80 protein-coding genes, 1 tRNA gene and 2 pseudogenes are annotated in these 86,775 nt (G+C 49.6%); 53 read left to right on the top strand and 30 right to left on the bottom strand.

Annotated elements, in window-relative coordinates; translation table 11 throughout:
* Window positions 1–268: 268 nt before the first annotated feature.
* The 4 genes from H9Q13_RS09680 to H9Q13_RS09695 all read left to right on the top strand — a co-directional run bounded on the left by H9Q13_RS09680 (window position 269) and on the right by H9Q13_RS09695 (window position 7,162).
* A complete protein-coding gene (locus H9Q13_RS09680; RefSeq protein ID WP_191183592.1) occupies window positions 269–424 on the top strand; it encodes a hypothetical protein in 156 nt (51 codons plus the stop codon).
* Window positions 425–599: 175 nt separating this feature from the next.
* A complete protein-coding gene (locus H9Q13_RS09685; RefSeq protein ID WP_191183593.1) occupies window positions 600–3,092 on the top strand; it encodes an efflux RND transporter permease subunit in 2,493 nt (830 codons plus the stop codon).
* Between the two features lies 1 nt (window position 3,093).
* Entirely contained in the window at window positions 3,094–6,447 is a 3,354-nt protein-coding gene (gene ileS, locus H9Q13_RS09690) for an isoleucine--tRNA ligase (RefSeq protein ID WP_191183594.1), read from the top strand.
* Between the two features lie 94 nt (window positions 6,448–6,541).
* Entirely contained in the window at window positions 6,542–7,162 is a 621-nt protein-coding gene (locus tag H9Q13_RS09695; protein ID WP_191183595.1) for a lipoprotein signal peptidase, read from the top strand.
* Between the two features lie 57 nt (window positions 7,163–7,219).
* Here H9Q13_RS09695 and H9Q13_RS09700 read toward each other — a convergent pair whose 3' ends face one another.
* Entirely contained in the window at window positions 7,220–7,882 is a 663-nt protein-coding gene (locus H9Q13_RS09700; RefSeq protein WP_191183596.1) for an HAD family hydrolase, read from the bottom strand.
* A 107-nt stretch (window positions 7,883–7,989) separates the two neighbouring features.
* On the opposite strand from H9Q13_RS09700, the gene H9Q13_RS09705 reads away from it, so the two are divergent.
* The 7 genes from H9Q13_RS09705 (at window position 7,990) to H9Q13_RS09735 (ending at window position 17,874) form a co-directional block, all read left to right on the top strand.
* Window positions 7,990–9,825 carry an ABC transporter ATP-binding protein gene (locus H9Q13_RS09705; protein ID WP_191183597.1) on the top strand — a complete coding sequence of 612 codons (1,836 nt, stop codon included), beginning with the start codon at window positions 7,990–7,992 and terminating at the stop codon, window positions 9,823–9,825.
* A 169-nt stretch (window positions 9,826–9,994) separates the two neighbouring features.
* A complete protein-coding gene (gene rnr / locus H9Q13_RS09710) occupies window positions 9,995–12,280 on the top strand; it encodes a ribonuclease R (protein ID WP_191183598.1) in 2,286 nt (761 codons plus the stop codon).
* Between the two features lie 8 nt (window positions 12,281–12,288).
* Entirely contained in the window at window positions 12,289–13,263 is a 975-nt protein-coding gene (locus H9Q13_RS09715; RefSeq protein WP_191183599.1) for a polyprenyl synthetase family protein, read from the top strand.
* Between the two features lie 228 nt (window positions 13,264–13,491).
* Window positions 13,492–14,115 (top strand): rhomboid family intramembrane serine protease, encoded by a 624-nt coding sequence (locus H9Q13_RS09720; protein ID WP_191183600.1) that lies wholly within the window; start codon window positions 13,492–13,494, stop codon window positions 14,113–14,115.
* An 85-nt stretch (window positions 14,116–14,200) separates the two neighbouring features.
* Window positions 14,201–14,683 carry a fasciclin domain-containing protein gene (locus tag H9Q13_RS09725; RefSeq protein ID WP_191183601.1) on the top strand — a complete coding sequence of 161 codons (483 nt, stop codon included), beginning with the start codon at window positions 14,201–14,203 and terminating at the stop codon, window positions 14,681–14,683.
* A gap of 376 nt (window positions 14,684–15,059) precedes the next feature.
* The gene (locus H9Q13_RS09730; protein WP_191183602.1) at window positions 15,060–16,838 is read left to right on the top strand and encodes an SLC13 family permease; all 1,779 of its coding nucleotides are present in this window, start codon (window positions 15,060–15,062) and stop codon (window positions 16,836–16,838) included.
* Window positions 16,839–17,187: 349 nt separating this feature from the next.
* Complete coding sequence (locus H9Q13_RS09735) at window positions 17,188–17,874, top strand: DUF2490 domain-containing protein (RefSeq protein WP_191183603.1); 687 nt, start codon at window positions 17,188–17,190, stop codon at window positions 17,872–17,874.
* A 66-nt stretch (window positions 17,875–17,940) separates the two neighbouring features.
* Here H9Q13_RS09735 and H9Q13_RS09740 read toward each other — a convergent pair whose 3' ends face one another.
* Complete coding sequence (locus H9Q13_RS09740) at window positions 17,941–19,788, bottom strand: ABC transporter ATP-binding protein (protein WP_191183604.1); 1,848 nt, start codon at window positions 19,786–19,788, stop codon at window positions 17,941–17,943.
* Window positions 19,789–20,032: 244 nt separating this feature from the next.
* Here H9Q13_RS09740 and H9Q13_RS09745 point away from each other — a divergent pair, with 244 nt between their 5' ends.
* Window positions 20,033–20,485, top strand: a complete 453-nt coding sequence (locus H9Q13_RS09745) for a hypothetical protein (protein ID WP_191183605.1) — start codon at window positions 20,033–20,035, stop codon at window positions 20,483–20,485.
* A 619-nt stretch (window positions 20,486–21,104) separates the two neighbouring features.
* Here H9Q13_RS09745 and H9Q13_RS09750 read toward each other — a convergent pair.
* From H9Q13_RS09750 to H9Q13_RS09760, 3 genes are read right to left on the bottom strand one after another with little or no spacing between them, the layout of a single operon-like run.
* Window positions 21,105–22,154 (bottom strand): glutathione synthetase, encoded by a 1,050-nt coding sequence (locus H9Q13_RS09750; RefSeq protein ID WP_191183606.1) that lies wholly within the window; start codon window positions 22,152–22,154, stop codon window positions 21,105–21,107.
* Between the two features lie 26 nt (window positions 22,155–22,180).
* A complete protein-coding gene (locus H9Q13_RS09755) occupies window positions 22,181–24,055 on the bottom strand; it encodes a flavohemoglobin expression-modulating QEGLA motif protein (protein WP_191183607.1) in 1,875 nt (624 codons plus the stop codon).
* A complete protein-coding gene (locus tag H9Q13_RS09760) occupies window positions 24,034–24,849 on the bottom strand; it encodes an N-formylglutamate amidohydrolase (RefSeq protein WP_191183608.1) in 816 nt (271 codons plus the stop codon). The genes H9Q13_RS09755 and H9Q13_RS09760 overlap by 22 nt, the downstream gene beginning before the upstream one ends.
* Before the next feature lie 178 nt (window positions 24,850–25,027).
* On the opposite strand from H9Q13_RS09760, the gene H9Q13_RS09765 reads away from it, so the two are divergent.
* The 5 genes from H9Q13_RS09765 to H9Q13_RS09785 all read left to right on the top strand — a co-directional run bounded on the left by H9Q13_RS09765 (window position 25,028) and on the right by H9Q13_RS09785 (window position 28,424).
* On the top strand, window positions 25,028–25,210 hold the full coding sequence (locus H9Q13_RS09765; RefSeq protein ID WP_191183609.1) for a hypothetical protein: 183 nt from the start codon (window positions 25,028–25,030) through the stop codon (window positions 25,208–25,210).
* A gap of 72 nt (window positions 25,211–25,282) precedes the next feature.
* On the top strand, window positions 25,283–26,854 hold the full coding sequence (locus tag H9Q13_RS09770; protein ID WP_224744196.1) for a rhomboid family intramembrane serine protease: 1,572 nt from the start codon (window positions 25,283–25,285) through the stop codon (window positions 26,852–26,854).
* Window positions 26,855–26,916: 62 nt separating this feature from the next.
* Window positions 26,917–27,123 carry a hypothetical protein gene (locus H9Q13_RS09775; protein ID WP_191183610.1) on the top strand — a complete coding sequence of 69 codons (207 nt, stop codon included), beginning with the start codon at window positions 26,917–26,919 and terminating at the stop codon, window positions 27,121–27,123.
* A gap of 8 nt (window positions 27,124–27,131) precedes the next feature.
* The gene (locus H9Q13_RS09780; protein ID WP_191183611.1) at window positions 27,132–27,503 is read left to right on the top strand and encodes a magnesium citrate secondary transporter; all 372 of its coding nucleotides are present in this window, start codon (window positions 27,132–27,134) and stop codon (window positions 27,501–27,503) included.
* Between the two features lie 192 nt (window positions 27,504–27,695).
* Window positions 27,696–28,424: a head GIN domain-containing protein gene (locus tag H9Q13_RS09785; RefSeq protein WP_191183612.1), complete on the top strand. Its 729-nt coding sequence runs from the start codon at window positions 27,696–27,698 to the stop codon at window positions 28,422–28,424.
* Between the two features lie 151 nt (window positions 28,425–28,575).
* Here H9Q13_RS09785 and H9Q13_RS09790 read toward each other — a convergent pair whose 3' ends face one another.
* From H9Q13_RS09790 to recF, 5 genes are all read right to left on the bottom strand, one after another.
* Window positions 28,576–29,952 (bottom strand): M28 family metallopeptidase, encoded by a 1,377-nt coding sequence (locus tag H9Q13_RS09790; RefSeq protein ID WP_191183613.1) that lies wholly within the window; start codon window positions 29,950–29,952, stop codon window positions 28,576–28,578.
* A gap of 86 nt (window positions 29,953–30,038) precedes the next feature.
* A complete protein-coding gene (locus tag H9Q13_RS09795; protein ID WP_191183614.1) occupies window positions 30,039–30,596 on the bottom strand; it encodes an acyl-CoA thioesterase in 558 nt (185 codons plus the stop codon).
* Between the two features lie 96 nt (window positions 30,597–30,692).
* Window positions 30,693–31,016: a DUF721 domain-containing protein gene (locus tag H9Q13_RS09800; protein WP_191183615.1), complete on the bottom strand. Its 324-nt coding sequence runs from the start codon at window positions 31,014–31,016 to the stop codon at window positions 30,693–30,695.
* 89 nt (window positions 31,017–31,105) lie between these two features.
* Window positions 31,106–31,966: an AbiJ-NTD4 domain-containing protein gene (locus H9Q13_RS09805; RefSeq protein ID WP_191183616.1), complete on the bottom strand. Its 861-nt coding sequence runs from the start codon at window positions 31,964–31,966 to the stop codon at window positions 31,106–31,108.
* 12 nt (window positions 31,967–31,978) lie between these two features.
* On the bottom strand, window positions 31,979–33,085 hold the full coding sequence (gene recF, locus H9Q13_RS09810) for a DNA replication/repair protein RecF (RefSeq protein WP_191183617.1): 1,107 nt from the start codon (window positions 33,083–33,085) through the stop codon (window positions 31,979–31,981).
* 132 nt (window positions 33,086–33,217) lie between these two features.
* On the opposite strand from recF, the gene pdhA reads away from it, so the two are divergent.
* The 3 genes from pdhA to ribH all read left to right on the top strand — a co-directional run bounded on the left by pdhA (window position 33,218) and on the right by ribH (window position 35,722).
* Complete coding sequence (pdhA, locus tag H9Q13_RS09815; RefSeq protein ID WP_191183618.1) at window positions 33,218–34,264, top strand: pyruvate dehydrogenase (acetyl-transferring) E1 component subunit alpha; 1,047 nt, start codon at window positions 33,218–33,220, stop codon at window positions 34,262–34,264.
* Between the two features lie 120 nt (window positions 34,265–34,384).
* A complete protein-coding gene (locus tag H9Q13_RS09820; RefSeq protein ID WP_191183619.1) occupies window positions 34,385–35,098 on the top strand; it encodes a tetratricopeptide repeat protein in 714 nt (237 codons plus the stop codon).
* 147 nt (window positions 35,099–35,245) lie between these two features.
* A complete protein-coding gene (gene ribH, locus H9Q13_RS09825) occupies window positions 35,246–35,722 on the top strand; it encodes a 6,7-dimethyl-8-ribityllumazine synthase (protein WP_191183620.1) in 477 nt (158 codons plus the stop codon).
* 154 nt (window positions 35,723–35,876) lie between these two features.
* On the opposite strand, the gene H9Q13_RS09830 is transcribed toward ribH, so the two are convergent.
* Window positions 35,877–36,473, bottom strand: coding sequence for a DUF3575 domain-containing protein (locus H9Q13_RS09830; protein ID WP_191183621.1), 597 nt, complete (start codon window positions 36,471–36,473; stop codon window positions 35,877–35,879).
* Window positions 36,474–36,823: 350 nt separating this feature from the next.
* Here H9Q13_RS09830 and H9Q13_RS09835 point away from each other — a divergent pair, with 350 nt between their 5' ends.
* The 11 genes from H9Q13_RS09835 (at window position 36,824) to recJ (ending at window position 49,949) form a co-directional block, all read left to right on the top strand.
* The gene (locus H9Q13_RS09835) at window positions 36,824–37,213 is read left to right on the top strand and encodes a TraR/DksA family transcriptional regulator (RefSeq protein ID WP_191183622.1); all 390 of its coding nucleotides are present in this window, start codon (window positions 36,824–36,826) and stop codon (window positions 37,211–37,213) included.
* A 12-nt stretch (window positions 37,214–37,225) separates the two neighbouring features.
* Window positions 37,226–37,786 carry an SMC-Scp complex subunit ScpB gene (gene scpB, locus H9Q13_RS09840; RefSeq protein ID WP_191183623.1) on the top strand — a complete coding sequence of 187 codons (561 nt, stop codon included), beginning with the start codon at window positions 37,226–37,228 and terminating at the stop codon, window positions 37,784–37,786.
* 89 nt (window positions 37,787–37,875) lie between these two features.
* Window positions 37,876–39,708, top strand: a complete 1,833-nt coding sequence (locus H9Q13_RS09845; protein WP_191183624.1) for a pseudouridine synthase — start codon at window positions 37,876–37,878, stop codon at window positions 39,706–39,708.
* A gap of 4 nt (window positions 39,709–39,712) precedes the next feature.
* The gene (locus tag H9Q13_RS09850; protein WP_191183625.1) at window positions 39,713–40,435 is read left to right on the top strand and encodes a type III pantothenate kinase; all 723 of its coding nucleotides are present in this window, start codon (window positions 39,713–39,715) and stop codon (window positions 40,433–40,435) included.
* Entirely contained in the window at window positions 40,428–41,723 is a 1,296-nt protein-coding gene (locus tag H9Q13_RS09855) for a hypothetical protein (protein WP_191183626.1), read from the top strand. Before H9Q13_RS09850 ends, H9Q13_RS09855 begins: the two co-directional genes overlap by 8 nt.
* A gap of 80 nt (window positions 41,724–41,803) precedes the next feature.
* Entirely contained in the window at window positions 41,804–42,355 is a 552-nt protein-coding gene (lptC, locus tag H9Q13_RS09860; RefSeq protein WP_191183627.1) for an LPS export ABC transporter periplasmic protein LptC, read from the top strand.
* A complete protein-coding gene (locus H9Q13_RS09865; RefSeq protein ID WP_191183628.1) occupies window positions 42,355–42,528 on the top strand; it encodes a hypothetical protein in 174 nt (57 codons plus the stop codon). The genes lptC and H9Q13_RS09865 overlap by 1 nt, the downstream gene beginning before the upstream one ends.
* 13 nt (window positions 42,529–42,541) lie before the next feature.
* Window positions 42,542–43,834: a hemolysin family protein gene (locus H9Q13_RS09870; protein ID WP_191183629.1), complete on the top strand. Its 1,293-nt coding sequence runs from the start codon at window positions 42,542–42,544 to the stop codon at window positions 43,832–43,834.
* 81 nt (window positions 43,835–43,915) lie between these two features.
* Window positions 43,916–46,021, top strand: coding sequence for a peptidylprolyl isomerase (locus tag H9Q13_RS09875; RefSeq protein WP_191183630.1), 2,106 nt, complete (start codon window positions 43,916–43,918; stop codon window positions 46,019–46,021).
* A gap of 180 nt (window positions 46,022–46,201) precedes the next feature.
* Complete coding sequence (locus tag H9Q13_RS09880) at window positions 46,202–47,989, top strand: tetratricopeptide repeat protein (protein WP_224744197.1); 1,788 nt, start codon at window positions 46,202–46,204, stop codon at window positions 47,987–47,989.
* 244 nt (window positions 47,990–48,233) lie between these two features.
* Entirely contained in the window at window positions 48,234–49,949 is a 1,716-nt protein-coding gene (gene recJ, locus H9Q13_RS09885; protein ID WP_224744198.1) for a single-stranded-DNA-specific exonuclease RecJ, read from the top strand.
* A gap of 51 nt (window positions 49,950–50,000) precedes the next feature.
* Here recJ and H9Q13_RS09890 read toward each other — a convergent pair whose 3' ends face one another.
* The gene (locus tag H9Q13_RS09890) at window positions 50,001–50,285 is read right to left on the bottom strand and encodes a hypothetical protein (protein ID WP_191183632.1); all 285 of its coding nucleotides are present in this window, start codon (window positions 50,283–50,285) and stop codon (window positions 50,001–50,003) included.
* A gap of 89 nt (window positions 50,286–50,374) precedes the next feature.
* A complete protein-coding gene (locus tag H9Q13_RS09895; protein ID WP_191183633.1) occupies window positions 50,375–51,229 on the bottom strand; it encodes a glycoside hydrolase family 25 protein in 855 nt (284 codons plus the stop codon).
* A gap of 200 nt (window positions 51,230–51,429) precedes the next feature.
* Between H9Q13_RS09895 and lptB the strand changes: the two genes are divergently transcribed.
* The 3 genes and pseudogenes from lptB (at window position 51,430) to H9Q13_RS09910 (ending at window position 54,121) form a co-directional block, all read left to right on the top strand.
* Window positions 51,430–52,161 (top strand): LPS export ABC transporter ATP-binding protein, encoded by a 732-nt coding sequence (gene lptB, locus H9Q13_RS09900; protein WP_191183682.1) that lies wholly within the window; start codon window positions 51,430–51,432, stop codon window positions 52,159–52,161.
* Between the two features lie 169 nt (window positions 52,162–52,330).
* Window positions 52,331–52,585: pseudogene (locus H9Q13_RS09905) on the top strand (four helix bundle protein); the annotation flags it as partial.
* A 51-nt stretch (window positions 52,586–52,636) separates the two neighbouring features.
* On the top strand, window positions 52,637–54,121 hold the full coding sequence (locus H9Q13_RS09910) for a GH3 auxin-responsive promoter family protein (RefSeq protein ID WP_191183684.1): 1,485 nt from the start codon (window positions 52,637–52,639) through the stop codon (window positions 54,119–54,121).
* Between the two features lie 200 nt (window positions 54,122–54,321).
* Here the strand turns inward: H9Q13_RS09910 and H9Q13_RS09915 are convergent, their stop codons facing one another.
* From H9Q13_RS09915 to gltX, 4 genes are all read right to left on the bottom strand, one after another.
* Window positions 54,322–54,576, bottom strand: coding sequence for a hypothetical protein (locus tag H9Q13_RS09915; protein WP_191183634.1), 255 nt, complete (start codon window positions 54,574–54,576; stop codon window positions 54,322–54,324).
* Window positions 54,577–54,604: 28 nt separating this feature from the next.
* A complete protein-coding gene (locus H9Q13_RS09920) occupies window positions 54,605–55,372 on the bottom strand; it encodes a TIGR00266 family protein (protein WP_191183635.1) in 768 nt (255 codons plus the stop codon).
* A 45-nt stretch (window positions 55,373–55,417) separates the two neighbouring features.
* Complete coding sequence (locus tag H9Q13_RS09925) at window positions 55,418–55,783, bottom strand: hypothetical protein (RefSeq protein WP_191183636.1); 366 nt, start codon at window positions 55,781–55,783, stop codon at window positions 55,418–55,420.
* A 133-nt stretch (window positions 55,784–55,916) separates the two neighbouring features.
* Window positions 55,917–57,458, bottom strand: coding sequence for a glutamate--tRNA ligase (gltX, locus tag H9Q13_RS09930; protein ID WP_191183637.1), 1,542 nt, complete (start codon window positions 57,456–57,458; stop codon window positions 55,917–55,919).
* A gap of 165 nt (window positions 57,459–57,623) precedes the next feature.
* Here gltX and H9Q13_RS09935 point away from each other — a divergent pair, with 165 nt between their 5' ends.
* On the top strand, window positions 57,624–58,646 hold the full coding sequence (locus tag H9Q13_RS09935; RefSeq protein ID WP_191183638.1) for a YihY/virulence factor BrkB family protein: 1,023 nt from the start codon (window positions 57,624–57,626) through the stop codon (window positions 58,644–58,646).
* Between the two features lie 143 nt (window positions 58,647–58,789).
* Here H9Q13_RS09935 and H9Q13_RS09940 read toward each other — a convergent pair whose 3' ends face one another.
* The 4 genes from H9Q13_RS09940 to H9Q13_RS09955 form a co-directional block, all read right to left on the bottom strand.
* Window positions 58,790–59,644 (bottom strand): CPBP family intramembrane glutamic endopeptidase, encoded by an 855-nt coding sequence (locus tag H9Q13_RS09940; RefSeq protein WP_191183639.1) that lies wholly within the window; start codon window positions 59,642–59,644, stop codon window positions 58,790–58,792.
* An 85-nt stretch (window positions 59,645–59,729) separates the two neighbouring features.
* The gene (locus H9Q13_RS09945) at window positions 59,730–60,527 is read right to left on the bottom strand and encodes an AraC family transcriptional regulator (protein ID WP_191183640.1); all 798 of its coding nucleotides are present in this window, start codon (window positions 60,525–60,527) and stop codon (window positions 59,730–59,732) included.
* Window positions 60,528–60,574: 47 nt separating this feature from the next.
* On the bottom strand, window positions 60,575–61,261 hold the full coding sequence (locus H9Q13_RS09950) for a hypothetical protein (protein WP_191183641.1): 687 nt from the start codon (window positions 61,259–61,261) through the stop codon (window positions 60,575–60,577).
* A 169-nt stretch (window positions 61,262–61,430) separates the two neighbouring features.
* Window positions 61,431–61,811: a RidA family protein gene (locus tag H9Q13_RS09955; RefSeq protein ID WP_191183642.1), complete on the bottom strand. Its 381-nt coding sequence runs from the start codon at window positions 61,809–61,811 to the stop codon at window positions 61,431–61,433.
* Window positions 61,812–61,860: 49 nt separating this feature from the next.
* Between H9Q13_RS09955 and H9Q13_RS09960 the strand changes: the two genes are divergently transcribed.
* Window positions 61,861–62,544, top strand: coding sequence for a 3-hydroxyacyl-CoA dehydrogenase family protein (locus H9Q13_RS09960; protein ID WP_191183643.1), 684 nt, complete (start codon window positions 61,861–61,863; stop codon window positions 62,542–62,544).
* A 473-nt stretch (window positions 62,545–63,017) separates the two neighbouring features.
* Here H9Q13_RS09960 and glmS read toward each other — a convergent pair whose 3' ends face one another.
* The 3 genes from glmS to H9Q13_RS09975 all read right to left on the bottom strand — a co-directional run bounded on the left by glmS (window position 63,018) and on the right by H9Q13_RS09975 (window position 67,103).
* A complete protein-coding gene (glmS, locus tag H9Q13_RS09965; protein ID WP_191183644.1) occupies window positions 63,018–64,853 on the bottom strand; it encodes a glutamine--fructose-6-phosphate transaminase (isomerizing) in 1,836 nt (611 codons plus the stop codon).
* 71 nt (window positions 64,854–64,924) lie between these two features.
* Window positions 64,925–66,304, bottom strand: a complete 1,380-nt coding sequence (locus H9Q13_RS09970; protein ID WP_191183645.1) for a DUF4270 domain-containing protein — start codon at window positions 66,302–66,304, stop codon at window positions 64,925–64,927.
* On the bottom strand, window positions 66,288–67,103 hold the full coding sequence (locus H9Q13_RS09975) for a glycogen/starch synthase (protein ID WP_191183646.1): 816 nt from the start codon (window positions 67,101–67,103) through the stop codon (window positions 66,288–66,290). The genes H9Q13_RS09970 and H9Q13_RS09975 overlap by 17 nt, the downstream gene beginning before the upstream one ends.
* A 137-nt stretch (window positions 67,104–67,240) precedes the next feature.
* Between H9Q13_RS09975 and panC the strand changes: the two genes are divergently transcribed.
* From panC to H9Q13_RS10010, 7 genes are all read left to right on the top strand, one after another.
* Window positions 67,241–68,095, top strand: coding sequence for a pantoate--beta-alanine ligase (gene panC / locus H9Q13_RS09980; protein ID WP_191183647.1), 855 nt, complete (start codon window positions 67,241–67,243; stop codon window positions 68,093–68,095).
* 97 nt (window positions 68,096–68,192) lie between these two features.
* A complete protein-coding gene (gene panD / locus H9Q13_RS09985) occupies window positions 68,193–68,540 on the top strand; it encodes an aspartate 1-decarboxylase (RefSeq protein WP_007655433.1) in 348 nt (115 codons plus the stop codon).
* Between the two features lie 9 nt (window positions 68,541–68,549).
* A complete protein-coding gene (locus tag H9Q13_RS09990; protein ID WP_191183648.1) occupies window positions 68,550–69,593 on the top strand; it encodes a lysylphosphatidylglycerol synthase transmembrane domain-containing protein in 1,044 nt (347 codons plus the stop codon).
* Window positions 69,577–70,065, top strand: coding sequence for a D-glycero-beta-D-manno-heptose 1-phosphate adenylyltransferase (gene rfaE2 / locus H9Q13_RS09995; RefSeq protein ID WP_191183649.1), 489 nt, complete (start codon window positions 69,577–69,579; stop codon window positions 70,063–70,065). Before H9Q13_RS09990 ends, rfaE2 begins: the two co-directional genes overlap by 17 nt.
* A gap of 15 nt (window positions 70,066–70,080) precedes the next feature.
* On the top strand, window positions 70,081–70,761 hold the full coding sequence (locus H9Q13_RS10000; RefSeq protein WP_191183650.1) for a zinc metallopeptidase: 681 nt from the start codon (window positions 70,081–70,083) through the stop codon (window positions 70,759–70,761).
* A gap of 196 nt (window positions 70,762–70,957) precedes the next feature.
* Complete coding sequence (locus H9Q13_RS10005) at window positions 70,958–72,097, top strand: acyl-CoA dehydrogenase (RefSeq protein WP_191183651.1); 1,140 nt, start codon at window positions 70,958–70,960, stop codon at window positions 72,095–72,097.
* Between the two features lie 159 nt (window positions 72,098–72,256).
* Window positions 72,257–73,180, top strand: a complete 924-nt coding sequence (locus H9Q13_RS10010) for an AraC family transcriptional regulator (RefSeq protein WP_191183652.1) — start codon at window positions 72,257–72,259, stop codon at window positions 73,178–73,180.
* Here the strand turns inward: H9Q13_RS10010 and H9Q13_RS10015 are convergent.
* The 3 genes from H9Q13_RS10015 to H9Q13_RS10025 are packed head-to-tail and all read right to left on the bottom strand — an operon-like array spanning window position 73,163 to window position 74,872.
* Window positions 73,163–73,930, bottom strand: a complete 768-nt coding sequence (locus tag H9Q13_RS10015; RefSeq protein WP_191183653.1) for a geranylgeranylglyceryl/heptaprenylglyceryl phosphate synthase — start codon at window positions 73,928–73,930, stop codon at window positions 73,163–73,165. The genes H9Q13_RS10010 and H9Q13_RS10015 overlap by 18 nt on opposite strands.
* A complete protein-coding gene (locus H9Q13_RS10020) occupies window positions 73,920–74,495 on the bottom strand; it encodes a hypothetical protein (protein WP_191183654.1) in 576 nt (191 codons plus the stop codon). Before H9Q13_RS10020 ends, H9Q13_RS10015 begins: the two co-directional genes overlap by 11 nt.
* Entirely contained in the window at window positions 74,492–74,872 is a 381-nt protein-coding gene (locus H9Q13_RS10025) for a phage holin family protein (RefSeq protein WP_191183655.1), read from the bottom strand. The genes H9Q13_RS10020 and H9Q13_RS10025 overlap by 4 nt, the downstream gene beginning before the upstream one ends.
* A 152-nt stretch (window positions 74,873–75,024) precedes the next feature.
* Here H9Q13_RS10025 and H9Q13_RS10030 point away from each other — a divergent pair, with 152 nt between their 5' ends.
* Window positions 75,025–76,122, top strand: a complete 1,098-nt coding sequence (locus tag H9Q13_RS10030; protein WP_191183656.1) for a J domain-containing protein — start codon at window positions 75,025–75,027, stop codon at window positions 76,120–76,122.
* A gap of 334 nt (window positions 76,123–76,456) precedes the next feature.
* Here H9Q13_RS10030 and H9Q13_RS10035 read toward each other — a convergent pair.
* A tRNA-Phe gene (locus H9Q13_RS10035) sits at window positions 76,457–76,532 on the bottom strand.
* Between the two features lie 168 nt (window positions 76,533–76,700).
* On the opposite strand from H9Q13_RS10035, the gene H9Q13_RS10040 reads away from it, so the two are divergent.
* The 4 genes from H9Q13_RS10040 (at window position 76,701) to H9Q13_RS10055 (ending at window position 81,636) form a co-directional block, all read left to right on the top strand.
* Window positions 76,701–78,074: a 4Fe-4S dicluster domain-containing protein gene (locus H9Q13_RS10040; protein WP_191183657.1), complete on the top strand. Its 1,374-nt coding sequence runs from the start codon at window positions 76,701–76,703 to the stop codon at window positions 78,072–78,074.
* Window positions 78,075–78,207: 133 nt separating this feature from the next.
* Entirely contained in the window at window positions 78,208–79,026 is an 819-nt protein-coding gene (locus tag H9Q13_RS10045) for a (Fe-S)-binding protein (RefSeq protein WP_224744199.1), read from the top strand.
* Between the two features lie 154 nt (window positions 79,027–79,180).
* Window positions 79,181–79,663, top strand: coding sequence for a hypothetical protein (locus H9Q13_RS10050; protein ID WP_191183658.1), 483 nt, complete (start codon window positions 79,181–79,183; stop codon window positions 79,661–79,663).
* A 26-nt stretch (window positions 79,664–79,689) separates the two neighbouring features.
* On the top strand, window positions 79,690–81,636 hold the full coding sequence (locus H9Q13_RS10055; protein WP_191183659.1) for an OmpA family protein: 1,947 nt from the start codon (window positions 79,690–79,692) through the stop codon (window positions 81,634–81,636).
* 90 nt (window positions 81,637–81,726) lie between these two features.
* Here the strand turns inward: H9Q13_RS10055 and H9Q13_RS10060 are convergent, their stop codons facing one another.
* A complete protein-coding gene (locus tag H9Q13_RS10060; RefSeq protein WP_191183660.1) occupies window positions 81,727–82,263 on the bottom strand; it encodes an outer membrane beta-barrel protein in 537 nt (178 codons plus the stop codon).
* Between the two features lie 223 nt (window positions 82,264–82,486).
* Here H9Q13_RS10060 and H9Q13_RS10065 point away from each other — a divergent pair, with 223 nt between their 5' ends.
* The 5 genes from H9Q13_RS10065 to H9Q13_RS10085 all read left to right on the top strand — a co-directional run bounded on the left by H9Q13_RS10065 (window position 82,487) and on the right by H9Q13_RS10085 (window position 86,392).
* Window positions 82,487–83,656: an AIR synthase related protein gene (locus H9Q13_RS10065; RefSeq protein ID WP_191183661.1), complete on the top strand. Its 1,170-nt coding sequence runs from the start codon at window positions 82,487–82,489 to the stop codon at window positions 83,654–83,656.
* 366 nt (window positions 83,657–84,022) lie between these two features.
* Window positions 84,023–84,505, top strand: a complete 483-nt coding sequence (locus H9Q13_RS10070) for a hypothetical protein (RefSeq protein WP_191183662.1) — start codon at window positions 84,023–84,025, stop codon at window positions 84,503–84,505.
* A gap of 334 nt (window positions 84,506–84,839) precedes the next feature.
* On the top strand, window positions 84,840–85,058 hold the full coding sequence (locus tag H9Q13_RS10075; protein ID WP_191183663.1) for a hypothetical protein: 219 nt from the start codon (window positions 84,840–84,842) through the stop codon (window positions 85,056–85,058).
* The gene (locus H9Q13_RS10080; RefSeq protein ID WP_224744200.1) at window positions 85,055–85,720 is read left to right on the top strand and encodes a hypothetical protein; all 666 of its coding nucleotides are present in this window, start codon (window positions 85,055–85,057) and stop codon (window positions 85,718–85,720) included. The genes H9Q13_RS10075 and H9Q13_RS10080 overlap by 4 nt, the downstream gene beginning before the upstream one ends.
* 18 nt (window positions 85,721–85,738) lie before the next feature.
* Window positions 85,739–86,392: an outer membrane beta-barrel protein gene (locus tag H9Q13_RS10085; RefSeq protein ID WP_191183665.1), complete on the top strand. Its 654-nt coding sequence runs from the start codon at window positions 85,739–85,741 to the stop codon at window positions 86,390–86,392.
* A gap of 274 nt (window positions 86,393–86,666) precedes the next feature.
* Here the strand turns inward: H9Q13_RS10085 and H9Q13_RS18285 are convergent.
* Window positions 86,667–86,775, bottom strand: a pseudogene (locus tag H9Q13_RS18285) (IS1 family transposase); the annotation flags it as partial.

Raw genomic sequence — 86,775 nt, forward strand, 5'->3', positions numbered from 1 at the left:
CCGTTTAATAAGTAAGGGTGTGGTGAGTTTATAAACAGGGAGACATACGAGATTTGATTGTCTCATGTAGAATCAGGACAGAGCACACATTGGAGGCAGTGCAGGCTGTATAACTGCCTTTGATTGAGCTGTGGCAAGTAAACCTGACAAAATAACAAACCAGGGGTTTAGTGAGTTATAAGTAGTAGGGATGCTACCAAAAGGTATTATCAGCTTTCTTTAAGGTATAGCATACCCCCCGCAAATTTGTAACACTAAACCAAAAGCTATGGCAAACACTTCAAATTCAAAAAGCAGTAGCGACAAAGATCCATGCTGGAAAGGCTACGAACAGGTAGGAATGAAGAAGAAAGACGGAAAACAGGTGCCCAATTGCGTACCTGAGAACAAATCATCAAGCGCTTCTTCAGACAAAAAGAAATAAATGATAAAATTTAAAGAGAAGGCCCTTATCGCACCGGTAAGGGCTTTTTTATTTGTATCCGCTTCATTATCTAGGTCTTGAGCCCGATAAATCATGATTTCTCAAACGCCATACCTTCGGTGTTTAAACCCACAAAAAATTAAAATTCCTTACCTTTGCCGAATTATTGGGGACCATGTGGAATAAGATTGCCATTTTCATTATTAAAAACAGGCTGAGACTTCTCATCCTGTTAGCGTTGCTTACTGCGTTTATGGGCTACAAGGCCAAAGACGCAGAAATGTCGTACGATTTCGCCAATGTCGTGTCGCCGGATGACCCCGATATGGTGTACTTCCAGCGATTCAAAGAAACTTTCGGCGAAGACGGTAACATTTTGGTAGTGGGCATGCAGAGCCCGAAAGCCTATAAGCTGGAGCACTTCCAGGAACTTAAGAAGCTATCGGAGCAGCTAACCACGGTGAATGGGGTGAAAGCCGTTATCTCACTGCCCAACTTGATACAGGTCGTGAAAGATACGGACGACCGCAAATTTGCCACCGCCGCTATTTTTAAACCCATGCCGCTGACGCAGGCGCAGCTCGACAGCATGCTGCGGGTAGTGCGCAACCAGGGCTTTTACGACGGGCAAATCATCAACCTAAAAACAGGTGCCAATCTACTGGCCATTACCGTGGACCCCGCCTATCTGAACTCGGCCCGCCGGGTACAGGTAATGGATGATGTCATGGAACGTACCGAGGCTTTCTCTAAGAAAACAGGTATAAAACTGCATTATGCGGGCCTTCCTTTTGTGCGTGCGGTCATGACAACCAAGGTGGCCGCCGAGATGAAGATGTTCCTGGTGCTGGCCTTACTGGTAACGGGTATCACACTCTTTATCTTCTTCCGGTCGTTCTACGCCGTTATTTTCCCGCTCCTGATGATCAGCATGGTGGTGGTGTGGGTGCTCGGCACGCTGGCCTTATTGGATTATAAAATATCCTTACTGACTGGCCTTATACCTGCCATCTTAGTGGTGATAGGTATACCGAACACGACTTATTTACTCACTCGCTATCACTACGACTACCGCAGGCACGGCAACAAGATCATGGCGCTGGCGCGGGTGATCAGCAAAATTGGTGTCGTGAATCTGGTGACGAACACGACGACGGCGATTGGTTTCATCGTGTTCACCTTTACGCATGTCGCCATTCTCTACGAGTTTGGTGTCGTGGCGGGAATCAACATCTTTGTGACGTATGTCATCAGCATCGTCCTGATACCGGTGGTGTTCTCGTACCTGCCACCGCCCACGCCACGGCAGCTGCGCCACCTCGACGCCAGGCCGCTTAACAAGTTTCTGGAATTCCTGGACCACATCGTGCATCACAAACGCCATCTGGTCTACTTCTTCACCATCGTCGCTTTGCTGGCATCCTTTTGGGGTATCTATAAAGTGAAAACGGTGTCTTATATGGTCGATGACCTGCCCGAAGAAAGTAGTGTGAATGCTGACCTTGCCTTTTTTGAGCATCACTTCAGCGGGGTGATGCCGCTCGAGATTATCGTGGACACAGGTATAAAGCAGGGCGTTATGCGACTGCCGAACCTGAACAAACTCAACCAACTCGAGGACTTCCTGCGCACGCAGCCTATTTTGTCAGCGCCTATCTCGATAGTAGGCTTGGTGAAGACGGCCACGCAGGCGTTCTACGAAGGTGACCCGAGCTCTTACCGACTGCCCGACAACACCGAGCGAAACTTTGTGTTCAGCTACCTGGCCAAGCAGGACAGTGGCGACAACCAGCGGCTCTTGCGCTCGTTCGTGGACAGCACCGGGCAGACGGCCCGTATCTCGCTCAAAGTGGCCGACGCGGGTTCCCGAGAGCTCGATACGCTGATCATCAGCAAAATAAAACCGGAGCTGCTCGAGATTTATGGCGGCGAAGGCGTGACCGTAACGGAAGAAGGCAACACGATGACCTTTACCCGCGACGAAACGGGCGCAGAAACTAAGGTCAGCCTGACGGGAACGACACTTCTGTTCATCAAGGGTAACGAATACCTTATCAACAACCTACGCTCGAGCCTGCTGCTGGCTTTCGTGTTGGTAACTATTGTCATCGCTTTGTTGTTTAAGTCGGCAAGGGTGGTGATTATATCAGTGATTCCCAATATGATACCGCTCCTGATTGCGGGGGGACTGATGGGGGTTTTCAACATACCGCTGAAGCCGAGCACGGCCCTGATTTTCAGCATTGCGCTAGGTATAGCCATTGACGACTCGATTCACTTCCTGGCCAAGTACCGCAGCGAGTTGCTGAGCAACGGGTTCCACGTGAGTCGCGCCATCACGACGAGTTTGACGGAGGCGGGCACGAGTATGATTTACACGTCCATCATCCTGTTCTTCGGTTTTGTGATATTCGCCTTCTCCGAATTTGGCGGAACCAAGGCCCTGGGCGTACTGATGTCGGTGAGTTTGTTGATTGCATTATTCACAAACCTGATTATATTGCCAACTTTGCTGATGAGCTTTGATAGCGGCAAGTACAAGCGCGACCCTTATGCCCTGATAGAGCATTATGATGAGTTCTATCTGGAGCACGAAGACGAAGAGCTTGACCTGAACCAGCTGAAGTTGAAATTACAAGATGAATTACCTGAAGAAGTAAGTGCTTAACATGGCAAAGTATAACGAATACAAAAACCTGAACTACGCGCAAGTAGGCGAAGATGTGCTGGCTTATTGGAAAGAGCATAACATCTTTCAGAAGTCGGTATCGACAAGAGAGGGGCACAAGCCTTTCGTGTTTTATGAAGGACCGCCGTCGGCGAACGGTACGCCGGGTATCCATCACGTGATGGCCCGCGCCGTGAAAGACATTTTCTGCCGCTACAAGACCCTGAAAGGCTTTCAAGTGAACCGCAAAGGCGGCTGGGACACGCACGGTTTGCCTGTAGAGCTGCAGGTAGAGAAGGAGCTGGGTATCACGAAAGAGGACATCGGCAAGAAGATAACAGTAGAGGAGTATAACCAGCGCTGCCGCGAAACAGTGATGCGCTTCAAGAGCCAGTGGGATGACCTGACCGAGCAGATGGGCTACTGGGTGGACCTGGACAACCCCTACATCACGTTTGAGAACGAATACATTGAATCGGTATGGGCCCTGCTGAAGCGCCTGTACGACAAAGGTTTCTTATACAAAGGTTATACCATACAGCCCTATTCACCGGGCGCGGGTACGGGTTTGAGTTCGCACGAGCTCAACCAGCCAGGTTGCTACAAAATGGTGAAGGATACGACCATTGTGGCGCAGTTCGAGGTGAAGAAAATCACCCGTAACATGTTCCTGTTCGAGTACGAGGAAGAAAAAGTATTCTTCATGGCTTGGACAACCACCCCCTGGACGCTCCCCGCTAACACCGCACTGGCCGTAGGCAAAGGCATCAAGTACGTGAAAGTGCGTACTTACAACCCCTATACCTACGAGCCTATATCGGTGATACTGGCCAAAGACCTGGTTAGTCGCTTCTTCAACCCAAAGGCCGACGGCATTCCGCTGACCGAGTATAACTCTGGCGACAAGCTGATCCCTTACAAGATAGTGGAGGAGTTTGTAGGTGCTGATTTGGCAGGGGTGGAGTACAACCAGTTGATGCCTTACGTGCAGCCGGAGAAACCCGCATTCCGTGTGGTGGTGGGCGACTTCGTGACCACAGAAGACGGTACCGGTATCGTGCACATCTCTCCAACTTTTGGTGCGGACGACTTTAGGGTAGCTGCCCAGAACGACATTCCGGCACTGATGGTGGAAGATGAGAACGGCAAACCGATGCCGCTCGTGGACAAGCAAGGCCGCTTTGTGAAAGAGGTAACCGACTTTGCCGGCATGTACGTGAAGAACTACACCGGCGAAGATGAGTCAGCTCCTGACTACAAGCCGACCGATGTACTGATAGCCATCAAACTCAAAGAAGAGGGCAAAGCCTTTAAAGTAGAAAAATACGAGCATACCTACCCACATTGCTGGCGTACGGACAAGCCCGTGCTCTACTACCCACTGGACAGCTGGTTTATTAAAACCACGGCTGTAAAGGATAGACTAATTGAACTGAACAAGACCATTAACTGGAAACCGGAGTCAACAGGTACAGGCCGATTTGGTAACTGGCTGGAGAATCTGGTGGACTGGAACCTGTCGCGCTCGCGCTACTGGGGTACACCGTTGCCTATCTGGAGAACCGAGGACGGGGAAGAGGAAATCTGCATTGGCTCTATCCAGCAACTGAGCGAAGAGATAGACCGTGCCGTGGACGCTGGTCTGATGGAAGCTTCTGTTGAGATAAACGACCTGCACCGTCCGTATGTGGACAACATTGTGCTGGTGAGCGCCTCTGGAAAGCCAATGCACAGAGAGACAGACCTGATCGACGTTTGGTTTGACTCAGGCGCCATGCCTTATGCACAGTGGCATTACCCGCTGGAGAACAAAGAAATATTCGAACAAAACTTCCCGGCTGATTACATCGCAGAGGGTGTGGACCAGACACGCGGCTGGTTCTTTACCCTGCATGCGCTGGCCGTAATGCTGGAAGACAGCGTGGCTTATAAGAACGTCATCGCTAACGGACTGGTGCTCGACAAGAACGGCAACAAGATGAGCAAGCGCCTTGGCAACGCCATCGACCCGTTTGAGATGATTGGCAAGTACGGTCCAGATGCCGTGCGCTGGTACATGATTGCCAACGCGCCGCCTTGGGATAACCTGAAGTTCAACCCGGAGGGTGTGGTAGAGACGCAGCGCCGTTTCTTCGGTACGCTGCAGAACACCTACTCTTTCTTCGCACTATACGCCAACTTGGACAACTTCACGTTTGCCGAAGACGAAGTGCCGTTGGAGCGCAGAACCGAGAGTGACCGTTGGATCATTTCAAAGCTGAACACACTGGTTGCAGACGTGGATACTTTCTTGGAAGACTACGACCCAACCCGTGCTGCCCGTGCGATTCAGGACTTCGTGGTGGATGATATGAGCAACTGGTACGTGCGCCTGAACCGCAAGCGCTTCTGGAAAGGCGAGTACAACGAAGACAAAATGGCCGCTTACCAGACGCTCTATACCTGTCTGGAGACCATCGCCAAGCTGGCTTCGCCGATTGCGCCATTCTACGCCGAGCAACTCTACCGTGACCTGAACAACGTGAGCGGTAAGCACAAAGAGGAATCAGTGCATTTGGCTTATTATCCGGAAGTAGAGGATACCGCTATCGACAAGGACTTGGAAGAGCGCATGGCACTGGCCCAGACCATTTCGTCGCTGGTGCACTCGCTGCGCAAGAAGCACTTCATTAAGGTTCGTCAGCCACTGCAGCGTATTCTTATACCTGTGCTCAACGATAAGACACGCCAACAAATTCAGGCCGTGGAAGACCTGATCATGAGTGAGGTGAACATCAAGCACGTGGAGTACATCGACGATACGTCAGGTATACTGGTGAAGAAAATCAAGCCGAACTTCAAGAAGTTGGGTCAGGTATTCGGGCCTAAAATGAAACTGGTAGCCGCCGCCGTGCAGCAAATGAACCAGGAGGACATCGCGCACTTGGAACGTGAAGGCGGGATCGAACTGCAAATCAGCGACGAGGAAACGGCTGTGCTGACGCCGGACGATGTAGAAATCTCTTCAGAGGACATTCCGGGCTGGTTGGTAGCCAGCGAAGGCAAACTGACTGTGGCGCTCGACGTGACTATCACCGAAGAACTGAAACAGGAAGGCATAGCCCGCGAACTGGTGAACCGTATCCAGAACCTGCGCAAAGACAGCAATCTGGAGGTGCAGGACAAGATCCACATCGTGCTGCAGGCATCGGTGCAGGAGGTAAACGCCGCTGTGGAAAACTACCGTGACTACATACAGGCCGAAACCCAGGCGCTAAGCCTTGAACTGACTGAAAATGTGGTAGATGGTACACTCCTTGAGGTGGACGATTACCAGGTGAACATCCGCATCCGCACCGAAGCGGTGATAGCCTAAAATGACAAAAGGCCCCGGTTGCAAACAGCCGGGGCTATACCTTACATTATCCTGTAGCGGCTCAGCATGGTTGCTACAGCCTAATTGACGAAACATGAAATATTGGAAGTACTACTTAGTGGCCCTCATCGTCATCATCATCGACCAGGTTGTGAAGCTTATCGTGCATTACAACATGGAAATGGGAATGCCAGGCGAAATCGTACTCTTGGGCGACTGGCTGAAGCTACATTATACCCTTAACCCAGGTATGGCCTTTGGTGTAGAGCTTGGCTCTGATTACGGTAAGCTGATTCTGTCGCTGTTCCGACTGGTGGCTGTGTTCGGTATTGCCTACTACATCTACTACCTGGTAAAGACCAAAGCGCCTAAGGGCTTGATCTGGTGCATCGGCCTGATTCTGGGTGGTGCCATCGGCAACTTAATTGACAGTACTTTCTATGGTGTGTTGTTCGACAATGCGCCGTATGGCTCGTCCACACCATGGTTCCATGGGCAGGTAATCGATATGTTCTACGTGGATATATGGGAAGGCATCGTACCGAACTGGATTCCAATTTTGGGCGGTAAACCGATGTCGCTGTGGCCTATTTTCAACGTGGCGGACTCGGCTATCTTTATCGGGGTATTGATTATTCTCTTCAATCAAAAGCGTTTCTTCGCCCATTATGATGAGCCGGTGAAAAAGCCAGCGGCTGAGCAGCAGGGCTTGTAAGGTATAAATAAGCATAAAACAAAAGCGGCTATTCCACATGGAACAGCCGCTTTTGTTTTATAAGACTCCCATTCGCTGCAACCTCTCCCTCAAATCCTCCGGTGAGGTAAAATGAATCGATTCTATACCTAGTTGCTCGGCGGCTTTGATGTTGCGCAGGTTGTCGTCAATAAAAAGGGCTTCGTGGGGCTGTACGTTATACCTGTTGAGCAAGGTATGGTAGAAGCTGTGGTTGGGTTTTCGGTCTTTTTCGGTACCGGACACCACGATGCCGTCGAACCAACCGAGGAAGTCGTACCGCTCCAAAGCAATCGGGAAAAGCTCGGCTGACCAGTTGGTGAGGGCATACAGCTTATGCTCGCCACGGGCTTTCATTTCACGGAAAATCTCCACAGAGCCTTCAATCGGTCCGCCCAGCATTTCCTCCCAACGACCGTAGTAAGCGCAGATATTCTTTTCGTGTTCCGGGTGTTTAGCGATCAGGTACTCGTTGGCTTCCTGAATACTGCGGCCACCATCCTGTTCCTCATTCCACTCAAAGGTGCAGACGTTCTCCAGGAAGTGCAGCATCTGTGCTTCGTCCTCGAAAATCTTACGATAGAGGTGATGGGGGTTCCAGTCAATGAGTACTGCGCCGAGGTCCCAGATAATAGTGCTTTTAGAGTTTGTTCCGGCAGAGGTACTGTTAACAGCGGGGTTGTTTTCAGAAGAAGTTCTCATAGGTTTCAGGGTCAATGTTAAATGTACGGTGAAAAACGAAAACAAGAAAGGCATCGCATTCATTCAAAAAACCTTATTTTTACCAGAAGCACCATACCCCATTGTCTTTGTCTATACCCATACCCATACTACAGGTCACAGATCTGACATCCACCTTCCATACCCGGCAAGGTATAATCCGAGCCGTGGATAGCGTGTCGTTTTCTGTATACCCTGGCGAAACGGTGGCTATTGTGGGTGAGTCTGGTTCGGGAAAGTCAGTGACGGCATTATCGTTGATGCAGCTGCTTGAGGCAAATGCGCAAGTAACGGGCAAAGCAGTTTTCCAGTCGGAGCGTTTGGGAACGGTGGACCTCTTGGAGCTGAATGAAAAGCAGCTCCAGCAAGTTCGGGGCAACGAGATCGGCATGGTTTTTCAAGACCCTATGTCGTCGCTTAACCCTGTCTATACCTGTGGACAACAAGTAGCGGAGGTACTCTTGTTGCACAGACAGATTTCCAAAAAAGAAGCAAAGGAACGTACTATACAGCTTTTTGAACAAGTCAGGCTTCCCAGAGCGGAGCAGATTTTTAATACTTATCCACACCAAATATCAGGGGGACAGAAGCAACGCGTGATGATCGCCATGGCGATGGCTTGCAAGCCTACTATCCTGATTGCCGATGAGCCGACGACAGCCCTTGACGTGACGGTACAGGCCCGTATGCTTTCGCTGATCGATGAATTGCGGGTGAAGCAAAATTTGGCTGTCATGTTTATCAGTCATGATTTGGGTGTTGTCGCCGAAATGGCCGACCGCGTGCTGGTGATGTACAAAGGCCATATAGTGGAACAAGGCAACGTGCTCGACATTTTCACCAATCCGCAACACCCTTACACGAAAGGCTTATTGGCCTGCCGTCCTACACTCCGCACGAAGTCGCAAGCCAGACTGCCAACAGTTTCTGACTTTATGAAGGAAGACGAGCAAGGCCATATTCAGGAGAAGAAACCGCAAGTATACGAGCCGTCTTTTGTCGATGTGGTGAATGCGTATGTGGGCACCGTATCAGATATAAAGCAGCAGCGTGATTATAACCAGAAGCCGCCTTTGCTGCAGGTGCATGGCCTGGAGGTGTATTTTCCCATTAAGAAAGGAATCTTTTCCCGCACAATTGGCTATGTAAAAGCCGTGGATGGAGTAAGCTTTGAGATAAAAAGTGGTGAGACCATTGCGCTTGTTGGGGAGTCGGGGAGTGGAAAGACCACCTTGGGGCGGGCCATAGTAAGACTAATAGAGCCGAGAGCTGGAAATGTGTTGTTTGAGGGGCATAATATAGCCAGTGTGAATACCGAAGAGCTCCGCCAGAACCGCCGTCATTTCCAGATGATTTTCCAAAACCCCTATACCTCTCTCAACCCCATGCATACAGTAGGCGAGGCCATACTGGAGCCCATGCATGTGCATAAACTCTACGGCAGCGATAAAGAACGTCGTGGAAAGATGTTTGAACTACTTGAGAAGGTGGGACTTAGTGCCGAGCATGCGCAGCGTTATCCACATGAGTTCTCTGGTGGGCAACGCCAGCGAATTGCCATTGCAAGAGCTCTGGCACTCCAACCCAAATTATTGATTTGCGATGAATCAGTTTCGGCGCTGGATGTGTCCGTACAGGCTCAGGTGCTCAATTTGCTCAATGAACTGAAGCGTGAGTTCAACATGACCTATATCTTTATCACCCACGATTTGGCAGTAGCCAAGCACATGGCCGACCGAATCCTGGTGATGCACGAAGGACGCCTAGTGGAACAGGGCGTACCTGCTCAAATTTTCCAGAATCCGCAGCACGACTATACCCGTTCGCTTATCAGCGCTATACCTTGTAGTGAGCCTGAGGCCATCATTTCAGCCCAGCAAAAGCGCAGCACCATCAGGAGCGGCGTACCGCTGGCAGCGAACTAATACCTCTCACTATAGCTCATATATAGACTTTTCTATATAAATTCACCTGAATTTAGTGCGCTCTTTAACCAAAGCATACCCTGAAGGCGTATAGTAGCTAAACCATTTGGGTTAAAGATTGTAATGGCTGCGGTGCAAATCACTCGGCCAGCGATACATAGCAAGATACATGAGAAGTAAAAGACCAAGCAAAAGCGGCAAGGATAACGAAGGCCGCAATGAAAGAAGTGGCTCCCGCAGAGGAGACTCTTCTAAAAAAGATTCATCACCAAGAGGGGGCTCATCGTCCCGCAGAGACTCATCACGCCGCGATTCATCAGGTTCAGGCCGCAGAGGCGGTAAAGACAGATCCGCCAAAGGCATTGTATTGGAGATGTTCTCCAATAGCCCTGACACCGTATTCACGCAGCGGCAAATGACCCGCCGACTGGGTGTAGTAGATAAAAAAGGCCGCGATGAACTGCAGAATATCGTCAACACATTGGTGCGCGAGAACAAACTGCTGTTGATAGATGGCGACAAATACCAACTCAACCTGCGCGTCAACATCATTACAGGACGCGTGGACCTGGCTAACAGCAAGTACGCCTACATTGTGTCTGAAGAGACCGAAGATGACGTGCGCGTGTTCCGCGAGCATCTTAAGTACGCCATGGACGGCGACCTGGTAAAGGTAGAAGTGCTGCCAACCATGCAAGGTGGCCGTGCCGAAGGTATAGTAGTAGACGTGCTGGAACGCTCCCGTACTGAACTGGTGGGCATTATGCAGCTGTCCAAAAATTTCGGCTTCGTGGTTCCTGATTCCAAAAAGCTCTATTTCGATGTGTTTGTGGGGGAACGAGGCCTGAACGGTGCCGAGTCTGGTGATAAAGTACTGGTAAAGATCGTGGAGTGGCCTAAAGACGCGGGTAAGAACCCAACAGGAGAGGTGATTCGCGTGTTTGGCCCTGCCGGTGAGCATGAGGCTGAGATCCACTCGATCATGGCTGAGTTCGGTCTGCCGTTTGAGTTTCCGGAGGAAGTGGAAGAAGAAGCCAATCAGATATCGGATAAGATACCAGCCGGCGAAATTGCCAAGCGCCACGATATGCGCGACGTAACCACTTTCACCATCGACCCCGCTGATGCCAAAGACTTTGATGACGCCCTGTCGATACAGAAACTTGAGAATGGCAACTGGGAAATAGGTGTGCACATTGCCGATGTGACCCATTACGTGAACCCGCGCAGCTTGCTCGAGAAAGAAGCTTTTCGAAGAGCGACCTCGGTATACCTGGTGGACAGAACCATCCCGATGTTGCCGGAGCGCCTCTCGAACGGCCTTTGCTCGCTTCGCCCGAACGAAGAGAAGTTCACCTTCTCAGTAGTGTTCGAGCTCGACGACAACGGCAAACTTTACGATACGTGGTATGGCCGCACGGTTACATACTCGGATCGCCGCTTTGCTTACGAAGAGGCGCAGGAACGCATTGAGACAGGAGAAGGAGACTTCGCAGAGGAAATCAACATCCTGAATAACATAGCCAAGAAACTGCAGGCGAAACGCTTTAAAAACGGAGCCATCAGTTTTGAGACAACCGAAGTGAAGTTCAAGCTGGATGAGAACGGCAAGCCGCTTTCCATCTATGTGAAAGAGCGTAAAGACGCTCACAAGCTGATCGAGGAGTTTATGCTGTTGGCCAACAAAAAAGTGGCGGAGTTTGTCTACAACAAAGGAAAAGGCAAAAAGCGCCCCACCATGGTATACCGTACGCACGGCTCTCCGGACCCTGATAAGCTAAGCACATTCTCACTCTTCGCCCGCAAGTTCGGGTATAAAGTAGACCCGGATGGTGACATCTCGGAAGAACTCAATAACCTGACACACGAGATCGAAGGCAAACCGGAGCAAAGCGTGCTGCAAAATCTGGCGATCCGCACAATGGCCAAAGCCAAGTATAGCACCGAGCCTGAAGGGCACTTCGGTCTGGCCTTCGACCACTACTCGCACTTTACATCGCCGATTCGCCGCTACCCGGATATGATGGCGCACCGTCTGTTGCAGCATTATCTGGATGGTGGTCAGTCTGAGGACAAAGAAGCTTATGAGGAGCGTTGCCGCCATTCTTCCGAAATGGAGAAACGTGCCGCTGACGCCGAGCGTGCTTCTATCAAGTATAAGCAGGTGGAGTTCATGAAGGACACCATCGGCAACCAATACAAAGGAATTGTGTCTGGTGTGACAGAATGGGGTATATTTGTGGAGATTGAAGAGAACAAGTGCGAAGGTATGGTGCGCCTGTCGAGTCTGAACGATGACTACTACGAGCTGGACGCTAACAACTACCGCATCATTGGCCGTCAGTCGAAGCGCATTATCTCGTTTGGCGACGAGGTAATGGTCGAGATCGTGAGCGCCAACATGGCCGAGCGTACCATCGACATGGAACTGGTAGAAACCCTAAAAACACACTAACACACCCTGTGGATATCGCGCAGCTTTCAACCCAGATTAACCAAACCCTGAATACCCTCCGCTACGGCGATCAGCCGGCGGAACTGTACGAGCCCATCCGCTACATTATGTCGCTGGGCGGAAAGCGGATAAGGCCCCTACTGGTGCTTCTGGCTGCAAAAATGTATGATGATGATGTGGAAAACGTGCTGTTGCCCGCTGCGGCAGTAGAGGTTTTCCACAACTTCACCCTCATGCACGACGACATCATGGACAAGGCCCCACTGCGCCGCGGACAGCAAACCGTGCACGAAAAGTGGAACGCCAATACGGCCATTCTGAGTGGCGATGTGATGCTGGTGCGTGCCTACGAAATGCTGCTGGGTATAGCGCCCGACAAACTGGGTAAGGTGCTGCAGTTGTTTAGCAAAACCGCCGCCGAGGTATGCGAAGGCCAGCAACTCGACATGAACTTCGAGCGCCGCGAACAAGTTCGCATTGACGAATACGTTCAAATGATTACCCTGAAAACAGCCGTGCTGCTTGGTTTCAGCTTAAAGCTGGGTGCCATCTTGCAGGGAGCACCCGACAGCGATGCCGAGCATTTGAAGCAATTTGGCGACAACGTAGGTATAGCCTTTCAATTGCGCGACGATCTGCTTGACGTGTATGGCGACAAAGACAAGTTTGGTAAGCAGGTAGGAGGCGATATTTTGTCGGATAAGAAGACCTTCCTGATGCTGACGGCCTTGGAGCAGGCTAACAAGGAACAACTGCAAACCATTCTGGACTGGCGCGACAGTACCCACGCCGACACAATTGAAGAAAAAGTACAGGCCATTACCGCCGTTTACGACCAGCTTAACATCCGCAAGCAAACCGAAGAGCAGATAGATTTCTATTTTCAGCAAGCATTGCAACACTTAGAGGCCGTAGAGGTTGCCGAGGTACGCAAAGCAACCATCCGTGGCCTGGCACTGCAACTGATGGAGCGGGACTCGTAGAATTGTTGCATTGTTGGTTCGCAGGTATTGCGTCCTCAGGTATAAACTCGAAGGTATAGCATGGGGCTTTTCAAGCCCTCCGAGTTGCAAACTCGACACCATCAATAGGCACAAGTTTGAAACTTGCGCCGGAATTAAATCATGAGTTCTATTAATGAAGCTAATTAGTCATTCCTGATTAATCATTCGTCATTAATTCACTCATTCACTCAATCACTCAATAGACAAATGAGCGTTACCATCATCCTCATCATTATTACAGTTGGCATTTCGTGGTATGCCTGGAAAAACCATGAGTTGATGCACGGCTGGATATTCCACCCATATGCTGTGGCGCGTGACAATTCTTACCACCGTTTCCTGACCTCAGGTTTTCTGCATGCCGATTTCACGCACCTGTTTTTCAACATGTTCACGCTGTATTTTTTCGGAAACGCAGTAGAAGTGACTTTCGGCGCTATTTTCGGCACCACGACAGGAATACTGATCTACATGCTGATTTACTTAGGGGGTATCATCATTTCGGATATCCCAACTTTCCTAAAGCACCGCAATGATCCTTCTTACCGAGCTTTGGGTGCTTCAGGCGGTGTGGCTTCTGTTGTGTTCTCCAGCATATTGTTCTACCCAACACAGGATATCTGTCTGTATGCCATACTTTGTATACCTGGTTTCATCCTGGGTATCCTATACTTGATGTACTCTTATTTCCAGGGGAAACGTATGGGCGATAACATCAACCACGACGCACACCTTTATGGTGCAGTTTACGGTTTGCTTATCAGCCTTGTCCTGGTACCCAAAGCCGGTCCTTTGTTCATTGAGCAAATCAGCAATTGGCGCATGTTTTAATCGGGCAGATATAATTGCACTTAATTTGTGCGCTTTCATGTAGCTGTTCCTTACCTAGCAGGGTTATTATCCGTACAAAAGCTATATGGAAGCATATGTACGGATAAAGCCACTGTACCTTCGTCGTGGTATCCTTTTGTCGTTTTTTATCACCCTATTTTTGGTTGCTGGTTCTGTAATAGCGCAAACACAGCGCGTTACCCTCATGCAATATGCCATAGAGGAGCGCCCGTTGCTGGCAGAATTACTGACTACAGCCGGACTGGCGCCCACGCTATCTGGCTCCACGGCCTATACCTTGCTTGTACCTCCCGAAGAGGCGCTCCGAAGTCTTAAAACACAGCCCCATGAAAAAATCCGGGCAGTTCTGGCGATGCACATCATTAAAGGCAACTATAAAGCGGCAGACTTCAAAGAAGGAGCCCAAGTAAGAACTTGCGGAGGCGAAGCAATAACTGTTTACCGTAAAAAGGGCGTTACCCTCCTAAATGGGGTAAGTTTGAATGCCCTTGACAGGGATATGCGGAATGGGGTAGTACAGGAGCTAAACGGTCTGCTGCAGCCTTAAGATGATGGGATTTTGGGGATAAGGTTTTGCAACGGGTGTCATGTATAGACATACCCTGTCTACCTATTTTGATCACTGAATAGTATTCACTAATAATTAAAGGAAGCTGCAAAGAGCCAAACACTAGCAGGGTGGCTTATCTTAAGCAGAATATGGGTTCGAATGGGTTACTCTTTAATCTTTTAAGAACACAATCACAATACTTTATCTAGCCTCTTTATTTACTTCCAACTTATTGTTATCTTTTGTAACCGTTTAAGTATAAATGTAGTTATACCTAGCGATTGCTATCATATTAACAAGTGATAGGTATACCATAAATCCCTCAGTTGGACTCCCGAACATGTTCCGGCTTTATCATTAAACTGACACTTGCATGACTTACGAGATTGGCGTCGTACTGGCTGTTATAGCGCTTGCCATTGTGCTTTTTGTAAGCGAGCGGCTCTCTATTGACACGACGGCAATCCTGATCATGAGTTTGTTTATGATGCTGGGAATCCTAACTCCGGCAGAAGGACTGGCAGGTTTCAGCAATCCGGCTACCATCACGGTCGCCTGCATGTTTGTCATCAGCACGGCTATTTTCAAGTCCGGGGCTCTGAGCAGTGTTGGCTTTTTGCTTACGCGTGTAGGCCGTAAAAACTATTTGCTTTGCCTGCTGGCGGTTATGCTGGTGGCCGGTTTGCTCTCTGCTTTTATCAATGATACAGCCGTGGTGGCTCTGCTCATGCCTGTGGTAATACAAGTAGCACGCGATACTCGTATCAGTCCTGCAAAGTTGCTTATGCCGCTCTCCTTTGGAGCGCTGCTGGGCGGTGTTTGCACCCTTATCGGTACTTCCACCAACATTCTGGTCAGCGGTATAGCCGAATCACAGGGAGAGGCTCCCATAGGCATGTTCGAACTCACGTCGGCCGGCGTCTGGTTTCTGATTATTGGAGTAGTGTATATGCTGTTTGTCGGGCGGTTTTTGTTACCCAGCCGCAAGGTAGCCGAAGACCTGACCGAGGATTTTAACATGGGTGATTACCTGACCGAGATCGTGTTGCTGCCTGAATCTCCGTCTGTGGGCGTGCCGCTGAGCGAATCGGGACTGGTGCAGAACCTGGATATAGACGTGTTGCAGGTAACACGTGATCAATATAAGCTAAAGGCCACCCCTTATACCATGCTGCGGGCCAATGATGTGCTCAAGGTGCGTTGCGATGTGGAGAAGCTCAAAATGCTAAAAGAGGAGAAGGGCATAAAGCTTAAATCTGAGCGAAAGCTCAATGAAAGCGACTTGAACAACAGCTCAACCAAACTGTATGAGGCCATCGTGACGCCAAACTCTTACATGGAGGGCAAATCCCTCAAACAACTCGATTTTAGGGCGCATAACCATGGAGCTACTGTGGTCGCCATCCGCCACCGCGATGAGATTCTACATGAGAAACTCACGCATGCAAAACTATCGCCAGGCGATGTGCTACTGATAGCCGCCGATAAGGGCCAGGCAGAACTTTTGCGGAACAACGAAGACATCCTGCTTGTATCGGAGACAGAGCGGAGCCATTACGACTACAGCAAAATCATCCCGGTGCTGCTTATCGGTGCGGGCGTAGTGATTACAGCAGCCACCGGAATCGCACACATTGTGCTGAGTGCCCTGGTAGGTGTAGTGCTTTTGGTGCTGACCAAGTCCATACGCCTCGATGAGCTTTACAAGGCTATTGAGTGGAAAGTAATTTTCATGCTGGCCGGTGTTTTGTCGATGGGGGCCGCGCTGGAGAAAACCGGGGCAGCCGGTCTGCTCTCCAGCTACCTGGTCAATTCGATAGGCAGTTACGGGCCGCATGCGCTGCTCTCGGCCTTTTTCTTTATAACCTTTATGTCCACCAATTTCATGTCGAACAATGCGACAGCGGCGCTATTGGCACCTATTGCCATCGTGGCAGCCAAAGAGATGGGGGTGAGCGTGCGACCCTTTCTGGTGGCAGTAACCTTTGCGGCTTCGCTTAGCTTTATGACGCCAATGGGTTACCAAACCAATACTATGATCTATGGCCCGGGCAATTACAGGTTTGTGGATTACCTGCGGGTAGGCACGCCGCTCAACATACTTTTCTGGCTTTTGGCCTCGCTTATTATACCTTTCTTTTTCCCTTTCTAGGTTGTTCCACGTGGGACAAAGGAGGCTGATGCCACGTATACATCATTTCATCACGACACCAGTATGCTTGTGGGAGAGGACTTGTTTCTGATAGCTCTGGCAATAATAAGCCTGGCGGCTGTAGTGCTAATATGGCATTACATGGCCGAGGAGGAAGAGCCTCCGGACTGAAAAATAGTTGGCTTGGCCCGTGCAGCCGGTCAGGAATGGTCAATATTTTCTTCGCTCTTTCTCTTGCTTGCGTATATTCATGGCTTATGATTCCCGGATGAAAATCAATACGCTTTGCCTTCTTCTAACAAGTTTCCTTTTAGGGTATTCCACTGGGGCGAGGTCTCAGGATAAACAGGTGACACACCAGCAACTGGCTTGGTTCTCCTATGCGAACACCATCAGATTTAGCCCCAAGTGGGCACTAACCTCTGAGGTGCATGAGCGGCGGTTTATGAATCCGAGTCGGCGACACCAGTTCTTGCTCCGCTCTCAGGCACGCTATACGCTGGGCGAAAACTGGGAGGCTGTGGCGGGCTTCACCTATTTCCGGCAAAGCCCCAACGACCCGAAAGCCGTGCAAGGGCTGGTGGTGCCCGAGTTGCGCCCGCATGTACAGTTTAATTACAGCCAGCCGCTTGGTCGGTTTGCGATCACTCACAGGTATAGAGCTGAAAAGCGCTTCTTCCGAAAGACGGACAATGGAGAACTGGTAGCCGGGTATAACTCGAATTACCGTTTCAGGTATAGGCTAGGTATAGAGTACCGTTTGGCAGACATCAAAGAGCAGCCGGTAAAGCTTAAAGCCTATGATGAATTGCACATCAATGCCGGAAAAAGCATCGTTTACAACCGCTTCGACCAAAACAGGATATATGCGGGGCTGAGCTATGCTGTTTCAAAAAGTTTAGAAATGGAAGCCGGCTACCTGAATTGGTACCAGCAACGACCAGTGGGAAATCTTTTTTACAACCGGCATATCATGAGTTTTGCCATCAACCATAAAATTGACTTAACCAACAAGCGCAAAGAATCGGAAGACTAAGGTATACCTGGTTTAGGTACTCTTACCTCGGCGTAAAGGAGTGACAGGCTACCCAACAGCCTATACCTATAAATAGCCTTTCGCCTGCAGCGCAAATAACTCGGCATATTTGCCATTTTGTGCCAGCAGTTCCTGATGCGAGCCAAGTTCCTTCAGTTGCCCCTGTTCCAGAAACAGAATGCGGTCGGCCATGCGCACCGTTGAGAAGCGGTGGGAGATGAGCACGGCGGTCTTTCCCTCAATAAGCTCGGAGAAGCGCAAAAACACCTCGTGCTCGGCGCGGGCGTCTAGGGCAGAGGTTGGCTCGTCAAGGATAAGCAACTGCGCGTCGCGCATATAGGCACGGGCCAGTGCCACCTTCTGCCATTCCCCGCCCGACAGCTCCACGCCTTTGTTAAATCGCTTGCCCAGTACTTGCTCATACCCATCGGGCAGTCGCTGGATCACCGGGTCGGCCAGGCTTTTCTGCGCAGAGCCCTGTATGCGGTCGCGGTCGGTGATGTTGCTGATCTGGCCGATGGCAATGTTGTCGGAGGCGGTCATCTGGAAGCGCACATAGTCCTGGAAGATAATGCCGACCTGGTGGCGCAGGTCATTGAGATCGTATTCGCGCAGGTCTATCCCATCGAGTAAGATGCGGCCCTCTGTGGGTTCGTAAAGCCTTGCCAGCAGCTTGACCAATGTCGTTTTCCCGGCCCCGTTCTCGCCCACCAGCGCCAGCTTCTCGCCGGCCCGCAGGTGGAAGGAGAGGTACCGCACGGCCCATTTCTCGCTGTTGTGGTACTTAAACCCAACATTCTCGAAGGTGAAGCCCTGCTGGATGGGTTGTGGTATTTGCAGCGGGTTGACAGGCGGTGTGATCTGTGGCTTGAGCTCCAGAAAATCGAAAAGGTCCTGCAGGTATAGCGCACTCTCGGCAATCTGAGAAAAACGGGTCATGATGCCCTGCAGCAAACCCCGCATGTTGCTGAATGATCCGGCCAGGAAAGTGAGGGTACCCACCGTAATAGCCCCAGCCACCGTCTGAAACAGGATAAAAATGTAGGCGCCGTAGTAAGCCAGCGTTCCTAACGAGGAGAGTGCGCTTCCCCATACCGCCCGCCGCACGATCAGACTTTTATTCAAGGCATAATAGCGATCAGAGAGCTCTTTGAAACGATTGGACAGAAAGCCGGATAAGTTAAATGTCTTAATTTCCTTGGCGGTTTCGTCGGAGGCCCCGATGTAGCGCAGGTAGTCGAGTTCGCGGCGCTCGGGCGTCCAGGAGCGGGAGAGGGAATAGGTGCGCTCATTGAAGTGCGTTTCGCCCAAAAACGAAGGTATAACCGCCACCAACAGAATCAGGATGAGCCAGGGGTTAAAGGCAATCAGACCGACCGCCAGAAAACCAATGGTGACCATATCCTGCAGCTGCGAGAGCACCTGCGACATGAGCACGACCCGAGTGATAGTCTGTCGCCGCGCCCGCTCCAGTTTGTCGTAGAAGGTAGCGTCCTCGAACTGCGCCAGGTCCAACCGGGCGGCATGCTCAATGAGCTGCACAGAGGTTCTGTTAGAAAACAGATCGCCCAGCAGACTATCGAGTAGCGTGATGCCCCGGTTGATCAGGTCCGACACGATGGCCAATCCCAATTCCAAAGCCACCAGTATCCAAAGAAAGTTCAGGTCGCGCTCCCCCGTCTCGGCGATCAGCCCGATCACCTCATCAATGATCAGCTTGCCCACATACAGCATGGCCAAAGGGATTGCCGACTTAACGAGACGCAGCAGCAGGTTGCCGATGGTCATGCGTTTGCTCGTTTCCCAGATGAGACGGAAGAACTTGGGCAGGTTTTTCAGGGCGCCCACCTGCTCCCGAAAGCTCTTCTTCTCGTCTGCTTTTGCCCCACGGGCTCCTTTGTTTGTTCTGTCCATGGTGTAATTTTACTCCGCTTTGGCTATACCTATACCAACTACAGAGGGTTATGTTTAATGGTCCATCTAGTATCCTAACAAAAGAAGCGGGGATGTGATCCGGCCACGCATACCCTAAGTCATTAAGCCAGCCAAAGCTGATCTATGGCGTTTTTATGACAAAAATTTGCCACCGCTGCGCAGCACCTATACCTACTACACCCTGGAGGAAATCTGAAACAGCGCTTTGGCAGTATAGTACCCTATGACCCGGTACCTGCTGCTTTTCCTGACAGGCTTTGCCCACGCCCTCCTGATTCTGTTGTATACAGACTTGTCAGGCGACGATGCCTTGTTTTACAGGACCATGGGGCTGGCGGCGGCGGTCCCGTTATTCGGCTTTTCGTCGTGGCTCACGCTGTTCACTATGCGGGTTGGGGCACTTTTATCCATACCTAGTCTGCTGGTGCTCATTTACTGGAACCTGCGCACCGCCGAGCACAGCATGGGCCAGGATACAGCATTTGACACAACCATTGCCATCATTCATTTGGTAGCCGGTCTGCTGGCTATGGTTACTCTGATGACCAGCCTGCGTTATGTCTTTAAGTCGGAGTTGTCCTGGGTAAGGGGAACTCCCTCACCGGGGTTGATACTCAAGCTGTTGCTGGCCGCTATACCTATCGCGGTGGCGGTGGCCTATGTGTTGTATGCTTAAACTGCTTCCTGATTAAACTATTGCCGAAGATTGTGTTATCCTGCCAATTAGACGATCTGGGAAAGCCCTGAAATGAGAAAAGCCCCGTCAAAATGACTGGGGCCTTCTCTCACCTTAAAACAAACTAATCTAAACTTTAACTAACCTTATCTTTATACCTGCCGGGGCAGTAATTATATCATTTTTTCAATAATCGCTATGTATGTAGCGAATAATCTTGTCAAAAAATCGAAGGGAGACTTGCATGGCTGAAAACTTATTTTCATATTAGCTTTCCGAAATATGTGTCTCTCTCAAATCGGGTGCAAAATTATAGTTTTGTTTCTCTAAAAGAAAGCAAAGCCGATAAATTTTTTTGCATTTTATGTATATGTTTGATAGTCAGGCTGATAATTTTTATTCTAGTCTCAAATTTCCTGCTTCAGCTACCCTGGTTACCCTCAAAAGTGCTGTGTTTTCTCCTCAACTGACCATTTCGTTCCAGCGGTGTTTAGGCGCCGGATGCAGCTAGTTTATCCCTTTTGTGTATAAATAAAATGACAAGGCGATCGGGTATGCTGCAGTTATAGCAGCTCACCCGATCGCCTTGTCTTATTTTCAGGATTTATAAAGGATCTAATTAGATCATCGCCACGGTCTTGTTGTCAATCTGCGTACCGTAGGTTTTTTTGTAATGCACTTTGCGCTCCAGCGCCTCGATCACAGGTATAGAGAAATCCACGCCTTCGAGCTCACTTGATATCGGCATGCCGCCCGGGCTGAACACGTTTATCTCCATGAGCTTGTTGCCCACAATGTCTAACCCGACCATGAACATACCGTCCTGAATCAGTTTGGGGCGCACCAGCTCCACCAGGTCCAGCATGGTCTGGTCCACTTTGGCGGCCACGGCAGAACCTCCCACATGTATGTTGCTGCGGATGTCGTCTTTGCTGTTTACGCGGCGCATGGCGCAGTATTTGCCTTTGTACTGCAGTGCTTCCCCATTTACCACAAAGAGGCGTACATCGCCCTCTGAGGCCTGCGGCAGGTATTCCTGCGCAATCACGTAACCATCCCGGCTGATGGCCTCAACGATCTGGTTCAGGTTGGTGGCATCGTTCTTCTTCACCATAAACACACCCGAGCCACCGGAACCCTGTAGCGGCTTCAGTATGATGTTGTTCTTCTGCTCGTTGAAAAACTCCTTGATCTCGTCTTTGTCTCGGGTGATGAGTGTGCGTGGCCGTACCGCCTCCGGGAAATGCTGGAAGTACATCTTGTTCACCGCATCGGAGAGGGAGGTCGGGTCATTGAGCACAATCACGCCGTGGCGCAGAGCCAGCTGACCGAAAATGATGCCGGCATTTTGAGCCCAGCCTCTGCCTTCGCCTTCTGAGGAGGGGTCGTTGCGGAGCATCAGCACGTCAAGTTCCGGGGCCGTCACGCGCACTCTTTTGATCTTGCCGCTTTGTATGGCCTCCAGGTAGGTGGCCGGTGACTTGTACTTATGATTGGCGTCAGCAAGAGCCGCGGTGGCGCCCATGTACCCGTCAGGGTAATAGGCCAGGTCACCCACGCCCATCAGAAGCACGGTATGGCCCATGTTGTGCATGCGCTGCGCCAGGAAAACAGTGGTGTGGGAGGGTTTTTCTGTATTTACATCGTTTACTACGAATCCTATAGTCATGTTAAGTATCTCAATATATGTTAGTACTAATTTTCCAGTAAGTTAAATACTGATATGCCTGCTTTTAGTTTTTCCAATTTAGGTTTCACGGCCGGATCGGTGAGGTAACGGGGGCGAATCGGCACTGGTCGCAATACGTTGCGGTATATCAGTTCCTGAATGATGGGAATGTACTCCTGGCGGATCTTTCCGATCAGGAGCGGCTCCAGGTCATTGCCCTCTTTGAGGTACTGTAGCAGGTGCACGAGGCCACGCAGGTATACGGCATCTTTGGTAAGTCCGCCGCCCCGGTGCACGCGCATGGCCACGTTAAAGGCGGTTTCATCATCAAAGTTATAATCCTCTTTGAGGCGGCAGAAGTTGTCGGTAAAGCTGCAACCTTTGGTAAGATGGTGCACCGCCACGACACGCGCCGCCAGAATGCGCAACCTGTCTTGGTCCAGCCCGCCCACCAGGTACTCGCTCAGCACGGCCAATCCTTCCTGCAGCTCTTCGTAACCGGGCACCCCTACATATAATTGATTTAGGGGCTGCGCCTTTCCGTTGAAATAAGTGAGAATATGCGTGCCGACTTCATGCTGTATAAGCGCTTGCGCCCGACTGCGGGGTATCTTGGCATCGGTGCCGATGTTGAGCCTGCCTTTGGATACGATCAATCCCACAATATCCTTTCGGATGTCGACGCCGGAGTCAAGCTGGGGGTATTGGCTTTTCAGGTATGCGATCTCTTGTTCGGCCAGGGCGGCAAACTCCTCCACAGGTATAAGCGGGGCATCGTGGTTGCGCATGGGCTCAGGTATGGCAGCCAGTATACCTTCGGCCACTTTTAAAAGGTGATCATCCACGCCACCGAACAGCTGCAGGCTGCTATACAGAAAATGTGGCGTGTTGCGGTCGGCCAGCATGGAGAGTGTCTTGTCCAGTTCGTGGCGCTTGTCCCGGAAGAGGAAGGCTAGTGTCGGGTCCTCCACTTTCTCGATCGGGATGTTGTATAGCTCTCGCTTGAGCAGGTCGGCGTCCACGGGCATGAGGCGGTAATGGAAGGCGGGCTGCTCCTTGAATTTCTTCTTGCGGAACTCCTCCCAGGCCTCGTCGGCATTGACAGGCGTGACAAGCAGCAGAAACCGGAATTGGTCGCTGATAGCGGTGAGTTGTTTGTCGATGCGCCACACAGCGGGCACCACAGCCTGCCTGCCCAGGGCCTGAAAGTGCTTAGGCTGGTGCGAGGTCTGCACCCGCACAAAGTCGAACACGGCTTTTTTGATGGCATTGGAAACATGGGCACGCAAGGTGCGCAGCAACAGGGGGTATACCTGCCCCGATCCAGCCTGACGGTAGACAGGTTTCAGTTCGAGGCCCAGCATAAGCGTGCTGTGCTGCTTGAGCTCCTCTTCGCCCATCAGGCTATTGGGACCTTGTAGCAATGCATGGTTAGAGGCAGTGTCAACGGTTACAGGCAGATTGCCGATCTTAATGCTGCTCAGTTCCTGCCTTAGGGTAAGGATAGTGGCCGGCAGCGCCTGCTCCGGACCCAGTACCCGGAACGTAGGACTATCGGCGGCGGCAATATCGGGGGCGGCAAAAAGTTCCAGCACCATAAAAGCGCCAAATTCGTCGGCCATAACTTTGGCGATCTCGCGCACTAGCAGGCGTATTCCGGGCGTTTGCTCTTCGCGGGCAATAATGTAGGAGGCTTCTGCCTTCACAAAATCTGCGGTAGCATGATCGGGTTGTCCAGCAGGATGCCTGAACAGCACCAGGAAAGGCAATGGCCTGTCGATGTGCAGCAGGCCGCCATCCGGAAGCCGGCGCCGTACCTGCCGACCCCGTTTCAGCGTCCGGGTAACACTTTTTATGAAAACGTCGGTGATTGCTTCTGTCATGCCGATAAGGTGTTGCATACCTGTTCGCGCGCTGCCAGTACCGGTTCTATGGTATGCAGCAGCGCTTTCCTGATTTCCTGTAACTGGGCTTGGTCAGGTATACCGGTCCACTCGTCCATAAAGAACTTCTTGAACTCGATGGAGATGACGCAGGCGCGATCCGGGAACGTGTCGTGGATCCAGCGCATGAAATGGCCGCCTTCGAATTTCACGTTTTCGCGCACGTCCAGGTGACGGCCCTGGTAATCGTAACCCTGCAGGCTTTGGGTAAAGGCATCTACCACAGGTGCCCAGAGTTGGCGGTTCATGTTGCCGGTGCCCAGGTTCACTTCGGGGTTTTCATCCGGGTTAGCCTCCGGGCCATCGGCTCCGTTGCGGCGGTGGTTGTAGGTATGGAGGTCGTATACCACAAAGCATCCGTGGCGGTCCACTATACCTTGCAGCATGTCTTTAACATCGGCGTAAAATTGGTCGTAGCGGGCCAGCGATTCCTGCGCCAGTGCCTCTGGCAGGTCGCCGTTCCACACGTTGAGGCCCCAGGCGTCCTCGGGCTTGCGGTAGATGGCTTTCTCACGGGGGCGGTTCAGGTCCATTTCGAAGCGGGAGTTCAAACCAATGATCTGGTTGTCGGTTATACTTGCCCAGCCTGCCGTGAAGGGGTCTTCCTCTCGCAGGCGCTCACCTTCGGAAAGCGAGAAAAGGTTGCGGATGTTTTCGCGTACGGTATGACCGTCGTGTATGGCGGTGGCAATGAGGGGGCTTTGGCCCTGTATAATTTTATAGTAGGCTTGATCTGTATTAGTGTCAGGCATAAGGCTTTTTGAGAGGTTTTACCCCATAAAAGAGCCTAAGGTTTTAAGGGCCTAAAACCTTGACAACATATAGTTTGGATAGTGAATTGAATTTCATACATTTAAAATACCTAAACTAATTTAGATATTAATAAGTATAGCGATATATCAATTTTGTGGACTATTAATATGTATCTGTATGCGCCAACTCTACACAAATGCGATCTTCGCAACAGCTATTTTCCTGCTAGCAGTGCTTATGCATTACCTACGGCATGAGACGCTGATTTTGCACGACGTTCTGTCGCTTGGGTTTTTGTATGCCATTGGCCTGGTGGCTGCTGTGCTCTTGGGAAAACCGGTGACGGCCCAAACCCGCTAGGCATTTCCTGGCTGCTTCTGGCCTTGGTTTGTAAGGGGCAATCCTTAACTTTACCAGCACGACAGAAAGCAAATGGAAGAAAACAAGTATGCCGCCGTTGTCTCCGAAAAAGAGGACAACAAACTGCTGCAAATCTTTGAAGAACGCGCAAGCTACGAGGCCGAAGCCATACTGGCCGTTATCGACGAAATCGAAAAGAGAAACCTCCACGTTCCGAATCTGGAACACATAAAACAGGAAGCCCTGCAGGAATATTCGCTGCAGCAGCAACGCATCAACCCGGAGACAGAAAAACCAGCTCCAACCTCCTTTTCCGACAAACTGAAAAACTTCTGGACGCTTTTCGTTCCGCGGCCGCATTACTTTGTCACACCTATCCTGATCAACCTCAACATATTGGTATTTGTGGTATTGGCACTGTCCGGCATGCATGTGCTGTCCCCGGATGGGCAGGACCTGATAGCCGTAGGTGCTAATTTCGGGCCTTATACCCTGACGGGCGAGTGGTGGCGCTTGCTCAACAGCATGTTCCTACACATTGGCATCATCCACCTGCTGGTAAACATGTATGCGCTGGCCAATATAGGAGGCGTGCTGGAGCCCTTGGTGGGCCGGAAGCAATTTATCGTGGCCTACATCCTGTGCGGGCTGGCCGGCAGCCTGGTAAGTTTGTGGTGGGATCAGTTGCGCATAAGTGCCGGTGCTTCGGGAGCTATTTTCGGCATGTTTGGTATGTTCATGACGATGATACTGCTGGAACGGGAAATGAGCTGGCAAGAGAAGAAAGGCATGGTACTCAACATGCTGGGCGTGATTGCCTTTAACCTGCTCTTTGGCCTCCAAGGCGGTATTGACAACGCCGCCCATATCGGCGGGTTGGTGCTGGGTATTATTTTCGGTGGCGTACTGCTTATGCGTTCCGGCAGGTATATCGCGCAAAGCTACAATATGCTGGGCACTGCACTTACGACGGTCATCATTCTGGTGGCTTTCACAGGGCTTTACTTTCAGATACCGGTGGCTAATGCCAAATACCTGACCATGCTGGAGGATTTCGGCATACATGAACAGAGAGCGATGGAGGTGCTGCAGGAGATGGAAAAAACAGCCAGCCTGGCTAACGGAGGCCGTTATGTGAGCGGTCTGGAGGAAGGTATTGGCTTTTGGGATGAAAGCATCAGGGAGTTGATGGAGCTGGAGGAAATGCCGGACCTGGGTGAGCGGGAAGCCAAAGAGGTGGAGATCTTGCTCAACTATACCCGCCTGCGCAAAAAGTCTTATGAGATGATGCGCGACGACATCAAGAGCAACCAACCTTGGATGCACCCCAAACAACAGCAGGTGCTGTGGGCCATCAGCACGTACGTGAAGGAGCTTCAGTATCTGCGTGAAGGGAAGGAGGGAGATCCGGTAGCAGACACACCCGGTTCTGAGCATTGGCAAGGCACAGAGTATCCAACTGGTCAAGAAAGGCCTTTGTTTGTTATAGACGGCGCCGTACAGGAGAATATGGAACAGGCAGAGTTAGACCTTCATCCTGATGATATAGCATCTGTAACAGTTCTGAAGGACTCTGCAGCAGTGCGATTATATGGAGAGAGAGCAAGAAATGGCGTGGTGCTCATCAGCACAAAGCAGGAATAAGCCTCCTGTATAACCCAACCTTCTGTTAAGCTGTACTTGTAAAGAACCAAATTAACCAGACCGTGCCCTACAGAGACGCTGCAGAAAACCTGATCACCTGTCCGCATTGCGGACAGCAGGTGCCTCATAAGAACCGCTGCCCCAACTGCGGACAGTACCTGCCCAAGCGCGAAAAAAAGAAGTGGGAAATGCCAAAGCTGACCCCTACAGAAATCTTCCTGGCTATACTGGGCCTGATCATGCTCACAATCGGGCTAGTGGCTGTTTAGCAGAAGGTATGCGGACTCTGCGGCACCCGGTTTACCTTATTTGTGTTCTCCTTTTCATGGTGAACCAGGCGCTGGAACTGGCCCATGTTTTCATTCCGCTGCTCTTCAGTTACCTCGACGACCTGCTGGCCATGCCCATGGTATTGACACTGATATTGGCCGCCGAGCGGGCTTACTTTCGTAACGGCAGTTTTGTCCTGCCCTGGACCTGGGTGGCAGGCGCAGTAGCGGCCTTCGCCTTTTTCTTTGAGCTGGTGCTTCCTCCATTCTCCCCGAAGCACACCGCCGACTGGCTCGATGCAGTGGCCTATACCTGCGGTGGGGCACTCTTCTTTTTCACCATCAACCAGCCGTTGCGCACGCGCGACACCCACTCCTGAAGGTATAGGAGCACCTGGCTATACCTTTAATCTCAACCTTGCACAGTCCTCTGCATTAAAAAGCCGGATTGCGTCATTTTATTTTGAGACGGAGGCAACTATTCTGGTTTTCTGACATCTATTAGTCCAAAGGCAGGGTCGGAAGAACCTTGATGGCCTTTTTTAAATAGGAAACCTAAATCAAATAAAACTATGAACACTATCAAATTCTACACGATCGTACTTTCTGTATTTGCAACGGCCCTCTCGCTGTTAAATCTGCCGGCCATGGCGCAGCGGAATCATATAAACGGGGAGGGAGAAGTCGTATCTCAAACCAGAAGCGTTTCTGGCTTTAAAGGGATAGATGTGAGTGGCGGATTTTCAGTGGAGCTAACTCAAGGCAGTAAGGAAGGCGTGCGGATAGAAGCACAGGAGAACCTGCACGAACGTATCAAAACGGAAGTGAAAAACGGCGTGCTGCACATCTACAACGAGGGAGGCATCAGCACCAATAAAGGGTTGAAAGCATATGTAACTGTCAGGGAGCTGAACAAAGTGAACATCAGTGGCGGTGTAAAGCTGGTAGGCAAGTCTACTTTCAAAGCCGATGCTTTTGACCTGGACCTGAGCGGCGGCTCCAAGGTAACACTGGCCATTAACACAAAGAAACTGGTCGCCGACATGAGCGGAGCCAGCAAAGTGACGCTAAGCGGTGTGGCTGACGAGGTGCGAATGGATATGTCGGGCGCCTCGAAAGTGGATGCTACGGAACTGGAAGCCAAGCGTGTGCGTGTAGAAGCCAGCGGAGCCAGCGACGTGAAGGTATACGCAAAGAATGAACTGAACGTGAATGCCTCGGGTGCCACCAAGGTAGCCTACAAAGGCAGCCCCAGTGTTTCGTCCAACGTGTCGGCAGCGGCCAAGATCTCCAAAATGTAAGAAGAGAATACAACCGCATATAAACCAAAAAAGGGCAGCTCGATGGGCTGCCCTTTTTGGTTGTTACTGTTCCTGAAAATGGCCGGGCTGCAAAAGTAGCAAGCACAGTCAGGAGTGAAGGAATCGCTGTACTTATGAGACGTAGCTATACCTAACGTACCGGTACAGGCAACACGGGCAGGCTGGTGTGGCCTTGCGCGTCGGTGGCCTGCACGGCAAAGAAGTAGTTGTCTTTGGAATAGGGCAGCGTTACTTTGGTGTCTTTCACGAAGAACTTCTTGTCCCAGGTCTGGCTGCTGGTTTCGCGCATCAGGATGTAGTAGCCGCTCGGTTTCTTGCCCTTGGCCGGTGCGTCCCATTTCAGGTCGGTTTTGTTGGTCAGGCCAGAGGTGATGACGCCCACATTTTCGGGAGCCTGCGGCGCCATGCCCAGGTTCGCCATCGTGGCCAGATTCACGGCTGTGTTTTTGCGCAGGTACTCAAAGTCCATAAACTCTGTGAGGTCGCCGAACTGCTTGCCATTCTCTTTGCGCACGTCCTGGTGCTGGTGGTCAAAGTCCTCGTTCATCTCGCTCATGCGCACCGCCGCAAAGCCCTGCTGGTTGAATGGCGTATGGTCGCCACCACGCAGGAAACGATCCGGACGGTAGCCCAGCACGACTTCAAGCTGGTCCACGTACTGTTCGCCCGTCATTTTCATGTAGCGGGCCAGGTTGCGGCTCGGGCCGTCGTTCTCGGAGCCCAGTGTGCGGCGCAAACGGACTTGCTCCTCGGTTTCGTTGGATGGCGTGGCCTCGCTGAACACGCGCACGCGGGTATTGTCGTGAATGCCCATTTCAGCGGAATAGGAGTTGCCCACAATGTCGTTGTTGAGCACTGCCACCAGGTTCCAGCCTTCTTTTTTCACACGCTCCGCCATGTGGCGGGAGCCATACAGGCCTTGTTCTTCGCCCTGAAAAGCCACAAACACGAGCGTAGCCGGGAACTGCCGCGAAGCCATTACCCGGGCCATCTCCATCACAATGGCCACGCCTGAGGCGTCGTCGTTCGCACCGGGAGCCTTGCTTTTGGCATCCATCACGTCGGTGGCGCGGGAGTCGAGGTGACCGCTCACAATGATCACACGGTTATCGGTTGGGTCAGAGCCTTTAAGTGTCGCGACTACATTGGCCATTTCCACGTCCTGCGGAATGCGACGGCCGTCGGCTTTCACGGTATAGCGGTCCATGTCCACGGTCATGCGGCCGTTAGAGGCCTTGGCGTATTTCTCGAACTCCGATTTCACCCACACACGGGCGGCGCCTATACCTCTTTTCTTGTCGGTGGTAGAGCTCAGGGAATGGCGGGTCTCAAACGAAACCATCTTTTCCACTAAAGTCCGCAGGTTCTCGGCCGATACTTCGCTGACCATTTTCTGTATTTCTTCGTCGTGAGTGGCGGGAGCCTGCGCAGCAACGGATTGGGTAAGGTATAGCCCTGCCAGCATGCAAAGTGCCAGCAGTCGGGTGAATTTACTTTTGTAAGTCATTTGTGATAAGTGAGGGATTTGAATGCTCAATAGGTTAGAATAAGATGCTAAATATAAGCAGCAATGGGCAGGAAAGGAAGACAGGCCTACAAAAATGCCAGCCGGCAGCGCTCGCCTTCCAGCTTGTGCAACTCCTGTTCCACGGCAATTACCGTCTTGGCTTCGGCAAACTCCGACTGGTAGCGCTGCGCCAGTTCGCGGCGTTTAATGGCCTCCAGAAAGCGTCTGGCATCATCGCGATCCTCCAACGTCAGACCAGGTACTTGAGCGGGTCTATCGTCGTCGCCTTTGGCCACCATGGTAAAGTAGGAGGTGTTGGTATGCTTCACCGTGCCGGTTTTTACGTTCTCGGCGATCACTTTTATACCTACCATTAGCGAGGTGTTGCCCACATAGTTCACGGAGGCCAGCAACGAAACCAGTTCGCCCACTTCCACCGGCTGCAGAAAATGCACACCGTCCACTGTCACCGTCACGCAATAATTGCCCGCGTGTTTGGCGGAGCAGGCATAGGCCACTTTGTCCATGAGGGAGAGCAGAATGCCCCCGTGTATCTTGCCGCCAAAATTGGCATAGCTCGGAATCATGAGTTCGGTGAGGGTGGTGCGGGAATAGGAGACAGGTCGGAATGCAGGTATAGCCATGGGTATGCGCAGTAAGTTTTGGCAAGGTATACGGGGCTATACCTTAAATGGGATGCGAAGACGATAGCAATGGATGCCTAGCCTTAGGTATAGCAATTATAAAAACACCACTTCCTTTACCACCTCATCGCCCATGGCTTTGTTGAGAAGCTCCACCACTTTGCTCTTGCTCATGTTGAGTTCGTGTTTGAGTGGGGCGGAGGTAAGGCGCACAAACAGTTTCTGGTCCCGAAAATATAGCTCCTTGGTTTTCATGGCAATCGGTTTGCCCATAATCTGCTCCCAGCGCTGCACCAGGTCCACTTCATTAAGCTTGCCTTGCAGCCGGTAAGCTTTCAACAGCCCTTTGATGCTGTCACCGATGGTCTGCACGTCAGCCTTTCGCTTCGCAATCTCCTCTTTCTTCTTGTAGTAGCGCACGGGGGTGGTTGATTTTTGAATGAGTGTTTGAGTGAATGAGTGAATGAGTGAATCTTTGAGTGGGTGAAGTTACTGAATCTACAGTGACTTTAGATTTGGTTACCTAAAGCCGATTTCCCTATTACATAGTTTATGAAAGCACTGCAAGAAACTAACATATATTTGGCATCTTCTAAATCAGGTTCTTTGACCTCATCAACAATTGCATGTCTTATACCATTTTCTTTACTATTAGTATAAGCATATAGCTTTACGAAGCCACTTTTGATTTCATTATTAATGTAGATGTTCTTATATGTTAGCTTCTTTAAGGCGTCTCCCAAAGTTGACTCACCTGTTAATATTCTGCATGCAGTCTCAACAGCTGATATAGATTCTTTTATAGAATTGCGATAGTTAGGGCTCTTCTTATTTGCCAAAGTGGCAAGAGCAGTTTCTAGATGAATTTTTATTCCTTTAAGATTTTTGTGAGTTTCGGATAAAACAAAAGTATCTTCAACTGATTTTATTTCTGCATCATTCGTAATCGGGACTAAGTAGGTATTTATAAATCTATATCCCGAAAGTTCTCTTGCTAGATACTTATTGCAATCGGCAATAAAATTTTTCTTGTGGTTCTTTTTATAGGATGTGGCGTTACGGAAGTAATCAGTGTTAGGAATAAACTCGATAAAATTATAAATATCAAACCATTCTAATGCGAAATAGAGCCTTTCAATTTCTTCCAAACAGTACTTATTTCGATTAAATAAAGCAAAATCATCCCATTCTGAATTTTTAACCGGCCTTTTAAAAAAGTCACCAATTATTTCTTCATATAATTCTTCAATCGAATAACTTATATGTTTTAGAAATACATTCCAAAGACAATTTTTTAAGCTTTCATCCATTCCATTTAATTGGACAAAAGTTTTTGGCTTAGTTACACCTATCCTGTCAGAAAATTTCATGTGAATCAACAATTAAGAAATTAGAGTGACCGTCCCTTCCTTCACCTCAAATCTACGAATCTGGTCCGATAGGTTCTCGAGTATTTTGTCGGTCCTCTCCAGATGGGTGTCAGTCAGGAAAATCTGGCCGAAGGTATGGGCGGCGACCATTTGCATGAGCTTTGTGATGCGCTTCTCGTCGAGGCGGTCGAAGATGTCATCGAGGAGGAGAAGGGGCTTGTGATGCTGGCGCTCGTCCATGACTTCGAAGTGCGCTAGCTTGAGGGCGATTACATAGCTTTTTTGCTGGCCTTGGGAGCCAAAGTTCTTCACAGGGTTGCCGTCCATCAGGAACACGAAATCGTCTTTATGCGTGCCCACGGTGGTACGCTGCAGGGTGCGGTCCTTTTGCTCGGCCTGCTCTAGCAGTTGTGCGAAATTGGAGCCAGGCAGCTGGCTTTTGTAGGTAAGCGTCACGGTTTCGCTGCTGTCCGATATATGGCGGTAGTGCTTTTGAAACACCGGCACGAAGGTTTCCAGAAAAGCCATGCGCTCCTGCGCCAGTTGCTCGCCCAGCGGTACCAACTGCTCGTTGAGGATGTGCAGGTAATCGCGGTCGAAGTAGCGGCGCTCGGCAAACTGTTTGAGCAGCGAGTTGCGCTGCTTGAGGATGTAGTTGTACTGGATGAGCTGCTCCAGGTAGGTATGGTTAAGCTGCGAGATCAGGCTGTCGAAGTACTTGCGGCGCTCCTCACTGCCTTCGCGTATCAAATCTGTGTCGTAAGGTGAGATCAGCACCACCGGAAAACGGCCGATGTGGTCGCTCATCTTCTCGTATGCCACTTTGTTGTGCACCATCGACTTCTTCTGGCCCTGCTTCAGACTACAGGTCACCGTGTGCTTCTCACTGTCGATCATAAAACGCCCCTTCACCATAAAGTAATCCTCTCCTTGCTTAATGTTGAGGGCATCGGAGCTGTTGAAGGCACTGCGCGTCATGGAAAGGTAGTGGATGGCGTCAAGCAGGTTGGTCTTGCCGCTGCCGTTGTCACCGATAAAGCAGTTGATATGCGGCGAGAAACTAATGTTAGCTTCGTCGTAGTTCTTGAAAAACAGCAGACTTAGATTTTCGAGGAGCATTAGTTTCTTCTTTGATTACTTTTTCCTTAATTTCGCATGCTAAAACCCGTCAGTAAGCTGATTTGCCGTCCATTGCGGCCCGAATCTCGCTAAAAAAGCTGTACGAACAACCATAACGATACACAAATACCCATGGCTGATACGAAAGAAAAGGCAAAAGCGAAGTCGCAGAAAGCAAAGGTACAGGCTGAGCCAACATTTTCAAAAGAGACTTACATGTGGTGGTACGAGAACATGAAACTCATCCGCCGCTTCGAAGAAAAAACAGGCCAGCTTTATGGCCAGCAGAAAATTAAAGGCTTTTGCCACCTGTACATCGGTCAGGAAGCCTGTGTGGCTGGTGCTGTAACAGCCCTTGAGAAAGGCGACAAGTGGATCACCGCTTACCGCGACCACGCACACCCACTGGCTCTCGGCACATCGCCAGGCGCTGTAATGGCCGAAATGTTTGCCAAAGCTACCGGTTGCTCTAAAGGCAAAGGCGGCTCCATGCACATGTTCGACAAAGAAGTGAACTTTGTAGGCGGACACGGTATCGTAGGTGGTCAGGTGCCACTGGGCGCTGGTCTGGCCTTCGCTGAGAAGTATAACAAAACAGGCAAACTATGCATCTGCTACATGGGTGACGGTGCGGTGCGTCAAGGCGCTTTCCACGAGGCCCTGAACATGGCCATGACCTGGAAACTGCCTGTGATTTTTGTGATCGAGAACAATGGCTATGCGATGGGTACTTCGGTAACGCGTACCTCTAACGTGAACGATCTGTACAAACTGGGCCATGCCTATGAGATGCCATCGGAGCCGGTTGAGGCCATGAGCGTAGAGAACGTGCACAACGCTGTGGCGAAAGCTGCTGAGCGTGCCCGTGCTGGCGAGGGACCTACTTTGCTGGAGTTCAAGACCTACCGTTACAAAGGCCACTCCATGTCGGATCCTGCCAAGTACAGAACCAAAGAGGAGCTGGAAGACTACAAAGGCCGCGACTCGATAGAATCTGTAAAAGCGACTATCCTGAAAAATGGATGGGCAACAGAAGAGAAACTGGACGAGATCGACGATAAACAAAAGCAGATCGTTGCTGAGGCCGTGAAGTTTGCAGAGGAGTCTCCTTACCCAGACCCGTCGGAGCTTTATACTGACATCTACGTAGAGCCGGACTATCCATACATAATGGACTAAAAAAGAGCTTTTAAGTAAAAATTAGGAATTAAAAATTATAAATTTTGTGTTTGAGTGTTATAATTGTTGTTTCTAATGACTTTTAATTTCTAATTTTGAATTTATAATTGATTAATACTGATGGCAAAAGAGACAGTACAGAAGCACAGCGAGTTTGAGGAGCTGGTAGAGAATCCGGATGTGTTGGCAGACCGCCTGGCACAGTCGGAGGACTTTGTGAAGAAAAACAAAACCAAGCTGCTCGGTGTGTTTGCCGCCATTGCCGCTATTGTTGTTGCAGGTTTCCTATACTATAACTACCGCAGCTCCCAGAACCAGGAGGCACAGGAAGCGATGTTCCAGGCGGTGTATTACTTTGAGGCCGACTCACTGAACAAAGCCCTGAATGGCGACGGTCAGTATGATGGCTTATTGAAGATCGCGGATGACTATAGCGGAACTGACGCCGGTAACCTGGCTAACTTCTACGCTGGCGTTGCTTTACTGAAGCAGGGTGACTTTGCGGAGGCGCAGTCTCATTTGGAGGACTTCAAATCTGACGACTTCCTGTTCCAGGCGCGTGCTTACAGCTTGGTAGGAGACGCACTCTCTGAGCAAGGCAAGTATAAGGAAGCAGCCGACATGTATAACAAAGCTGCCAACCACAACAGCAACCAGTATTTCTCGCCACAGTACCTGATGAAGGCCGGTATCGCTTTTGAAGCAGCAAATGACTTTAAGGCCGCTGCTGATAGCTACGACAAGATCATCAAAGACTTTGTAACATCAGCTGAAGTAACGGACGCCAAGAAATACAAGGCCCGCGCAGAGGCACTGGCCGGAACTGCCAACTAAGGTATAAGCAGGTATATTCCTGATTCATAAAAGCGCTTTTGTCTCACCGGCAGAAGCGCTTCTTTTTTTAAGCTAACAAGGCTTTCTGTATAAGCGCTATACCTGTGAGCCCAACAATCAACCAATTAACAATCAACAATTAAGTATATGGCTACTTCTTTAAAGAACCTGAACGACTATAAGAAAGACAGCTTTGCAGATATATCAGATAAAAAATTCGGTATCGTAGTGGCTGATTGGCATAATGAAATTACCGATGTGCTTTGTGCAGGTGCCATTGACACCTTATTACAACATGGAGCCAAAAAAGAGAACATCTTCCGGAATACCGTGCCCGGCAGTTTTGAACTGACACTTGGAGCGCAGTTCCTGGCCCTGCAGGAAGAAATAGACGCTGTTATCTGCATTGGCGTGGTTATCAAAGGCGACACAAAGCATGATGACTACATCAACCACGCAGTGGCCAACGGGCTAACCAACGTGTCGCTGAAATTCAACAAGCCGGTTTCGTTTGGTTTGGTGACCACCAATAACTTGGAGCAGGCATTGGACAGAGCAGGTGGCAAACACGGTAACAAGGGCGTGGAAGCAGCGGCAGCGGCAATCCATATGCTGAGTTTCTAAGGCATACACAATTACAAAGGCAAGAGGCCCGACTCATTAGATGAATCGGGCCTCTTGCCTTTAACAGGTATAGCCGAAGGGCCTTGCAGAGAGGTATAGCGTATACCTGAAATGGTCAGCCAGGTCGCAGAGTGATATAGGTAAAAAGCTATGCCTAGAAGTTATACCCTAGTGTTATACCTGGCCGGAAGCCAAATCCTCCACCCAAAATCATGTCGCCGATTATGCCAGCGTCAAAGTCTTCTTCGGTTCCTACATTCACTTTAAGGTTGCCTCCATTATAGCCAGCCCCCAAGAACACATCGAGCGCAAACCCACTGTTAAAGATCCATTGGTTACCGATAGCAACGCCACCACCGATCGGGGCATAGGTGGCGCTGTAGTCACGGCCATTCTCGTCTTGCTTTTCCACGGTTAGCTTAAAGTTCTGAATGCGGCCATAGCCCGCCAAGTATGGGCCCATCGGCGCTGCTTTGTTTTCAGAAAAGTAATAGCGCACCTCTGGTGTGAATCCATAGCCTTTAAACTTAACATTCGAAATGGAGGCTCCGGTCGTAAATGCCCCCAACTGTGCACTGATGTTGTCGGTAACCGCATACTCCAGAAAGCCCGACCCGGTAAGGGCAAAGGCGCTGAGCGGATTCACCTTGATGACGGCCCGTTTAGGCTGCTGCGCCTGAGCCTTAGCATCTTGCAAAGGGAACGTTAAAAATGCCGCAGCGGCAACAGCAAATAGTAATTTGATTTTCATAAATGTGAGTGTGTTAGCTTATTGTTTAGGTATAACCGATGGGCTATAATAGCCTTTCAGCAACTTCCATTCCAGTCTTGCAGTAGGTTAGCCAAAACTCAGGAAAGACAAAATTAAAATTTAAATAAAGAAGGTAGGTAGCAAAGTATAGATATAACTACTATTTTTGCACGAAATTTAGCTTAAATAATAACCTGAACATCAGAGTGGTTCGGTTTTTGGGTTTAAATTTTCAGCTTTAAACTAAATCTACCCCGTTGCTGTTGATAGGCACGAGAGTAATGCTCCACACGGGGTTGGTTTTTTAGCTTGCGAGACAAAAAACTATAACCTAGTTCTAAGATAGTATAATGAACACAAACGAAGAGAAACAGCGGTATTCCAAAGAGGAATTGGCAGAGTTTGAAGCAATCATTCAAGAGAAGCTGAATAATGCGCGAAAGGAAGTGGCGTTTATCAAAGAAACCCTGAGCCGCAAAAACGACTCGGGCACCGATAACACAGCGTCTCCTACCAAAGTATTGGAAGACGGTGCAGACACAGCGGAGAAGGAAAGCCTGAACCAACTGGCGTCGCGTCAGATGAAGTTCATCCAGCAGTTGGAGAATGCGCTGATCCGCATCAAAAACGGCACTTACGGTGTTTGCATCGTGACGGGCAAACTGATCCCGAAGGAGAGACTGCGTGCCGTGCCGCATACCCAGCACACAATAGAAGCCAAGCTTCAGCGTAAAGACTAGTAAATTTATACCTTGAATATACTGCAAAACCACATTCAGGCACTGGTTTTTTGTGCCCAATCGCCAATAAGCATCGAAGAAATTCAGCGCTGCCTTACGGAGTCGTTGCAAATGGAGGTGCTGGTAAGCGACGTGTTGGAAGCCGTTGAGAACATCAACGAGCAACTGACCGACGCAGGTTTTGCCTTTCAGATATATGCCATCGGGGGCGGGTATCAATTCCTGACCAAGCCGGAGTACCAGGAAACGGTGAGCACATACCTGAAACACAAGTCAAAAAAGAAATTGTCGGCGTCTTCTCTGGAGACGCTGGCAATTATTGCCTACAAGCAGCCGATCACCCGCTCGGCCGTAGAGCAAATCCGTGGTGTGGGCTGTGACTACGCCATTCATAAACTATTGGAGAAAGAACTTATCGAGATTAAGGGGAAAGCCGAGACCATTGGGAGACCCGTCCTGTACGGCACGTCTCAAAAATTCATGGATTACTTCGGTATTAACCACATCAAAGACCTTCCGCAGCTAAAGGATTTCGCCTCAGAAGAAAACATGATTGGCGAAATAGCCGATTAACGAACCCTCATTATTCATTAGAGTATACTATCTTACATATACTGCACACACAGGTACAGTAGCGATACTGCATCATTAATTTCTATACAATGTCAACAGAAAACGAAAGACCATCACGCGATAACAACGGTGAAGGCAGAAGATCGTCTGAAAGAAACGATTCAGGCAGACCGTACAACGATCGCGGAGAAAAGAAGATCTTTAACAGAAGAGATAAAGGCGAAGGAAGAGAGGGCGGAGAGCGCCGCTCTTACGGAAACGATAGAAGAGAAGACCGCGGAGACCGCAAGCCATACAGCGACCGCCGCGAAGGTGGCGAGCGTCGCAGCTTCGGAGGTGACAGAGAGCGCCGCGAAGGTGGTGAAAGAAAACCTTATGGAGATCGTAGAGAGGGCGGCGAACGTCGTTCTTTCGGAGGCGATCGCGAACGCAAGCCTTACGGAGATCGCAGAGAGGGTGGCGAACGTCGCTCTTTCGGAGGTGACCGGGAGCGTAAGCCTTATGGTGACCGCAACGAAGGTGGCGAGCGCAGATCATATGGTGATCGCCGCGAAGGCGGAGATCGCAAAGAAGGAGGCGAGCGTCGCTTCGATTCTGAGCGTGGCGAAAGAAAATCTTTTGGCGGCGACAGAAAAGAAGGTGGTGAGCGTCGGTCATTCGGTGAGAACCGTGAAGAAAGAGGCGAACGTCGACCTTATGGCAACGACCGTAGAGAAGGCGGCGAACGCCGTTCGTTCGGCGGTGATAGAGAACGCAAGCCCTATGGCGATCGCCGCGAAGGTGGCGAAAGAAAGCCTTATGGTGACCGCAGAGAGTCAGGCGAAGGCCGCTCATTTGGCGGTGACCGGGAGCGCAAGCCGTATGGCGATCGCAGAGAAGGTGGCCAGAGAGAAGACCGCGGAGAGCGCCGTAGCTTCGGTGACCGCCGCGAAGGTGGCGATCGTGGGGAAAAGCGTTCTTTTGGAGGTGACCGCAGAGAGGGTGGTGAGCGTCGCAGTTTCGGAGGTGATAGAGATCGCAGAGAAGGTGGCGAGCGCAGATCATTTGACCGCAGGGATAAGTTCAGCAAAGGGGGCGAAGAGCGCCGTGGCCGTAGCTTCGAGAACCGCAGCTCTGATTCAGAGATCAACCCGGAGACGCCCAACTACGACCTGCGCCGTTACAAGGATAATCCGCGCATCAAGAAAACTAATCGCAAAGGCGAAGACGAGGATGGAAGCATCCGTTTGAACCGTTACATCGCCAATGCAGGCGTTTGTTCGCGCCGTGAGGCCGATGAGCTGATTCTGTCCGGTGAGATCAAAGTAAACGGAGAAGCAGTAACCGAAATGGGCTTCAAGGTACAGCCTTCTGACACGGTAACATACGGCAAGAAAGTGCTGAGCCGCGAGAAGATGGTATATGTGCTTTTGAACAAGCCAAAGGATTTCATTACGACGACGGAAGATCCTGAAGGTCGCAAGACGGTGATGAGCCTGGTGGAGAAAGCCTCGAAAGAGCGTATTTTCCCGGTTGGCCGCCTGGACCGCAATACCACAGGTCTGTTGCTTTTCACCAACGACGGTGAGCTGGCGCAGAAATTGACGCACCCATCCAACGAAATCAAGAAAATCTATCAGGTAGAGCTGGATAAGCCAATTACCAAAGACGACTTCCAGAAAGTAGTGGAAGGTGTGGAATTGGAAGACGGCAAAGCGATGGTAGATGATGTGGCCATGCTAGGTGACTCCAAGAAGTTCCTCGGACTGGAAATCCATATTGGTCGTAACCGTATTGTGCGTCGCATATTCGAACACTTGGGCTACGAGGTGGTAACACTGGACCGTGTGCAATATGCCGGCCTGACCAAAAAGGACCTACCGCGCAGCGAGTGGCGCTACCTCTCCGAAAAAGAGGTGATTCGTTTGAAATACTTCATGTAAGCACATGCGCAGCATCGCCATCGACATAGGCAATACAGGAGGCAAATACGGTATTTTCGAAGAAGATGCCCTTGTCTCGCAAGGCAATTTCAAAGAACAGGAGGGGCTGCCACAACAAGTGGTGTCCCAAACCTTTGACCATGCCATCATTGCCTCTGTAAGCGGTGGTAGAGCAGAACAGATAAAAACGGGGCTGTCAGTGTCCGGAAGCATGATCGAGCTTTCGGCGCAGACAGCCCTGCCTGTTTCTAACGATTACAAGACACCCGAGACGCTGGGGGCAGACCGTATTGCGGCGGCCGTGGCGGCAAGTTATTTCTTCCCGGGTCGCAACTGCCTCACCATCGACGCAGGCACAGCGATCACATACGACTTTATCAACGCACAGGGCCATTATCAGGGAGGGGGCATCGCGCCCGGCATCCAGATGAAATTCAAGGCGCTGCATAATTTTACAGGACGTCTGCCGTTAGTACAGCAAATCAATGCAGAATTCCCCCTGATTGGGCAGACGACACAGGAGTCGCTGGAGAGCGGCGTTTTGGGAGGAACCGTAGCCGAAGTGGAAGGTATAATCAGGGCGTACCGGCAAAAATCAGATCATCTGGTGGTTATACTTTGCGGAGGAGATGCAGGATTTTTTGAAAGTACCATAAAACACCCCATCTTTGTAATTCCTGAACTGGTCCTGATTGGGCTTTATAGAATATTAAGACATAATGTATAAAACGCTCCGTTTACTTATTTGCGCTTCCGTGCTGTGCCTGGCACAGGCCGTGCAGGCGCAAAGCATTGCTAACTCACCCTACTCCCGCTACGGATTAGGAGAACTCAACACAAACTTAGGCAATTTACGGACAGCAGGTATGGGAGGCGTGGGTGTCAGCTCAGGCAGTAGCTTCCATGCGAACACAGCCAATCCCGCTCTGTTGTACTACAACAGCGTCACCATATTCGATATTGGCGTGGCCGGGCAGTACAAAACGCTCAAAAACAGCAGCCTCTCGCAACGTGACGGCGATGCCAACCTTAATTACCTGACATTGGGTGTGCCACTCTCCAAACGCTGGAGCTCTGCCCTGAGCCTGAGACCATACAGCACAGTTGACTACCGGATCAGCAGCATTGGCTCTTTGCCAAACAGGCCTGAAGCGGTTATTATAAACGAATACAGTGGAGAAGGCGGAATCTCAGAGCTATACTTTGGGCATGGAGTTAGAATCGCCGATGGCTTGACAATCGGTGCGAGTGCGTCTTATCTTTTCGGCACCATCACCCAGGAGTCCTCTACCATTGTAGGAGACACTTCTGTAAACGACATGTCGCTTGAGCGAGTGGCTTATGCTGAACGCACCCGTTACAACGACTTCCTGTTCCGGACAGGTGCCAATTACCGCAAGAAGGTAGCAGAGAAAGCTTTCCTGAGCGCAGGTGCAGTTTATACGCTGGGTACTGAGTTAAGCGCAAAGCGCAACACCTCTTATGAGCGGCGTGACCTGGCTGATACCCCTAAAAGTGCGGGTTTGTTGCCTGATAGCTTGGAGGGATCGGTGAATATGCCCGGTAGCCTGCAAGCGGCCCTAAGCTACGACAACGGCGCTAACCTGACAGTGGGAGCAGAGTTTTTTACACAGGACTGGTCTGATTACCGTAATCTGGATGGCGATCAGGAGCTGGGGAATAGCTACAAGGTAAACCTGGGTGCGGAGTACACGCCAAACGCGAATGCCATTGACAGTTACTTCAAGCGCATTACTTACCGCGCCGGGGTTCGCTATGGTCAGTCACCTTATGTGGTTAATGGGGAGCAGATTAAGGATATGGCCGTGACCAGCGGCTTCACTTTTCCGATAGGACGTGGTTCGTATTTTGAGCCTCCATACCAGTTGAACGTGATGTTGGGATACGGGAAACGCGGCACCACCGACAACGGACTGATCACCGAGAATTATCTCCAGTTTGGCGCAGGCGTCACGATAAACAGCAGGTGGTTTGTAAAACGCAGAATAGAGTAAACTATTCTGTCTTCAAAAGCATTATTAAAACAGGCCGTTCTCGTGACGGTCTTTTTTAATTTACTATCTTCAACTCTGAAATGTATAGCAGCGGCATACCGAAATCTTTTTATACAGTCCTGATAAGCTTGCTGGCATTCCTGGCCGTGGGCTGTGGGGATGACCTGAAAGATCCGGATCAGGAAAAGAAATATACCGGTCCTTTTAGGGAGACCTCCAACGTCCTGACACTGTATAGCGACTCTGCCAAGGTGATGATTAAGCTTCAGGCACCATTACAGGAAGACTATGAGAATGGCGACATGATATTCCCCAAAGGGATAGACGTAGAGTTTTATGAGCAGGGCGGTGCATTGACCTCTACGCTGCGTGCCAACTACGGCAAGCAGGAGCGCAACAAAGACCTATACTTGGTAAGAGGCAACGTGGTGGTGGACAATCTGCAGAAAAAGGAGAAACTGGAAACAGAAGAACTTTACTGGAACAAAGGCAAGGCCCAGATATACACCGATAAATTCGTGAAGATCACTACCCCGGAGGAAATTCTGATGGGGCACGGCCTGCAGGCTAACCAGGATTTTTCAAATTACAAAATCAGAAAAGTGACAGGCGTATTCAGCCTGAAAGAGTAATGAACCCAAAACTGGTTAATACCATCTTACTATCATTGGCTTTTGTAGCCATGGTGATTGGTGTGCACAGGAGCATACAAGAGTCCGATATAGCAGGCAATTACTGGATCTATATGATTGGGTTTATGCTGTATATCGTGTACCATTACCGCAAGAAGAAACAGACCGAATAGTCTGTAATACCCTATGATAGACCCCGATCAGATACTTTTGCTGTTTGTTGCCTTACTGGCCTGCGCCTTTTTTTCAGGGATAGAGATCGCCCTGATGGCTGCCAACAAACTGCAGATCGAGCTGGACGAGAAGAACAACGTGCTGTCTGGCCGCATCCTGATGCACCTGCTGCAGCATCCCGCCCGCTTGATGGGCACGGCCCTTGTCGGGTATATTATCTCCCTTGTGCTGTATGGCTTTGTAATAGCGGGGTTACTCCATACCCTGCTGCTTGCATACCTGCCTAGCACCCTCCAGCTCACCCCGCTTATATTGGTGGCGCAAGTGCTGGTGGCTTCGGTCATTGTGCTGCTCACGGCTGAATTTCTGCCCCGTAGTTTGTTCGCTATCAATCCAAACCGCATGCTGCAGGTGTTGGCGGTGCCTATTCTGCTTTTTCATTACCTGCTATACCCGGTGGTATACCTGTTGGTAGGCGTAAGCAAATGGATTGCAGAGCGGATACTGAAGATCGAGTTCTCGGATGAGCACCCGGTGTTCGGGTTCACGGACCTCAATGCCTACATTAAGAACAGGCTTTACCATCCGGTGGAAGATGGAGCGCCGGAGGTGAACCAGGAAATTTTCCATAATGCCATGGAGTTCAAAAAAGTGCGGGTGAAGGAATGCATGGTGCCTCGTACCGAAATAGAAGCTGTGGAAGTCAGCGAGCCGGTCGAGGCGCTGCGCGACGCCTTCATCAAAACGGGACATTCCAAAATACTGGTATACCAGGACACCATTGACAACATTATCGGCTATTGCCACCAGCTGGCCATGTTCCAGCAGCCGAAGCAGATAAAGGAAATTCTGTCGCCGGTGAGCCTGGTACCGGAGAGCATGCTGGCCAGTGAGCTGTTTCTGCGCTTCGGCACCGAGCACCGCACTGTGGCTGTGGTGGTGGATGAGTTTGGAGGAACGTCCGGCATCGTGACAGTGGAAGACGTGATTGAGGAGATATTTGGGGAGATACAGGATGAGTATGACTATGACGCACTGCTCGAGCAGGTGTTCCCGGCCAAGCACCTATACCTGCTCAGCGGGCGGCACGAGATCGACTACCTTAACAGCAAGTATGACCTCAACCTGCCGGAGGGCGACTATGAAACACTGGGTGGCCTGATCTTCTCGGTGCTCGGCGAAATTCCGCAGCCGGGCGATGTAGTGGAGCTCCCGCCGCTGACCATGACCATCCTATCAATGGACGAGAACCGGGTGAATGCCGTGAAGCTTGTGAAAGACACAGACTTTCAGGGAGATGGCTGATTTAAAACAGAAGTGCACAAAATTTTGAATTTTTACACGATTAACCTTATTTTGCACATCCTTTATCATTTGTAATAACACATGGCATTAATTAACAAGATTAGAGAAAAGTCGGGTTGGGCTATTGGCGCTATCGCCATAGGGCTTGGCATATTTGTGGTAGGCGGCGACCTGTTGGGTCCTAACTCCAGGCTTTTGGGTAACGACGCGACTACAATAGGCGAAATAGCTGGCGAGAAAATCGATTACCAGCAGTTCGACGCGGTGTTCCAGCAGAACAAAGCCCAGTATGAGGGACAGATAGGACGTGCCGCTACGGAAAGCGAACTTGCCATGATCCGTGAGCAGGCCTGGAACCAGCTAATCTTCCAGATTGCCTTACAAAAAGAATACGATCGCCTTGGCATCCAGGTATCTGAAGAAGAACTGGCTGACATGGTGCAGGGCAACAACATTCACCCTTCTGTTCGCCAGGCGTTCACCAACCCACAGACAGGAGAGTTTGACCGTGCTCAGGTAGTGCAGTACCTGCAGAACCTTGACCAGATGGGCGCTCGTCCGATGTGGATCAACTTTGAGCAAGGCATTCTCGCTGACCGTATCCAGAACAAGTACAGCAGCCTGCTTAGCAAGTCTATCTACGTAACCACAGCGGAGGCGAAGAACTACTTTGCTGCGCAGAATACACTGGCAGACATGAAGGTGCTTTACGTGCCTTACTTCTCCATTGCTGATTCAGCAGTGAAGGTGACAGACGCTCAGTTGAAAGACTACTTTGAGCGCAACAAAGAAATGTATAAAGTGGAAGACGGACGCTCAGTTGAGTTCGTGATGATTCCGGTGGCGGCTTCTACGGATGACCGTAACTATTTCCAGGAAGAAATCACTACCATTACGCAGCAGTTTGCTTCTGCTACTAACGACTCTGCTTTCGTAAACACAAACTCTGATACGCCATACGATGGTGCTTACCTGCATGCAGGCGAGTTGCCAGAGCAGCTGCGCCGCAGCATGCCTCTGGAAGAGGGCAAGGTATACGGCCCGTTTACAGAAGGCGATAACTATGCGATCCATAAGGTAGTGGACGTGAAAGAAGGCAGTGTAAACACGGCTCGTGCCAGCCACATCCTGATCAAGCCGGAGAACGATAGCCCGGAGGCGAAAACAGCGGCTCTTGCAAAGGCGAAAGACATTCTGGCGCAGATCAAAGGTGGTGCTGACTTTGGCGCGATGGCTGCGCAACACGGTACCGATGGTACGGCATCGCAAGGCGGTGACCTGGGTTACTTCACAGAAGGCCGCATGGTGCCTGCATTTGAGAAAGCTGTGTTTGGCGCATCTGCCGAAGGTCTGCTGCCTGCTCCAGTTGAGACAGAGTATGGCTACCACATCATCAAGATCACGGCTCCTAAGACAAAGCGTACTTACAAACTGGCCACAGTGCAGCGTGCTATCGAGGCCAGCGAGTCTACTCGTGATTTAGCCTATGCTACTGCCGACGAACTGGCGGGCACAAGCCGTAGCCTGGAGGAGTTCAGAGCGAACGTAGCCAAAAACGATGCGCTTATCAAAGAGCAAGTGCCGAACATTGGCAAGAACAACGTGTTGGTTGGCAACCTGAGCAATGCGCGTGAACTGGTACGTTGGGCCTACAGCAAAGACACAGAGGTAGGGGATGTATCGCCAGTGTTTGAAATCAACGACCAGTATGTAGTAGCTTCCCTGACTGGTAAACGCGAAAAAGGCTACGCCAAGTTGGAAGATGTGAAAGAAGAACTGACTGCAGCCGTTCGTAACGAAGTAAAGGCACAGCAGATCATGGAGAAACTAAAAGGCGCTAAAGGCTCACTGGACCAGATCGCTGCCAACTATGGCCCTGACGCCATGATTAGAGACGCCGAAGGTGTTTCGTTTGCCTCTGGTGCTATACCTGGCCTGGGCCTTGAGCCAGTGGCGATCGGGAAGGCGTTTGGCATGAAGCAAGCTGGCCGTACTGCTCCAATCGAAGGACAAGGCGGAGTGGTAGTGGTAGAATTGCTGAACGTGACCAAAGCCCCCGAAGTGCAGGAGCTCTCAGGCGTGAAGGCGCAGCTGATGAACATAAGAGCACAGCGTGTTGAGTCCAACGCATTCGAAGCCATCAAAGAGAAAGCAGACATTAAGGATAACCGCGTGAGGTTCTTCTAATCCCTGCCAAACCATAAAAGAAAAGGGCTGCTCTCGACGGGGCAGCCCTTTTCTTTTGCCCAGTCTTGAAAATTATTGATTATCTTCATCTTTGGGTATACCCTGAAAATCAAAATGCTCCTGATCACGTTGTAATAGATGATGTCTATACCTGTCCAACTACTTTGCCGGCTCTTACTTTTGCTGACGCTCTTATTGGCCGCCCCTTGTGCGATGGCCCAAAGCCAGGAGCTTGCTCTGGCGCGGGAGTATTTCAGTAAGGGGGAATACCAAAAGGCCGAGACCATCTATAGCAAACTGATAGACGACCAGCGGCTTTTCTCCGTTGTGTACCCTGACTACCTCAAAACACTATTGGCCCAGAACAACTATAAAGAGGCCGAGAAACTGGTGAAGCGCACGGTTAAGCGCTATCCGGGGCAGGTGAATTACAATATTGACTTGGGCATCGTATACCAGGCTGCTGGCGATAAAGCAGGAGCTGAAAAGCACTTTGACAAACTGATTGCACAACTGAAACAAGAAGAGGTAATAGTAGCTGCCAGTGCCTTTGTGCAGCACGAGCTGTTCGATTATGCCGAGAAAGCCTACCTGCGTGGCCGCGAACTGAGCAGAAACCCCTACGAGCACAACCGCTCCCTGATAGCGCTCTATACCTACCGCCAAAAGCACGAGAGCCTGATAGGCGAGGCGCTCAACCTGCTGCAGGAAAACGAAAGCGAACTCATGTATGTGCAGAACATGCTGCAGAACAGCATGCAGGACGAAAAGGCATTTGCCGCACTGGAGAAAGAACTGATTACAAGGGTGCAGCAGAACCCCGACCTGTTGGCATACAACGAGCTATTGATCTGGCTATACATACAGCGGCGCGACTTCTACAGCGCTCTGCTCCAGGCCCGCTCCGTCGATAAGCGCACCCGCAGCGGCGGTACGCGCGTGATGGAGCTAGGCGCGATCAGCGCCCGCAACAAAGACTATCAGGGCGCTATTGAGGCTTACGAGTATATCATCAAAGAATATCCTGGCGGGCCATACTACCTGGTGGCACGGCAGCGGCTTATTAATGCGCGGGAAGAGCAAGTGGAGAACACCTTTCCGGTTGACCTCAATAAGATCAGGGTATTGCTTACGGATTACGAGACGCTGCTGGCGGAGGTAGGGCGCAACGTGCAAACCGTTGAAGTACTGCAGCATATGGCCAATCTGTATGCTTTTCACCTGGATGATAAAGACAAAGCCATTGCGCTGCTGCAGGAAGCCATCGCCATGCCGCGCGCCAACCCGGACTTTGTGGCCGAGAGCAAGCTAACACTGGGCGATATCTACCTCCTGAAAGGGGAGCCCTGGGAGTCGACGCTGCTTTACTCGCAGGTAGAGAAGTCGCATAAGGAAACCACCATTGGGCATGAGGCCAAGCTCCGCAACGCCCGCCTCAACTACTACAAAGGGGACTTCGAACTGGCGCAGGCGCACCTGGACATTCTGAAACTGGCCACCAGCCGCGAGATAGCCAACGACGCCATGGACCTGAGTCTGCTCATAACCGACAACACTGGCCTGGATACCTCCACCACTGCGATGGAAGAGTATGCGGCTATTGAGCTGCTTATCTTCCAGAACAAGCTACAGGAGGCACAGGGCAAGCTGGATAATATGCTTAAGGCCTACCCCGGGCACAGTCTGACGGATGAGATTTATTACCGGAAGGCAACCATATATGAGCGCACCGGTGAATTTGAGAAAGCCATTGCCAGCCTGGAGAAAGTGGTTAAGGCTCCGACCGACATTCTGAGCGACGATGCCTTGTACAAGCTTGCCTATATTTATGAGGAGAATCTGAAGGATATCCAAAAGGCGCAGGAGCTGTACAATGAGTTTCTGGTGAAGCACAAGGGAAGCATCTATGTGGCGGAAGCCCGCAAGCGCTTCAGGAAGCTACGTGGCGATGCGTCGGTGGTGAACTAAGCTGCTAAGAAAAGAAGATGAAAAGTATCAGCAGGAAGACGATAAAGAAGCCATACATCATTAAATCCAGCGAGTAGTTTTTATACCGCTCATAAATTTCTCTGAATCGTTTCATAGCCTGGAATGTTGTACTGTTGCAAAAGTACAAAAAATCAGGCAAAGGCGGTTCGCATCGTGCTATTCCTGTCCCAAAATCCTGCATAATTGACTACCTTTGCAATCGGTTTTATTTGTGAAGCAGCATATGGAGAAAAGGTGGGTATATAATCATGAGGCAACGCCGGAAGCAGTCAACCAGTTGGCCGAATCACTGAAGATCAGCACCACACTGGCTGATATCCTGTGCCAACGCGGTATCTGCACGTTCGAGGAGGCCAAAGCCTTTTTCCGCCCCAGTCTGCACGACTTACACGATCCTTTCCTGATGAAGGACATGCAGCGTGCTGTTGACCGTCTGGCGGAGGCCCTGCACCGCTCCGAAAAAATCCTGGTTTACGGTGACTACGACGTAGACGGCACCACCTCTGTGGCGCTTATGTATAGCTTCCTGCAGCAATTCACCCAGCCAGGTCAAATAGAATACTACATCCCGGACAGGTATAAGGAGGGATATGGTGTATCCACACAAGGTATAGACTATGCCAAGGCCGAGGGCTTCACGCTCATCATTAGCCTGGACTGTGGTATCAAGTCAGCCGATAAGGTGGCTTATGCGTCCTCGCTAGGTATAGACTTCATCATCTGCGACCACCACTTGCCGGACGAGGATGTGCCGCAGGCTGTGGCTGTGCTCGACCCGAAACAAGTGGATTGTCTATACCCTTATAAAGAGCTTTCGGGCTGTGGGGTTGGTTTTAAGCTGGCGCAGGCTTTCTGTGTGCAGCAAGGTATACCGCAAGAGGAGGCTTTTAAGCTGCTCGACCTGCTGGTGGTAAGTATAGCCGCCGATATTGTGCCTATCACGGGGGAGAATCGTGTGTTGGCTTACTATGGTCTGCAGCTCATCAATGGTCCGTCGCCTACGCGTCCTGGTCTTGCAGCTTTGCAGGAACTGGCAGGTATAACCGCTGAGATGGATATCACGAGCATTGTGTTCGGCTTTGCGCCCCGCATCAATGCGGCAGGTCGTATGGGCGATGCCAAGCGATCTGTGAAGATGCTCCTGGCCCAGACCAAAGAGGAGGCCTTCCAGATGGCCGATATCATCAACGAGTCCAACAAGGAGCGACGCGACAAGGACTCCAACATCACCAAAGAGGCGCTGCAAATGATCGCCGAGGATGACTTCCTCAAAAACGCGAACTCTACAGTGCTATATAAGGAGAACTGGCACAAAGGTGTGATCGGTATAGTGGCTTCACGCTGCATCGATCATTACTACCGACCGACCATCATCCTGACGCACTCCAACGGGAAGGCTTCAGGCTCGGCCCGCTCGGTGCATGGCTTCAATGTGCACAATGCCATCGAGAGCTGCTCCGATTTGCTGGACCAGTTTGGGGGCCACATGTATGCGGCCGGTCTCACATTGCCGATAGAGAATGTGCCGGCTTTCAGGAAGCGGTTTGAGGAGGTGGTGTCTAGCACCATTACCGAGGACCAGAAAATACCCCAGATAGAGATTGACGGCAGGATCAACCTCAACCAGATCACCCGCAACTTCTTCAATATTGTGAAGCAAATGGAGCCATTCGGCCCGGGCAACATGAAGCCTGTGTTTGTGTCGGAATGCGTGTACGATACCGGAGCCGTGCGCGTGGTCGGCGACAGTCACCTGAAACTGCGCCTGACGCAGGATGGGTTTTATGATATCGACGCCATCGGTTTCGGCTTTGGAGATTATTTCAAATACATTTCCAAGGGTATACCTTTCGATGTGTGCTACACAGTAGAGGAGAATGAGTTTAGGGGGAACGTTACGCTGCAGTTGCGTATCAGGGACATCCGGATGATGAAGTAGCAAATGTAGTTTCCCTTTTCTCCCTCAGGTATAGGAGAAGCGCTATTGATGCTAAAAGGTATAGCCATACAGTAAGATCAGGCAGAGAGCACACAACCCCATACCCAACAATCCGGTCTTTGCATACTTACCTCTGTAGGCGAGGTAGCCAAGTATAACACCCAATGCTTCCGTTGTAAACAGGAATATCCGGAGAGGCAAGCTCATGGTATAAAGCGTTGCTATGTGCTGCACACCGCCTATTTCCTCATAATGTACCTCTGTTTGGTAGTAGAAGTAGGTGATCAGGGCCAGTCCGATCGCACCGATTAAAACAGAGAGGATTCCTTTTTTCATAAACTTAAGTTACGCACAACCAGCAAAAATAAAAAGCGAGTCCGGCCATAGGCAGGACTCGCTTCATGTATGCAGTGTTACGAACGTGCTTATTGTGCCAGGGTCAGCTGTTTTCCTACCTTCAATTGCTCTAGTTCCGCGATGATAAGCTTCTCAGGATAAGGCGTGAGCTTGGGCGGAACGCACATCATGTTCAGGGTATTCATGTCGCCGGCAAAGAAATTAAGGTCGATGGCCGCACGAACACCCGGCAGTCTGCCGGTGTCAGAGTATTGCCAGAACAGCCATTTGTCTTCCTGGTGTATTTCAGGCTCAATGGTGTTGTAGCGGGCAATCCAGAAGTGGTAATCCTTGAAATGGCCCTGCAGCCAGCGGCGGTAAAAGTTCTGATTGGTATAGATGATGGGCTTCACGCCATAATGCTTGGTGATGGCCTCCAGCCAGATATGCATGCTGCGGCGCATCTCAGTGCCGGAAGTATGCTTCTCAATCACTTCCACATCCAACACAGGAGGCAGGTCCCCAGGCTCCAGCGCGACAGTATTGATGAATAGGTCGATCTGGCCCTGCACCGGAGCGGCAGGTATAAAGAAGTGGTAAGCGCCCCGTTTGATGCCCACACGCTTGGTCTCTTCCCAGTTTCGGCCAAAGTAAGGGTCCAGGCGGTAATCGTCCTGCGTCGCCTTTACAAACGCAAACGATACATCGGCTCCCTTTACCTGATCCCAGTCCACCTCCTTTTGCCACTTCGACACGTCAATTCCTTTCAGGCTGGATGGCGTGATAAGTGTTGTCTTGGTCGTGGCTCCAGTGCTTTTGGCAGCCGTAGGCTCATTGGTTGTACTTTCGGGGTGACCGGAAACAGCGCCAGTCAGCCATACCAATAGCAATAAACTGGAATAGGTCAGCTTCTGGATGGCCAGGTTAAGTAAAGAAAACATCATAAAGGCTGGTTAATCGGAACTCCAAACTAGAAAGAAGATGCGATAGATACAATTTTTTGGAGCGAAAAATTTTTGGCATTAAATTGAAGTTTTTGAATATAGCAACAGGTATAGCCCTTGTTAAAACTGGCCTGGCAGGTACAAATGTTGGCAAGGAGTCTGCATTGCAGGACGGGTCTTTAATGCTTAACTTTAAGCCGATGATACTACGAGCTGAACATCTATTCAAGAAATACAAGTCGCGCATGGTCGTGAACGACGTGAGCGTGGAAGTGAACCAGGGGGAGATTGTGGGACTGCTGGGGCCAAACGGAGCCGGTAAGACTACCTCTTTCTACATGATCGTGGGCCTGGTGAAACCCAACAGTGGCAGGATATACCTCGATGATGAGAATATCACGGATCTGCCCATGTACCAACGGGCTAAGCGCGGCGTAGGCTACCTGGCGCAGGAAGCCTCCGTATTCCGGCAATTGACGGTAGAGGAAAACATCCTGGCCCCATTGGAAATGACGAACCGGCCCAAAAAAGAGCAGCTGGAGAAAGTAGAAGAATTGCTGGAGGAGTTCTCGCTGACGCATGTGCGCAAAAACAAAGGCATTGTGCTGTCGGGTGGTGAGCGCCGCCGCACCGAGATTGCCCGTGCCCTGGCCGTTGACCCCAAGTTCGTGCTTTTGGATGAGCCCTTCGCCGGAGTAGACCCCATCGCCGTGGAAGAGATCCAGAGTATTGTGGCCAAGCTCAAGAGCAAAAATATCGGTATCCTAATCACAGACCACAACGTAAACGAGACGCTTTCCATCACCGACCGCGCCTACCTGCTATTTGAGGGTAAGATCCTGAAGTCAGGCACCGCCGAAGAACTCGCCGCCGACGAGCAAGTAAGAAGGGTGTACCTAGGTAAGCACTTTGAGTTGAAGCGGAAAATTTAGGTTAAATTGTTTAATGGTTAAATTGTTGTTCGAAAAGAGATAAATGGAAGACAAAAAATATCTTAAATTGAATGACATTGAGGCTTACAGAATAAGTTTTTCCCTAAGCAACAAAGTTTGGGAAATTGTATTGAGTTAGAGTTATTTTACTCAAAATACAGTAGGGCAACAGTACATAACGGCTGTAGATAGTATTTCAGCCAATCTTGCAGAAGGGTTTGGTCGGTATGGTAAGAAAGATAAAATTAAGTTTTATCGTTATGCTCAAGGTTCTATGTACGAAACATTTGATTGGACTGAAAAGGCTAAAGTGCGAAAGTTGATTTCGGAAGACCAGTACCAGTATGTGCTAGGCGAACTGAAGAAGCTGCCGAAAGCAATCAATAGTCTTGTCAAGTACACAAACAACCATTTAACCATTTAACAATTAAGCCATCAAACCTTGGAAATAATCAACTCTATCGTGACGTGGGTGATGAAGAAGCGGATTCATGACATTGATCTGTTTCGGAAGTACCCGCATGAAGTGCAGGAGGAGCTGTTTCAGAACCTGATCAGTACAGCCAAGGGGACCGAGTTCGGTAAGAAGTATAGCTTTAGCGATATTAAATCGGTGAAGACGTTTCAGGAGCGGGTGCCTGTTACCACTTACGAGGACCTGTATCCTTACATTGAGCGGGTGATGAAGGGGGAGCAGAACATTCTGTGGCCGAGCAAGATTGAGTGGTTCGCCAAGTCATCGGGCACGACCAACGCCCGCAGCAAGTTTATACCTGTCAGCCCGGAGTCGCTCGAAGATTGCCACTACAAGGGCGGCAAGGACATGCTCTCGCTCTACGTCAACAACTACCCCGATACTAAGCTTTTTACGGGTAAGGGTCTCTCCATTGGGGGCAGCCACCATCCCAACGAGTTTAATGCCAAGACTTCTTGCGGCGATGTGTCGGCGGTGATCATGCAGAACCTGCCCATCTGGGCCGAGGCCATGCGTACGCCACCGCTGAAAGTAGCGCTCATGGACAAGTGGGAGGAGAAGATTGAGAAGATGGTAGAGGTGACTGTGCCCGAGAACGTGACCAGCCTAAGCGGTGTTCCTACCTGGACCTACGTGCTTCTGAAGCGAATTCTGGAGGTGACGGGCAAAAGCAACATCCTGGAGGTATGGCCTAATCTGGAGCTCTTCACGCACGGGGCCGTGGCTTTCGGGCCGTACCGTCAGCTGTTCAAAGAGATTATACCTTCTGCTCAAATGAATTACCTCGAGGTATACAATGCCTCGGAGGGTTTCTTCGGCATACAGGACCAGCGCAACACCGAAGACGAAATGCTGCTCATGCTAGACTACGGCGTGTACTACGAGTTCATCCCGATGGACCAGTTTGAGGAGGAAAATCCCAAGACACTCACGTTGGATCAGGTAGAGTTAGGTAAGAACTATGCGCTGGTGATCTCAACCAATGCGGGTTTATGGCGCTACAAAATCGGCGATACGGTACGCTTCACCAACCTGAGTCCTTACCGCATCAAGATTTCGGGTCGTACGAAGCATTTCATTAATGCTTTTGGAGAGGAAGTGATCGTGGAGAATGCCGAAGAGGCTATTACCAAGGCCTGCGAAGCGACTGGCGCGATTATATCGAACTTCACGGCCGCACCAGTGTACATGGAGAGCGGCAAGCGTGGCGGGCACGAATGGCTGATTGAGTTCGAGAAAGAACCGGACAGCCTGCCGCGCTTCACCCAAGTGCTCGACGAAACCCTGCGCGACATCAACTCCGACTACGATGCCAAACGCCAAAACGACATCGCCCTGCAGGAACCTATCGTGCACGCCGCCCCGAAAGGCACCTTCATGAACTGGCTCAGTAAGAAGGGCAAGCTCGGTGGTCAGCACAAAGTGCCAAGACTGAGTAACACAAGAGAGTATCTGGAAGAGATTATGGAGTTAGTGGAGAATTAAGAGTTTAAAGATAAAAGCGGTTTTTCGTTTAATTTGTCATTTCGACTTACAGGAGAAATCTGGAGTGAGGGGATTTAATAATTCAGATTTCTCACTGGCGTTCGAAATAACAAACAAGAATGCCCGGCAGTTTATACTAGCCGGGCATTCTTGTTTTAAGTTATACCTCAGGTATAACTTAATTCTTCTTTCTTAATAGCCTACTCAGTTTTCTTATTCTTCATGAAGTATAGTCTATAGAACAAAGCTACAAGAGCAAAAAATAGCGATGCTTTTGCAGCGGTTTTATTAAATTCTATAGCGCTGCAAAGGTCTGCTCCTGTAATTGTAGATATACATTCGCCTGAAGAATTCGTTTCATACTTAAGACTTACCATAGAATTTACTACTCCAAACGCAAAAACAAATGAAGCAACAAATAGAGCAACGATAAGAATATTTGCCCATTTCTTCATACCCTGTTATCATTCACTCCAGAACTCGTTACTCCAAAAAACTACTCATAAAGCCGCCTTCTTTCTTAGCATTTTCCCCGCGAGGCATCAGGGCTTCGATGAGCTTCTTCACTGGCATGGACTGCAGCCATACCTTGCCGGTGCCGCGCAGGGTGGCCAGAAAGATGCCTTCGCCGCCAAAGATCATGGATTTGAGTCCGCCGGCCTGCTGAATGCTGAAGTCTATACCTTGCTCAAAGGCTACCACGCAACCCGTGTCCACGCGGAGGGTCTCATTGTTGAGTTCTTTCTCTACAATGGTGCCGCCTGCATGCAGAAAAGCTAAGCCATCGCCGGAGAGCCGCTGCAGAATGAATCCTTCGCCGCCGAACAGGCCGGAGCCCAACTTCTGGTTGAAGTGCATGGCCAGCTTAGTGCCCAAAGCCGCCGCCAGAAAGGCGTCCTTTTGTGCGATGAGTGTGTTGCCGTTTAGCTGCTGCAGGTCGAGCGGCAGGATGGTGCCTGGGTAGGGGGCCGAGAAAGCGACCCGGCTCTTGCCGTAGCCACGGTGCGTAAAGTGCGTCATAAACAGCGACTCGCCCGTGATCAGGCGACTGCCTGCTGATACCAATTTTCCCAGAAAGCCTTGGCTCGGATTAGAGCCGTCGCCCATTTTGGTCTGGAAGTCGATGCCTTCTTCCATGTATACCATGGCGCCGGCCTCGGCTATGACTGTCTCATTAGGGTCGAGCTCGATTTCGAGTACCTGTATGTCGTTGCCGAAAATACGGAAGTCTATTTCGTGTGCATTTCTCATAGTGTTAGAGGGGTTGAGGTTCAGTCAGACAATTTAGCGATTTATTTATTCCTCTTCATCGTCTTCGTCCTCATCTTTGCCCTTTTTTCGGCGGGCTTTCGGCAGGTCTTTGTCGTCTTCGTCATCCGAAACGGAGCTGGTGCCTTTCACGAAGTCCTCATCGGTTTCTTCTACTTCCTCGCCCTCTTCTATGTGGTACTCCTCTTCCTCTTTCTTAGCCTTTTCAGCGGCATCGCGCTTTACCAGCTTCTTGTCCTCCACGTTCTTGTTCAGAAACTCATTGATCTGGTCGATGGAGTAGTTCGACATGATCTCGCCCTGTTGGTTCACCTTTATCTCAAACCCCTCGAGGTCTTTATGTACTCGTGTCTTCTTTTTGGAGCTTTTATTTTCTTTCTTATTCTTAGCCATGGTCTGGTCTTTATTGTTCTCACTGAAGTATAAGGCGAAACGGCCAAATAGTTACAGGCAGGTATAGCGGGCAGGTATAAAAAAAGCGGCTACCTCTTTCGAGATAGCCGCCCTTGCAGGTATAAGGTATAGCCTAAGCTGTTACGTACTGGCTCAGGGCGCTGATAGCAGCATCTATGCGGTTTTCTGTCTCCTCACGGCCAATCACCTCGATGATCTGCATCAGGTCAGGGCCGGCTTCAGCGCCTGTCACAGCCAGACGAAGCGCCTGCATCACCATGCCGATCTTCATGCCGTGGCGTTCCAGAATGCTTACCAGAAGGTCTTTCACTGCATCGGCGTTAAAGTCACTCAAGGTAGAGAGCTCGTTGCGGAAGTCCGTGAAAACAGCAACGGCCTGACCGTTCCACTTCTTAGAAGCCACTTTCTCGCTGTACTCGGTTGGTGCTACGAAGAAGTAAGCAGCCTCGCGCCAGAACTCCTGCGGGAAGCTCACACGCTCTTTCATCAGGCCGGCAATCTTCTCGGCTTTCTCAGGCGAGCACGTCATGTTGTGCTCTTCCAGTGCCTTCAGCAGGTAACCTGCCAACTCCGCGTCTGGCTTGGCACGCAGGTACTGCTCGTTAAACCAGCGTGCTTTCTGTATGTCGAAACGAGTGCCGGACTTGCCTATACGCTCGATCGTGAATTCATTAGCGAGTTCCTCCATCGAGAAAATCTCCTGCTGCGTGCCCGGGTTCCAGCCAAGGAAAGCAAGAAAGTTGATGAACGCTTCCGGAATGTAACCAGCTTCACGGTAGCCCGATGATATTTCGCCAGAGAAAGGATCAGTCCAGCGCAGCGGGAATACCGGGAAACCCAGCTTGTCGCCGTCACGCTTGCTCAGCTTGCCGTTGCCGTCTGGCTTGAGCAGCAATGGCAGGTGGGCGAACTCCGGCATGGTGTCTTCCCAGCCTAGGTAGCGGTATAGCAACACGTGCAGCGGCGCAGATGGCAACCATTCCTCCCCACGAATCACATGCGTGATTTTCATCAGGTGGTCGTCCACGATGTTGGCCAGGTGGTAGGTCGGCATGCCGTCCGATTTCATCAGTACTTTATCGTCGATGGCGGAAGAGTGTACCATTACCCAACCACGGATCAAATCTTTCAAACGCACTTCCTCTTTGCGCGGCACTTTCAAACGGATCACATACGGTTCGCCTGAGTCCAGACGCTTCTTCACTTCATCTTCCGGCAGCGTGAGCGAGTTTTTCATCGTCATGCGGGTGATGGCGTTGTACTGCGGCGTGGCTACTTTGGCAGCCTTCAGGCGCTCGCGCATTTCGTCCAGCTCCTCGGCCGTATCGAAAGCGTAGTAGGCATGGCCGCTCTCGATCAGCTGCATGGCGTACTGCATGTACATCGGCTTGCGCTCAGACTGGCGGTAAGGGGCGTATGGACCACCGTTCCATGGGCTTTCGTCCAGCTCAATGCCGCACCAGGCCAGCGACTCGCGGATGTAGTCTTCAGCACCGGGCACAAAACGGTTTTGGTCTGTGTCCTCGATGCGCAGGATCATTTTGCCGCCGGTTTTCTTGGCCAGCAAAAAGTTGTAAAGGGCCGTGCGAACACCGCCGATATGGAGAGGCCCTGTCGGGCTTGGGGCAAAGCGTACTCTAACTTCTCTTTCCATGTATGGTTATTTCAAAAAGGCATTGCTAATTCAGGCACAAAGGTACAAAATAAATTCTCGTTTCGGTAAGGACTTGCTTTCTGCGGAATATACCAGTTCCAAGCCCTGCATAAACATAACCTTTCGTTTGCGTATCAGTTTTAGGAGAATGCCACTATCTGCGCCATGCCCCGTCAGACACTAAAAAATATATGGTGCCTCCTCAAGGAAACGAGCCTTGAGTTCATTGAGAACAACTCCTTCCAAAAGGGGGCTGCGCTGGCCTACTATACCATTTTCGCATTGCCACCCATCCTGCTCATCATCATCAATGCCACCGGTTATTTCTATGGCGAGCAGGCTGTCTCGGGCGAGATATACTACCAGATAAGAGAGCTCATTGGCTCAGAGGGTGCTTTTGCGGTGCAGCGGATGGTGGAGAATATCAACGAAATCACGGACTTCAACCTGGCCACCATCATCATTGTGTTCACCCTGTTTATTGCGGCTACGGGGGTTTTTGTGTCGCTGCAGGATTCGCTCAACGAGGTATGGTACGTGCGGCCTGCTCCCAAGCGTGGCTACCTGAAATTAATCCTAGACCGTTTTCTGTCTTTTGGCATGATCCTGTTTATCGCCGTGCTGCTGATTGTGTCCTTGCTGGCCAACACGATACTGGTCGCCATAGGCGATTTTTTGGCAGCGCGATTAGCCAACTGGTTTGTGTATGTGTTGCGGGCCGTCAATCTGGTGTCGGGCTTTGTGCTGATGACCTTTATGTTTGCCTGCATTTACCGTTTCCTGCCCGATGTTAAAATAAAATGGCGCGACGTGTGGGTAGGGGCCGTGGTGACGTCGGTGCTGTTTGCCATTGGCCGCGAAATCATCGGGCTATACTTGGGTACGAGCAACATTACCTCCATTTATGGGGCGGCCGGGTCGGTTATCGTGATTCTGCTCTGGGTATTCTATACCTCCCAAATCATTTTTTTCGGGGCTGTGTTCACGTTCGTTTATTCCCGCAAATATGGCTTCAACATTTACCCCGCAGAGTATGCCGTGCGCTTCATTAGGCAGGAGATAGAAGTAGGTCACACGGCCGTGAACGCCGAGCCGGGGAAGTTTACCAAAGATATTTACGGGGAAGAGGAAGCGAAAGAAGCGGCTGAGTCGGAGGAAGCGGACAAGTCGCTGGGGGAGGGGATTTAAGAAGTTGTTGTTAGCAAGTGGTTAGGTATTGCCGAAAGAGGAGAGGTTTTATACAAAAGGTCATGGAAGCAGTTGAATTTTACAAGCCAGTCGATTCTGGTCCATTTATCCCCGCTTTTGGCAATACCTTGTTATCTACTGCATTATTTTCTCCAATAAGGTTTTATCAGGTTTTTTCGGCTTATCAAGAATAGTATAATCGTAGCCAGCAGGCAGAAAACAATAGCCTGAATACTTCCTTCAGGGCCAAACTCGCCACCAGTGATAAATTGATTTCCTGACAACTCGGTCGTTAGCAAACTGTTCGTTTTTTCATTACCCGAAGTAACGGCTCCAAATACACCTGATTGCATAAAATTCCATGCAAAATGAATAGCGATCGGGAACCATAAGTTTCTTGTATAAATATAGGCAACCCCAAATAAGAAGCCTGCCACAACCACAGACAATCCTGAAATGAGCGTACTATTGGGATTTGCAAGGTGAACCAATCCAAAAATCACTGCAGAAATAGTTAGGGCGATGTAACTGCCTAATTTTTCTTCTGTAATCCTTAGAATAATGCCTCGCATCAAAATTTCCTCAAATATGGCAACCGTAAATGCAACCGTGAACGGTATAATCATATAGGAAAACGGATTGACTGCAAGAATTTGGAAGTCTCCAAATAATGAAACTACAAGAATTGTGAAGCACTGTAGCACAGCACCTATTACCACTCCTAAAAACACGCTTTTTGCTAGATGCCTGATACTTAATTCGGTTATAGACCTCTTCTCAATTTTTTTATAAAATAAGATGTAGGTATAAACAACTACTGTAGAAGCGATAATGCCCTTGATCAGGTTTCTAAAGTTTCTGTCTATCGCGGTTGTGTCGAGAATGGTTGAGGTTAATTTTTGAGAAATCACAAACACGATAAAGCATACTATGATAACAAGGAGAATCTTGGTTATAGGAGCGGTTAAAACGCGTTGTCTTAAGGGAGTTGTTGCCATTTTTATTTCTATTGATTGTTTGCTTTATTAGTTGCAATAATAGAGGTCAAAATGGTCTGTAAATAGAATGATATTTGCCTTTAGCTTATAATTTTTTAAAATTTTTAGGCAAAAACCCAGTTTGCTGTTTAAATGTTCGGATAAAATGGCTTTGGTCTGAAAAACCACATGCCAAACCTATGTCTGTTAAAGAATTTGATGACTGTTGAATTAAACTAATAGATCGATCTACTTTTAGCCTTCGCATGTATTCGCCATAAGTACAGCCAAAATACTTTGGGAAGTGCTTCGATATGGAGATGGGATTAATATGCAGCGTTTGAGATAAATCGCTTAGGCTAGTATTCTCGAACCAACAATCATTCAACAATTCATACAGAAGCTTTACCCAACCTGGACACTTGGAGAAATGCTCTGAATAATTTTTATTCTCAGCATAACTAGAAAGCAACATGCTGATGGAGTCATCAGAAAACGAGTCCCTAATCAGGGATTCGTTAAAGATCTTTAGAATCATCAGCTTTGTTTTGGTGGTATTCGCAGTGGCATTTTTTAAGGTCTCTTCTGTAACCTCAAAATTCTTCAAAAATGCCTGATCGAATTCGATGTTTATGTTTTTTGACGGGAATAGGGTATTTTGATTTAAATGCAATTCATCACTATGGTAAAATAAAATCGAACCTGAAGAAACAGAATGAATTTCGTTCTTCCTCTTTTCAATTGTACCTCCTTTTAAGAATAGAGTAATGTGGGCATTTTGGTGTGAATGCCAATTTTCAGATACCTTCTGATTATATTCAGTCTCTATAATAGAAACACCTTGGTTGTTGGTAAGTTTGTTTTTGGTATTTCCGAGATAACTTTCTTTCTCTAATTGATGCATTCGTAGTTTTTAAGAAGAATCCCATAACGGTTCTGCTAAAAAGTTCTTTAGTATTTTTTAGTTGGTGTTAGGATAAGTTGTTTTCCTTCTCTTACTATTCCGCTAAACTGACCTTTAGCGTAAAGTACATTAAAATCTTGCCTGCCTTCGTAGTATATCTCACCAAGGATTGTGTCGCCCACTTCGTATTTCTTTTTATTTAGGGAAATACTTTGCTTTTGCGGCTCCATTTCACGGACATAATTTTCAATTATAGCATAGGGTTGTGGAGTTATCATCTCCTCATGAAAGATCTCGCTATGGTCCTTAACTAAATAATTAGAAATGCTAAAGTTACTGCTGACAACCTTCACCCGTACGCCAGCTTCTGTAAATGCACTTCTCTCAAAGAACTTTAAGTAAAGTGTGTCCTTTGATAACAGAGCTTCGAATTCTGTTGGAGCAGAAACACCTGTTAATCTCGTGTTATCTTTTGCTGGTGAATACTCCATATAAACTATATCTACTTTTGAAGCAGGTACTTTCATTTCGTCTATAACTGAGCCGTCACTGACTTCAGATAAGAAACTTTTAACTATACCTCGCTCATAATTATCCATCACCTTAATGGCTGACACCCTGTTGTGGTCGCTACTTACTTTAGCTGGCTCTTTATCACTGGCTTCATCATTTACTTCATGCTTGCAGCCATTAGACAACATAGCCAAGAATAGTATAAGCACAATGTTTTTCATTTCTATTAATCTTAACTTGTTCGAAAGCGTGAACATACGGTTTATTGTCATTTTTGACCGATAACCGTATCCGGATTACCGAATATACTATTTATTGATTAAAATTATACCTTCAGCTCTGTTATCAAAACAGAACTGAAGGTATAGCATTTACTACAGTAAAATTTTCTTACAACGCCGCAATACAAGAAATCTCTACATTCACGTCTTTCGGCAAGCGGCTTACTTCCACGGTTTCGCGGGCAGGCGGGTTAGAAGAAAAGTAGCTACCATATACCTCGTTGATGGCGCCGAAATTGTTCAGGTCTTTCACAAAGATGGTACACTTGAGCACATTGTCGAAGCCCATGCCCGCTTCCTGCAGAATAGCGAACAGATTTTTCATTACTCGGTGAGTTTCCTCCTCGATGGTGCCACTCACTAGTTCACCGCTTTGCGGATCCAGCGGAATTTGTCCCGATACATACATGATGCCGTTGTGAAGCGTTGCTTGGCTGTAAGGCCCAATAGCGGCTGGCGCATTGGCCGACTTGATAATGGTATGGTTCATCGTCTGATTAGTTTTAATGTGTATATTTACCCATCAAAAGTACAGAAATATGCACATACTTGTTTTGTCTGGCGATGAAATGGCCGCCGAGTTTCAGCAGAAATTTCCGGAAGGAGCCAACGGCAATAGCTATACCTTCCTGCACAGGCGCCATCTCACCGATGCGCAGCTAGGGCCTGATGATATCGTATTCGACTTTCTGCTGCACGAAGAGCCGGAGCGCCTGAGCGATTATGACCCCAGCCAAATCGTATTCTGCCAAGCCGTAACCAAGCAACTGGCTGCGTTGGTGCGGGAATCGGGTTTGGACAATACCTGTACCCTGTTCGGCTTTAATGGTCTGCCGACACTCTTCAACCGCCCGGTGCTGGAAGCGAGCCTTTACAAGCAAAGCGACGCCGAAAAACTGCGCCAGGTATGTGAGCAGCTAGGCACGGAATACCAGGTGGTGGATGACCGTGCAGGTATGGCCACGCCGCGCATTCTGTGCATGATCATCAACGAGGCCTGCTATACCTTGCAGGAGGGCACTGCCTCTATCCAAGACATAGATTTAGGTATGAAGCTCGGCACCAACTACCCGCATGGGCCGTTCGAGTGGGCCAACGCCATAGGTATAGCCAATGTATACAAAGTGCTCGAGGCCATGTACCAAGACACCAAGGAAGAGCGCTACAAGATTTGCCCATTGCTCAAGACCAAGTATCTGAGAGGCGAGAAGTTTGAGCTGTAGAGTTAGTCTGAATCAGGATTTGTAGGATAAAAAGGATGGGCAGGATTTTCGTGCACGATTAACCCACCCCTGCCCCTCCCAAGAGGGGAACTGCCTGTAGCTCATTTTCTAGCGGTATAAGCTGTATAGTTTCTGCTAAAAAGCAAATAGACTTTAAGTACAACAAAAGTAAAAATTGTGGCAGCTTTGCTATCGAATCTATCCCAGTTTCTCTGTTGAGCCGCCGGGGGTAGGGGCCCTCTATTTGTATTGTTGCGGTGCCCGAAGGGCAGTCCACAGCGGAGCGAAGGGCAGCTTCAATACACAGCGGCGATGCAGAGAAACGAGGCCTTGCGGCCTTGAGCATCCCAAAGCGAGAAACGAAGCATTAGGTATAAGGGCATTGGATTACGGTTGCTACCAAGAGGAGCAATTATCTTAAAATAGAAGGGGAAGCCATTTGGCTTCCCCTTCTATTTTATACCTATAACTGATTACTCCACCGTTACAGACTTCGCCAGATTACGAGGCTGGTCTACGTTACAGCCGCGCATTACCGCAATGTGGTACGACAACAGCTGCAGCGGCACAACAGACAGCAACGGCACTAGGTGCTCGCTCGTCTCCGGAATCTCGATGACGTGATCCGCCATAGCAGGGATGGTCGTGTCGCCTTCGGTTACCACAGCGATGATTTTACCCTTACGGGCTTTCACCTCCTGTATATTCGACACGATCTTCTCATACGAACTGTCCTTGGTGGCAATCACCACCACTGGCATGTGCTCGTCGATCAGGGCGATCGGGCCGTGCTTCATCTCTGCGGCAGGGTATCCTTCGGCATGGATGTAGGAGATTTCTTTCAGCTTCAGAGCACCTTCCAGCGCAACCGGGAAATTGTAGCCACGGCCAAGGTATAGGAAGTTCGTCGCGTCTTTATACTGCTCCGAAATGCGTACGATTTGGTCGTTCAGTTTAAGCGCCTCTTCTACTTTACCTGGAATTGTCTCCAGTTCTACCATCAGCTCGTGAAGCTTAGTGGTTTCTAGAGTACCGCGTTTGCTGCCAATGATCATGGCGATAAGCGACAGCACCGTTACCTGCGCCGTAAAGGCTTTGGTAGATGCTACACCAATCTCAGGACCAGCGTGGGTATAGGCACCCGCATCCGTGGCACGGGCAATGGAAGAGCCCACCACGTTGCAGATACCGAAAATGGTCGCGCCTTTCGACTTAGCCAGCTCCAAGGCAGCCAAGGTATCGGCCGTCTCGCCAGACTGTGAAATCGCGATCACAATGTCACGCTCGCTGATGATCGGATTACGGTAGCGGAACTCAGACGCATATTCTACTTCTACAGGTATGCGGGCCAGGTCTTCGATCAGGTACTCAGCCACAAGGCCAGCGTGCCAGGAAGTGCCACATGCCACAATAAGAATGCGGTCTGCATTCACGAATTTATTTTCAAACTCACGGATGCCGCCCATCATCAGGTGGTTGCTTTCCGCGATCATGCGTCCGCGCATGCTGTCCAGGATAGAGCGAGGCTGCTCAAAAATCTCCTTCAGCATAAAGTGCGGGTAGCCACCCTTCTCAATCGACTCCAAAGCCATCTCGAGGCGCTGTACGTATGGTGTTTGCACCACGTCTTCTTTGGTTCGGATCTCCAGCTTGCCGTCTTTGATCACTACCAGCTCGTAGTCGTTCACATACACCACGTCATTGGTGTACTCAATGATCGGGGTGGCATCAGAAGCCAGGAAATACTCCCCTTCACCTATACCTACTACCAGCGGGCTGCCTTTGCGGGCAGCGATCAGTTGGTTCTGGTCATCTTTGGAAAGCACCACAATCGCATAGGCACCTACCACCTCGTGCAGGGCTAGGCGAACAGCCTCTGCCAGGGAGCACTTGCTGTTCAGTTGGATGTCTTCGATCAGGTTGATGAACACCTCCGAGTCTGTTTCTGACTGGAAAGTGTGTCCTTTTTCAAGTAAAAGTGTTTTAAGGGCTGCGTAGTTTTCGATGATTCCGTTATGGATGATCGCGATGTTGCGTGAGCTGGAGTAATGCGGGTGTGCATTTGCGTCGTTTGGCTCCCCGTGAGTAGCCCAACGCGTATGGCCCATGCCTATATGGCCTTGTACGTTCTGATCAGCAATAAATGCCTCTAGGTCGCTTACTTTGCCTTTTCTTTTGTAAACGTTTAGGCCACCGTTCATCAGTGCTATGCCTGCGCTGTCATAGCCTCTGTACTCAAGTCGTTTCAAGCCTTTTAGGATGATCGGGCTAGCATCTCTATGCCCAACGTATGCTACTATTCCGCACATAAGTTTAAGATTTCATTAAAAAAATAAAGGTACCCGTAAAGGTACCTTTTTCTTGAGAATGTATAAAGTTTCTACTTAAGTTTTGAATAGTATATAAGTAGCTTCACTGGGTTGGATGCGTTGTTGGTAAGGATGGTGCGGTAAGGGCTCAACTCGGGACGTAGGCTGCGCGTGCCGTCCTGCTGTGCTGTGACTACGGCTGCTCCCACCAAAAAGCCATTGTTCGTTTTCTGCCCTAGCGTGATTGCCTGCACGTAAGAAGTCACATTCATGCTGTAATAGCTTTTGCCGTCCTTCGTCCGAAGTGTCATGGCAGCAGGATAAACGGTCGCACTCGGGTTTATGCCATCCTGCTGTACTGTCCGTAAAGTGCCTGTATTGTCGCGCAGCAAACGGTTTTCGCTATTGGTCTCATAAAGCACCAGCTGAGGAGGAGTAGTCAGGTTATTGCTCGTTGAGGCGCTTTTTACAGGGAAAATTAACTCTGCCCTGTTGATGATTATATTACCCTGCGATGCCTGAAGAGCCGCCAGGTTTGGAATTGTAACCTTGGTAAGCAGCTGGGTGCCTGCCTGTACATAAGAGTCGCCTCCTGTTGCAGATGATGGTATCAGGCTGCCTTTAGTTTGAAGCCCTGCTAGCGCTGTGCCCGAACGGTCGGCTGTTATCTGGCTGAAATAGCCGCCTGAGCCTAGCACAAAGGCATGCTGTTTCTTCGTGCCGTCCGCAGCAGTGTAATGCAAGACAAGGCTCGAATTGCTAGACGCCAGGTTGAATCCTATCAGGCTGCCATTCTCACCCTGAGGCGTCATCAAAGCGATACCTCTGAAAAAGTTGAGGAAGTTCGTCTGGTCCGCAAAAGTGGTTTGCCCGGATTGTGCCAGGAACTGATTGGCCAGCTCACTGCTCAGCTTTATGCTCAGCAGTTTTGTCTTCTTGGATTTGGTGCCATTCGTTTCCACTACCTCCACCCGAGGCTGAAATGCCTTCGAGCCAATAGGATTGGTATCGAAAGAAAATGGCGTATTGGTAAAATAAGACGTGCGCTCGTCAAAAGCAGAGGTGAGGCGGTGCACGTTTAGTTGCATCGCCTTGAGTGTGTCGGCGTACTTAAAGCTATAGTCCAGTGTCAGGACCAGTGAGTCGGCTTTGCTATTGCTGCCAAACGTTACATTGGTACCGCCCAGCCCGACTTCTGAGAAGAAGCTGGCGCGCGTGGTACCCAATACCGGGTCAATATACTGACCAGCCAAGGCCACCGGCATGCGGTACGACAGGATCGAGTCGCCCTGTAGCACAGTTCCGGTTTGGATGGTAAAGGTATCAGTAAATTCAGTGCCTATCAGGTTCTCGTCCTGCAGATCCAACCCGATTTCTGTGGGGTCTTCGCAGGCTGTAAGAGCGGCAAATGAAAAGAAGAAAAGGAGTAGTCTTCTAACGGCTGAGTTCATTATATAGGTTGTAGTATGAATCACACAGATTGTCGTCGGCACTGATTGTATTGATGCACTTGTTGGTTTCCACAAACTCATTGAACAGCGCATTGATGTTTTCGCCGAAGTTCTCGTTTGTCTTGATAACAGAGTCCGCATACTCCATGCCTACCTTAATAAAGCTATCCAGGTCGGTTTCCTGCAAAGAGGCCAGCATGCTGTCGTCAATGTCAAGCATTTTCACCTTTTCGAGCAGGTCGCCATTGAACTTGTGCTTGTACTCGTGGTTGTAAACCGTAAAGATAGACTTCGCATCCTTAAAGATCGGGTCTTTCTTGTAGGTTGTTTTCAAATACATCGGAATCAGGCCCGTCATCCAGTCATTGCAATGCACGATGTCTGGCTGCCAGCCCAATTTCTTCACCGTCTCAAGCACGCCTTTGCAGAAAAAGATGGCACGCTCGTCGTTATCCTGGTGAAAGTTGTTGTTTTTGTCAACGAAAACGGATTTTCTTTGAAAATAATCTTCGTTATCGATAAAATATACCTGTAATTTGGCATTCGGAATGGAGGCCACCTTAATAACCAGTGGTTTCTCATCGTCGCCAACGGCAATGTTGATGCCCGACAGGCGGACTACCTCATGCAAACGGTTTTTGCGCTCGTTTATTATGCCAAACTTCGGAACAAAGATACGGATCTCCATACCTCGCTCTTGCATCCCCTGTGGCAACGTGTTCAGAAATTCTGCTACTTTAGTGGTCTGTAAGAAGGGAAGGATCTCGGTGGCGGCGTATAAGATTCGCAATTTTGACATGAGTATGTAATTAAAAAATTATTAAGCAAGAGTAATGGGACGTGCAAAATTAGCATTTTTTATTCTAATTTTCAATTTAATCTTCTATAACCTACTTTTGCCGGCTTTTAGCAATTGCATCATTTATACCTATTAATATGGAAGTTATAGAGCAGGCTTCATCCATGCGGGCCATCGTGTCGGCGCTTCGCTGCGGTGGCAAGCGTGTCGGCTTTGTGCCCACCATGGGCGCCCTGCACGAGGGGCACCTGCAGCTGCTGCGTGCCTCGGCCCGCGAAAATGACGTGACGATCTGTAGTGTTTTCGTGAATCCGACTCAATTCAACAACTCATCTGACTATAATCTATACCCGCGCACCTTGGAGCAGGATATCAGCCTGTTGCAAACCGTAGGCTGCGACTACCTTTTTGCGCCAAATGCCGAAGACATATACCCACAACAGTCGCTGCTGCAGTTTAGTTTCGGGGAGCTGGAGGCCGTTATGGAGGGTGCCCACCGCCCCGGGCATTTCAATGGGGTAGCTACTATTGTCAGCAAGCTGTTCCATATCGTGCAGCCGCACAAAGCCTATTTCGGGCAGAAGGACCTGCAGCAGGTAGCCATCGTGCGGCAATTGGTGCAGGCGCTCAGCTTTAACCTGGAGCTGGTGTGCCACCCCACGGTGCGCGAGGCCGATGGCTTGGCCATGTCGTCGCGCAACAAGCGCCTGACCACGCCGCAACGGCAATTGGCCACACAGCTCTACAAAGCACTGCAACTGGCAAAGCGCGACCTTCAGCAAAAGCCTGTAGCGGTTATAAAAAGCGAGGTGGCGCACTTCCTGCACCACACCGACGAGTTGGAGCTGGAGTACTTCGAGATAGTAGACCCTATAACCTTGCAGCCCTTGCGCGATGTGGCCGGCTACAAGGAGGTGGCGCTTTGCGTGGCGGCGTTTGTGGGCGAGGTGCGGCTTATCGACAACATGCTCGTGAATCTAATAGAGGCTTAAGTTGTTTGCTCTTGTAAAGGCTAAGCAAGATGCAGAAGGCATGGTAGTATATCTGCAGCTTATTGCATAACTTTGCGGCTTATTACAAAGATTATACATGTATATTGAGGTTTTAAAATCCAAGATTCACCGTTGCCGGGTAACGCAGGCAGAGTTGCACTACGTGGGAAGCATCACCATTGATGAAGACCTGATGGATGCCGCCAACGTGGTGGAGAATGAGAAAGTACAGATCGTCAACATAAACAACGGGGAGCGATTCGAGACTTACGTGATTAAGGGCGAGCGTGGAACCGGCACGGTGTGCCTGAACGGCCCTGCAGCCCGTAAAGTACAAGTTGGCGACATCGTGATCGTGATTTCTTACTGCTCTATTAAGTTCGAAGACGCCAAGAATCACCAGCCAACGCTGGTCTTCCCTGATCAGCACAACCGCCTGGTGTAACGCCACTGCATGAGAAAGCTGCTCTCTTTTCTGAAGTATAGCCTGCTTTTGGGCTTGTCCGCATTGTTGATGTGGTATGCGCTGAAGGAGCTGGACTTTGAGAAATTATGGGCAGAGCTGCACAGCATCCGCTATGGCTGGCTGTTGCTGTCGCTGCTAATGGGCGTGGCGGCTTATTTAAGCCGTGCCTACCGCTGGCACATGCAGATACGACCTACCGGCTATACCCCTTCCTTTAAAAATACTTATAACGCCATGATGGTAGGCTACCTGGCCAACCTGGTGTTGCCGCGCATGGGCGAAGTGGTGCGCTGTAGTATGTTGCGCCGTACCGATGGCATACCCGTTAATAAGGCTTTCGGCACTGTCATAGCTGAGCGCATTATCGACCTCGTGATGCTGCTTATTTTCCTGGGTATTACTTTTTTGCTGGAAGTCAACCGACTCCGCGACTTTCTGGTTAGTTTATTCACAGATAAATACGCAAGCTTGGAGCAAAGCTTTGGATCGCTATACCTATTGGGCATCCTGGTGATGGCGGTAGGGCTTGTCTTTTTGGTGCTGGGCTTTGTGTACCTGAATAGGTTGCGGCAGAATGCTTTTTTCAAAAAAGCGGTGGCCTTTGTGCGCGGTATGGTGCAGGGTATTTTCAGTATTGCCAGAATCAAAAACCAAGGGGCTTTCTGGGGGCATACTTTGTTCGTGTGGGCAATGTACTATGGCATGAGCCTGATTGTATTTTATGCTATACCTGCTACGGCTGGCTTGTCGCCTGTGGCGGGGCTCTCCGTGTTAGTGATTGGCAGCCTGGGCATGGCTGCGCCGGTACAAGGTGGGGTAGGTGTATACCATCTACTGGTGCAAACTGTGCTGCTGCTTTACGGTATACCCAAAGAGGCAGGCATGGCCTATGCGTTGGTGGCCCATACTTCGCAAACTCTTTTGGTTGTTGTGATGGGAGTGCTTAGTTTTATAGCAAGTATGCTGCAGCGCAATAGCCTAGTGGGCGATCCTGCACAAGCCAATCCCCAAATACATGGAGTCGAAAGATAAAATATTCACCCTTTCCAACCTGCAGGACCAACTGCAGGCCTGGCGTGCCCAGGGCCAAAAGATAGTGTTCACCAATGGCTGCTTCGATATATTGCACCTGGGCCACGTCGACTACCTCGAAAAATCAAGACAACTTGGCGATAGATTGGTGCTCGGGCTTAACACAGACGCATCCATCAGCCGTATAAAAGGCCCAAGCCGTCCGCTTCAGGACGAAATGTCACGTGCGCGTGTTATGGCATCCCTTTTGTTTGTGGATGCCGTAGTATTGTTCGATGACGATACGCCGCTGGAACTTATCAAAGCTGTGCAGCCAGATATATTGGTGAAAGGCGATGATTATGCCATCGAAAATATCGTGGGGCAGGATGTCGTTACAGAAAGGGGAGGAGAGGTGAAAACCGTCCCGCTTGTGAAAGGCTACTCAACCACCAACATCGTAAAGAAGATAGAGAATCAACAAAATTCATAAAGACAAAGAAAAGCTATGGCTGGAATATATTTAATAGGTATCCTCTTCCTGGGCATCAGTATGTGGGTAAGCTGGAGACTGAAGAGCAAGTTTAAGAAGTACTCTGAAATTCCGTTGCAATCGGGCTACACAGGCCGCGAGATTGCCGAGATGATGCTGGCCGACAACGGCATACACGACGTGAAAGTGATATCGGTAGCGGGCCGCCTGACAGACCACTACAACCCGGCCGACAAGACTGTGAACCTAAGTGAATATGTGTACGAGGCGCGCAGCGCCGCTGCTGCTGCCGTGGCGGCACACGAATGCGGTCACGCCGTACAGCACGCCAGAGCGTATAGCTTCCTGAAGTTCCGCTCGGCAATGGTGCCGGCATTGAGCATCGCGTCGCGCTACATGCAGTGGATCATCCTGATCGGTATAGTGATGCTGCAGACCACGCCTATTCCACTGACGATCGGTGTGGCGCTGTTTGGCCTGACAACCATCTTCAGCTTTGTAACATTGCCCGTAGAGTTCGACGCCAGCAAGCGTGCCTTGGCCTGGATCAGTTCAAACAATGTGGTGACAAAGCAGGAACTGGCCATGTCGAAAGACGCGCTTAAGTGGGCAGCTCTTACGTATGTGGTCGCTGCGCTGGGTTCTCTAGCCACACTGCTCTATTATGTATCATTGCTAATGGGCCGTCGTGACTAATACAGGAGCTTATACCTTAGTCATTAAACATAGCGCCATCTGTTCGTTAAGAGCAGGTGGCGTTCTTTTTTTCAGATAATAAGCATGGCGGAAAGTCTGCCTAACAAATATTAGTTAGGTGAGTTATTCCAATGCAACCGAATTTTATATTTTTGCACTATAATTCATTAATCACGTCCTTTTATTATATATAAGCATGAATTTTCAACTTACAGAAGAACATTTAGCCGTACAGGCCGCCGCCCGCGAATTTGCGCAGACCGAGTTGCTGCCAGGCGTAATTGAGCGCGACGAGCATCAGAAATTCCCGGCTGAGCAGATTAAGAAGATGGGAGAGCTAGGCTTCCTGGGTATGATGGTTGACCCGAAGTACAATGGCGGCGGTATGGATACTATCTCTTATGTGCTGGCCATGGAAGAGATCTCCAAAGTAGACGCTTCCGCTTCTGTAGTCATGTCGGTGAACAACTCGCTGGTGTGCTGGGGCCTTGAGAAATACGGCAACGAAGAGCAAAAGCAGAAATACCTGACACGCCTGGCGACAGGTGAGATTATTGGCGCTTTCTGCCTTTCTGAGCCGGAGGCTGGTTCTGATGCCACATCGCAGCGCACCACCGCCGAAGACAAAGGTGACTACTACCTGTTGAACGGTACAAAAAACTGGATCACAAACGGCAGCACTGCCTCCGTATACCTGGTAATTGCGCAGACAGACCCTGAGAAAAAGCACCGTGGTATTAATGCTTTCATTGTAGAGCGCGGCATGGAAGGTTTCCAGGTTGGTCTGAAAGAGAACAAGCTGGGAATTAGAGGCTCAGACACACACTCTTTGATGTTCACTGACGTAAAAGTACCTAAGGAGAACCGCATCGGAGAGGATGGTTTTGGCTTCAAGTTCGCGATGTCAACCCTGGCCGGTGGCCGTATAGGTATAGCCGCGCAGGCTTTGGGTATCGCTTCAGGTGCTTACGAGTTGGCTGTGAAGTACTCCAAGGAGCGTAAGGCATTTGGTGTGGAGATTGCCAAGCACCAAGCCATCCAGTTCAAGTTGGCCGATATGGCGACAAATATCGAGGCGGCACGTCTCCTTTGCCTGAAGGCGGCTTTCCACAAAGACACGCACCAGGACTACGGTATGTCAGGAGCTATGGCGAAACTTTTTGCCTCTAAAGTAGCCATGGAAACCACAGTTGAAGCGGTGCAGGTGCATGGCGGTTACGGTTTCGTAAAAGAGTACCATGTAGAGCGTTTAATGCGCGATGCCAAAATTACACAAATTTACGAGGGCACTTCCGAGATACAAAAAATAGTAATTTCAAGAGAATTGTTAAAGTAATTTGGCACTTAAATATCTGTTCCTGTGTTATTTAGGCTAAGGATATGGTTTTTCGAATTAAAATTAAATATTTAAAATATTTTGAATTTAAAGTAGATTAATCTTAGCTTTAGGCCAAAATACAAGGGTTTATAGTATAAAAGTTAGTTGGTAACACACATGGAAGATTACAATAAGATTATTGAATCGCTTGGGGTGCGGTTCATTAAAGCTAAAAATCTGGTGTTGCAGCAGCCATTTTCGGTACGCAACTACTACGATGTAGGCAACAACCTGATTCTGCTTCATAAGGGTACAATTTTCTTTGGTGAGGAAGAACAGATGGTAGAAGAGGGTGAACTGCTCTTTATACCTGGTGGACGTAGCACAAAAGTGACCTACGGCTCCGGTGATGGCAGAACCATCTCTAATGACGATCTGATCACTAACAGAGAGAAGTTCTTTAAGAGCAATAACGACCTCGACCTGATCGGCGACGCAGAAGAGAGCCACAGCTACGTTAGCTTCGAAGCTAAAGTGTTTGACTCGGTTAACTTCTTCGCTTCGCTTGACCTGCCGGCATTCCTGATCTCGGGCAACAACAAGTTGGCTAATCTGGTGATCAAAGTAGTGGAAGAAAGCATGCAGGAGTTGCCGGGCAAAGAGCGCCTGATCAATATCTACACCGAAAACATCGTGGTAGAGATCGTGCGTCACATCCTGCGTAACAAAATGTTCGTGGAGCAGCTGGCTACCAACAGCACTTATTTCAAAGATCCGCGCCTCATTGACCTGTTCAACTACATCAAGGAAAACTTGGGCGGCGATCTTTCTAACAAGGTGCTCTCCAATGTTGCCAACGTGTCTGAGGACTATGTAGGCCAGTATTTCAAAATGCTGACCGGCATCAACCCACAGGATTACATTGAGTACCAGCGTATGGAGCGTGCTGTGTTCCTGCTGCGTACGACGAAGAAGAGCATCCGGGAGATCGGTAAGGACGTGGGTTACAAAGACACCGCCTACTTCTGCCGTCGCTTTAAGATGATGTTTGGTATACCTGCCGGTAAGATGAGACGTCGCGAATCAGCGATGAACATCTAAGGCAACGTTATAAGAAGCAATTAAGTGAGAAACCTCGGCCAGAAAGCCGGGGTTTTTTTCTATGTGGTTCCCTACCACAATTACGTCGGCGCCGGCCTCTAAAGCCACTTGTGCTTTGGCTGCTGTATTTATACCTCCACCCACAATCATAGGAATGTCAACAGCTTCACGCACGGCTGCGATCATGTCAGGGCTGATAGGTTGCTGGGCACCGCTGCCACCATCCAGATAAATGTAACGCAGGCCCAGCAGTTCGCCGGCCATGGCGGTACAGGCTGCAATAGCCGGTTTGTTGTAAGGTATAGGAGTGGTGCCGCTCATATAAGAGGCAGTAGTCTGGCGGCCGGTATCGACGAGTATGTAACCGGTTGGGTATACCTGTAGTTGGCTAGCTTTGAGAATAGGTGCCGAGAGCACATGCTGGCCAATGAGGAATTCGGGGTTGCGACCCGAGATGAGCGAGAGCAGCAGGATGCCATCGGCCTGCTTGTCGATGTATAAGCTGCTGCTTGGGAAAAGAATAACCGGGATGCTGCTGTTTTCTTTGATAAGCCGGATAATGGAGGCTTGGTTATCGGTCATGATCAGGCTGCCTCCTACAAAGAAGAAGTCAACCTGGTGGGTTTCGCTGAGGGCGAGCAAATTCAGGCAGGAAGCCTCATCGAGGTTATCCGGATCTAGCAGTACCGCAAAGTGCTTCCTGCCTGGTTGGTGGTGTGGGTGTTGTTTGCGAAGGTTGTTAAACGGCATCCTCTTGTGGAACGGTATAAGCAATGGTCTCTACTTCAGTCACCTCGATGGGTGTAGCTGCAATATCGTTATTTTTAGAAACACTGCTTAAGTATTCTTCCACCTTTTTGGTCAGGTATACCATCAGAAGGGCTGTGAGCTGCTGGGTAAGGATTTTGGCCAGGTCTGAGTTGATAAAGCTTTTGGCCATACCTGTGCTCTGGTGCTGCTCAGGGCTGGCGTGGGGCATGCGCTCCGAAGACAAGGTATAGGCGTCTTCCTGCTCGTGTATGTAAGAATCGTAATCGACCAAGCCCTCGTTTGAAGTGCTATAAGTCAAAGGCTGAGTTGATGTCTCTTTCTTCTTAAGCTTTTTACTTTTTTTTTTACTGCCGCCACTGAACAGGCTTTTCAGCAAAAGGCCAGCTACCAGTACGCCGCCTGCAATAGCGACTTTCTTGCCAATCTGCTGGCCTTGCGTTTTGATCTGGTCCACATCGCCCATCAGCGCCTTTTTGTACTCTTCCTTCTGGCGCTCGAGTAACTCCCTTTCGTTGTCAAACAAGGGATTCATAGTCTCACTCATATCTGTTTTTCTCGTTTATCTGTCTTGTATATAGTATTGTCGAATGCTTTGTCGGCCATACTCTGAAAGGCTTTCTTGTCGAGGCCTACCACCAGCATCACCAGCACGGCCACGTAGAACAGCGCGATGATGCCAAAACCCCAGAAGGAGCTGTCGAGCAAATGGTTGAGCAGCAGCCCCAGGAAAATACTGACGAACAGCACACTCATCAGGGCAAAGAAGCCCAATAGCACCACATGCAACAAACCTACAAAAGAAGCTTTTAACTTTTCTTGTATCTCGAGGCGTATAATGTCTATGCGGGTATCAATGTACCCCATCAGGTTCTCGATTAGGTTGGTGCTTTTTTCTTTTGTGCCGTTGTCGTAGTTAGCCATATTGCCCAGCTTTTTTAGTGCTTTTTTTGTATACGGTAGTATATTAAAAAAATTACGCGATATATATTCAGTTAGAGTTGTAGTACGGAATTTGCGGTATATTGTCCGTGTTTACTTAACTTAAGTAAATTTTTTTTGTTACAGGAGCCTCATTGGAGCATAATCTATATAGCATTCTCGGCGTAAGCCACACGGCCACGGCACAGGAGATCAAACTAGCCTATAAGCGGCTGGCTTTGAAGTACCACCCTGACCGCAATCCGGGCAATGCCCGTGCCGAGGAGCTTTTCAAAATAGCCAATGCGGCCTACCAAACCCTGTCTGATCCCTCTAAGCGCGCGCGCTACGACCTGCGTCTGCAATACCTGCGGGAGCAAAGGCAGCGTATACAGCAACATCAGCCTTACCAAAATCCCCGGTACCGGCAAACCCGGGAACCGGCCTCCGTGTCGGAGCGCTACTACCAGAACATACCGCGCCGCGAGGAAAGACGCTTTGGCCGCAAGGACCTCTACATAACATTGGGCTTCTTTGCCTTTATGTTGGTTTTCAGCCTGCTGCTAAAGTCTACCATGGATTATATCACCGGTGAGGACAAGTATAAAACGGCCCTTACTTACATGGAGCACGGCAAGTACGGCAGTGCGCATAGTCTGCTGAACGATGCCATCTACTTCAGGCCCAAGCATGCCGACGCGTACCTAACCCGGGCAAGCATCGAGATGAATGTGTATGAGAACTACCGGGCTGCTGTGCAGGACCTGGACCAGGTTATTTCGCTGCAGGAGGTCCCGACAGCGGAGGCCTATCTGATGCGGGGTAAGTGCCATGCCAAACTAACCAACTACAAGCAGGCAGAGGGCGATTTTGAGCGGGCTCTTTCGCTGGACAGCACACTCTACGCCGCCCTGCTGGATAGGGGGGAGGTGCGCCTTTTTTACCTCAAAAAGTATGGACAGGCCATTGCTGATTTTACCAGCTTTCTGGAACATGCCCGAAAAGGGGAGGCCTGGGCCAATGCGAAAACATTCAGGGGGTTTGGGTATTACAAGACCGGCGATTACGCTGCCTCTGAAGCCGACTACCGGCAGGTGCTGCAAACTGACAACACCAATGGCCGGGTGTATTACCTGTTGGGCCGTACCGAACTGGAGCAGGCGCAACCTGATTCTGCCTGTGCGCATTTCAACGAAGCCTACCGCCTGGGTTACTCCGCTGCCATTCTGGAGCTGCGTGCCAACTGCCGTTAGGCGATAGTGCTGGCCGTCGCAAAATCAATGGCATATGGTATTTAAAACTTCTGCGTGCTGTCATTTCTTTTAGAACGAGATGTATTGATTGAAAACTGTGTAGGTGAGTGCCAGAAGCAGGTTGAAGTTAATGCCAGTTGCTATACCATCAGAAAATGTGATCCCGGCGGGATTTTCTCACAGCGACAGGGAATGCTGTAATAGCTAAAGTTCAGAAATGCAGGTCTAAAACATTTTAGGCAACCAGCGGCTTATAATGCAGTATAGAAGTGGCAGTAGAGGCGAGAAGGGAATAAAACAAAAAACCCTTACCGGTTAGGGTAAGGGTTTAAGCTGGTGGTGATGATTGGAATCGAACCAACGACACATGGATTTTCAGTCCATTGCTCTACCAACTGAGCTACATCACCAGCTCGATTGTTACCCCGTCTTCCGAAAGGGTATGCAAAAGTAGCAACCAAATTTGAAGACGCAAACTTTCGGGCAAAAATATTTTAAAAAAGTGCCCCTGTATACGTTTATTCTCACTATTCTACTATCTTTATCTACGAATTGGTATGTATAACGAATAATTCACCGTGATTCAACTCGAAAACATTATCTTCCTAATAGTAGCAGGCCTGGGTATAGGTCTGTTTGTGTGGCAGATTCGCAAGATCCGTAAGAACGTCCTGATGGGCCGTGATGTCGATCTGACCGATAACCCGTCGGAGCGAATTAACAAGACCCTGCTGGTGGCCTTTGGTCAGCAAAAGATGTTCAAGCGTATGCTGCCTGCCGTGCTGCACCTCTTCGTGTATGTCGGCTTTCTGGTAATCAACATTGAGGTTATCGAAATCCTGATCGATGGAGTGTTCGGCACGCATCGTGTGCTGGCTTTCCTAGGGCCATTGTACAGCGGTTTGATGTTCATCAATGAGGTGCTGGCCGCGTTGGTTATTGTGGCCTGTGTGATTTTCCTATGGAGAAGAAACGTGACCAAGTTGCCGCGCCTGGCCAGTGGCGTAGAGATGCGCGCCTGGCCGAAGCTGGACGCCAACTTCATCCTGATCACGGAGATTGTGCTCATGTTCGCGCTCTTTACCTTTAACATTGCCGGCCTCAAACTGGTGCAGCTGGAAGGCGGTGAAGTGGCAGGAAGCTATCCGATCAGCCAGATGTTTGTCAATATCTTCGGCGACAACCCTGCGAGTCTGCATATTATAGAACGTGCCGGCTGGTGGTTCCACATCATCGGCATACTGGCCTTTATGAACTACTTGCCTAGTTCTAAGCACTTCCACATCATCATGGCCTTCCCGAACGTGTACTACTCCAAGCTGTGGCCAAAGGGCAAGTTTACGACCAACCCGGCGATTACGCATGAGATCAAGGCCATGCTGGACCCAAGCTACCAGCCACCTGCTCCAGAAATGGACGCTGAGGGCAACCCGATCATACAGCGCTTCGGTGCCAAAGACGTGGAGGACCTGACCTGGAAGCAGCTAATGGATTCCTATACCTGTACCGAGTGCGGCCGCTGTACCTCTGTGTGTCCGGCTAACCTGACTGGCAAACTGCTATCGCCGCGCAAGATCGTGATGGATACCCGCGACCGTATGGAGGAAAAGGGTGAGCATCCGGCTATCTTTGCACCGAACCATTACAAAGAGTTGGGCGTGGAGCGCGTGGAAACCACCGACGAGAAAACCTTGCTGCGTGGCTACATTACACCAGAGGAGCTTTGGGCCTGTACCACTTGCAACGCCTGCGTGGAGTCCTGCCCAGTAAACATCGACCAGCTGTCCACAATCATGGACCTGCGCCGTTACCTGGTGCTCGAAGAGTCAGCAGCGCCGGCATCGGTAAACGCCATGTTCACCAACATCGAAAACAATGGCGCACCTTGGGCCTTCTCCCCTTCAGACCGCTTCAATTGGGCTGAAGACCTGTATGTGCCTAGTAAGAATTAATTTTTAGATACAAGACATTAGATGCTAGATATTAGATGTTAGAATTGAGATCTGCTACAGTTTCCGCTTTGAGGAAGCTCTATAGCAAGTCTAATATCTAACTTCTAAAATCTAACATCTGAAAAATAACCAGATGGAAGAAAATAAAAGATTAGTGAAAGTGCCAACCATGGCGGAGATGGCTGCGAACGGCGAGGAGCCGGAAGTGTTGTTCTGGGTTGGATGTGCCGGTTCGTTTGATGACCGCTATAAGCGGGTTACCCGTGCCTTTGTGCAGATTTTGGAGCATGTTGGGGTGAAATATGCCGTGCTGGGTACTGAAGAAAGCTGCACCGGCGAACCAGCCAAACGTGCGGGAAACGAGTTTCTGTTCCAGATGCAGGCGATCACCAACATCGAAGTGCTCAATGCCTACAATATAAAGAAGATCGTGACGGCCTGTCCGCACTGCTTCAATACACTGAAGAACGAATATCCGGACCTGGGTGGCAACTACGAGGTGATTCACCATTCTACTTTCCTGCAGCAGCTCATCAACGAGGGCAAAGTGAAGGTGCAGGGCGGCGAGGCCTTCAAGGGGCAGCGCATTACTTTCCACGATTCGTGCTACCTAGGTCGTGCCAACGACATTTACGAAGCGCCGCGCGACGTACTGGCCGCCCTCGATGCCGACCTGGTGGAAATGAAGCGTAGCCGCGCCAATGGTCTTTGCTGTGGTGCCGGTGGTGCCCAGATGTTTAAGGAGCCGGAGCCAGGCAATAAAGACATCAACATCGAGCGTACGGAAGAGGCTTTGGCAACACTTGGCACGGGCAACGGCGTGATTGCGACAGCCTGTCCGTTTTGTATGGTGATGATGAGCGACGGTGTGAAGAACAAGGAGCAGGAAGAAAGCGTAAAAGTTTTTGACATTGCCGAACTGATCGCGCAAGCAGAGGGGCTTAGTAAGTAAATGGTTACATTGTTAAATGATTAAATTGTTGTAGTTATACTGAGTGATGGCTGGTATACCTGCTCTTGTTGCGCTTTAAGCTTAGATCAAGGTATAGCTTACCAGCCATTTAACCATTCAGCAATTTAACTATTAAACCAGCCAACAATCAAATATGTACATTCCTTTTGACCGATTGCCGCCACATGCCAGGCTCTGGATCTACCAGGCCAACAGGGCTTTGACGGAAACGGAACAGGCCGAAATAAAGCCATTGCTGGAACGTTTTGCGACAGAGTGGAGTAGTCATGGTACTGGCCTGCAAGCCTCGGCCAGGTTGCTGCACAATCAGTTTCTGGTGCTGGCCAACAACGAGAGCGCTACTGCCGCTAGCGGATGCTCCATTGACAAGTCGGTCAGCTTTGTGCAGGAACTGGAACAGCGCTTCGGCGTATCTTTCTTTGATCGTACCCGCTTGGCCTTTTTGCAGGGCGAAGAAGTGAAGTTGGTCGGTATGAATGAGATAAAAGAGAAGGTAGCGTCCGGCGAAATAGATGAGAATACGTTATACTTTGATACATTGGTGACCAATTATGGAGAGTTGCAGCAAGCATGGCCACGTCCGGCCGGATGCAGCTGGCTTTCCAGGTATTTCTAAAATCCGGCAACACAAACCCCATGTCCATGCAGCAGACGCTATCACGACAGTCAGTGGCCTACTATTTTAAGCTTGCGGGAGCCTTCGTGCTTCTGGCGGTAATACTCAGCTCCTGCGGCGCAGGCATGTACCTGAGCAAGGGTGACAAACGCTTCGAGGAGGAGCAATACGAGCGAGCGATTGAATTCTACAAACAGGCGCTGAAAGGGGCAAAAAACACCGGAGAAATCAATTTCAGAATAGCCGAGTCTTATCGCCTCTCCAATCGCTTGGCACAGGCAGAGCCATTCTATAAAGCCGCACTCGACAACAACTACCGAAAGGAGGAGGCTTATTTCTACTACGGCATGGCACTGAAAGCCAACGGCAAGTACGAAGCAGCCATGGGGCAGCTACAGGACTATGCCCGTATTGGCAGCAAGCAGCAACTCAAAACCCTGGCACAGCGCGAAGTGGAAACCCTGAGCCAGCTGAGCACCATCCTGAAAAAGAACTCCGGGTATGAGATACAAAACCTGGAAGTACTCAATACAGAGGGTTCTGACTTTGCGCCATACGTGCGCGAGAACGAGCTGATCTTTTCCTCCACTCGCGGGCCTGGCAAAACTTACCAGGGTAACGGGGAGGGCTTCCTGAACATCTACGCGACCACACTCGGCGACTCGGCAACCATGGGAGGGGCTGTGCGAAAACTCGAAGGCGTGAACACGGATGACCTGCACGAGGCACTGGCCACTTTTACCGACGAAGGCCGCACGATGGTATTTGCCCGTGGCAACGAAGGCACCAAGAAAGGCCGTCGCAATGTAGACCTTTACATCTCCTTTTACCGTTCCAACGCCTGGACTGAGCCCAAGCTGCTTAACATCAACGACCCACGAGCCTGGGAGTCATCTCCGGCTTTCTCGCCCGATGGCAAAACACTTTACTTCGCATCCGACCGCCGCGGTGGTCTGGGTGGCAACGACATCTACAAATCGACCATAGACGGCAACGGCCGTTTCTCGGCTCCTGAGAATTTGGGTCCGGACATCAACACGCCAGGCAATGAAAGCTATGTGTATGTAGGGCCGGATGGCACGCTGTATGTTGCCTCAGATGGTCTGCCGGGACTGGGCGGGTTGGATGTCTTCAAAATAGAAGATGGCAAGCCCGTGAACATGGGCACGCCGGTTAACTCCAGCGGCGACGATTTCGGTATTTTCTTCCAGGATGCTTATACGGGGTATATTTCCTCTAACCGCGAGGGTGGCAAAGGAGGCGACGACATCTATGCCATCTCCAAATCTGCCCGTAAGCTGGTGAACTTCTTTGTGGACGGCACCGTGTACCAGCGCCGCGACAAAGACAAACAGCAGATGGTGGTGCCAAACATACCAGTGGTGCTGCAGGACGAGCGAGGTCAGAAACTGGCGGAAACCAAAGCTGATGCGGAAGGCAAATTCACGTTCCCGCTTGACAGTGCTTCTACCTACTCACTATTAGCCGAGAAAGCCGGTTTCTTTGCGGCCCGCCAGCGCATCACAACAGTAGGAAAAATGCCGCCACAGAACCAGTTGCCGAATGAGGTGAACGAAGTGCGCCTGACAGCAAGCCTGGTGCTGAACGAGATCGTGAAAGAGAAGGCCATCGTGCTCGAGAATATTTTCTACGACTTCGACAAAGCGGACATCCGTCCTGACGCGGCTGAGGAACTTGACAAGCTGGTGCAGATACTGGTGGACAACCCGCGCATCTCCATCGAGCTGAGCTCCCACACCGACTCCCGTGGTTCCGATGTGTACAACCAGGATCTGTCGCAGCGCCGTGCTGAGTCTGCCGTGAATTACATCATCTCGAAAGGTATAGACAAGGCACGTATCACAGCCAAAGGCTATGGCGAGAGCCGCCCGGTAGTGCGCAATGCCAAAACCGAAGAAGAGCACCAGCGCAACCGCCGCACCGAGTTTAAGGTGGTGCGCATTCAGGAGTAACAGGTATAGCGCTATACCTGAACACATAAAAAACCGGCGACTGTAGCATTAAACTACAGCCGCCGGTTCTGTTTTATACCTTTGCTATACCTACCGGAAGGTGTATTTTACCCCGAGGCCTATGTTGCTGGAATGGCGCATGTTAAGTTGTGTAGTCCCGCTGTGAATTCGCATAAAAGTAGAGCGATAATCCAATGAAATGGCAAGCGGGACTTTCTTGAGTTGATATTCTATACCAATAGTTGGTAGAACTACTATGTTATTCCGGTCGACTTCATTACCATAAAATCTGCTATCCGGTCTCAAAAAGCCTATTCCTATACCTGCATAAGGCCTGAAACGCTCTGAGGTAGCCAGCTTCGGTTGCCAAATATAGCTAAGGGAAGCTAGGTAATAGCGGGCCTCCGGGCTAAGGGTTGAATGTAATTCGATGGCTGACTGTGGTCTGAAAAAATATTTTGCCGTTACACCCAAATCGACACCAGTAGGCCCACCAGTTGCGTAGCGTATACCAATAGCTATCTTATAGGGTGCCGATACCTGCGATTTAACTTGCAGTGAATCCTGCGCCTGTACCGTGCCAAAAACAAAAAAGGTGAGGAGGGAAATCAATAGTTTCTTGATCATGTCTTATATAAGTTTGTTTATATAGAGGAGCCAATATATTCTGAAATGGTTGCAAGGTATAGGGTAGGTTTTTTTGAAAGGCTATACCTGATACTTGTTTGGTTTGGCCCAGCAAAAGGTTTAGCTTAACAGTATTTTGCCGTTTGTGCCTTTTTAAAGCCCTGCTTTTGCCGTATATACCAAGGCCTTTCTTAAATTTGTAGAGCAAGTAAGACCAAGCACTATGGAAAATAGATACCTCCGGCGTGGCGTGTCCGCCTCTAAGGAAGACGTACACAACGCCATCAAGAACATCGACAAAGGGCTTTTCCCGAAAGCATTCTGCAAAATCATCCCCGACATCCTCACCGGCGACCCCGAGTACTGCGCCATTATGCACGCCGACGGCGCGGGCACCAAGTCGGCACTGGCCTACATGTACTGGAAAGAAACCGGTGACCTGAGCGTTTGGAAAGGGATAGCCCAGGACGCGGTAGTGATGAACACGGACGATCTGCTGTGCATCGGCGCAACAGATAACATTCTCCTTTCTTCCACTATCGGCCGTAACAAAAACCTGATACCTGGCGAAGTGATCGGAGCCATCATCAACGGCACCGAAGAAGTGCTGCAAATGCTCCGCGACAATGGCGTAGGCATTTACAGCACCGGCGGCGAGACAGCCGATGTAGGCGACCTGGTGCGCACCATCATCGTGGACAGCACCGTAACTGCCCGCATGCGCCGCGACGAGGTAATCTCGAACGATAAGATACAAGCCGGCGATGTGATTGTGGGTTTTGCCTCGCACGGACAGGCTACTTATGAAGACGAGTACAACGGCGGCATGGGCAGCAACGGCCTTACCTCTGCCCGTCACGACGTATTCCACTCTTACCTTTCTGCTTCATACCCGGAGAGCTATGATCCGGAATTGCCAAAGGACTTGGTTTACTCCGGCAACTACCGCCTGACGGACGTGGAGCCCGAGACAGGTATGGAAGTGGGCAAACTGGTGCTTTCGCCAACGCGTACCTATGCACCTATTGTGAAGGCCATACTGGAGCAGCACCGCCAGCACATACACGGCATGGTGCACTGCAGTGGCGGCGCTCAAACCAAAGTGCTGCATTTCACCGACAAGGTACACATCATCAAAGACAACCTCTTCCCGGTACCGCCGCTGTTCCGCATCATTCAGGAGCAGAGCCACACCGACTGGAAAGAGATGTACAAGGTCTTCAACATGGGCCACCGTCTCGAAATCTACCTGCCGGAGCAACACGCCCAAAGCCTGATCGATATCTCGAAATCCTTCGGCGTGGATGCGCAAATCATTGGCAAAGTGAAAGCCAGCGAACGCAACGAGCTCACAATCAAGAGCGATAAGGGAGAGTTTTATTACGAATGGTAAAAGACGGAATTTACAGATAAGGAAAACCACAGGTATAGCGCCTGTGGTTTTTTGTTTTTAGAAGTCCTCGACAGTTTATGTATCAGCTATTTTGTAAAGGTAAAATTTGTAACCATGCCAATTCATTCAAAATATAGTTATATATTAAGGGTGTGATTCTTGCCCTGCACCTATATGAAAACATACTTTGCCCTTTTACTGTCTATACTTTTCTGTTTCCCAGCCATTGCCCAGAAAGAACCTTCTTACATCGAAAAAGGCGAACTCACTTTAGGGATTAACCTACAAACAATATCATATCACATTTACTATAAAGAAGGTAAAACCAGAGGGGCTGTCCGATCAGGTTATTTCACGCCGATTTCTTTGAATAGTAGCTATCAGCTTTCCGAAAGAGCAAGTCTGAGGTTAGGCCTTGGATTAGGGGGTGACCGAGATCGACTAACGGAGCAAATAAAGGGAGTAGACTACAAGCACGACTCCAGAACTATTGCCATTGTGAGCTCACTTTCCTTGTACCATACCTTTCTTAATCTATACAGGAAATTGCCGATTTACGGTACTGTGTCGGTTGTGCCAGCCTATGGCTTCACAAACCTGCAGACCACACACGACGGGGCAGATGGGCCGATTGTACATACTGTTAAAGAAAACGGGCTCAATATGTTTGCAATGGCTGGGGCAGGTTTTAATTACCAGATCAGCAACAGGCTCTACGGGAATATGTCTTACTTTTTTTTCAAGAAAAACCTGTCTGGGATGAACTCCTCACATTATGATTGGGACCAGGGGTACGGCTTAAGGAGTATCACCAAGTCTTTTGAGCTTGGAGTGAATTTTAAGTTATGATCTAAGAATGGTATGGTGTAATAACTAAACCCAAACCCACAGGTATAGCGCCTGTGTTTTTTTGTGTTATTAATGTTACTTTTTGTCTTTTTAATATTTTTAAAAAGCCGTTTAACTCAATGTGATCATACATTTGGTGCTGTTTCTATTCCTTCATACACCAAAATATCATGTTACTTTGTGCTATAAATATTCTTTTTTATACTTTTATTTAATAAGTATATTTATGCTATGTTTAATCCTAAATATCCTATATGAAAACTAAAACATTTACCCCCCCCATTGGTGCAGCACGTTAGGCCGACCACCCTTTTTATTTATCTTTTCCCTTTCTTTGGCCCTGACCAGTTGCGAAAAGGCTAAAGACGCAGTACAGCCCTCGGTTACAGAGCTAAAAGCATCTCAAGCACAAGACGCTAAGAAAGACGACGATTACAAGCGAAACAAGACAGGACAGTACGTAAGTAAAGACGTGCAGATAACCGGCTACGAAGACGGCAGTGAGCGCCCGAGCAGACCTAAGTTTGATGCCGCAGAAGCTATTCTACATTGACCCTGCCTCCTGACGAACCGTGTGAAGGATGTGTCGGTTATATTCCCCCGACACCGCCATCGTCAACTTTTGTAAGTTCTGAAGGGAGAGGATATGCCTACTATCCTAATCAATTTTATTACAACCCTTACAATTATATACAGGATCTAAAAATCATCATGGGAAGCTCATCTTCGATTGGAACAAGTGATTTCCCAGGCTATTTTAAAATAGATGCTGATTTAAATAAAGGAGCTGGTGGTAAGTATATTTATCTCTGCTTTACTCGTGATCCTGACAAGGTAGTTGGATCAAGAGTAAATCCTGGAGCATGGGTGAATGATGGAAGGATTGGAAAGACGGTTCCAGTAAGAGGTATAGTTGTTAAGACTCAAACTTTTGGTCCGGCAAATCAATGGCCAAATGATTGGACACCACCAATAGAAGCAAAAGATGCTTTGGGCTATCATTGTCCGGATTTGAATGATGGAGCAGGAGGAAATTATATCTACGCCTATCAAAGAAAAGATTCCTATGATAATACATTGCCAATTGTAAAAGAGGTTGGAGTGCTTTATGGTCAGAGTAGTTCAATTCAACCACCTTCTGGCTGGATAAAAATTTCAGGAGATTTGAATGATGGTGCTGGAGGGGACTACATATATTTCTGTATTAAGATTTAATTTTAACCTGTCTAAGCTATGAAATTGATTTTATCACTAATAGTTCTGTGCTTTTTTTCTTGTTGCGCATTTGCACAACAAGAAAAAGTAGCAACAAATTCTAAGTATTACGTAGGCGCATCTTTAAGTAATATATCCTACATGATAATCAAAGATCAGTCGAAAGAGTCAGGAAGCTTTTCACCTGTTGTATTTCTAAATGCTGGTTATCAGCTTAATAAAAGGATAATTCTTCAGGCTGGAATTGGGTATGGTCAAAACAAGTTTGATGGTGGTTCTATATATTATAAGTCGACAGATAGTACTATATATTACAATGATTATCGGCGCACAAGGGGTATAGCAATACCCTTAACATTAAGATTTACGCCATTTAATCCTAATAAGCGTCTGCAACTTCATGGAACAGCTTCTATTGTCCCTGCTTTCGGTACCATAAAGGCATATAGAACCGAAGAAATGGATGGTATAAAAACAACTACCTATGACGCAGATGTATCGGAATTTAACCTCATAGGGACTGCAGGTCTGATGGTAAACTATAGATTAAGCGAACGATTCGATGGTTATATCGAAGGAAACTTAATCTACAAGAACTTTTCAGGGTCCAGTAATTACGCCAATTCGCGACCAAGGTCAGAAGGTCTAGGACTTAACTATAAACTGAAGTAACATTACCACCTTAAAAGATAAACCACAGGTATAGTGCCTATGGTTTATCTTTTAGTTATACAAAATTATAAGTCTATCATGTGTTAATAATTTTGCATTAAAGCTTTTTTATTTTGCATATATATATATCAAACCCATTACGTGCAACTTGAAACTTCTAAATGAAACCAATCCTAATCTCATTCTTTATATTCTTTACATTATTTTCTTTTAATTCGAGGGCTCAGAAATACGCTGTCCCGGACACAACAAGTAAAGCTAAAAAGGTTGTGGTCTACAATGTATGATGGTTTCTATAATAGAAAATTAGCTTCATGGCGCTGTAATGGTTCTGCTCTTTTTTGGAGAAGCAGGCCGTTTTTCTCACGATTCTTCGGTTTCTG

It is taken from the genome of Pontibacter aquaedesilientis (assembly GCF_014773225.1).
GTDB classification, from domain to species: Bacteria; Bacteroidota; Bacteroidia; order Cytophagales; family Hymenobacteraceae; genus Pontibacter; species Pontibacter aquaedesilientis.

Bases quoted from the DNA above. Each gene is read 5' to 3' on its own strand.
- H9Q13_RS09680 (WP_191183592.1), top strand. From the start codon at position 269: ATGGCAAACACTTCAAATTCAAAAAGCAGTAGCGACAAAGATCCATGC.
- H9Q13_RS09685 (WP_191183593.1), top strand. From the start codon at position 600: ATGTGGAATAAGATTGCCATTTTCATTATTAAAAACAGGCTGAGACTT.
- ileS (WP_191183594.1), top strand. From the start codon at position 3,094: ATGGCAAAGTATAACGAATACAAAAACCTGAACTACGCGCAAGTAGGC.
- H9Q13_RS09695 (WP_191183595.1), top strand. From the start codon at position 6,542: ATGAAATATTGGAAGTACTACTTAGTGGCCCTCATCGTCATCATCATC.
- H9Q13_RS09700 (WP_191183596.1), bottom strand. From the start codon at position 7,882: ATGAGAACTTCTTCTGAAAACAACCCCGCTGTTAACAGTACCTCTGCC.
- rnr (WP_191183598.1), top strand. From the start codon at position 9,995: ATGAGAAGTAAAAGACCAAGCAAAAGCGGCAAGGATAACGAAGGCCGC.
- H9Q13_RS09720 (WP_191183600.1), top strand. From the start codon at position 13,492: ATGAGCGTTACCATCATCCTCATCATTATTACAGTTGGCATTTCGTGG.
- H9Q13_RS09725 (WP_191183601.1), top strand. From the start codon at position 14,201: ATGGAAGCATATGTACGGATAAAGCCACTGTACCTTCGTCGTGGTATC.
- H9Q13_RS09730 (WP_191183602.1), top strand. From the start codon at position 15,060: ATGACTTACGAGATTGGCGTCGTACTGGCTGTTATAGCGCTTGCCATT.
- H9Q13_RS09740 (WP_191183604.1), bottom strand. From the start codon at position 19,788: ATGGACAGAACAAACAAAGGAGCCCGTGGGGCAAAAGCAGACGAGAAG.
- H9Q13_RS09745 (WP_191183605.1), top strand. From the start codon at position 20,033: ATGACCCGGTACCTGCTGCTTTTCCTGACAGGCTTTGCCCACGCCCTC.
- H9Q13_RS09750 (WP_191183606.1), bottom strand. From the start codon at position 22,154: ATGACTATAGGATTCGTAGTAAACGATGTAAATACAGAAAAACCCTCC.
- H9Q13_RS09755 (WP_191183607.1), bottom strand. From the start codon at position 24,055: ATGCAACACCTTATCGGCATGACAGAAGCAATCACCGACGTTTTCATA.
- H9Q13_RS09760 (WP_191183608.1), bottom strand. From the start codon at position 24,849: ATGCCTGACACTAATACAGATCAAGCCTACTATAAAATTATACAGGGC.
- H9Q13_RS09765 (WP_191183609.1), top strand. From the start codon at position 25,028: ATGCGCCAACTCTACACAAATGCGATCTTCGCAACAGCTATTTTCCTG.
- H9Q13_RS09770 (WP_224744196.1), top strand. From the start codon at position 25,283: ATGGAAGAAAACAAGTATGCCGCCGTTGTCTCCGAAAAAGAGGACAAC.
- H9Q13_RS09780 (WP_191183611.1), top strand. From the start codon at position 27,132: ATGCGGACTCTGCGGCACCCGGTTTACCTTATTTGTGTTCTCCTTTTC.
- H9Q13_RS09785 (WP_191183612.1), top strand. From the start codon at position 27,696: ATGAACACTATCAAATTCTACACGATCGTACTTTCTGTATTTGCAACG.
- H9Q13_RS09790 (WP_191183613.1), bottom strand. From the start codon at position 29,952: ATGACTTACAAAAGTAAATTCACCCGACTGCTGGCACTTTGCATGCTG.
- H9Q13_RS09795 (WP_191183614.1), bottom strand. From the start codon at position 30,596: ATGGCTATACCTGCATTCCGACCTGTCTCCTATTCCCGCACCACCCTC.
- H9Q13_RS09805 (WP_191183616.1), bottom strand. From the start codon at position 31,966: ATGAAATTTTCTGACAGGATAGGTGTAACTAAGCCAAAAACTTTTGTC.
- recF (WP_191183617.1), bottom strand. From the start codon at position 33,085: ATGCTCCTCGAAAATCTAAGTCTGCTGTTTTTCAAGAACTACGACGAA.
- pdhA (WP_191183618.1), top strand. From the start codon at position 33,218: ATGGCTGATACGAAAGAAAAGGCAAAAGCGAAGTCGCAGAAAGCAAAG.
- H9Q13_RS09820 (WP_191183619.1), top strand. From the start codon at position 34,385: ATGGCAAAAGAGACAGTACAGAAGCACAGCGAGTTTGAGGAGCTGGTA.
- ribH (WP_191183620.1), top strand. From the start codon at position 35,246: ATGGCTACTTCTTTAAAGAACCTGAACGACTATAAGAAAGACAGCTTT.
- H9Q13_RS09830 (WP_191183621.1), bottom strand. From the start codon at position 36,473: ATGAAAATCAAATTACTATTTGCTGTTGCCGCTGCGGCATTTTTAACG.
- H9Q13_RS09835 (WP_191183622.1), top strand. From the start codon at position 36,824: ATGAACACAAACGAAGAGAAACAGCGGTATTCCAAAGAGGAATTGGCA.
- H9Q13_RS09845 (WP_191183624.1), top strand. From the start codon at position 37,876: ATGTCAACAGAAAACGAAAGACCATCACGCGATAACAACGGTGAAGGC.
- H9Q13_RS09850 (WP_191183625.1), top strand. From the start codon at position 39,713: ATGCGCAGCATCGCCATCGACATAGGCAATACAGGAGGCAAATACGGT.
- H9Q13_RS09855 (WP_191183626.1), top strand. From the start codon at position 40,428: ATGTATAAAACGCTCCGTTTACTTATTTGCGCTTCCGTGCTGTGCCTG.
- lptC (WP_191183627.1), top strand. From the start codon at position 41,804: ATGTATAGCAGCGGCATACCGAAATCTTTTTATACAGTCCTGATAAGC.
- H9Q13_RS09865 (WP_191183628.1), top strand. From the start codon at position 42,355: ATGAACCCAAAACTGGTTAATACCATCTTACTATCATTGGCTTTTGTA.
- H9Q13_RS09870 (WP_191183629.1), top strand. From the start codon at position 42,542: ATGATAGACCCCGATCAGATACTTTTGCTGTTTGTTGCCTTACTGGCC.
- H9Q13_RS09875 (WP_191183630.1), top strand. From the start codon at position 43,916: ATGGCATTAATTAACAAGATTAGAGAAAAGTCGGGTTGGGCTATTGGC.
- recJ (WP_224744198.1), top strand. From the start codon at position 48,234: ATGGAGAAAAGGTGGGTATATAATCATGAGGCAACGCCGGAAGCAGTC.
- H9Q13_RS09890 (WP_191183632.1), bottom strand. From the start codon at position 50,285: ATGAAAAAAGGAATCCTCTCTGTTTTAATCGGTGCGATCGGACTGGCC.
- H9Q13_RS09895 (WP_191183633.1), bottom strand. From the start codon at position 51,229: ATGATGTTTTCTTTACTTAACCTGGCCATCCAGAAGCTGACCTATTCC.
- lptB (WP_191183682.1), top strand. From the start codon at position 51,430: ATGATACTACGAGCTGAACATCTATTCAAGAAATACAAGTCGCGCATG.
- H9Q13_RS09910 (WP_191183684.1), top strand. From the start codon at position 52,637: ATGAAGAAGCGGATTCATGACATTGATCTGTTTCGGAAGTACCCGCAT.
- H9Q13_RS09915 (WP_191183634.1), bottom strand. From the start codon at position 54,576: ATGAAGAAATGGGCAAATATTCTTATCGTTGCTCTATTTGTTGCTTCA.
- H9Q13_RS09920 (WP_191183635.1), bottom strand. From the start codon at position 55,372: ATGAGAAATGCACACGAAATAGACTTCCGTATTTTCGGCAACGACATA.
- H9Q13_RS09925 (WP_191183636.1), bottom strand. From the start codon at position 55,783: ATGGCTAAGAATAAGAAAGAAAATAAAAGCTCCAAAAAGAAGACACGA.
- gltX (WP_191183637.1), bottom strand. From the start codon at position 57,458: ATGGAAAGAGAAGTTAGAGTACGCTTTGCCCCAAGCCCGACAGGGCCT.
- H9Q13_RS09935 (WP_191183638.1), top strand. From the start codon at position 57,624: ATGCCCCGTCAGACACTAAAAAATATATGGTGCCTCCTCAAGGAAACG.
- H9Q13_RS09940 (WP_191183639.1), bottom strand. From the start codon at position 59,644: ATGGCAACAACTCCCTTAAGACAACGCGTTTTAACCGCTCCTATAACC.
- H9Q13_RS09945 (WP_191183640.1), bottom strand. From the start codon at position 60,527: ATGCATCAATTAGAGAAAGAAAGTTATCTCGGAAATACCAAAAACAAA.
- H9Q13_RS09950 (WP_191183641.1), bottom strand. From the start codon at position 61,261: ATGAAAAACATTGTGCTTATACTATTCTTGGCTATGTTGTCTAATGGC.
- H9Q13_RS09955 (WP_191183642.1), bottom strand. From the start codon at position 61,811: ATGAACCATACCATTATCAAGTCGGCCAATGCGCCAGCCGCTATTGGG.
- H9Q13_RS09960 (WP_191183643.1), top strand. From the start codon at position 61,861: ATGCACATACTTGTTTTGTCTGGCGATGAAATGGCCGCCGAGTTTCAG.
- glmS (WP_191183644.1), bottom strand. From the start codon at position 64,853: ATGTGCGGAATAGTAGCATACGTTGGGCATAGAGATGCTAGCCCGATC.
- H9Q13_RS09970 (WP_191183645.1), bottom strand. From the start codon at position 66,304: ATGAACTCAGCCGTTAGAAGACTACTCCTTTTCTTCTTTTCATTTGCC.
- H9Q13_RS09975 (WP_191183646.1), bottom strand. From the start codon at position 67,103: ATGTCAAAATTGCGAATCTTATACGCCGCCACCGAGATCCTTCCCTTC.
- panC (WP_191183647.1), top strand. From the start codon at position 67,241: ATGGAAGTTATAGAGCAGGCTTCATCCATGCGGGCCATCGTGTCGGCG.
- panD (WP_007655433.1), top strand. From the start codon at position 68,193: ATGTATATTGAGGTTTTAAAATCCAAGATTCACCGTTGCCGGGTAACG.
- H9Q13_RS09990 (WP_191183648.1), top strand. From the start codon at position 68,550: ATGAGAAAGCTGCTCTCTTTTCTGAAGTATAGCCTGCTTTTGGGCTTG.
- rfaE2 (WP_191183649.1), top strand. From the start codon at position 69,577: ATGGAGTCGAAAGATAAAATATTCACCCTTTCCAACCTGCAGGACCAA.
- H9Q13_RS10000 (WP_191183650.1), top strand. From the start codon at position 70,081: ATGGCTGGAATATATTTAATAGGTATCCTCTTCCTGGGCATCAGTATG.
- H9Q13_RS10005 (WP_191183651.1), top strand. From the start codon at position 70,958: ATGAATTTTCAACTTACAGAAGAACATTTAGCCGTACAGGCCGCCGCC.
- H9Q13_RS10010 (WP_191183652.1), top strand. From the start codon at position 72,257: ATGGAAGATTACAATAAGATTATTGAATCGCTTGGGGTGCGGTTCATT.
- H9Q13_RS10015 (WP_191183653.1), bottom strand. From the start codon at position 73,930: ATGCCGTTTAACAACCTTCGCAAACAACACCCACACCACCAACCAGGC.
- H9Q13_RS10020 (WP_191183654.1), bottom strand. From the start codon at position 74,495: ATGAGTGAGACTATGAATCCCTTGTTTGACAACGAAAGGGAGTTACTC.
- H9Q13_RS10025 (WP_191183655.1), bottom strand. From the start codon at position 74,872: ATGGCTAACTACGACAACGGCACAAAAGAAAAAAGCACCAACCTAATC.
- H9Q13_RS10045 (WP_224744199.1), top strand. From the start codon at position 78,208: ATGGAAGAAAATAAAAGATTAGTGAAAGTGCCAACCATGGCGGAGATG.
- H9Q13_RS10050 (WP_191183658.1), top strand. From the start codon at position 79,181: ATGTACATTCCTTTTGACCGATTGCCGCCACATGCCAGGCTCTGGATC.
- H9Q13_RS10055 (WP_191183659.1), top strand. From the start codon at position 79,690: ATGCAGCAGACGCTATCACGACAGTCAGTGGCCTACTATTTTAAGCTT.
- H9Q13_RS10060 (WP_191183660.1), bottom strand. From the start codon at position 82,263: ATGATCAAGAAACTATTGATTTCCCTCCTCACCTTTTTTGTTTTTGGC.
- H9Q13_RS10065 (WP_191183661.1), top strand. From the start codon at position 82,487: ATGGAAAATAGATACCTCCGGCGTGGCGTGTCCGCCTCTAAGGAAGAC.
- H9Q13_RS10085 (WP_191183665.1), top strand. From the start codon at position 85,739: ATGAAATTGATTTTATCACTAATAGTTCTGTGCTTTTTTTCTTGTTGC.